The organism is Candidatus Binataceae bacterium (assembly GCA_035508495.1).
GTDB lineage: Bacteria > Desulfobacterota > Binatia > Binatales > Binataceae > JASHPB01.
The window spans coordinates 1-91,682 of record DATJMX010000072.1; the positions used below are offsets into that span (position 1 = coordinate 1).

Consider the following 91,682-nt stretch of genomic DNA (forward strand, 5'->3'; position numbering starts at 1 on the left):
AATCGTAAATTTTCCCCAGAAATCAGCATTCGACGCACAATTGGGCTCAGCTGTGCCCCCTGTGCCTAGTAAAAACTTCGTCGGCGTGACGAAGCTCTGCGAGTGTGATACTGCAACGCGCGATGCTTGGGTTGCTGATTCGGTTCGCGCTCGTACTGCGCTCGCTGTGCGTCGCTCGCGCCTTGCGCGAGGCAGAGAGCGTCGTCTTGCGCTAACAGCTGCTCGTGCTGAACCGCCGATCGGCGGGGCGGCGCCGACTGCGGCGGGAGTCGGCGACCCCACGCGCGAACAGATTGAGATAGGCAATTATGCTCTTCACTTCCGCCGATGCTGCTCTCATCCGGAGACTCGGGAACTGGAGATCCGCGGGGTCTGGCCCCGGACCCAGGACCCTGCCCGCCGCAACTGAGAACGGCGGCGTATACGGAGCTCCCGCTCGTGGCACCGAATCTTTTCTGAACAGAGAGGAATCGCGGCAAATCGGCAATTTGCACGATTTCTCGCTCTCTCCGGTGCCACGAGCTGCGCGAATCGGCCCGTCCACGCGCGAATTTGCCGCCTTCTCCTGATTGTAGGTAGACTCTACAAACTGTGTGGCGGAGAGGGGGGGATTCGAACCCCCGGAGCCACGAGGGCTCACGTGATTTCGAGTCACGCCGGTTAAACCTGACTCCCGAACCTCTCCGCGACCTGCCAGCATTTATCTTCCCTCCTGCGCAGTCAAGCCGCGCTTTCCTGGCAGCGCCGCAACTTCAGCGCACCTGATACGAAATGCGCGCCGGACTTTTCGCCGCGCATCCGAATTTGCTACGGTCTTGCCTAGATACGTCACGAGGAGCGCTTGCATGTCGCCGGACATTATTCGCACGACACTGGAAACCTACTTCACCCGCGACTACGACGTCACCGCCCCCGACCTGCGCCGGCTCTACGAGAACGCCAAGCGCGATCAGTGGAACGTCTCGCGCGATATCGACTGGACCACCAACGTCGATCTCGAACGCGGTCTCTTTGCCGACGAGCTCGTCGATGGGCACGGCACGCCGACCATCAGCAAGCTCGACCACAAGACTTTCCGCAAGCTCAACGTCGAGTTCTCATGCTGGCGGCTTTCGCAGCTCCTCCACGGCGAGGAAGGCGCGATGCTCGCCTGCGCGCAGCTCGTCGACATGGTGCCGAGCAACGACAGCAAGTTCTTCGTCGGCACCCAGGTCGTCGATGAGGCGCGCCATACCGAGGTGCTGAGCAAGTATCTGAAGGACAAATGCGACGGGCGCATCTACCCGATGAATGCCAACGTGCGCAAGCTCTTCGATTACATCCTGGGTCACGGCAAGTGGTTCGTTAAGACCGTCGGGCTCCAGCTCCTGGCCGAGACTTTTGCGGTGTCGGTGTTCAGGATGCTGATGGAATCGGCGCAGGATCCGCTGTTGCGCGAGATCTGCAAGCGAATCCTTTCCGATGAGTCGCGCCACATGGGTTTTTCGGTGCTCAGCCTGCCCGATGAAATCGCGGGACTGAATACCGGCGACCTGCATGAGCTCGAGGATTTCGTGCGCGAAGCGCTGATGCTCCTCTTGAGCGGGCAGTTCCCGCTCGAAGCGTATGAGGCAGTGGGGATGACCGCGCAGGACATCGCGCAGATCAAGGTGGCGCGCAAGGAAATCGCCCGCAGCAACGATCACGTATATTTCCGCCGCCTGTTCCGCCGCGAGATGCATCAGACCGTCGTCACCAATATGAAGAAGGTAGGACTGCTCAACGACCGCACTAGCGGTTTTCTGCGTGAGATGGGCATCGACCCGGCTGCCGCCCTGGCTGCGTAATGGCTACCGCGCTTTCTGCTCACACTGCTGGATGGCGTGCGCAGCTCGGCGGTAAGCTCATTGCTGCGGACGAGGCCGTCGCTAACATCAAGTCTGGCGATCGCGTCTGCATGTCGATCGCGCAATCGACGCCGCTCGAGCTCTGTACCGCCCTCTCGGGGCGCCTGATGGAGACCGAAGACGTCCTGATCAACGCGGGCGCGACGGCATTCGATTGGGATCTACCGGGTCTTGGCGAGCGCTTCCGGCTTCAGTCGATGTACGTATCGCCGTACGACCGGCATATCTACGCGCGCGGCGACGCTGATTTCACGCCGATCCAATATTACCGCCACGGGCATCTGCCGCCCTCGCTCGAGAACTTCAACGTGTACATGGTGCTGGTCGGGCCGCCCGATGAAAACGGAATGTGCAATTTCGGCGATGCGCAGATCATGTCGAAGCTGCTGGCGCGCAACGCCGATCTGGTGATCGCGGAAATCGATTCCAAGCTGATCCGCGTCGGCGGCGATAACGCGCTGCATATTTCGGAGATCGACTACTTCGTCGAGCGGACGCTGGAACTCCCGGAGATAAAGCTGCCCGTACCCAACGCCGAGGAGCAGAAGCAGATCGACGCCGTGTGCGGAACGATCGCGCGCGAACTGATTCCCGATCGCGCAACGATCCAGATCGGTGTCGGCTCGATGTCAGGCGCGATCATGCCGTTCCTGAAAAATCATCACGACCTCGGGATGCAGACCGAGATCATCCCGCTCCATACCGCGCCGCTCGTGCAGGCCGGCGTGCTGACCGGCAAATACAAGAAGCTGTTTCCGGGCAAGGTCGTCGGCGCCGGCTTCGCTCCGCTGACGCCGCGTGACCAGCTTGATTTCATCGACGGCAATCCAAGTTTTGCGCTCTACGATTTCAACTTCACCGACGACATCCGCGTCATCGCGCAGGAAGACGGTCTGATCTCCGTGAACAACGCGATGGCGATCGATCTGACCGGCCACGTCAATGGCGAGTCGATCGGCGGGATGATGTACACCGGCACGGGCGGGCAGACGGCATTCGTCGTCGGCGCGAGCCTCGCGGGCGGCAAGACGATCCTCGTCACGCCGTCAACCTCGACGGTCAAGGGCCAGCTCGTATCGCGTATCGTGCCGACGATGCCTGCAGGCAGCGTCGTGACCTGTCCGCGCGCCTTCGTGCATCACGTCGTCACGGAGTACGGCATCGCGACGCTCAAGGGCAAGTCGCTGCGCGAGCGAATCAACGAAATGATCGCGGTCGCGCATCCCGACTTCCGCTCCGAGCTGAAGGCCACCGCCAAGCGCATGTACAACCTCTGAGGCTTTAGCGTTATGAAAGGAGTTTTGGGCAAATTTTGAGCTTAGGTCCGATAATTTTGACAACGAATTTGCCACAGACCATGGCGGCCCCTAGCAGCGCGAAATAACGCTATGATCGCCATCGAGCGCCCAGACCTCCCCATTTGGCCAAAATCACTGCGACGCAACAATCCCCTGGTTTGATTCCGCGCCGCAGTGTGACCGGTGCAAGTATCGCGAGCCTATGTCGCTGTGGTCCTGAGCTTGCGACCGCCAGGCTTGCGACATTTTTCGGTTCTGGCCAGCATCTCATGGTACGGGAACATGAAGCTTCTGCTCGATGTTAACGTCAGTATCACGGATGGCTGTTAGCTAATGCCGGTGGCGAAAGTGCAGAACCGCTTTGCAGGACGGCGACAGCAGCCGCTGATCGTCAGGCTGGCGCACTGGGTGAACATCCCGCTGCTGCTCATCATGGCGGGCAGCGGGCTGCAGATTCTGGTCGCGTATCCGTATTTCGGCCCGCGCGGCGCGCTCTACAAGTTTTATCCGTTCCAGGGCGATGCGCCGCCGAGCTGGCTGCGTTTCGGCGGATGGCTGGCGGGCGCGCGCCATTGGCATTTCGCGATCGCCTGGTTTCTCATCATCAACGGGTTGATTTACCTCACCTATCAAATTGTGAGCGGAGAATGGCGCCGGCGCGTGTTCCTGCCCGGCCGCGACGCCTTCAACGCGACCCAAATGTTCATCTATTACCTGCGCCTGCGTCCCGATCCTCCGCCCGAGGATTTCTATAATGGCCTCCAGCGGCTCGCGTACACGTCGGCAATAATTTTCGGAATCGTGGTCGTGCTGTCGGGACTGGCGATCTACAAACCGCTCCAGCTTCATTGGCTGACCTCGATGTTCGGCGGCTACGACGGCGCGCGCGTTGTGCACTTCGGATGCCTGCTGTTGCTCGCGGGCTTCACGCTGAATCATATCGTGCTGGTCGCACTGCATCCGCGGACGCTGGTTGCGATGATCACGGGAGGCCGCCGTGGCTGAGATAATCACGCGCCGCAAATTCCTGGGCGCGCTCGCCGCGAGCACGCTTGTCGCGGGATGCAACGGTCCGCTCACGGCCAAATTCCTCAAGGGCATGGAGCACTGGAATGCTGAGTTTCAGAGCTTGCTGTTCTCGCCCAATCGACTCGCACCGGAGCCGCCCGAATCCGAGCTCACGCCTGATGACGACTTCCCGGTGTACTTCATTTCGAGCGATATGCCGTCGGCGCCGCCCAACTGGACGCTCAAAGTCGGCGGCCTGGTGAACAACCCGGTCATTCTCACGCTCGATCAACTCAAGAAAATGCCGCGCATCAATATCCGCATCCGGCATCATTGCGTCGAAGGATGGTCTGCTGTGGCCGCGTGGCAGGGAGTGCCGATGCGCGAGATCGCCAAGCTCGTCGGGCCGCAGCCCGAGGCGCGCTATGTCGAGTTTCGATCCTTCGATGCCGGCTACTACTCGTCGTGGGATATGCCGAGCGCGATGCATCCGCAGACCATGCTTGCCTATGGAATGAACGGCGACGATCTCGACTCCGACTATGGCGCGCCACTGCGCCTCTACTCGACGGTCAAGCTCGGCTACAAAAACGTGAAGTACCTGACCGAAGTGAACTTCCTGCCCCAAATAACCGGCGGCTACTGGGAGAACCAGGGCTATGAATGGTTCGCCGGCACCTGATTCGCGTCAGCGCTTCGCGTTCGCACTGAGCAGAGTGTCTCGCTCACCTTTGACGGCGCGGTTTCCTTCGGCCGCGCGTGTCGTTAGCGCGTATGCCGCGACGAATACCATCAGCGTCGCGAGGAACATGCCTTCCCCGAACCACGAGGCCGTGGTCATTTGCATCTGCTCGACGCGCCAATGGTTGGCGCGATACGAAAGCTCCGTCAGCAAGTAGGAAACTACCGCCAGCACAGGCGCGCTCAGAGGTGCGATGCCGAGATCGGTCGCGATTGCGATCTGACTCAGCGGCATCAACAGGAAGACCAGGTAGTGGGGCCACGAATTCGAATCGCAAAGAATCATTGCCACGATGCAGAGGCCGAAGGCGTATTCGGCTCTGCGGCGGTCATTTTGCGCGCGCACGATTGCGGCCACGGTCAATGCGAGCACGGTAATTTCCGCGATCAGTTCCACAATCCGCCGCGCAACGAGAATCGCGTGATTCGAATCGTCGGGAACCAAGAGCTGCGAGATCCTTACGATCGCCCCCGCCATTCCTACTATCGGAATGAACGGATATCCGGGATGCGGATTCAAATGCCCCACGATCGTGTCGAAAAACCAGAATGCCTGCGCGCCGACGATCGCGACGGTGAGGCCGAATCCGATCGCGAGCCCCAGGATCGTGAATCCGAGTGCGCGCCATTTTCGTGCGCATACCAAGTAAAGCGCCATGAACAGCGGAAACGCTTTGATTAGACCCGCGAGGGCCAACGCCGCGCCCGCGCCTAGATCGTTGCCCCGCTCGAGCGCCATCCACATCAGTATCAGGAGGAAAAGTACCAGCAGTTGCACTTGCATAAACTCGAAGTGAATCTGGATCGGCAGGTACATCACTCCGAGCGCTATCAAGATCGTCGCGGTCGGCGGCGGCACGATTTTTTTGGCCGCGACCAGCAGGTACAGCGCGGCGATCAGGATGACAACGCTGAAGGCACACCACACCCAGTACGCGTGCCAGGGAGCCAGATGGCTGAGGGGGTAAAAGAGCAAGAAAAATGTGGGCGGATAGTTCGCTCGCCGGACCGGGCCGATCACGACCTTTAACCGGTAGGCGGCTAAAGTGAGGTCGTACTTATACGGATTAACGTGATGGCGCATCGCCCACGCGCCGAGCCAGAACGTGCTGAAATCGAGTTGCACGTTGGGCGGCCTCAGCACGTAAACGATCCAGAAGAGACGCACGGACGCGGCTGCTGCGAAGATCGCCGCCACGACTGGCGAGCGCATCAGTCGTGCGAGCATCGATTTTCCGCCCCGCGCCATGTCGTCGATGACCGCTCCTCCGCCAACAGGAATTGCCGCGCACACCTTACCATCGGGTACGTTCGGAGAGCATCCGCCGGAGCTATCGTGTTTATGCGATCGTGATAGATTCAGCCTTCGTGAAAGCCCGCAAATGGAAAACGCTCACGACCGAGACCGTGTATCACACACCGATCTTCGATCTGCACAAGCGCCGCGCCGCTCATCCCAAACGCGGCGAGCGCGATTTCTACCTGCTCGAGGCCGTCGACTGGGTGAATATCATTCCGCTCACGCCGCATCACGAGGTCGTGATGATCCGCCAATGGCGTCACGGCATCGCGGACTTCACGCTCGAAGTGCCGGGCGGAATGGTTGACGCGACCGACGAATCGCCGATGCATGCGGCGCGGCGCGAGATGATCGAGGAGACCGGCTTCGATTCAAGCAAGGTTATCGAAATCGGCAAGGTGCATCCGAACCCGGCGATCCAGGGCAACTTCTGCTACTCATATCTCGCTACGGCGGTGCATCAGGTCGAGCGTCCGCACTTCGACGGCAGCGCCGAGGAGACCGAGGTCGTGTTGGTTCCGCTGGGCGAGATAAGAAGGATGATCGCCGAGGGGCACATTACTCATGCGCTGACGGTCGCGGGCTTCGCGTTCTTCCACGCCTACAATCCGCGCGGGCGAGCGCTGGCAAGATAAGTCCGAACGCTGCTACCCGCGCCGCGTCGCCACAAAACGCGAGTTATCCGCATGTCCGAAGGCGATCTGTGGAGCAGTGCGGCGATCCGATAGCGCTATGCGGCCGCTTTTGTGGCAAGATTCAATCAATCAACTCGTTGTTGGAGTTCCGATTCCTAAAGGGGGAAGCAGGAACAGATGGCGCAGGAAATCAAAACCAAGGCGCTCGACCTGGCGCTCAGCCAAATCGAGAAGCAGTTCGGCAAAGGCTCGATCATGAAGCTCGGCGAGCAGGCGATCGTGGCCGACATCCAGGTCATACCGACCGGCTCGCTCGGGCTCGACCTCGCGCTCGGTGTGGGCGGATTGCCGCGCGGCCGCGTGGTCGAGATTTACGGGCCGGAGTCATCGGGCAAAACGACTCTCGCGCTCGAGTGTATCGCGGAGGCGCAGAAGCTCGGCGGCATCGGCGCATTCATCGACGCCGAGCACGCGCTCGATGCGCAGTACGCGCGCAAGCTCGGCGTCAAGGTCGAGGACCTGCTCATCTCGCAGCCGGACAACGGCGAGCAGGCGCTCGAGATCGCGGAGACTCTGGTGCAGTCGGGCGCGATCGACGTGCTGGTAATCGATTCGGTGGCGGCCTTGGTGCCGCGCGCCGAGATCGAAGGCGAGATGGGCGAGCCGCAGATGGGCCTGCAGGCGCGCCTCATGTCGCAGGCGTTGCGCAAGCTGACCTCGATCATCGCGCGCTCGCGCACGATCGTGATCTTCATCAATCAGATCCGCATGAAGATCGGCGTGATGTTCGGCAATCCGGAAACCACGACCGGCGGCAACGCGCTTAAGTTTTACTCTTCGGTCCGTCTCGATATCCGGCGCATCGGCACAATCAAGAATGCGCAGGACGTGATCGGCTCGCGCACCAAGGTCAAGGTCGTCAAGAACAAAGTCGCGCCGCCTTTCCGCGAAGCCGAGTTCGACATCCTCTACGGCACTGGAATCTCGAAGGAAGGCGAGCTGGTCGATCTGGCGAGCGAGCATGGCATCATCGAGAAGCTCGGCGCGTGGTACTCATACAACGGCGAGCGAATCGGCCAAGGCCGCGAGAACGCGCGCGATCTGCTGAGAGCGAATCCGAACCTCGCCGACGAAATCGAAGCCAAGGTGCGAGAGAAGCTGAGCACGAAAGCGGTGGCGCTCCCGCCCGAAGCGGCCGTCGAAGGCGAAGAGGAAGAAGAAGCCCCGCCAGCGCCGGTATCGTCAAAGAAAAAAGTGTAGCGCTCGCGGCAAGGGTCCGCTGTCAGTGCGGAAGATCGCGCAGGCTGTACATCGCGGGGCTGCGCAGAAGGCCTAGCGTACTCGCGACTTCGTCCAGGGTCTCCGGCGAGAATGCATAGCTACGGATGCGCGAGATGCGGTCATCGATAGCTTCCAGCCGCATCACTGAGAGCAGCACGTCTTTTGCTGTCATGCTTGGTGAGGACGAGCACGATGGGTTCGCCGTCATAGTCGATAGGCTCCCAGCGCGCGCCCGCCGGCATCAACTGGAAGTTGTGCGCGAACCAACTGAGCAGTCAGTTCACACACTTGATCAGCAACGCGATGGGCGAGAGCGCAAGCGTCGTATCGACGCTGTAGATATACGGCGGGCTGAATCCTTGCGGCGTGTAGCCGAACCCGCAAATCGAATTGCCGATGATCTGATCCAGCTTCCCCTGGTCCGAGACACCGGCCTGATACGCGCCCAGCGGCCCTGATCCATCGAGCGGTCCGCCGACCGAATTGAAAACGCCGTTGTCGCGGATCGCGTTGTAACTGATCGTGTTCTTCGTCGCGGAAGTGTCGGAGTTTACGCAGTTCACCGCCAGATTGTTCAATGCAATTCCGATATCGTTGCCGGTCAACTGATTGGACAAGACGCTGGTGTCGGTCTGGTCCGGACCATCGAAGCATGGACCTCCGTAAAGGCGTATTCCAGCGCCTGTCGCTCGATCCTCGCCGAAGTACGACATCCCGAAAATATTGTTGAACTGGATAGTCGATCGCGACGAGAGCCCGACCTCGATTCCTCGCTGCGCCAAAACGGTCGTGGGTCCCTGGCCGGTCACGGTATTGTATTCGATAAGCGCGGTCGCGCCGATAACTTCGATACCGCCCTGCTGAAAATCCCAGATCGTATTGTGAGTGATATTGCCTGAGGCGCGCGCCGACTGGCCTGACACATAGATTCCATAGCCATACGGCGCACTGGATATTGGCAGGTCGCCGATTTGATAGATCGCGCTGCCGTCGACCTTCACGTTAGCGCCGTTATTCACGATACCGGCGACACGCGCGCCCAGCACCCTCGCGCTCGTCACAGATCCGGTCTTGCCGGGTGAGAAATAGACGCCGATGTCGCAGCCGATCGCGTTGACCAACCCGGTCACTGGCGCGCCCGGATTCACGATCGAGGCACTCAGATTGCTGACGCCCCCGACGCTGAAGGAGGCTTCCGGAATCAGCTTGCACACCGGGAACGCCATCGCGCCCGGAACCGACAGACACAGCGCGGCTAATTGCATGACGAGAAATCCGACCCAGACTTTCCTCATCTCGATACCCCTTCGTTCGCAGGTTTCAAGTTGACTGGGAGTCGTCAACTGAACGGGAGAGACTAGGAAAGCCGGGCCTGAATGTCCATCGTAAATCGATTAATTGGCGGCCGCTTGTGAACTGAGGCGGCACTCTCTTCGAACAAAGAGGGCGAACGATGAGTCTCGTTCGCCCCCTCTTCCCAGCTCATGCAACTCGCGCTACGTGCTTAGTTGCCTCCGCAAAAGTTGAGCAGACTTATCGTCCCGATCGCCAGTGTAGTATCCACGGAGAAAATATAGGGTGGAGTACTCCCTTGAGGCGTGTAGCCGATGCCGCAGATCGAATTGGCGATAATCACGTCGCTCTTTCCCTGATCCGATACGCCCGCCTGATACGGAAGCGACGGACTGGGCGAGGTAAGCGGCCCGCCGGAAGTGTTGAAGATCGCGTTATTGCGAATGGTGTTGCTCTGGATCGTGTTTCGTGTGGCCGAATTGACGGAACTCACGCAATCCGCCGCCAGATTGTTTGAAGATACTCCGATGTCGTTGCCGGAGAGTTCGTTCGACGTCACCGAGGTATTGGTCTGAGCGGGGCCGTCATAGCAGGGTCCGCCGAAAAGCAGCACTCCCGCGCCAGTCGCCGCGTTTGAGCCCGTATATGAATTCCCGAACACGCGATTGGAATCGATCGTCGATCCAGACCCGTATCCCACCTCGATGCCGTTCGCCGCGATGTAGTTAACCGGGCCCTGGCCGATGACGGTGTTGTACCTGATGGTCGACTTGGCGCCGCGAACAACGATACCGTTCTTTTGGTAATTCCACACGATGTTACGAGTGATATTTCCCGAGGCCGGCGAATTCAGCCCGTACATATAGATCGCGTATCCATGTTGGGCCCCAGTAAAGGGACTATCGCCGATCTGATAGATCGAATTGCTGTCGATCGTGACGTTGGCGCCGTTATTTACAATTCCCGCCTGGATCGATCCGAAGATCGTCGCGTTGGTCACCGAACCGGACTTGCCTGGTCCGTAATAGACAGCGGCATCGCAGCCGGTGGCGTCGACCGTGCCGGTCACAGGGCTTGAAGGATTAACGATCGCCGCATTGTTAACCGTGACGCTGCCGCCGGTGAAGGCCGGGGAAACTGGCTGGCAGATTGGTAGTGCGGCCGCTACGGCAGCATACGAAACCACACAGAGTTGCGTTGCGAGAAAGGTCATCCAGGTACGCCTGTTCATCAGAATTCCCTCCCGGACGCGCAGTTGGCGCGTCCTCTTGAACTCGCTGCTCGCGGCAGCTCGTTCAAAATTCGATTGACTGTTTGATTAGTTGCGAGGAACGGCCAACCCTAGCCAGATCCAGCGAGAATCATGCACCACCCCCTTTAGCTTCGCCGTCGATTAGTCCAATACGCTCTTTCACGTCCGAGCGAGCGAACTTGATATCCGCGCCGCTTGAGCGCGACTCAAGCCAAAAGATCACCGGATTATCGACTATGTGTTAATGCAAACTAACTAAGACAGATGCTGCTGTCCATTGAGCAAAAGAAGAAAAAATAGAGAAGTATGGCTAGTCAGTTTGAACGCGCACGAATCAACACACGCTTCTGAATGAATCTGGAATTCTAGCTCACTGTTCGCATCAAAATCCCAGCTTTTGTTCCTCTCGATACACTAAGGGACACAGTTCATCGGATTTTTCGCCGCGTCGGATCGCTTTGATCGCGAATCCTACGGAGGGATTCTGGGCGCGCATGCGGCTTTATGGCAGAGCAGCCAGAGAAGGAGGTCCCTTACGAGTTAGTGATCGGCCAGCGAGATGCCTTTGCTTTCCAGCAGATGCTCGAGCGCGCGCAGGAAGTGCTCGTAGTATTGCTCCTGGCCTGGCGCATCGTGCTTGCGAGCTTTGTCCGACTTGCCGACTTCCTCGATGAGATACTCGCGGAACTCGTCCCAGGTGAAGACGCCCGTGTCCGCGAGCTTCACCGCGATCGCAAACGCGCGCGCTTCCCACGGCGCGCTGAATACGCGATCGGGATCGAGACGCGCCGCCTCGATCAGCTCGTCGAGCTGGTTCATCGCGCCCTGCGCTTCGACGCAGGAACCTCAGACACGCCGACCATCGCGTCGCGCGTGACAATCGCGGCGAGTTCCTCTTCGCTCATCTTCTCGGTGCCCGCCGGTCGTTTCGGCAGCACGATATAACGGATCTCGGCGCTGGAATCCCAGACCCGGACTTCAACGTTGTCAGGCAGCTCGAACCCGAAATCTCGCATCACGCCGCGGGGATCGCTCACCGCGCGCGAGCGATACGCGAAGCTCTTGTACCAGACCGGCGGCAAACCCAGCACCGACCACGGGTAACAGGAGCATAGCGTGCATACGATCATGTTGTGCACACGATCGGTGTTCTCGACCGCGACAAGATGTCCACCCTCGGGCCCGGAGAATCCCATTTCGGCGGCGGCCACCGTCGCATCCTTGAGCAGTCGCTTCCTGTACTCGGGATCGACCCAGGCCCGCGCAACCATGCGCGCGCCGTTGTGCGGCCCCATCTTGTTTTCGTAAAGGTCGGCAATCCGATCGATCGATTCCGAATCGACGAGTCCTTTTTTTGTCAGCAACTCTTCGAGCGCTTTGACCCGCGCCGCGGGTCCGTGCTCGGCCGCATCATGATTTCCGCTCATCGCCTGCCTCGCTTTGGCTTCGAAGATTTGGGCGCCGCTTCGAGATAATCTTCCCACAAATCGATATTGACGCGTTCCCTGGCGCGCGCCGCCTTGCCCCACAGCTCGTGGGCATCGAATTTGACGGCGTAGCAGTGCTGCCGATTCTCGCCGACGCGATGCGCGTTGCTGTCCGCGAAAACGAATACGCCCCAGTCGCGCGCGATGGTGCCGAGCTTGCCCCGAGCGTAGCGCGGCAAGCGCGTATGCCCGGGCGGATTGATTTCTCGCGCGCGCACCCGATCGCCAACTTTGAATCGCGCGCGCATCCGCGCCGCCCGCTTGCTCAACTCGGGCGCAACCGCGGCAGGAAGATTTGCGATAACCGAATCCGCGGATGCGCCATTGGCCGTGAGCAGTTCTTGGCGCGTGATGAGGCCCCGCTCGACCAGCAGTTCCTCCGCCGCCGCGAGCCATCGCTCGTAATACGACGATGAGAGATAGCGCGCGGGTGGTATCCGCTCGATCGCGTGGCGGAATTCGTCGGCGCTCATCCCCGGGATGCGAAAGATCGCCGCGCTGATCATCGCGTACAGGCGGCGCTCCCACTCGGCGTGGAAAACGGGCTCGTTTTGCTCCGCGACGACCGGGCCGAAGCCGTCCATCCCGCCCATGTCGTGAATTCCGTTCATCGCTTCCTAACTCTGTCGATTCGCGCGCCGCGCCGCAATCGGAAATTCCTTGATGACGCCGCCGCGGCGTGATTAGCCTCGTCTCGCCGCATGAAACCGCCAGCGAAAAATCGATGGCCGCTCGATACGCGCCTGTTCGCGATCGCGCTTGGCCTCTGGGCATGCCGGCTGCTGATCCATGCATTCCTCGATGCGGGCGAGCTCGGGCTTGGCGACTCGCTGATGCTGCTGGCGGGACTCAAGCTGTTCGGCGACGCAGCCAGATTCGCGCTGCTCGTGGAAGCATCGATTTTCTTCGTCCTCGCCTGGGGCATCTTGACCGAACAGCGCTGGGCGATGCTGCTGGCGCTGGGAGTTGCCGCCGATATCGTGCTCAGCCATCTGCTGTTCGTGGCGTTCAACCTGAACAACCCCGCCAAGCTGTCGAGCGTGCGCACCAAGGCGGCCGAAGGTCCGGCGCTGGTGGCGGTCACGCTCTACCTATGGATCAGGTCCAAAGCCCTGGTCTTCCATTGGCCATCGAAGAGTCTCGCTGAATCCGGCCGAGCCCCGGAAAAGAACTCTTAGACGCGATACCGATCACAATGCCAAGGGCTTCGCGAACGCCCTGAGCGCCGCGAGGTTATCGCATTCGAGCTTGTCGCGCAGCCTGCGCATATAGGATCTGAGAATCGCCCGCCTAACGCCGATTCGGTTCGCCATGAGCTGAGAGTCTTCATCCCCGCCCAGTTCCGCCAGGAGTTCAACGTCGTTGCGCTCAGGCCATAGCGCGCCGCGATTCGGCGCCGGCGGCGGCCGCGATTCTGCTGCTGGCATTCGGCCTTGCCGGATGCGGCGGATCGCCGGGCGGCGCGCCACCCGCAGTGAACTCATCGCGACAGGAAGTGGTCACATTGAGCATCAGCGAAAACGACGCGCCGGTGCCGGTATCAGGCCGGCCGATCGATCTCGGCGCAATCACCCGGTAAGCGCTAAAGTGCCAGCACCCTCGCCGCGTTGAGGCCGCGGATCGCGTCGCGATCTGATTCGGCGAGAGAAGCGACCGCGTCCAGACGATCGAGCGGGTCGTCGATTCCCATGTCGAACGGATAGTCAGTGCCGAGCACGACCTGACTTGCGCCCGCCTGCTGAATCAGGAATGCGAGCTGCTCCGGCGTGTACACGAGCGAATCGAAGCAGATGCGTTTGAGATAGGCGCTGGGCGGATTCGCGCAGGTGCGCGCCTCGGGCCGCACGCGCCATCCGTGATCGAACCGCGGAGTGTAAGCCGGAAAATAACCGCCGCCATGCGCCGCGCAGACTTTGAGCGAGGGGCAAAGGTCGAGTGTGCCCGAGAAAACCAGGTGCGCGAGCGCGAGCGCGGTCTCAAGCGGATTTCCGATCACGTTGGAAAAGTAATATGGAACCAGCCGCTCGCCGAGTGCGCATCCGATCGGATGAATGAACACCAGCGCGCCCAGCTCCTCGGCCTTCTTCCAGAACGCGAGATGGCGCGGGTCGGCGAGTTCTGCCTCGTTGACGGCGGTGGATACGATCACACCGCGCAAGCCCAACTCACGAATCGCGTGTTGCAGTTGCGCGATCGCCAGATCGGGATGCTGTAACGATACTGTCCCAAGGCCAACCAGACGATCCGGCCGATGCGCGCAAAGCTCCGCGATTCGCTGGTTCGCGACTGCGACGATTTTGGCCGCGAGTTCACGATCGGCCCAGTAGTAATACTGCGTCGGCGCGACGCTCACCGCCTGCACGTCGATACGCATCGCATCCATCGCGGCGATTCGCGCGTCGAGGCTGGTCAGGCGATACAACCATCCGTCGTTCATCAGTTTGCGATTATGCTGAAGGGAAGCGGCGCCGACGATCGCGCCCGCCTTTTTCGCCTCTTCGGCAAAGCTCGGATGCTGCCGTGCGAGAGCCTCGACTTCTTCGACGATCGCGTGCGCGTGAATATCGATTGCGAGGTTCTTCGGCATCAAGCGATCCTATGCGAGCGCACTGATAATTCGCTCGCGCGTAATCGGTAGATCTCGAATCCGGCAGTTCAAGGCGCGCGCGACGGCATTTCCGATCGCGGCAGCAACTGGACCGTGTGCTGCCTCACCCACGCCGAGCGACGGCAGATCGGGATTCTCAATCAACTCTACGTGCACCCGCGGAACTTCCGAGAAATGCAGAATCGGGTATTCCTCCCAGGTCTTGGCCGCGATACCACTCGGCGTAAACGCGATCTGCTCCAGCAGCGTCCAGCTGATCGACTGGATGATGCCACCTTCGATCTGGTTCCTGACGCCGTCGGGATTGATCGCGAGGCCTGCATCGACAGTGCAGTACACTTCTCGCACGCGCACGTGCTCATCGACCTCGACGTGCGCGACAGCCGCGACGTATGCGGCCGTGGTTTTATATCGCGAAAACCCGAAACCCGCGGCGCGTCCAGTGCCACGCGCGGCATTCGTGTCCCATTGCGCGATGCGCGCGGCGGTCTCGATCACACGGCGGGCGCGGGGATCGGAGATGTTGCGCAGGCGGAACTGAATCGGATCGATTCCCACGGTGTCCGCCAGCTCATCGACGAACGATTCCATTGCGAAGACATTGGCGTAACCGCCGAGCGTGCGCAGCGCGGAAGTGCGAAACGGCAAATCCGGCAGGCTGTGCAGAACGATCTTGCGATGCAGCAGATCGTACGGCGGCTCGGAATTTCGCGAGCCGCCCGCGAATCGCGTCATGTCTTCGGCTACGTGCGGAAACGGTATCGGCGATTCGAGTTGCGTCGCCGCGAGCAGCTCGACGTCGCGCGGCTTGGGACGGCGGGCATGCGGCCCGCTCCAGATCTCCGTCGACCAGTCAACCAGCTCGCCGCCGGGCGTGATCGCGGCATTGAGCTTGACCGCGCTCGGCGAGCCGAGTGGCGCCCAGGCGAACTCGTCGTCGCGCATCCATTGCACGCGCACCGGGCGCGGCTGCGTCTGAATCGCGAGCAGCGCCGTGTCGAGCGCAACATCGTCGGCGCCATTGTGCCCGTAGCATCCCGCGCCTTGCGTATGGATCACGATGATTCGTTGGGGCTCGAGCTTTAGCGCCTCGGCGAGTGCCGAGCGCAACGGAAATACGCCCTGCGAATGCGTCCAGATGCGAAGCTCCGTTCCGTCGAATTGCGCGACGGCGCATGAGGGGCCGAGCGACGCGTGCGCGATCGCGGGTTTCGAGAAAGTCGCCGACAGACGAACGAGGTCACCGCGCACCTCGGCCGCGTCGCCCACTTCGCTATGAGAATCGACGGCACGCTGGGTCGGCAGCCATTCCTTCCAGTTCTGTCCGCCGGGCAGCCGCGCGTCCTCGTTCCACTTTGCATTCGCGCGGAGTGTCTCGAGAGCCTTGACCGCCTGATATTCGCGCTCGCAGCAGACGCCGACGAAATCGCCGCTGCGCCAGATTTTCACCACCCCGGGCAGCTTCTGCGCCGCGCTCTGATCGAATTCGATGAGATGCATGTCGGGCCAGGGCGGACGCAACACGCGGCCGTGCAGCATCCCCGGCAGCTCGAGATCCTGCACGAACGCACCGCCGGTGATTTTCGCCGGCAAATCGAAGCGCGCAACGTTAGCGCCGATATGATTCCCATCGTTGCCGCGCATCAGCGGTGCGGTTCCCGATACAGGGAGGTTCCAATCTATATTTGGCGCCAGTTTCCAATAATCGAGTTCGCTGCGCGTGCCGTCCAGCAGGATCGCGCCCGCATCGACACGCAGCCGAGCAGCGTCGACATTGAGTGAGCGCGCCGCCGCTGCGAGAATCGTCTGTCGCGCCTGCGCGCAGGCCAGGCGCAGCGACATTCCGCCCACTTCGATCGACATGCTGCCGGCGGTGTACCATTCGTCGGGCGAGTACCGCGTATCGCCGGAGATCACTTTGACCTGGGCGAGAGGCAAGCAGAGTTCTTCAGCTGCGATTTGCGCCAGCGCCGTCACGATTCCCTGACCCAGCTCGACCTTCGCGCTGAATACCCGCACGATTCCGCCGCGGCTGAAATCGACCCACTGCTTGAGGCGCGGGTTCTGCTGAAGGCTGAACGGCAACTGCGGCGTTGTCATTTCGCGTCACCGGCCGCGAGCTTGATCCATGCCCCTTCGAGGGCGTCGAGGATCCGCGAATGCGCGCCGCATCGGCAGAGGTTATCGTCGAGCGCGGCGACAAGCTTCTCTCGCGATGGCTGTTTGTCAACGCCAACGAGGGCCGCCGTTCTCATCAGGATTCCCGCCAGACAGTAGCCGCACTGGCCGGCCTGAAAATCGACGATCGCCTGCTGCAGCGGATGCATCCGATCGATCGTGCCGAGGCCCTCGATCGTAGTGATCCCTTGCCCCTCCACCGACCACGCCGGCGTTTCGCAGGATTTCACCGCGCGCCCATCGATCATAACCGTGCACGCGCCGCACTGCCCGACGCCGCATCCGAAGCGCACGCCCTTGAGCTTGAGATCGTCGCGCAGAACGTAGAGCAGAGGGGTGTCGTAATAATCGACGGTCACTTCCTGTTCGGTGCCGTTGACCTTCAGATGAAGGGTTGTGCCCGCGCGTCCCGCTTCGCGGCTCATACTCGTATCCTACGAGTGCGCCACAGACCGCACCAGTTGAAAAGAAGGGACCCGGTAGAACCTGTTCGTAGGTAAAAGCTTTCATTTGTAGCAGAGCTGAATAGCAAGCTAGGATGCGCCGCGATACACGATCGCTTCGTTCGGAGATCGGACAGTTGACGGCTTGAGGGCGGGACAATGACCAGAAGATGGGGCATCATAACACTGAGCGCAGTTCTGTTTTTGATCATTACGGTCACGGCGCGAGCGGCGACCCACGGTCGATACGCTCTCTGATAGCAGCGTGGCGGGGCATTGCAGCCTGCGCGACGCGATCACGTCGGCCAACCTCGACGGCCCTGTTCATGGATGCGCGGCCGGAACCGGGGACGACACGATCGTCTTCGCCAACGGCGTCAGCGGTACGATCATACTCAACGCAGTGCTGCCCGATATTGATCGCAATCTGTCGATCGTTGGCCCGAGCGCTGGAATCGTGATCAGCGGCAATAATCAGGTGCCGATCATGTTTATCGACGAAGCGTCACTCGGCCGGAGTACGGTGATTTTACGCAATCTGACTTTCACCGCCGCCCGCTACAACCTTGGCGGCGGCGCCATCAACAATAATGGCACTTTGACCGTCGACAATTGCACGTTCTCTGAAAACGAGGGCAACAATGGCGGCGCGATCATCAGCATCGGAAGGCTGACCGTTTCGAACAGCACGTTCTCAAGCAACAACGCGCTCGTCGGCGGTGCGCTCGGCTTGACTCGCAGTCAAGCCGGAGACACGACAGTCGTGGTCAACAGTACGTTCTATGGTAACAGTGCGGGCCAGGGCGGAGCGATCTTCGTTGGCGGAGCGCGCCTGAACGTCGTGAACAGCACGTTCTCGGACAACGGCGCGAGCATCGGTGGCGGAATATTCAGTACGCTCGGTATTACAACGGCAAAAGGGACAATCGTCACTGGCTCGGCAGGCGATAACTGCGATGGGGATATCGAAGACGAAGGCTACAACATTTCGGACGACGCTACGTGCCATTTCTCAGCCGCCGGCAGTCATAACAATACTGACCCGCAGCTCGACCCCGGCGGTCTCGCGGACAATGGCGGACCGACACAGACGATCGCGCTCCTGGCCGGCAGCCCTGCGATCGACAAGATTCCGCCCGAGATCTGTCCGGCTACCGATCAGCGCGAATATCTGCGCCCGGCGCCCGGACAGACTGATTGCGATATCGGCTCATTCGAGTTGAATGCCGTCCCCGCTCCAACTATCGATTGCAGCGCCGCCAAAGCGAGCAGGCCGAACCTCGTTTCTCTGCCGCTCGCTTTCATGCCGGAAAGCATCTTCGGTGTGACCGATCCCGGGGGGCCGTTCTCCATCAGCATGACGTCGATAACGCAGGACAAGCCGGTCAGCGGCGGCGGTCCGATTTGCAGCGACGGGTTCGGCGTTGGAACGAGCACTGCATGGGTGCGCGCCAACGGCCAGGGAAGCGGCGGACTCATCTATACTCTCGGCTTCACTGCGACCGACGGCGGCGGCGGGGGCAGCTGCAGCGGCGCGGTCAAGGTATGCGTGCAGGATCTGCGGCATCAGGGCCAATGCGTCGACACGGGCAGATCTTTCGACTCAACCAAGTGCCGGCGCTGAACCACGCGGGCCCTGGCAGACGAAGACTCGCGGCAGAGCGTTCCGCTAGGAGGTGCCGGCGTCTTCGATATCGGCGGCTTCGGCTTTGAGGAAATCCTTGAGGCGCCGCTTGAGCCGCGTTTCGATCTGGCGCACGCGCTCGCGGCTGATACCGTGGCGCTCGCCGATTTCCTGCAGCGTCATCGGATCCTCGGCCAGCAGGCGCGCCTTGAAAATTTCGAGCTCCTTGTCCTTGAGCTGCGCGGCGAACTTCTCGACCTTCTCGCGCGCGAACTCGCGGAACTCGGCGTCGGCGGTTTCCTGCTCGGGCGTGCCGGTATCGGGCAGCACGTCGAGGAGACTCGTATCCTCGCCCCCCGAGAGCGGCTGGTCGAGCGAGATCTCGCTCTGCGCCATCCGCTCCTGCATCTCGCGCACCTCGCTCTCCTTGACGCCCATCCGCTGCGCGAGGAGAAGCGGCTGTGGCTTGAAGCCCTCGGCCTCGAGGCGCTCGCTCTCCTTGCGCAGGTTGAAGAAGAGCTTGCGCTGCGCCTGGGTCGTGCCGATTTTTACCAGGCGCCAGTTGTTGAGCAGGTAGCGGTAGATGTACGCGCGAATCCACCACACGGCGTACGAGGGAAAGCGGATCCCGCGGCTCGGATCGAACTTCTTGACCGCTTCCATCAAGCCGACGTTGCCTTCCTGGACGAGGTCGAGAACGTTCCTCGAGGCGCGCGCGAACTCGTAGGCGATTTTTACTACAAGGCGAAGATTCGCGGTGACCAGCCGATAGGCGTCTTCCTGATCGTGAGTATCGGCGTAGCGCCGCGCGACCTGCGCCTCCTCTTCGCGCGTCAGCAGCGGAAAGCGGCGAATCTCGGCGAGATAGCGGCTCAGCGGATCGAAAGCTACGAGCGCCGAGGAATCCTCCGCTTCGCTATCGGCGGATCCGGCGTCATCGGCCTCGTGGTCATCGTCGTCGAAAGTGTGGATCGGCGCCGCGGTGTCAGTCTCGATCTCACCGTCGTCGTTCGCCGCGACGGGATGGAACTCCTCGACTTCGATCGCAGGTTCTTCAGCGCCGGTTTCGGGCGTAGCGCCAGCAGGCCGTGGCGCGGGTTCGCTCCTGGGCCGCGACTTCGTCGCGCCGCGCGGCGGGGCTTTGCTCTTGCTGGGTTTGCGAGGCACCGGACGATTCTTGCGCCGGCTTATGGCGCCCGCGCCGGCAGGGGGTAGCGAACGATAAATGAAGAGGCCGATCGAATGAGACCGGCGGTGCGATCTTAACTTTCGGGTTCTTCGACCGTGACTTTGCCGGCGGCGATTTCGCGCAGCGCCGTGACTACTTCCTTGTTATCGGACTCGACCAGGGGACGAGCGCCTTTGAGCAGTTGCTTGGCGCGGCGAGCGCCGCCGAGCACCAGCTCAAAGCGGTTGGGAATCCGCTCAAGACAATCTTCTACGGTAATACGTGCCATTGGTCGTAATTGTCCGGCCTGTCGCCGCGCTTGTCAACGCACGAGGATTCGGACCTCAGCGCGATTTTACTGCGTTTTCGCCGCAGCGGATTTTGCCGTCACGGCGGGAGCGCTGTTCTTGCCGTTGCAGTATTTGTCGCCGTGACTCAGCAGATTCAGCACCATCGGCGTGACGTGGAGCGTCGTCGGGCGAGATCCGGTTGTGTGTTCCATCGCTTCTTTGAGGCGTTCGCCGCGGCATCCTTCATGCGACAGGACGAGCGGAATATGTCCGTCCTGTATCGACGCGCTGCCGTGCACCGAATGGAAAAGATGGGCGAAGTAGAAGCGCTGCTCGATCGGAATCGTCAGTCCCGTGCGCGCCAACAACAGTACATCGCCGGCCCGAGTCCCATGCGGTCCCATCGACAGCCAGCGCATCCGCCGATCGAGATCGAGCAGACCGGGATGCGGATGATCCTCGAGATAATCTTCGATTGAAACGAGGCGCTTGCCGTCGAACACCTCGTATTCGTTGGTTTGCGTTCCCGGCTTGACCGGCTTGCGCGCGAAGATCAGCTCGAGACTGCCCTTGAGACGCGGCGCGCCGGCGCCGGTGCGATTCGCTTCGTAAAATGCCTTCGCGATCGGCAGCACATCTTCTTCAAATCGGGGCGGCTTCGTCCAATCGCATCTGTTGGAGATGTTGGGACACGTCGAGCGATCCGCCAGGTACACGTACGCGATCGAATCCTCGTAGGCGAGCGTGGCCTGATAATCCTGCTGTGCCGACGACGGATTCAGCACGAACGGACGTGGACGAAATCCCGCGGCCTTGAGCACCGCCGCTGGACCCGTATCGGGATCGACGGCTAGCGCATGAATCGGATCGTTGAGCACAGGAATATGGCCGTGATCGGCGAGGATTACGACGAACGTATTGCTCATCAGGCCGCGCGATCGATACTCCTCGACGACTTTGCCGACGAGCGGATCGGTTATTTCCTCGAGATACGCGACCTGCTGCTTGAGCGGATCGCCAGGCGCGACGTGCGTGTACAAATCGATACCGGGGAAATAGACGGTCTGCAGACGCGGGATACCACCCTGAGCGAAGGCGGCAGACAGCTTGGTGATCGAGTCTTCGTCGAACTTCGCATAAACGGTGCGATTGCCACTCGGACCGCCGGTCGCACCAACGAGATAGTCGGCGACCACCGCGACGAACGTGGTCGGCGGCACGGTCGTGAAGGTATCGGCGCCGCGATAAACCATGTTCATCGAAACGCCGGACTTCACTCCCGCCTGCTCGTAGAGCGTGGGCGCGGTTAGCTGCTGGCCGATCAGATCGTCGCCGAGCATTTTTAGCGTGTCGCTGGTCTCGGGCACCGACACCGGTATCGGCGCGTAGAACTGCATTTTCTCGCGCGAGAACCATTCGTTGCCCGGAATACTCGTGTAGGCGCTCGGCTCGCCGGTGAAGATCACCGACCACGCCGCGGCCGTGATCGCCGGAAAGATCGTCTCCGCGTCGGGCGCCGAGTAAGCGTGACCGTAAACGCCACCGCGCTCGGGCTTGCCGAGCAGCGCCGCGAGGTCCGGCGCATGGCCTGACGCGATCGCCTCGTTCAATTGATTGTAGCCGACGCCATCGAAGCCGAAGATCAGAACGTGCGGACCGGGTTCATCGACATGCGGCGCGGGCGTCGGATGCTGCTCGCCGCCGCTCAGCACCAGGTTGCGAGTCGTCGTGCATGAGGCGATCAACAAAGCCAGGAAAATTACGATGCTGGAGAGAGGAAGCAGGGTGCGGCGCCGCATGGCGCATTCTGACTGAATCGATCCAGCCGAGAAAGGCAGAAACTCAACACCAAGGCACGAAGACACGAAGGCTCAACTTAATGACCTTCGTGCCCTTTGTGGTTTTCGATTTTTTAGTGCTACGCCCAGCGCGAGCGCGGACGATTGCGCCCCGATTTGCCCCGCGCCGACGACGAGCGGAACAGCGTCACCGGCTTTGGCGCCGTGATTTCGACCTTGTCGAAACCCTCGACATGGTCGCGCTCCAACTCGCCGCCGAGCGTGCGTTCCAGCCGTGCGAGCATCACGCGTTCCTCGGGAGTGACGAGACTTATCGCCTCGCCCGACTTGCCCATCCGCGCCGTGCGGCCGATCCGATGGATATAGCCCTCGGTCTCCTCGGGCAGATCGAAATTGATCACGTGTGAGACGTCGGGGATATCGAGCCCGCGCGCCGCGACGTCGGTCGCGACCATCACGCGATAGTGGCGCTCGCGGAAGCCAGACAGCGCGGCGTTGCGCTGGCCCTGGGAGCGGTCGCCGTGGATCTGCACCGCCTTGACGCGATTGCGCTGGAGCATCTTGGCGATTCGGTCTGCGCGGCTCTTGGTCCGGGTGAAAACGATCGCGCTCTCGACTTCGGGCCGGCGCAGGATCTCGAGCAGCATCGCGCTCTTGTTATCGAGCGTGACCGGGCAGATCGTCTGCCGAATCTGCGAAGGCGGCGCGGTCTTCGTGCTGGCCGAGACGCGCTCGGGACGATGCAAAAACTCGCGCGCGATTATCTCGGGTCCGGTCGCCATCGTGGCCGAGAACATCAGGGTCTGCCGATTGCGCGGTGCCATCTTCATGATGCGGCGAAGCTGCGGCAGGAAGCCCATGTCGAGCAGGCGGTCGGCCTCGTCGATCACGATGTACTCGACATGATCGAGCTTAACGATGCCGCGCTCGAGGTAATCGATGAGGCGCCCGGGGCATGCGACGATCACCTGCACGCCCTTCTTGATCTCGGCGATATGACGCTTCTCGGACTCGCCGCCGATGACGCGCGCGGCGCGAAGTCCGGTATGCCGCGCGAGCAACTCGAACTCCTGCATCACCTGCATCGCGAGTTCGCGCGTCGGTGCGATCACCAGTGCGCCAAGATGCTTGACGCCCTTGCGCTGGAGCCTATCGATCAGCGGGATCAGGAAGGCCGAAGTCTTGCCGCTGCCGGTTTCGGCCGTGGCGACAAGGTCGCGGCCGTCGAGTGCGATGGGCATCGCCAACGCCTGGATCGGCGTGGGGGTGTGATGGCCACGATCGCGGATTGAACGTTGGAGTTCGGGTGAAAGGGGAAACTCAGAAAAGGACAAACAGTAATCCTATGTCAGACCTCCTCGGATTCCAGCCGGCTGTCGCCGCGCCATTGGGGTCTTGAGGTTAGCGAGATTGGCGTCGCGGAATCCGACGCGCGCATAAGTCACGATTGACTTGCGGATAAGCATACACGACGTATCAGAACGTAACAACGGCCTGCCGCGCCGAGTTTGAGGGGTCAAACGATCGGCCGTTGAGCATTGGATTGGAAGCGCAGAAACGATTTTGGTGGATGTAGCGCCGCCGATCGTGAGAGTATGCGCGCCACATGAAGATTTGCCATGCCGCCGCCTTAGGACTGATGACGTGGTACTTGATGTTGCCCTCGGAAGCCGCGACTCCGGGCGCCGCCAACGCAGCGACGACGCCGGTCGCTTCAGTGTTCGGCACCTATACCAACCAGGGTGATTGCGCCAAGGATCGCGAGCGCTTCGAAAACGATCCGGTGATCGGCCTTCGCATGCGCGCCGCGCAATGCATTCAATCAAGCACGGACCCCTCGAAAACGAAGTAAGGCCGCAAACTAAAACTTGCCGTGGCGACCGGTGCCTGAGGCGAAGCGCGCGGCGCCTTCGCGCGTCTCCCCGGAATTTATCGTCGCGATCGCGTAGCGATATTCGTTGAGCAGCGCCTCGGGCAGTTCCATCGTGAAACTCTCGTAGGCCGACATCCGATCCGAGCGCATGCATCGTTGCGGGAACGCCGCGATCTGCTCGGCGAGTTCGCGCGCGGCAGCCAGAGCCTGCCCTTGCTCGACGATTCGATTGGCGAGGCCCATCATGCGGGCCTCGTCGCCAGACACGCCGCGCCCGGTGAGGATCATGTCCATCGCGTGGCTCATCCCGATAAGACGCGGCAGGCGGATCGTGCCGCCATCGACCAGCGGCACGCCGAAGCGCCGGCAGAACACGCCGAACACCGCATCTCGCGCTGCCACGCGCATATCGCACCAGAGCGCGAGCTCGAGGCCGCCCGCGACGGCGAAGCCCTCGACCGCCGCGATGACCGGCTTGCTCAACAGCATTCGCGAGCATCCGAGCGGGCCGTCTCCACTTTCTGTCACACGGTTCCCGCGTGTGCTCGCGACGGCCTTGAGATCGGCGCCCGCGCAGAAATAGCCGCCAGCACCGGTCAGGATCGCGACCCAAGCCGAATCGTCCGCGTCGAAACGCCGGAACGATGCGGCCAGCGCCGCCGCCGTCGGGCGATCGACCGCATTGCGCGCCTCGGGCCGATTGATGGTGACGACCGCGATGTGGTTCTCAACCTGGTACTCGACGCTCATTCGAATCTCCTCCGGGACCGTCAGGCTAACACGCCACCATGTCCCAAGCGCGCGCTATAAGTGTTCGAGTCTAACTGGAACCGACGCGGCGCAAGGACCATATAATCGATCAGATCAGCCGCGGCGTTGCGGCGACCAACTTCGACGCCTGAACCGCGCTACCCACGGGGTTATCCAATGGAGCAATCAACGACAGAGCTTATCGAGAGACTTTCACGCCTGGAGCTGCAGCAGGCAAAGCTCCAACGGAGCAACAAACGTCTGCGCCTGGCGACTGGAGCGATCCTGCTGCTGTGCGGCGCAGTGGTCACGATGGCGCAAACGAGCTCGACGTTCCCTGAGACACTGGAGGCTCAGCAATTCCTCTTGCGTGACAGTACGGGCAAGCTGCGCGGCGCGATGGGCGTCCTGGCCGACGGGTCCGTCGGATTCAATCTCGAAGACCCGAGCGGCCGGACCCGGATCACATTAGACCTCGCCGCCGACGGTACGCCGGGGTTGGACCTGTACGACGCGGAAGGGAAGGTGCGGTCCACGATGGCGCTGGGGAAGGCCGGCGAGCCGGGAATCGGGATGTACGGTCCCAATGGTCACCTGCGCACCAGCCTTGACGTTCCCGCCGCCAAGACACCGGGTTTGGCCTTCTACCACGATAACGGCAATCCGGCGTGGGGAGCACCCTGACATGAACTCATCGCAACGGCATCGCATCCTGGGCCGATCAATTGGGATGCTCATCGTCGCCGGCGCGGTCGCCTGTGCTCTCACCGGATGTGCGCCGGTCTATGGCTACCCGGATTACCCGAGCTACGGGTACGCGCCCTATTCATGGGGATGGGGAAATACCTTGGGCTACGATCCGGGGTTTGTCGTCCATCATCCGTGGGAAGACCATTGGGGCGCGGGGCATCACACCGAGTTCTATCATCCAGCCCCCGGATATGCGGGCAGCGGCTTTCATGGCGCTCCCGGTGGATTTCACGGCACCGCTGGCGGAGGTTCTCATGGCGCTCCCGGCGGAGGTGTTCATGGCGCGCCTGCGGGCGGCGGCCACGGCGGCGGTGGGCATCATTGATGTTCAGCTGCTAGCCGCGAAGCGCGCTCTCTTAAATAACGCGCCGCCACTCTGGATGCGAGTTGCGCTCGTTGCTTTTGCTCGATCGGGTCGCGATGCTAACACCGTCGCGCAAGCGATAACCATCCGGGATGGCAACCGCGCGTAGCAACACCACATTCGTGCCGCTCAAAGATCGGCTGGCCGCGGGCCGCGCATTGCGCGGGCGTTCGCAACGCTCTTTGCATGGCGATTGGCAGCCGGCGCAGGACCGTCCCGATCCGATCGCAACGCTGCTCGAGTCCGACAAGGGCCGAATCGCGGCGTTGCTGCCAATTCGCTACGAGCGGATGCGCCAGTCGCCGTTTGCGTTCCTGCGCGGCGCAGCATCGATCATGGCCTGGGATCTGTCGCGCACACCATCGACAGGGCTGCGCGTGCAGGCCTGCGGCGATTGCCGTATCATGAACTTCGGCGCGTTCGCCACTCCCGAGCGCAACCTGATTTTCGACATCAACGATTTCGATGAAACGCTGCCCGCGCCCTGGGAATGGGACCTGAAGCGGCTCGCGGTGAGTATCGAAGTGGCAGGCCGCTCGGGTGGCACCAAAAAGAAGGATCGCGAGCGCGCGCTGCGTGGCGCAATCGCGGCGTACTGCGAACACATGGCGCGCTATGCGCGGATGACCGCACTTGATGTCTGGTACCAGCGCATCGACCTCACGGAGTTGATCGCCAGGCACCCGGAGTCATCAAAGGAGCGAAAAGATCGCGACCTCGTCCGCAAAGCGCGTGAGCAAGCCGTTCCGAGCCACGTGCCTCTCACGGCCGCCGCAAAAAAGCGCAGTCATGCCGGCGCCGGCTCGATGAAAATCGAAAATCGGCCGCCGCTCCTCTACCATCTGCCGCGCCAGCGCACGCGCAGGTACTTCGCGCGGGTCAAGAATGCGCTCAAGACGTATCGCGATTCGTTGCCGGTTGCATATCGAACCCTGTTCGATCGCTTCGAGCTTCAGGACGTTGCGCTCAAGGTCGTTGGCATCGGCAGCGTCGGCACCTATTGCGAAATTGCGCTGTTCAGCGACGAGCAGAATGCGCCGCTGTTTCTCCAGATCAAGGAAGCGCGCGCTTCCGTGCTGGAGCCGTTTGCCGGCCAGAGCAAGTTTACGACGCATGGTGAGCGGGTGGTCGCGGGTCAGCGCCTGATGCAGGCCGCGAGCGACATCTTCCTGGGCTGGATGGTGGGGATGGAACCGGGCCGCGCCTTTTACGTGCGCCAGCTCCGCGACATGAAGATTCCGATGCCGGTGGACGCGGCCGATCCCGCCGACCTGGCGTTCTTCTCGGCGGCTTGCGGCCGCACGCTGGCCCGCGCTCACGCGCGCACCGGAGAACCCGCGATGATCGCGGGCTACCTGGGATCGGGCGCGGCCTTCGAAGGCGCAATCATCAACTTCTCGGAGGCTTATGCCGACCAGACCGAGCGCGACTATGCCGCGATGCTGAAAGCGATTCGCCAAGGCCGCATCAAAGCAAGGCGCTAGCTCCAAACTCCTGCACGAAGTAGATACTGTCCACCCTGGTGAAAATGCACGCGAGCTGGATGGAACGAAACCCTCGATTTGCACTTGCGATGATCGTCCTCGTTACAGTGACGCTCAGCCTTGTGGCTCGAGCGCCGGCAAGGGCGGCCGATCCGGCCGCGATCGAGGATGGGCGTGTGCTGTATGTAAGGTTTTGCTCATCGTGCCACGGGCTCAATGCTGACGGGCGCGGCCCGGTTGCCGGCGTGCTCCAAACCCCGCCGGCGAATTTGCGGTTGCTGGGTGCGCGCTACGGCAATCCTTTACCCGCGGCCAAAATCGCGGACTTCATCGACGGGCGCGCCGCCGTCGCAGCGCACGGCGATCGCGATATGCCGGTGTGGGGCGAACGCTTCAACGACATGACCGCCGAAGGTTCGCAGCGCGAGCGTGCCGTCAAAGATCGCCTCGCGAAGATCATCGGCTATCTTCAATCGATTCAGGATCAGCCGTCGAAGTGAGCTAGCGAAAATGCCGACGGAACTGCGTCGCGCCCCAGGCGAAAAAGACCGCGCCCAGCACGATCATCATCGTGAGTGGCCTCTGCAAATCGCCGAGCGACGCACCGCGCAGGAAGATCCCGAATGCGATCTCGTTGAACCATCTGAGCGGCGACAACACCGTCGCTTCGGCAAGCCACCCCGGCATCGCCTCGGGCGGCGTCCAGGCGCCTGACAGGAAGATGATTGGCGCCATCACGATGAGCGTCATCATCGACACCTGCGGCATCGTACGGCAGAACGATGCGACGACGAGCCCCAGGCCCGCCATCGTGAAGACGAAGATGGCCGCGCAGGCGAAGAACAAGCCGAGACTGCCGCGCACCGGAACGTGAAAAAACGGGATCAGCAGGCAGAACGTCGCCAGCAGCGCGCCGAAGATGAGCACGACCGTGCTCGCCGCAATTTTCGCGAGCAGCAGCTCCCATGGCTCGATCGGCGAAACCAACAATTGCTCGATCGTGCCGTGCTCGCGCTCGCGAATCAGCGCCGAGGCCGGCAGCGCGATCGCCAGCACCGAGAGCATGATGAGCATCTCGTTGATGCCATTGAAAAACTCCTCGCGCCGATTCGGATTGAAGCGCACGCGCAGCGCTGCCTCGACCATCGGCATCCGGTTCTGATCGAGAGCGGTCAGCCCGATCCGGCGCATGCTCATCTCGCTCCCGAGTCCCCCGATGATTTCTCGAGCGTAGCCTTCGGCTAGCGACGCGTGCGTCGCACGGGAACCGTCAAGGAAAAGCTGGATCGCGGCATGCTGGCCATGCTCGAGGTCGCTCTGGAAGCCATGTGGAATGACGATGCCGAGCAGATCCGCGCCCGAATCGAGCCGCTTGAGCATTTCGCGCTCGCTGGCCGGCGTCTTGCGCAGGCTGAAGTAAGGCGCGGCAAAACGCGCGACGAGCTCGCGGCTGGCCGCGCTGTGATCGTAGTCGATCACGGACATCGCAGCGTTGGTGAGCTCGAGATGGAATCCCTGCGCGGCGGTGAAAATATCGCCGGTAAAGGCGTAGATCACGAACAGAATCACGATCGAGTCGCGGCTCAGCTCGAGCAATTCCTTCCAGACCAGGGCACGGAAGCGGCGCAGGCTCATCGTTCGCGCTTCGGGGTGAGCACGATCCCCGCTGCCATGAAGACGATGATAAACAGCCCGAGCGTGGCGAAATCCGCGAGCATCGCACGCAGCGGCAAGTTTTTGAGGAACGTGCCGATGACGATGTTGTTGCCGAACATGCCCGGAAAAAGATGCGCAACCACGCGTGTGAGCGGGCTCATCGACGAAATCGGGATCAACATTCCTGAGTAAAGCGCCGACGGCACGATCGTGATGATCATCGCGACGATGTTGGCGCCGAGCTGGCTCTTGACGAATGACGAGACGAGCAGTCCGATTCCCGCCGTCGCGGTGACGTAGACCAGCATCCCGGCGGCGTAAATCGCGAGCGATCCTTTGAACGGAACGCCGAACAGGATCACCGTCAGCAGCCCCAGGAACAACGCGTTGGTAAAACCGATCACGATGTAGGGCATCAGCTTGCCGATGACGAATTCGGCGCGCGTCGCCGGCGAGGAGAAGAAATTGTAAATCGAGCCGAGTTCCTTCTCACGCACGATCGCCAGCGCCATCATTACCGCCGGCGTCATCATCAGAATCATCGGCAAGAGTCCGGGCACGATCGTGTTGGTGGTGCGCAGATTCTCGTTGAACAGGTAGCGCGTGCGCACTTCGATCGGCTGAAGATCGAGCGCGTGGCCGGTGCGCTCCTGAATTCTTGCGCTCAGGATATCGTCGGCCGCGCGCTCATGAGCGGCGAGCGCGTAGCCGCGCGTGATCTCAGCGCGGAACGCGTACACGCCGTCAACCATGAGTTGCACCGTTGCCGGCAAACCGTGATAAAGCGTGCGCTCGAACTGCGGCGGCACGATGATCGCGAGGCGAATATCGCCGCGGCGCAACATCGCTTCGACTTCGCGCTCGCTGGCGTCTGCGCTCACCAGATCGAAGGTGCGATTGCCGGCGAAGGTGTAGATGTAATCGCGGCTCGTCGCGCTGTGATCGTAATCGATCACGGCAAATGGAATGTGCTCGACATCGAGCGAAAGCCCGTAGCCGAACAGCAGCATCAGCACCAGCGGTGTTCCGATCGCGCGCAACACGATCATCGGATCGCGGCGCAGGAGCCGCGTCTCGAGACGGGCGATCGCGAGCACGCGGCGGAAATTCATACCGTGCCCACTTTGCGCGACGACTCCACCATCTCGATAAACGCGTCTTCGAAGCTGATCGTGTCGCGCCGAAGTTGGGCCCCGATCCCAGCCGCCGTCAGGATCGTTTCGATCCGATGTGCGATTTCTTCGGGATGCAGCGTCAGGACGTGAATGTCGCGGCCGAAGAGCGTCGCCGGCAATCCATGCGCGCGCAGAATATGGAGCGCGGCGCGATATTCTGCCGTTTCCACAATGACAGGATTGCCGCGGCGCGCCGCGGCAAGCTCGCGAATCTCGCTCGGAGCGCCAAGCGCGATCAGCCGTCCGGCATCGAGCAGCGCCACCCGATCGCATCCGTCGGCTTCGGACAGATAGTGCGTTGAAACCAGGATCGTGACGCCGCAATTGGCCGCGAGGTCACGAATGATGCGCCAGAACGAGTCACGTGCAATCGGATCGACACCCGAGGTCGGCTCGTCGAGGATGAGCACCTGCGGAGCGTGCAGCACCGCGCATCCGAGCGCCAGGCGTTGGCGCTCGCCGAGCGGCAGCTTCGCGGCGAGCTCGCGTTCGCGGCCGCGCAGGTCGGCCTGGTCGAGCACCCATTCGGTGCGGCTGACCAGCCGCGCACGATCGACATCGTAGATAGCGCCGTAGAGCTTCAGGTTCTCGCTGACCGTGAGATCGCCGTACAGCGAGAAGAGCTGCGACATGTATCCGATGCGCCGCCGCAGCATCCGGCCCGATGATGCGACATCGAGACCCGCAACTTGAGCACGGCCCTCGTCAGGCGCGAGCAGGCCGCAGATCATCTTGATGATCGTGGTCTTGCCGCTGCCATTGGGTCCGAGCAGGCCGAAGATCTCGCCGCGCGCGATGCTGAAGCTCACGCGATCGACGGCGGTGAAATCGCCGAAGCGCTTTGTGAGCGATGCGATTTCGATCGGAGTGCCGCCGAGTGCTCCGCTGCCGCTGTCGCGCGGGAACTGTGCGTAGCGTTGTCGTTCGCCACGAACGCTGGCGATGCTCGCGGCGAAGATGTCATCGAGCGATGGCCTCGGATCGGCAGGCTTGGTTTCCGGCGCGAGTTGCGCGGCAACCGTCGCAAGGTCGGCCTCGTCAGCGGGCCGCGGCGCGATCCTGATTCTGCGGCTGATGCGCCTGAAATGAAGACTCGCGGAATCCAGCACCGCGGTCGCGGTCTTCATCGCCGCAGGCTCGAACTCGCGCGGCGTCACCACGACCGAATGACGCACTTCATCGGACGCACCGAGCCCAAGAAAGCGGCCGCCGTACATGAAGGCCAAACGCTCGAAGCGCTCGGCTTCATCGAGGTACGAGGTCGAAACGATCGCGGTGATGCCGCGCTCGATAACGAGCTGCGTCAGGATGTCCCAGAAGTCGCGCCGCGAAACGGGATCGACGCCGGTGGTCGGCTCGTCGAGCACGATCAAATCGGGCTCGCCAATCAGCGCGCCGCAAAGTCCAAGCTTCTGTTTCATGCCGCCCGAGAGTTTGCCCGCGGCGCGGTCGCGAAAAGGAGTGAGCTGCGTCATCGCAAGCAGCCGCGCTTTCGATTCGAGGCGCAGCGCGCTCGGCAGCAGGCGCAGCTCGGCAAGGTAATCGAGATTTTCGTCGATGCTGAGCTCGGGATAGAGATTTAGACCGATCCCCTGCGGCATGAATCCGATGCGGGTTTTGGCGCGCTCCGCGCCCGCCGCACTTGCAGCTTCGACGCCGAAGATCGACAAGTCGCCCGCAACGTGAAGCACGCCGGCGATCGCCTTGAGCAAGGTCGATTTGCCGACCGCATCGGGACCAATCAGGCCGAAGAACTCGCCGCGGCGAATTTCGAGATTGATCGAATCCAGCGCGATGTTGCGGCCATATGACTTGCGCAAGTTCCGCGCGCTCACCGCCAGCGTGGTATCGCCTGCTGCATCGCGGACAGGGCCGTGAGCATCCGCGCCGGTCAGTAGTTGAGCGGATTCACCCACGGCGCCTCCGTCTTCCAGCGGATCGCGGCGTCGGCCGGCATCCCCGGCACCAGTTCATGCTGCGGATTCGAATCGAGATAAAGCTTCACCGCCACGACCTGCTTGGTGCGTTCCTCACGGGTCTGAACTTCCTTGGGCGTGAATTCGGAGCGCGGCGCGATCTCGCGCACCGTCGCCGCGAAAGGCTGCGACGGGTACGCATCGACGTAAACCTGCGCTCGATCGCCGAGCTTGATATGACCGATTTCCGGCTCGGGCACGTAGGCCTTCATGTAGAGCGCATCGAGATCGGTCACGATCACGATAGGCGAGCCGGGCGCGAGCACCTCGCCCTGCTCCGCGACCTTGGTGGATACGACGCCTTTGAGCGGCGATTGAATCTGCGTGTCGCCGAATGTTGCGCGCTGACCGTCGAGCGCGGCTGCCGCGGCGTGGACGTTCTTCTCGGAGCTGGCGACTTCGGAGTCCGAGGCATCGACCGCGCGTTGCGCTGCCGCAACCTGCTCATCGGCAGATTGCAGGTTAGCGGCGGCCACGTCGCGCGCGGCGATCGCGGCGTCGAGATCGGATTGCGGCACGATTTGGTCGTCAAACAGCTTCTGGATACGCTCGGCATCCTGGTGTGCTTTGTAGGATTGTGCCGCGGCGCTGGCGCGATCGGCGATCGCCTTCTTCAACTCGCGCCGCATTGCCGCGGCGGCGGCCATCGAAGTTGACAGCTTGCTGCGCGACGAATCTTTCTGGGCAGCGGCCTCGTCGACCCCCGCGATGATCTGTTCGGAGCTGATTTCGGCGATCTGCTGACCGACGTTGACCTCGTCGCCTTCTCTGACCGCGAGACTCACGAGCCGTCCGGCGACCTTGGTGCCCACCACGACGGGATCGCCCTCGATGCGGCCGTTGACGAGCACAATCCCTTCAGGAACGCGGTTGCGATTCAGCAGCCACGCGACGGTGCCCGCGATGACTGCCAGGCTCAGGATTCCGACGAAGACGAAAACGCGTTGCATCAAGTGACAACCAGGCTATTCGAGTTGACTGAGCGAGCGCGCCAGCGGACGGATGCGCATCCGAGCGTCGATCACGACCGCGCCGCGGCCGGGCTCCAACACTTTGACCGGATTGAGATCGAGTTCGCTCAGCTCCGGCGCGGCTTCGACCAGCGCCGAGATGCGCATGATGAGCTTGACGAGCGCGTCGCGATCTCCCGGAGGAGCACCCCGATAGCCGTCGAACAGCCGATTCATCCTGAGCGTCGCGAGCATCTCGGCCGCGGCGCTATCTGTCACCGGCGGCAGACGGAACGAGACATCTTTCTGCAGCTCGGCGCTGATCCCGCCCATGCCGCACAGGATCAAAGGACCGAAGGTTGGATCACTGGTCATGCCGACCAGCATTTCGATTCCGGTTGTGATCTGCCGCTGCAGCAGGACCGCGTCGAGCGTGGTGCTGGCGGTTTTCATCCGCTCCTGGAGCGTTCGTACGGCGCTTTCGGCCGCGTCGGCGGAGTTGATGTTCAGGATCACGCCGCCGACGTCGGTCTTGTGGATGACTCCCGGTGCGATCGCCTTGGCGACGAGTGGAAAGCCCACGCGTTCCGCCGCCGCGCGCACATCGGCGAGGCTGGTCTCCTCGGCGTGCGCGACTTCGATTCCGACCGCGCCGAGCAACGTCGCAATTTCCGCATGCGTCAGCCATCGCGCGGAAGTCGCGTCCTTTAAGGCAGAATCGATACGATCGCGGATCACGCTGAGCGCGTCCGAGTCGAGCATTTCGATTGTACCGCGAGGGCGCTCGCGGAAGCGCGCATAGCGATAGCTGATGCCGAGCGCCAGTGCCGCGTTTTCCGGAAACGCGTAGGTCGGGATGATGCCGCGTGTGCCGGCATGAATTCGCTCCGGCGCACCCTGCGACGAAAGAAACACGCTCAGCACAGGCTTCTCCGCAGGAACCTCGGCGGCGCCGCGCGCGATCGCCTCGGCCACTTCGTCCGGCCGCGTCACCATCGGCGGGATATAGATGACGACGACCGAATCGATGTTGGGATCGTTGCCGACGAGCTTGATCGTGCGCACGTAATCTTCAGCCGGGACCGAGGCGGTCATGTCGATCGGATTTGCGAAGCCGGAACGCAGCGGCAGATACGATCGCAATTCCTCGAGGGTGGCGTCGGTGAGTTTCGGCAGTTCGAGACCGTGCGCCTCGCATGCGTCGGCGAGCAAAATCCCGGGGCCGCCGGCGTTGGTCACCACACCCACGCGCGGCCCCTTTGGCAGCGGGCTCGTGCTGAACATCGCGACGACGTCGAACAGCTCTTCCAAAGTATTCGTGCGGATAACGCCGGCCTGCTCGAAGAGCGCCTCGACCGCGACGTCGAGATTCGCCAGCGCCGCGGAATGACTCGACGCCGCGCGCCTGCCCGCGGTCGAACGCCCCGCCTTGACCGCGACGATCGGCTTGGTGCGCGCGACTTCCGGCGCGGTGCGCGCGAACTTGATCGGATTGCCGAAGCTCTCGAGGTACAACACGATCACCGCGCTGCGCGGATCGTGGCTCCAGTAAGCCAGGCAATCGTTGCTCGACACATCAGCGCGGTTGCCAGCCGAGATGAAACTCGAGACCCCCAGGTGACGGATGCTCGCGTAGTCGAGCATCGTGATCCCGAGTGCGCCACTCTGCGAGAACATCGCGACGTTGCCCGGCGTGGGAGTCATCGGAGCGAACGTGGCGTTGAGCTGCACAGCAGGGTCGGTGTTGATGATCCCCATGCAGTTCGGCCCGACCATCCGCATCCCGGCCGCGCGGACTTGCGTGCCGATACGCCGCTCGAAGCGCCGCCCTTCTTCCGAAATTTCGGCGAAGCCCGAGGTGATCACCACGACGTTGCGCACATGGGCGCGCGCGCAATCGTCGATCGCGGCTTCGACTGCGGAGGGTGGGACACAAATCACGGCGAGATCGACGGGCTCGCCGATCGCGGCAACGCTCGCGAATGATTTCCTGCCCTGGACTTCGCTCGTACTCGCGTTAACGACGTGAATTTGGCCGTGGAAGCCGTCGCGGATGATATTCGCGAGGATCGCGCCGCCGATCTTGTCGGTTTGCCGCGATGCGCCGACGACGGCCACCGAGCGCGGACTGAGCAGCCGGCCGATACTCTCCGCCACCGCGGAACTCTCGCGCGCAAAGCTCGCGGCGATGAACTGCGGCGTCTCGCGAATCGGGAAATAAACGTGGACCGTGCCTGAATCGAACGAGCGCGCGACCTTGAAGCCACTCTGCATGAACACGCCAAGCATGCGTTTGTTCTCGCTCAGCACCTCGGCTTCGAAACCATCGATCCCGCCCGCCTGCGCGATCCGGCGCAGATGCTCGAGCAGGATGGTGCCGATGCCACGGCCCTGGTGCTCGTCAATCACGGCGAAGGCGACCTCGGCGTGGGTTGTGCCGGGTTTGCGGATGTAGCGGCCGACGCCGATGAAGCGCTCGCGGCCGACGTCGCTGAGCGTCGCGACGAGGCCGACATGATCGCGAAAATCAACCTCGGTAAGGCGTTTAAGATCGGCGGCGCCGAGATCGCGCTTAATCCCCATGAAACGGAAGTAGATCGATTGGCTGCTGAGCCCATGGAAGTGCTCGCTCAGTAACTCCTTGTCACTCGGCTGGATGGCGCGGACGATAATCGACGCACCATCGCGCGCGATATCCTCGACGCGGTAGCGCAGCGGGTCCGCGAGCATCGCGCGCTCTGCCGCTTCAGCCTCGGCGCGCGGCACGCTTTCTGACGATGGATTTGACTTCATGCGATCCCCCTTTTGCGATCAACCGGCGGCGCGGAGTTCCGCGAGCCGGGACAAAATCTGATCGGCAATCGTATCGGGGCCACGCGTCGAGTCGGCGACGAGGAGGTTGCGCTCGGGAATTTCACTGAGCGGCATGAACTCGGATTCCTGCTGCAGATAAATCTCGGCGGTGGCGTCGGAGACCTCGCTCTTGCGCGATTCACGCTCCGAGAGACGCCGCAGAACTTCGTCCTTGTCGGCGCGGCATTCGACCAACAGTAGTATCGTGCCGCTTCGCCGCGCGAGCTCGAGTACGCTGCGGCGTTCCGCGCGATCCCTGTACGTAGCATCGAGGATCGCGCCGCGCCCTGCGGTGAGCGCCGATTCGGCCTCGTGCAGCATCGTCTCGTACGTCGCATGTGTCGAGCGCGCGGAATAGATTCCTTCGCCGTAGGCGGCCCGCGCGTGGACATCGGGGGCAAGGCCCGCGATCTTCTTGCGCACGCGATCAGAGTTGATGACCGCAAAGCCGGTGCGCTCGCGCAATGCGCGCGCGATCGTCGATTTGCCCGTACCCGAGCGTCCGCAGACAACGACCAGCGCCGGCGCCGCTTGGTCGGCGTAACCTGCAGCGAGCGCGAAGTATTCATGCATAGCGCGGCGGGCGCGCTCGCGTTCCGCACCTTCGATTTCGGGTTCCTCGCTCTTGAGCGCCGCGACCTTGGCGCGAACGAGTGCGCGATGACACTTGTATAGCGGCATCACGGTGGCGAGCTCTTCGTCGCCGGAGACCGCGATATATGCGCGAACGAATTCGCGCGCCAGCTCTTGCACGCCAAGCCGCTCCAGGTCCATCGCGAGGAACGCAACGTCGAGTGCAACGTCGCCGTAGCGCAGCGCTTCGCTGAACTCGACGCAATCGATAACCTCGATCCGCCCCTCTTCGAGGCAAACGTGCTCGCAGCGCAGGTCGCCATGGCCCTCGGGCGCGCGGCCCGTGCGAGCGCGCTCATTGATCGTCTCCCACAGCACGCGAATCGAGCGCCGGCAGAAATTCTCGACTTTCTCGAACAGTGCGCGGTCGATTCCCGCGCTAGCGAAACTTTCGCTCTCTTCGAGATTGCCGATAATCGTGCGCCAGACAGCGGCCGCCGAGCCGTATTGCCAGCTCTTGTCGCGCGAGCAGGATGCGTGAAACTCCGCGAGGCGCTTGGCGATCGCGCGAATCGTCGATGCGGTCACGGTGCCCGCGTTAAGACGCCGATCGAGCATCGCCACGTCGTCGAGCCGGCGCATCTTGACGGCATACTCGACCGCTTCTTCAACAGGAGCTTCGCAGACCGGGCCGAGCGCATACGAATTGGCGCGGCGAAAGATTGGAACGACGCCGAGGTAGATGCCTCGTGCGAGACGCGAGTTCAGGCGCACCTCGTCACGGCAGAATTCGAATCTGCGCTCGAGCTTCGATGCGTCAAGGAACGCGAAGCGTACCGGCTTCTTGATTTTGTAAACGAAGTCTCCCGCCAGGAACACGATCGAAATGTGCGTCTGCCGCAGGTCAACCGTGGCCGGCTGGTCAGGATAGAACCCGGGCTGCAGCATCGCACGCACGAGATTCGGCAGGCGCGCGGCGTGCGCAGCCGCGGAAGCCTGCCGCGCTTGCGTTGTCATAACCTTTGAACTCAGGCTTTCGATTCCTGCGGCTCCTCGCCGGCCAGTGCGTGCAGGATGTCAGTTGTCGTAATCACACCAACGAGGGTGCCGCCTTCATCGACGACCGGCAGCGCGCCGATCTTGCGCTCGCGCAGCAGGCGCGCCGCGTCATCGATATCCGTGTCGGGCCGGATCGTAATTAGACCTTCGGACATAGCCTTGTCGGCCTCGGTGTGTTCGAGGAAGCCGTAGTGCTGGCGGATATCGCGATCGGTGACGATTCCGACCACGAGGCCCTGCTTGATAATCGGAACGCACCGGAATCCGCCCTCGTGCATCTTCTGCTGCACGCTGGAAAGTTTTTCGTCGCTCGATGCCGTCACGGGATTGTGCGTCATCCAGCTACTGACGATGTTTTTCTGCGCGGGCGTGTACTTCACCGTGAGAACCGGACACGGGGCCTCGCGCAGCACCAGCTCTGCGACGCTGCCCAGGAAGAACCGCGAGAAGCCGCGGCGCCCGTGGGTCGCCATGATGACGAGATCCGCGTCCACCTTGCGCTGGCATCGGAGGATCTCCTGCGCCGGCTCGCCGACGCGCGTGATGAGATCGTACTTGAGGCCCGCCAGGCGTTTGCGCGCGACCTCCTGGAGCTTCTCCTTCGCGGTCTGCTCCTGCCCCTTGTAGAGATCGACGTAGATCGGCATTCCGGTGGGCGGGATCAGCATCGGCACCACGTGGAGAACGAAGACCGTGCCATCGTGCTCGCGGGCCATGCTCGCGGCGGTTTCGAGGGCGCACATCGAGTTATCATCGAAGTCCACCGGACAAAGGATCTTACGATATGGGAATGACATCGGAGCTCTCCTTGTGATGCTGGCTGGGCCTGTAGCGAGTGCCATGCCAGCCCGTCCGCGGGCCTGGATCGGTTGCTATCCGGGCAGTGATTGACTCGTCAAAAGCTCTCGAATTTTCAAATCGACCGCAAACGCGGACTTGTTCGAGTGTATCCAAAGGAACCACACAATGCCCGCCCTCTGCTGCGAACGGTCGCGGGAAAACTCGACGGCTATCGGGCAAGGACGAAATTTTGCCGCAACCGCCCGCTACCCGCAGCTGTGGACGAGCAAAGACCATGGCAAGCGAATTGCTCCTGCAAATCGCTGCGGGAGAAGAACAATGCAATTAGCCAATTTGATGACATCAGATCCTATCACTGCCAGCCCCAAGGATACCCTTGAGCACGCCATGTCGATCATGAACGCGGGACGCTTTCGCCGCGTGCCGGTGGTCGAGGGCGGCACCCTGGTCGGCATTCTGACCGAGCGCGACGTGCGCGAACACAGTGGTTATCTCCAATCGACCAAGGTGACCGGCGCGATGCGCAGCGAACTCATCACGCTTTCGCCTCACGACACCGTCGAGACCGCGGCGCAGCTGATGCTCCAGCATAAGATCGGCGGAATTCCGATCGTGGCGGAAGGCAAACTGGTCGGCATCGTCACCACCAGCGACTTGCTCAGGGCGTTTCTGACCGTCGTGCAATCGACGCGCGAGATCATGAACGGCTGACGAACTTAAAAGGGGAAGACCGTACCATGCATATCGAAAAGAAAATGAAGACTCACGTCCACACCGTGAAACCGCAAGACACAGTCGCGCACGCTCGCTCCCTCATCGAGGAGCATCGCATCAATCAACTGCCCGTGGTACAGAATCGCAAGCTGGTCGGGATCGTCACTGACCGCGACCTGCGCGACGCGCGTAACGTGGTCGAGACGGCAACCTCGGATGCGTCGCATAGTCATCATGATGCGCCGCAGGCCAACAAGATCCCGATCGAGGCCATCATGACCACCAACGTCCTGACTCTAGGCTCGGCGGACACCGTCGTCGAAGCCGCGCGGATGATGCGCCGCGAGCGTATCGGCGGCGTGCCGATTGTCGATGGCGGCGCGCTGGTTGGAATCATAACCCGCAGCGACATCCTCGACGCGTTCATCGAACTCAACAACCAGAAGGCAACTTAGTGAGCTGATCATGAAGGGACCGAATTCCAGACCAACCAACAAGGGCATGGTGCGGGCGTTAAATCGCCGCGGTACGCGCGCCGATATGAGCCCGCCCGTGGTGCGCAAGGCCGCGGTCAAGGATCCCTCGATTTGCGATCGATGCGGCGCGGTTTACACCGCGAAGACCTGGCGCGGCGGACGCCGCCTGACATCGGAATTATTGACTGCGGCGACATATACGACTTGTCCCGCATGCGAGCAGGTCAAGGGCGGCGACGAATATTACGGCCGCGTGCTGATTCGCGGCGCGTTCGCGGGCAAGAATCTCGACCGCATCAGCGCGCGAATCACCAACGTCGAAAAGCGCGCGACCGCCACTCAGCCTGAGCGCAAAATCGTCTCGCAGGAATGGGACGGCAAAGCGCTCGAAGTGCTGACGACCTCGCAGAAACTCGCCCATCGCATCGGGCGCGAACTCGAAAAGGCCTTTGGCGGCCGCGCCCGCTTCGTGTGGGACGATGAAGGCACGCTGACCACGACCTGGCAACACGAGGCACGCGCGCCGCGCTGATCGCAGCCCGGCCCGCGCCGGGATTATTTGCATATGACCGGCGCGCCACCGCTAATGATCGCGTGAGCAGCGCACTTCATCTTGAGGGTGGCGCCTCGGCGACCACGGGGCTCACCTCCGCCGAGGCTGAGGCTCGGCTTCGCACTTTCGGTCCCAACGAACTCGGATGCGAGCCGTCGCTTTCGCGCCTCAAAGATCGCCTCGCCGTGCTGGCGGATCCGATGGCGCTGATGCTCGCTGCCGCCGCGATCGTCTATCACGCGCTCGGCGAAAAGACCGATGCGCTCGTGCTGCTCGGCGCGATCGTTCCCGTGCTCGCCGTTGACGTCGTTCTCGAACATCGATCGCGAACGGCGCTGGAAAAACTTGCCGCGGTCGTCGCTCCGCTTGCGACCGTGATGCGCGACGGCGTTGAACGCGAAATCCCGTCCCGGTCGATCGTCCGCGGCGATCTGATGCTGGTGCGCGAAGGCGGCGTGGCGCATGCCGATGGCGTCCTGCGCAGCGCGGCGCATCTGGCACTCGACGAATCGCAACTGACGGGAGAAGCCGAGCCCGTCGCGAAGGAAGCGATCGCGCGCGACGCCGATGCGGGCGTCGTGAGCGAGGCCTCGCGAGTTTACACGGGCTCGCGTGCGGTGTCGGGTCGCGGATGGGCGGAAGTCACCGCGACGGGAGCGCATACGCGCTACGGCGCGATCGCGGCGATGGTCGCTGAGGCGGAGACGCGTCTCACTCCATTACAAATCAAGACGGCGGCATTTGTGAGATCGCTCGTCGTGGGCGCGGTAATCGCCTCCTCATGGCTCTTCATCCTGTGGCGCATGCGCGGCGCCGATTCCGCGCACGCCCTGCTCTTCGCGCTGAGTCTCGCGATGTCGGCGGTGAGCGAAGAGTTCCTGCTCGTATTGACAATCTTCCTGAGCCTCGGCGCATGGCGGCTCGGCCGTCTCGGCGTGCTGGTGAAGCGCCTTGCGAGTGTCGAGAGCCTGGGCGCGACAACCGTCATCTGCCTCGACAAGACCGGCACACTGACGGCCGGCGATTTCGTTCTGAGTGAGCATCGCCCGCTCGAGGATGGAATCGGCGAAGATGACCTGCTCGAAGCTGCCGTCCTCGCATGCGAGCCAGACCCCGCGGATTCGATCGAGCGGACGATCGTGGCGCACTGCGCCGAGCATCACGTCGATGTAGCCTCGATCCATTCGCGATGGCAGCTCATCTACGACCATCCTTTCGACCTCGTCGGCAAGCATATGTCGCACGTCTGGCGGGCGCGCGACGGGTCGCGCGATCGAATCGTCGCCAAGGGCGCGCTCGAAGGCATCCTCGAGCATTGCGCGCTGACCGTTGCGGAACGTGAACGCGCGCAGGAGCTGCATGCCGAAATGGCGCGAACTGGGATGCGAATTCTTGTCGTCGCGGGGCGGATGACGGCTCCTGGAGCGGCTGCGCTGTCAGGAGTCCGCGCCGACGACGAGCGCGGCCTGCGGCTCTATGGACTGCTTGGCTTTCGCGATCCGATGCGACCGCAGGTGCCCGTGGCGGTAGCAGAAAGTCAGCGCGCGGGAATCACGCTCAAGCTGATCACCGGCGATCACGCGCTGACCGCGCATGCCGTCGCTGACGAAGCGGGAATCATCCATTCCAATGAATCTGGCATCATCACGGGACCCGAGCTGACTAACCTTGATGCGCCAAGCTTCGATGCGGCGGTCCGGCGATGCAGTATCTTCGCGCGCGTGATGCCCGAGCAGAAGTTCGCCATCGTCGATGCGCTGATTCGCGGCGGCGAAGTTGTCGCGATGACCGGCGACGGCGTCAACGATACGCCCGCGATGCGCCGCGCCGATATCGCCGTCAGCATGGGCCGGCGCGCGACGGAGGCGGCGCGCGCGGTGGCTGGCCTGGTGCTGCTCGAGGACGACTTCTCGGCGATGGTTGCGACGATTCGCGAAGGCCGCCAGATCTACGCGAATATCCAGCGCGCGTTCCTTTACCTGATCGGATTCAAGGTGATGCTGGTGGCGATGGCGCTCGCAGCTCCGCTCGCCGGTTTGCCGATGCTGCTCGTGCCGGTCAGTCTCGTGTGGCTCGAACTGATCGTGCATCCGGTATCGGCGCTGGCATTCGAGGGCGAGAGTCCAGCCCACGACGTGATGAGCGATCCACCGCGCGATCCGAAGGCGCCAATCGTCAGCCGCGGCGCCGCGCTCCGTTCAGCGATCTCGGGATTGATACTCGCAGGCGCCGCAGTCGCGCTGTTCGCATATCGACTCCCGCAAGGGCACAACTACGCGCGGACAGTTGCGATGGTCGTAGCGATAGCGGGCAGCCTCGCCATGGTCTGGGCAGAATACGCAGGCGCGCAGCCATGGACGAGCATCGAGCTACCACGCCGCGCTCAGTTCTGGATCGTGATGGCGCTGGCGGCGTTGAGCCTCCCGACGTTCATCGGAATCAAGCCACTGGCGGCGATGCTCCTCGTCAGTCCGATCAGCGTGCGCGATATCGGAGTAGCGCTCGTCGCCGCGATCGCAGCAGTCCTCTGGCGCGCGCCAGGGCGCTAGGGAGAAGTGCTCAAAAGCCGCATCGCACAATCTTCTGCTCACGGCGCTTGTCAAAGGAACGGCGGCGGTTAAGACTAGATGGGGATAGCGACTGTATGAATGATGCCCGCCGAGAGTTCGAGATGATCGCGGCGCGCGAACCGGTGCCTCTGGCCCGCGGCGCGCTGTTGATCGCCAAGGAGGAATACCCCAACCTCGATATCGACGCGTATATCGATCGCTTTGCGACGCTCGCGCGCGAGGCCGAGCCGATCGTGCGCGCTGGCGCCGATACCGTTGAGCGCGTCCAACTCCTGTCACATTTCCTGTTCGAGCTGCGCGGCTTTGAGGGCAATCGCGACGAGTACAGCGACCCGCGCAACTCGTTTATGAACGAGGTGCTCGATCGCCGGCGCGGAATTCCGATCACGCTCTCCGTGCTCTACCTCGAAGTCGGCCGCCGCCTAGGCATCAACCTTTATGGCATCTCGTTCCCGACGCATTTCCTGGTGAAGGCCGTCGACGATCGCGGCGAGCTGATTATCGATCCCTTCGTCGGCGGCAAGATTCTCGACCTCGAGGAAATTCGCGCACGCCTCACGCAGATCTATGGTCAGCCTGTAGAGCTGGTGCCCGCGATGATCAAGGCCGTCGGCAGCCGCCATATCCTGGCGCGGATGCTGCGCAACCTGAAGGGCATCTACGCGGGCGCCTCGGATTGGACGCGCGCGCTGGCCGCGCTCGATCGCATCCTGCTGCTCGATCCGCGATCGCTCGACGAACTCGCCGAGCGCGCCGCGCTCTACGAGCGCCTCGAATGCTTCAAGGCGTCGCTCGACGATTATCAAAGCTTCCTGTCACAGGCGCCCGAGCATCCGGCGGCCGATACCGCGCGCGAGGCGGTGATGCGCCTGGTGCGGCAGATCTCGCTTATCAACTGACGCGCAAACGCCGCGATGGCCGCCACGCCCAAGAGTTTCTTCGACGCCGCCGGCGCGGCAATCGCCGACACCGAACTCCATCGCAAGCTCGAGAGCGCGAGCGCGCGTCATCTCGATCACTTCGCGCACGTGCGCGCCGAGTTCGCCCCCTACGAGGCCGAGCGCGACGCGGCGCGGCAAATCAAACAGGATGCGATCTCGCGGCTCGACGAACTCCTGATCGAGCTCACGACAAATCTCGAAAAGCGCGGATGCAAAGTTTTCTTCGCCGAGACCGCTGAGCAGGCCCGCGACTATATCGTCGATCTCGCCAGGCGCATCGAGGCCAAGCGCATCGTCAAGGGCAAGTCGATGACGACCGAGGAGATCGAGCTCAATCCGGCTCTCACAGCGGCCGGGATGGAAGTCGTCGAAACCGATCTCGGCGAATATATCGTGCAGCTTCGCGGCGAAGGCCCGTCGCATATCATCACGCCCGCGATTCATCTTTCCAAAGAAGACATCGGCCATCTGTTCGAGGACAAGCTCGCGTTCCCATATACCGACGAGCCGGAGAAGCTCACGCTCGCGGCGCGCGACAAGCTGCGCGAGATTTTTTTGTCAGCCGATCTCGGGATTACCGGCGCGAACTTCGCGATCGCCGAAACCGGTACGATCGTGGTTGTCGAGAACGAAGGCAACGGCCGGCTCTCGAGCACGCTGCCCGACACGTTCGTCGCCGTGATGGGAATCGAGAAAGTGATTCCGCGGATGACCGACGTGAGTCACTTCCTCGAGATCCTCGCGCGCACGGCGACCGGCCAGAAGCTGACGACGTACACCAGCTTCATCACCGGACCGCGCCGCGATGGCGAGCTCGACGGCCCGCGCGAGATGCACGTGGTGATTCTCGATCACGGGCGCAGCAGCATGCTCGCCGATCCGGTGCTGCGCGAGGCGCTCAACTGTATCCGCTGCGGCGCGTGCCTTAACGTGTGCCCGGTCTATCGGCGCATCGGCGGCCACGCGTATCAATCGACGTATCCGGGACCGATCGGATCGATCGTGAGCCCGAATCTTTTTGGCAGCGCCGCGGGCTACCTGCCGTTTGCGTCGACGCTTTGTGGCGCGTGCCGCGACGTGTGCCCGGTGAAGATCGATATCCCGCGAATCCTGCTTCATCTGAGATGGAAAGAGACCGAGGCGAATCGCCCGCTCAAGTGGCCGGGGCCGCTCGGCCGCGCGCGCAGCGGGGCGCGGAGATTCGCGCGAATGGCGCGGCATCCGCGGACGATGCGGTTTTTCAGCAAGCTCGGCGCGTTCATGCTGCGGCCGTTTGCGCGCGCAGGATGGATCAGGAGAATGCCGGCGCCGTTCTCCAACTGGACACGGCTGCGCGACTTCCCGCGCCCGCGGCCGCGCCGGCGCGCGCGTCCCGCTCGCGACGACGGCTGATCCTGCGATGTCTTCCATTCACAAAATTCTTGCGAGCGTGAAGGACGCGCTCGAAACGACGCCGGGCAACGGTGCCCATCCGCATCCCATGCCTGCGCCGATGCCGTCCACGCCGTCGGCCGAGCGAGCGGAGCTCGTTAGCAGTTTCGCGCGCGAGCTCGAAGCGGTGGGCGGCAGGTTTCTCGGCACGATCGCGCCGAAGCAGATTGGTGCGCGTATCGCGTCGTATGCGACTGAGCTCGGCGCGCGCACGATCGCCTATGGCGACGGCGTTGCGACGGACATGAAGCCGATCGCGAGCGCGCTCGAACGTTCAGGATGCACTCTCGTCAAGGCGGCGAAGGTGAAAGAGGATCAGCGCGCCGCGGCACGTTCGCAGATCTTCGGTGCTGACCTCGGAATCGCCGAGGCTGACTTTGCGATCTCATTGACGGGCACGCTGGTGATGACCTCGGCACCGGCGCGGCCGAACTCGCTGACGCTCGTGCCGCCCGCGAGTCTCGTTATCGTGCAGGTTGATAAAATCGTGCCGAACCTCGCCGCACTGTTCGCCGTGATGGCTCCCGAAGCCATCGCCACGACTCGCATGACAATGGTCACGGGACCGAGCCGCACCGCGGACATTGAAAAGCGCATCGTGCTGGGAATCCACGGGCCGAAGTCGCTGGCCGTGATAATCGCGTGGCCACACGATGACTGAGGTTCAGCTTTTTTCGACATGCCTCGGCGAAGAGTTCTTTCCCGAGGTCAACGATGCCGCCGTAACCGTGCTCGAGCGCCTGCGGCTGCGCGTGCGGCCACTCAAGCGCGCGTTCTGCTGCGGTCAGGTTGCGTTCAACGAGGGTTTTCGCGAAGAAGCGAAGGCTCTAGCGCGCCGCTTCCTCGACTCGTGCGAGCCGGGAATCCCAATCGTGCTGCCGTCGGGATCGTGCTCGAGCATGATCAGGATTTTCTACGGCGACTTGCTCGCCGGCGATGCCGACCTGCTCGCGAAGGCGCATGCGATCCGGCCATGGGTCTTTGAGTTCTCGCAGTTCCTGGTCGACGTGCTGAAGGTGAAATACGTCGGCGCGCGATTCGAGCGCAGCGTCGCCTACCATCCATCATGTCACCTGATGCGCGAGCTGGGCGTGCGCGACCAGCCGATGCAATTGCTCAGCGCCGTCAACGGCATCCGCCTCGTCGAGCTCAAAAATCGCGAAGAGTGCTGCGGCTTCGGCGGGATGTTCTCGGTCAAGTTCCCCCCGATCTCGGGCGCGATGCTTGAGGACAAGATGACGACGATCACCGAAAGCGGCGCCGAGGTGCTGGTCGCCAACGACTGCGGATGCCTGATGCAGATAGCAGGCGGGCTGCATCGCCAAGGCTCACCCGTGGAGACGCGCCACTTGGCGCAAATCCTCGCGAGCCGCTAATAACAGGAAGTTGATTTTTCGAGCGCGAGGAACAAGCGATGAACCTGGCCAAGCGATTTGTTGATGTCGGACTTTTCACGAGCAACCTTGAGGCGATGCGCGAGTTTTACTCCGAGCGAATCAGGCTGCCTTTCGAGGAAATCCTGCCGCTCGGCGGCGGCACAAAGCAGCATCGCTTTGGTCTGCTCGGCTCGGTGCTGAAGATCAATCATTCCCGCGATCCACTTCCGCCACGCCGTCTCGGCGGTTATTCGAAGCTCACGATTTCCGACCCGCGCACGCCGATGCCCATTCAGCTCGCAGACCCCGATGCCAACGCGATCGAGCTCGTGCCGAGCGGACAGCGCGGCATTAATCAGATCGAAGTGCATCTTGGTGTGACCGACCCAGATGCGTTCGAGCGTTTCTACGGCGACGCGCTGGGCGGTGAGAAGCTCGGCGCGGGACGATTCAAGATCGGCGAGACGATTATCAGCTTTGCCCACGACACGAATGCCGTCCGCGCGGACAAGGCCTCAGCCGCGTCGGCAGCCGACGTGCTCGCGTCGATGCGCGCGGTTGGGATGCGCTACATCACGATCCAGGTACGCGACTGCGACGTCGAGCATCGCGGCTTCATGGCGAAGGGCGTTTGGGAAGGCTCGGCGCCGATGACGCTCGGCGACGTCGCGCGGATCTCGTTCATCCGCGATCCCGACGGCAACTTTATCGAGATCTCCCAGCGCGCCTCGCTGACCGGCCCGCTACCGAAGTAGTGGGCCTCAAATCGGCCATTGCCTCGGGTGCCGAAGGCTCGTATCTCATGGACTAGTCACAAGCCCACTCGAGGAGAGTCGCTATGCCAACCCTTTATGGAGCGCTGGGATCGCCGTTCGTCCGCAAAGCAATCGTGGCGTTGACTGAGAAAGGAATCGCCTACGATCATGACCCGGTGGTTCCGTTCGGGCCCAATCCCGAATATCGCAAGATCAGCCCACTCGGAAAAATTCCCGCGTTTCGCGATGGCGATCGCACGCTCGCGGATTCGTCAGTAATCCTCGCGTACCTCGAGCGCACGCATCCCGAGCCTCCGCTCTACCCGAGCGATGCGTATGACTATGCGCGCGCTCTGTGGTTCGAGGAGTATGGTGACGGCGGCCTGGCGCCGGTGCTCGGCAGCAAGATCTTCTTCGCGCGTGTCATCGGTCCGCGCTTCATGAATCAGCCGACCGACGAGGCCGCGGTGCAGAAGGCGCTCAACGAAGAAGTACCGCCGCTGTTCGACTACCTCGAAAAAGAACTCGAAGGTAAGGATTACCTGGTCGCGAACCGCTTCACGATCGCCGATATCGGCGTGGCGACGATCTTCGTGAATTTCCAGTTCGCCGGATGCAGTGTTGATGCGAAGCGCTGGCCGAAGCTCGCCGCATACGTTGAGCGGATTCATAATCGCCCGAGCTTCAAGGGCATTATCGACAAAGAGAAGGCAGCCTTCGGCGTCAAGTAAGAGACTGCGCCACAACTTTCGATCGCCGGACTTTTCTTCTTCGCTGGAAGGGAAGTCCGGCGATTTTTCTGACGACTCGGCGACAGTCAGCCGTTTTCGATAAATTCTTTCAGCCGCTTGCCGCGCAGTCCGTTGCCGAGCGCGAGCATCAACTTGAGACGCGCCTTTTGCGGAACGATCTCGTGCGCCGCGATCGCGCCGAGGGAGCGCAAGTAGTGAGCGCCGCCGGCATAGGGATCGTCGACCGCGCCGCCCCCGGTTCTCGACGCGAGCACGATCGGCAGGCCGCCTTCGATCGCGCGCTTGATCTCATCGATCCAGTCCGGAGGTACGCGTCCGCTGCCAAAGCCTGCGATCACCAGGCCCCTGAGCCCCGGCCGCGCAAGCGCTTCGTGCAATGACGCCGTATCAGCGATCATTGCCGCGACCAGCGCGACGTTGGGCTCGGGCTTGGGCCGCACGATTTGCCTCGGGTTCGCGGGGACTACGAACAACCACGGCTCATTCATGTAGATGCGGCCGAGCGGACCGCCTGCCGGTGATCGAAAGGCGCCAAGCACGAGGCCGTTACTCTTGGTAACGAACCGCGCGGAATGGATTTCCTCGTTCAGCACGACGAGCGTGCCAAGCTCGCGTGCCCGCGGCCATCGAGCAACTTTGATCGCATCGAGCAGGTTGCGCGGGCCGTCCCACGAAATCTCCGACCCGGTGCGCATCGCACCCGTGAACACCACGGGCTTCGGACTCGCGATCGTCAGATGGCAGAAGTAGGCGCTCTCCTCGAGCGTGTCGGTGCCGTGCGTGACGACCGCACCGGCGATTCCCGGACGGCGCAGCTCCGATGCGATGGTGCGGGAAAGCACGGCCATTCGCTCCGGCGTCATCGCGGCGCCGGCAATCTTCTCGAGGTCGATGACTTTGGCTGACACTTCCGTGCGCCGCTCGCCGAGATGATGCAGCAGCTCGCGGCCACCCCAATGCGGGATCGCGCCGTGGCCGGAATCGAGCGTCGAGATCGTGCCTCCGGTGGTGATTAGCGCTATTGTGGCGACACTCATTGCGATCGCGTCCGAACGACCAAAAATATTTCTCTCGAACCCATGATAAGGCATGATTTAGCCTGACTTGGCTGCCAGAACCAAAAAGCAAAGATCAGCCGAACACGCGCCTTCGAAGAAGATCGAAGCGCCGAGGTCGTCCGGACTGTCGTTCTCGGAGCGCGCACGGTGGCTCGCCGTTGTGCTCGTCGCCTCCGCCTTGGTCTACTCGAGAAGTCTCGCTGGCGTCTGGCTCTACGATGATCACGGGATGATTCTCGAAAACCGCGATCTCAAGAAGTGGTCGTTCTTGTGGAAGGCGTTTTATCACGACAGTTGGTGGTACCGAGGCAACGGTATCGACCCTGCGAGCGCTTATTACAGGCCTCTGCAGCTGGTTTGGTTCGGCCTCAATTACCGCTTGTTTGGATTCCACGTTATGGGATGGCACGCCGCGCTCATTGCGATGCAGGTCGCCGTGGTGTGGCTCGTCTTCCGGGTCACCGAAGAGCTTACAGACGGTGACCTGAGCGCGGCGGTGGTCGCCGCGCTGCTCTTCGGCTTGATGCCGATTCATGCACAGGCGGTATCGTGGATATCTGCGGTGCCCTTCCCGATGACGTCCCTGTTCGAGCTAATCGCGTTGCTGGCACTCGTGCGGCGCGGTCCAATGTCGATTCGCAGAACGGTTGAGTCACTGACGTTCTTTGCATGTGCACTACTGAGTCACGAGTCCGCGGTTGCGTTCCCCGCCGTTGTGGCGGCCTACGGACTTATCGTGGAGGAACCCGAATCCGCTGGAGCGCCAACCTGGCGGAACCGAATCATTGATGCCGCACGACGGAGCGCTCCATTTTTTGGGCTACTTGCGATCTATATGGTCATCCGCTTTCTGGTGCTCGCGCGGATCAACAATAAGGCAGTCGATCATCTACCCTTCGCGACTGCGCTCTTCACGGTTCCCTGGATAGTCGGGCGCTACCTCGTACTTCTTCTGGCGCCGTTTCGGGCGTACCCCGGCCACAATGTGACGCCAGTGACCGGCCTATGGTCGGGGCGCTTATGGATTTCACTGCTGGGCCTGCCCGCGCTAGCAGTTGCCGCTTTTTTTCTGATGCGCCGGATGCGTCGCGCGCGCATTTATTTTTTTTGCGCCGCCTGGGCCGCCTTCGTGCTGCTCCCGATGTTGGACATCGTGGCTTTCCGCCCGGGAGCTCTCATGGAGGACCGTTATGCATACGAAAGCTCTGCGGCCTGGTGCGTCCTGCTAGGGTCGTTGGTGGCAGAGCTAATTACGGATTATCGCGCGGTACGGACCTACGTCCTGGCGGGCCTGGCGGCAGTAGCAGCGGCCCTGGCCATCAACCTTTGGACCGGTCAGCGACTGTTTCACGACGATTATGTGATGTTCACCTGGTGTACCGCGGATATTCCGCACTCCTGGCTATGCCACGAGTGGCTTGGAAAAGCGCTAATGGATCGCGGCGATCTAATTGGCGCGGACGACGAATACACCACGGGAATGCGGATGGATCCTGAGCCGCAGAGCGCGCAATACACGCTCGGGATGATTCACTATGAAGAAGGCGATCGGCGGGCGGGCCTTTTTGAAATGCTCAACGCGCTTCGCGACGCCAAAGAATTCAACGCAAATCAGTACGCCCAGTTGCTCAGGGTTTCAGTCGACGGTGGTAACGAGGATATAGCCAAAAAGGTTATCGTACTTGCGCAAAGGTATCCCGCCACGCGTGCGGCCGCCCAACTCGGCAACGCAAAGCTCGAGCTTGCGCACGATCACAAGCAAGATGCATTGACGATCCTCGAGGCCACTACCGCCAAGTATCCCGATGACGGCGACGCGTGGATCCTGCTCGCCGAGACGCAAGCCGACCTCGGGCACCTGCCTGAAGCGACCGAGGCAGCCAGGCAGGCGGTTGATAGCACACCCGACGCTGAGTGGTTCCACATGGTCTATGCCAAGCTGCTCGATCGAAGCGGCTATCATGATGAGGCCGTGGAAGAATATCGCAAGGCGCTGTCGCTCGCGCCCAAAAACCAGCAGCTCGTGCAAACCGTGGAACGCGAAGCACCCGAAGCGATGCACTAAAGCCCAACACCGGCAACGCGTTGGCTTCCTCCTCAAAGCAACTGCGAACCACCCGCGCGAAGAATCGTCGCGTCGATGAGCGCCGGGCACAGCGCGACCCTGCCACGCTCTCGATGCACCGGATTCGGATCGCGGCGCTGCTCGCGCTCTCAGCGCTAGTCTATGCGCGATCGCTCACCAACCAATTCGTATACGACGATAACGAGGAGATTCGTCTCAACCATTTCATTGGTCAGTGGTCGTTCATCTGGCGATCGTTCGTGAACGATTCCTGGTGGTTCCGCAATCCCTCCCAGTTGCCGCAAAGTGCCTACTACCGTCCCCTCCAGGATGCGTGGTTCGCGCTGAACTACCACGCCTTCGCCATGAATCCGGTGGGATGGCATCTGACGATGATCGCGCTCGAGGTCGTCGTGGTGTGGCTCGTGTTTCGTGTCGCGGAAGAACTCACGGGAGACTTCACGTCCGCGCTCGTTGCGGGCGCGCTCTTCGCCGTGATGCCAGTGCATGCGCAGGCGATCGCATGGCCGTCGGCGATACCATTGCCGATGTCGGCGGCGCTCGAGCTGGGTGCGATGTTGTTCGTGGTGCGACGCGTCGAGAGCTCGCGCGCGTGGGCGCTGATACTCTTCGCGCTCGCGCTGCTGAGTCACGAATCGGCGATCATGTTTCCCGCGCTCGTCGCTGCATACGCATTTTTATGCGCCCCGGGCGCGACGGACGAATCGCCAAGACAGCGCGCCCGCGCCGCCCTGCTTTTCAGCGCGCCGTTTTTCCTCGTCGCGCTGATCTATCTTGGCGTGCGCATCGCGATTCTGGGATTCATCACCCAGCACAATCTCGGCAATCACCTGGGCACTTATACAGTTCTGCTCACGACGTTCGAGGTAATCGGGCAATATCTGGTGCTGCTCGTAATTCCGTGGCGCGCCGATCCGTCGCATGCGATTGCTCCGATAGCGAGCCCCTTGACGCCGGCCTTCTACCTGACGCTCCTCGGGATCGCCGCAATCTCGATCGCGGCATGGGCAATCCTGGTGCAGCGGCGGCGCGTCGCACTCTACCAACTGTGCGCACTCTGGATATTTCTCTTTCTCGCCCCAGTCCTGAATCTCGGCGCACTCAACCCAGTCGAGCTAGTCGCCGATCGCTACCTCTTCATGCCCTCAGCCGCATGGTGCATCGCACTCGGCTCGCTCTCGGGCGAACTCATGATCTACAAGGAGGCGCGCAACGCTGTGACGGCTATCGTCGCGGCTTTCGTTTTCATATCAGCGGCGATTCTCTGGCACGTACAAGGCTTCTGGCAGAATGAGATCGCCCTCTTTACGCGCGCGACGCAGGTTTCGCCGGGATCCTCGCTATGGCACGAGCGTCTCGGCATGGCGCTTAAAGGTGATGGCAAGCTCGACGACGCATTGCGCGAGCTCGCCGCCGCCGATGCGCTCGATCGAGAATCCGGTACGGCGCTGTACAATATCGCGCTGATCCATTTGCAGCAGGGCCATCCGAAACTGGCGCTCGAAGAGATGGTTCGGGCGTTGCCGCGGATCAAAGATGCGCCGCCGGGCGCATACGGCGAGGCCGCGCGAGTCGCGATGAATATCGGAGACTTCGCAAAGGCCGAGAATTTGCTCGACCAAGCCTCGAAGCTCCGCGGCGGCGGCGGTCCCACTGCTATCGGCCGCGCGGAGATCAAGATCATGCAGCACGACGATGCGGCCGCGATTACGATCCTGAAGGAAGCGACCAAGGATTATCCCGAAGATTCCGAGGCGTGGACATTGCTCGCGCACACTGAATTGGAGCAAGGCGACTACGCTGATGCACTAATCGCCAGCGAACGCGCGGTCGCGTACGCGCCAAACGCGGGATGGGCGCGTATCCTGCACGCCGAACTACTCGACAAAGCCGGCCGCCACGACGAAGCGATAGCGGAATATCGCCGCGCCCTCGAGGTTCAGCCCGACGATCCTCAAATCAGAACAACAATCGAACAAGTAAAGCCCCAGGCGTTACAGTAGGCACTCAGCTTGCCGACGCTGGATCGAGCCGGCGAGTATCAGTAGCAGCGATCTTCCAGTGCGTATCGCCGAACAGTTCGAGTATCTGTTGATGGTATGCCGTGAGCGCTGGATTATGACTCACGCTTACGAACGTGACGTGCATATCGCGCAATAGATTATAGAGTCGCTCTTGATTGTTTTGGTCAAGCGCGGAAGTTGCTTCGTCCAGAAATACATAGCGCGGGCGATTAGTCAGCAGGCGCGCAAAGGCGAGGCGTTGTTGTTCTCCGGGCGAGAGCATACTGGCCCAGTCGAGCTCCATCTCGAAGCCGCCGCTGCGCTCGGGAAGGTCGGCAAGATTCACCTCAGTGAGTACTTTACTCAGCTCGGCCTCGCTCAGTCCGCTGGCGCGGGGATAGCAAATCTGGTCGCGCAGTGATCCGAGAATCAAGTAAGGTTTCTGCGGCAGGAACATCGTATTAGTAAGTGACGGCCGCTCGATCTGACCTTCCCCTGTCGACCATAGTCCCGCAAGCGCGCGCAATATCGACGTCTTGCCGGTGCCGCTCGGACCTCGCAACAGCAGGCCCTGACCACTCGATACTTCGAAGGACAAATCACTAACTAACGTCTCACGATTATCGGGAGTTCGCAGCGTCATCGCTTTTACCGCCACGCGATCGCTCTCCTGCGTCTCGATATGCTTTCCGCCATCGGCTTGAGTCGCGCGGCATTGTTCCTCGAACGTCGCGAGACGGTTTACGACTGCGGCATAGCCGGTCAGGCCTTCGATAGTGCTGACGACGACCGAGAATGATCCCTTGACGGTGCCAAATGCGCTGGCCGCCTGCATGAACTGCCCGAACTCCATGCGATGAGCGAAATATCCACCGGCCAAAACCATATATGGCAGCAGCGCCACGCAATTGTTGTAGGTCTGGGTGACGTATGCGAGCCGCCGCTGGCGGAATATCAGCCGATTATAGTTATTGAACAATGCCGCAAAGCGGGCGAGGAGATGGCCGGTTTCGCGCTGCTCTCCGCTGTACATTGCAATCGATTCGGCATTATCGCGCACCCGAACCAACGCAAAACGAAAGTCGGCCTCATAGCGTTGCTGATCGAAGTTGATCGGGATGAGCGGCCGACCCATCTTTACCGACGCCCACGTCCCGACGAGACAGTAGCCGAGGCAGATCGGCACGAGGATCGGCGATATTGTCCACAGAATGACAAGAAATACCACGCCATTGACGAGTGAGGTCCCGAACAGGTCCACGTAGGCGAGCGCGCCGCCGATAAATGAGCCGATATCTTCGCTGATACGCTGATCCGGATTATCAACCGAGCCAATCTGTCCGATGCGATAGTACGCTCGATTAGTGAATTGCAGCGAGATAAAGTGATGCGTCAACCATTCGCGCCATACGATGATGAGGCGCCCGGTGAACCAGGGATAGAATGCCTGCACCGGAATAAAGACCAGGAATATAGCGATTACATATAAAACATTTGTGCGGAATATCGCATAATCGCGCTGATTGAGAGCATTGTTTACATTGCGCCAGACGTAACTCAGTTGGACGTTGATCCCGATACTCATTGCGGTCAACGCGACTAGCACGCCGAGCAGAATAAGGCCCTGCCGGCGCCGATCGGAAACCCAGTAAGGTTCGACCAGCGACCACCATCGCTTGAAGAACGCAGAATCGAAGCGGTCCATCTGTGGCAAGGAGCAGCCCTCCTTGCCCACATACTACACCGCCAATTCAATCGAGGCAGAACCTATGTAACGTGTGGCGGCCGAAAGCGCGCTTTCACCGCACGAAGATTACGCCGAAGTGATTGTCGGTTACCTCTCCGGTTGCGCTGAGCGTGAAGTTCGAGGTGATTAGCCCGGTGGCGCCAGCGAATTGTCCTTCGCCGCCGTCGACTCGCCACATTACCGAACCGTGTTGTAGTCCTTCTTCGGGGCTCTTGCCGAGATAGCCTTGGCCAACGGTCGAGAAGCGCAGCGCGTGATTCGAGTCGCCGAAACGAATCGTGCCGACTTCGTCAAATGATGTCTCGCCGGTGAGCGTCACTTCGGATTCGAACGAGGCCTTGCCGCCCTGCGCGGGCTGGATCGTGCCGCTCACGCCTTGAGCGCCGATGATCGAGCTGACGGTGCAGCTCTGCGCGCTGGTCGTCGCCTTGATCACACCCGTCGCGCCCGCCTTGGGAGTCGCGCCGCCTTTGAACTGCATCACGTAAACAACCTGCTTCATGGAATTCTCCTTGTTGACAATCAGTGCCCCGGCGCATGGCCCCAGGACTCGGCGCAGCTCATGATATCGATCGATTGGCTGTGCTGCACGGCCTGATACTTTTTCCAGAAGGCGTTGTCGATCGCACGCTGCTCGGCCGGCTCACGCCGCATCCATCGATGCAACGCGGCGGGACCGCCGTTGTAACCAGCGTACGCCGAGCGCGCGAGCGCGTCGCCACGCGGATCGCGCCCGCCCGATCTTACCGCGTATTCCATCATGCGGCTGAGGATTTCTGCGCCTGCACCCGCGTTGTAGAGCACGTCCCACTTCAGGCGGTCGATATTGTAGAAGCCGCGCCACACACGCTTGTTCACCTGCATCAGGCCAATGTCGCCGGTCGACGATTCAAGCCATCGCACGTGCCCGTCGGCCAACACGAACTGGCGCCAGCAGCTCTCCTGCCACGCCGCGCTGAGCACGAGATTTTTGTAAACCGGCTGAAAGCGTGTATCGACTTGGTCGATCGAAAGTTGGCGCTGGGCACTGAGATCGAGCAGTTGCCCCATGTTGTTGCGATAGAGCTCGGAATTGGCCGCGTTGACGACGGCGCGTCTGAGCACGTGCGCGACGTTTTCCAGCTTGCCCAGAATTCCCGGCTCGTCGGCGTATGCGTCGGCAGGCGAAAGGATCCTGAGCGGCCACGACAGCCACGACGTCGAGGCCGGCGTTGCAGTGGGACTCGGCGTCGGCGTCAGCGACGGCGCGATGGTTGGTGGAACCGCGGGCGTTGAAATAGTCGGCACGATCGACGGCGTCGAAGACGGCGATTGCGCCGGCAGAGTCGGCGATGGCGAAACTATCGCCGTCGTTCCTGCTGACGGCGACGGCGTCGGGGTCATCGCCGTGGGCGATTCTCCCGGAAGGGGGATCGGCGCGTCGGTTTCTTCCAGCTTGCCCGGCATCTCGGGCGGTTCCGGAACGTCGAACAATTTTTTCAACTCGGGATCTTCGGTGTAGTCGTATGCGAGTGGATCGCCCGTCGCCGCCGGCGCGAGAATATGCGCGAGGCGGCGCAGATCGTCGGCCGAGATTCGCATGCCGAGCGCCGGAGCGGCCTGGTCGAGTGCGAACAGCGCGTCGCCTGCGGAGATGAAGGACATCAGCTCGAGTCCACGCGCGCCGAGCGTCCCGCGCACAGCAGCAGCTTTCACGGCGTCGTGAAGCTGATTCCACTCGTCGAGGAACAGCGCGCGCACAGGGTCCGGGCCGACGCTCGCGGGGCCGGTCGACAGTGCCGCGACGAGGCGGAAGCGGCTGTCGAGCAGAATCTGCATGATGTCCCTGCGAAACTGCTCGTCGCCGGCCGCGATACCCATCTGCTTAATCGCGAACGCCAGGAACGCGTCCCACTGATCGAGCAACTTCTGAAAGGCCGCGACCTCCTCGGGCGTAAGCGGCGCGGGCGTGCCGGCCGCGATTGCGCCATTCTCGTTCGGCACCGTGATCACCAGCGTGATGCGCACTCCACCATCGGTCGGTGTCACGTCGGGCTCGCTGCGCAGCGTCGCCATCGCGGTGCGGATACGGTCGGCGACGTCGGGCGTGGAGGCGGCCTCGGCGAGTGCGCCCAACTGCTGCACCGCGGGGTTTAGATCGTAAGTGAAGCTCTCGAAGCGCGGGATGAAGTATTGCTTGATAAGGTCGAAGCCCTTGCCGACGAAAACTGACTTCTTGTGATGCGCATCCAACAGGTTGAGATCGCGGACGTGAAACTTGAGCTGCAGGTCCGGCGTGATATAGGGCGCGGTCGCGGCCTCGATGAACCCATTCCATTTGATCGGCGTGAGGCAGTTGGCGCCGATCGGGACGCCGAGCGCGAGATTCGCCGCAGTCTCGAATTTCAGCGCGGTGCCGATGCGGCTGAAGTCCGGGTTGATGGCGTTCAGAAACTGGCAGTTGTCGCCGCCGCTCCAGAGTTCCGCATGCCCGTCAGGCGCGATGTAAATCTGATGCTTGATAGCTTCGCGCAGAGCGAGATAATCGATCGTAAGCGGAATCTTCACCTCCGATGCGCGAGCGGATGAGGGTCCGGCTGCCAAGATTGCCAAAGTGATCAACAAAAAAAGTGCAGCACGCACCGCAATCGCTCGCATCAAAACGAATTTCGCGCGAAAATTGTTTTGGCAACGCCGCGGACGGTCGGCCATGGCGACGGATCTCAATCCTGGCGGCGTTTGAGTTAATCGTGGCTCCGGCCTTTGTGCAAAAACGTGCATTGATGACAGCGTCACCCATTATTCTATCTGGTATGGTGACGGGTGGCCGAGTGAACCGTTCAGGAATTTTGGGGCGGAATCAATGATGACTTCCGATCGGCAATCCGGTCGTCAGGAAAACTTCTACGAGGCTGAGGCGCCGCAGGCGTCGCGCGAGCTCGCCGAGTTGCGCACCGCCCGCGACTACGTGGCGCCGTTCGAGATCGTGCGCCGCCGCGTTATTGACGACCTGTTCGAAGGCAAGATGACGATCGACGCCACCGTCGTCATTCGCGTCGGCAATATCGAAGAGACCGAAGCCGCCTCGGGCGTCGGCGTCGTGCATGCACTCGACGTCGCGCTGCGCAAGGCGCTGCTCAAGTATTTCCCGTATCTGGCCGACGTTAAGGTCACCGAGACCTACCAACACGCCACCGGAGAATCGACCGAGGCCGACGTCGTATCGATCAAGAAATTCTCCGACGGCAATCTGATCTGGACCACGCTCGCCAAATCCGCCAACACGATCGAAGCGGGATGGCAGTCCCTGCTAGACGGCTACGAATGGCGCATCTGCACGGAGAACATGCGGAACAATCGCGCCAGCAGCAATCCCCGTCTGTCACGCCGGTGATCACGTGCCGGGCCGCAGCGGCAAGGCTCCACCTGGAAAGCTCGCGGTGCTTTACGATGGCTCGTGCGAGATGTGTGTCGCGAGCATTGCCAAGCTCAATCGATTCGACAATTCCGGCGCGCTCGAGATGTTTGATCTCGACGACGCGCGCGCCCGTGCCGAGTTTCCTGAGCTAAAACGCGAAGACCTTGTGCGCGAGCTTCACGTCGTCGATGAGGGCGGACGAATTTTTCGTGGCGCTCGCGCGATCAACGAGATCCTCGGCCGACAGCATGGCGTCAGAAAACTGCTCTCCTATCTCTGGTACGTGCCGGGCTACGCCTGGCTCGCCGACCGCCAGTACAAAAAGATCGCCGCCTCGCGCTACGATCGCGACGCCGACGGCCGCCTGAAATCCACGGCCGCCGCGCCACGCTGAATCTTCACGATCACATTGCCGGCGTCGGATGCATCACGTCGGCGATCCAATCGGCTGCGATCTCAATTGACAGCGGCACGTTGTCGATCGAGCAATGCTCGACGCCGCCATCCTCGGGTCCGAGCACCACTAGCTTTCGATTCGCGCTGTTGATCGCCGCATCGTAAGTCTTCTGCCCGTGATCGATCGGAATCTGCCGATCCGCGCCGCCATGCATCACGAGCAACGGGCAGGTGATTTTATCGGCGACCGCCTTCAACGTCAGCCGCTTCAGAAACATAAGCGCCTCGGGCATCGATTTCGCCCCCGCTACCCACATCATCTGGTCATCGACCTCAGGCACCGAGCGCGCGTAGCGATCGCCGTGCGCCGTGCGCATCGCCATCACGTCTTCCGCGTCGAAGAAGGCGCCCAGCGCGACGCAGCATTTAAGACGCTTCTCAAACGCTGCGGCGCGCGGCGCGTAGTAGCCGCCGAGGCTCGCCGCCTGGATTCCGATTCGCGAGGGGTCAACATCGCTCCGCGTCGCGAGGTAATCGATACACGCGGTCGCAGGTTTCTCGGACTCAGGGTCGCCCGCGATACCATTCAACCGAAGCGCGCCGCCGCTGCCGGGCTGATCGACGAAGAGGCTCGCGATACCGCGGCGCGCGTATTCTTCGGCGGTCATCAGGTAGTTGAACTCCTTGACCCAGTCGAAGCCGTTGAACTGGATGACGCACGGCGCGGGGGCGATCGAATTGGCGCGCACGAACACCGCGGGCAGCTTCGAGCCGCGATATGGAATTTCGACGAACTCCGCGGGATCGCCACGTAGCTCGACGCCGGCGCGGAATGCCTTGAGCGCGAGCGCGTAAAGCTCGGCCTTGCGCATGTCGCGTGGACTAACCGGCCGCTCCGCCATCATGTAGTAAAGCGCGGCGCGCAGGTTCTTGCGTCCCGCGCTCCGATGATGACCGGCAGTCACATCGGCATGAGCCTGGCGCGTCAATCGATCGCCAAGATCGCACCAGGCTTTGACCCACGCCGGCGTTGCGACCGCGGATTCCGCCGCTTCGACCGCCCGCAGCGGGCGGCATACCGAGTCGATGTCGGAGGCGACCGCGCCCATTTCGAGCGCCGTCACGATCGCCAGGTTCCACGCGTAGTTGGTCTGGAAGTATTCGAACATGTCAAATCCTCCTTGCGGGTTTGGTTGCTGTCCGCGATGAGCGGCCCGGGCGTTTCGATTCGCGGCGCGCTCCGAGCGCAAGCGTGAGGAATTGATCGACCAGCCGCGAATTCAATTCCTCTTGCGTGAGATGAAAACGCATCGGCTCGACCTCACCGAAGACCAGCCGCTGGTGCATCACGGCCATCACGCCGCGGAACGCGAAGTCGATCGCCTGGTCGCGCTCGGATGGCGAAAGCCACGTCAGATGCGGTCCGAGCAGTAGGGCGAGGCGCTCGGAGATGTGCCGCAGCATCTCGGCCGCGCGCTCGTTGATCTCGCGATCGTTGACCAGGAGAGCCGCGCGGATAAGCGGCACGTTGCGCCACCATCCGGCGATCATTGGCCCGAGGCACTCGCGCACGATCGTCTCGAGGTCCTTGCCCTGCCATCGGGCCGGATCGAGCTCGCGATCGACGAGCTGAAGAACCGCCTCGCGATGGCGATCGTGGGCGGCGAGCACGAGCGCCTGCTTGTCGGCAAAACGCGCGTAGATAGAAGTAACGGCGACGCGTGAGCGGCGCGCCAGCTCGGCGATCGTGATCGCCTCGAAGGGCTTGCGCTCGAGCATCCGGGTAAAGGTGGCGAGCACCCGCTCCATCGTTTCATGCGAGCGCCGCTGCCGCGGCGCATGCACGCGCTTGGTTCCCGAGGATGTCACGAGATGATCGGTCATAAATGTAATTGTAGTTCTATTACAAATACCGTCGGAGTCAAGGCACCCTGAAAGAGCCGGAAAAATATGGTGAGCGGGCGCCCCTGCCCGCCATAAGACGGTGCGCCGCCTTCACTGGAATTGGTGGCGAGAGCCGTTAAGGTTCGCGCGCCTCAGTGGCGGGCAGGAACGCTCACCCCACCCATATTTTCAGTCAAAAGAAAAGATCGTCATCCCGAGCGAAGTCGAGGGATCTTGGAGGCCCCCAAAGGTGCCAGTGCCAGACATCGCGCGTAGCGCCTTCGTTATGTCAGGGCGCTTCGCGCCCGGATGCTACGTGTCGAACTTTGCGGCGCCGATTCACTTGCCGAGGAGTTCGCGCTGAGCCGGCCGCGCGCCTTCATGATTGAGCAGCCAGCGCTTGCGATCGAGGCCGCCGCCGTAGCCGGTCAGCGCGCCGCTCGCGCCGATCACGCGATGGCACGGAAGCACGAGCACAACAGGATTCGAGCCGTTAGCCATTCCAACCGCGCGGCTCGCGCTGGGCTTGCCGATCTGAAGCGCGAGCTCGCCGTAGGTCGTGGTGGTGCCGACGCGAATCTTGCGCAGGCGCTGCCACACGTCGCGCTGGAACGGCGTCCCGCCGGTCTTTGCGGGGATTTTGTCGATCGCAGTGAGGTCGCCATCGAAGTACGCGCGAATCCGATCGCTGAGGTGCCCGGGGTTGCGCGCATCCTTGAGCGAATATTCGCCGTAGTGGAGACGCAGGTACCGATGCATCCGCGATTCGTAGTCAGAGAAATCGGCGGCGCGGAGCGACTCGCCGTCGGAGACCAGCAGCATCACACCAATCGGCGTTTTGATGCGATCAAGCAGCAGTTCCACTTGCAATCCTCACTTTCGTCGCGGCTTCCAGCATCCACAGATGCATCACTGCGTAGGCACGCCATGGCCGCCATGCCTCGCCGGCTTCCAGCACGCGCTTCGGGTTGCTCTCGCCGAGGGCTTTCATGACGCCGAGATCAGAATGCGGAAATGCGTCGGGCCAGCCGAGCGCGCGCATCGCGATGTACTGTGCGGTCCATTCGCCGATACCCGGCAGGCTGCGCAGGTGATCCATCGCGGCTGTGACATCGGCGAGCGGCGTCAGTATCAGCTTGTCACGGGTGATCGCGCGCGCGAGTTCGATAATCGAGCGCGCTCGCGAGGCGATCACGCCGAGGCGCGCGATGTCGCCGACTTCGAGCTCCGCAACGCGCTGCGGAGTTGGAAATGCCGTCTGCAGCGTAGCGAAAGGCGTCTCGACCGGAGTGCCGAAAGCCTTGGCGAAGCGGCCCGCGATCGTGCGCGCCGCGGCGACGCTCACCTGCTGTCCGAGAATCGCACGGACCGCGATCTCGAATCCGTCGAATGCGCCCGGCACTCGAATACCTGGATGATCGACCGCGAGAGCGCCGAGCGTTTCGCCGATCTCCTCGGGGTTCGCCGACAAATCCATGAGATGCTTGATGCGCGCGAGCACCGCGGGCAGGACCTTCATCAGCGATGCTGCGATCATCACGCGCAGAGCCGGTTTGCGCCGCGACGGCGATACTTCGATCCAGCCGAGATGCTCTCGGCCGTCGCGCACGATTCGAACCGTGCGGCGATATGAGGTTACCGAAAATTCCTCGACGCCGCCGACGCATCGCATGCCGAGAAATCTCGTTAGCGCGGGCCAATCATACGGCGGGCGATAGCTGAGCTCGAAACCCAGAGCTTCGGGCACCTCGGAAATCGGCGGCTTGCGCAGTCGCGAAGGACTCAGCCGATAGCGCGACTTGAACAGCGCATTGAAGCGGCGCAGGCTGCCGAATCCCGAAGCGAACGCGATATCGGTCACAGTCGACGCGGTGTCAGTGAGTAATCGCTTGGCGAGCAGTAAGCGCTGGGTCTGCGCGTAGGCAATCGGCGCGACACCGAACTCCTCGTGAAACACGCGGCGCAGATGACGATCGGTCACGCCGAGCTTCGCGGCGATCTGCTCGAGGCTCTCATCGGCATTGGCCCCATCTTCGATCAGGCTCGCGGCTGACTGTGCCAGGCGATGGGATGCATCGACGCTGGCGTTGCCAGGCGCGAGCTCAGGACGGCATCTGAGGCACGGCCGATAGCCGGCGGCCTCCGCCGCCGCCGCGCTAGGAAAGAAAGTGCAATTCTCCCGCTGGGCCGGCCTTACCGTGCAGATCGGGCGGCAATAAATCTTCGTCGATGAGACGGCCACGAAAAAGCGGCCATCGAACCGCGAGTCACGCGCCCTGAGCGCCCGGTAACAAAGATCCGCATCGAGTTGCATGTCCGCATCATAATGCTCGGGCAGCAACGATGCTCGCCATTTTCGGACATCGAAATGTTCCTGCGCGATTTTGTTGGTCTGCGGCATCCGAGGTTTGCGCATCGGGTGGATCAAGTCGCGCCGTGGCGACGCGCTTGCGCGTCAGGTGGCAGCAATCGAAGTCGCGCCGGAGGAGCGGAAGTTACCGCAGCTCGACGGCGCCGGGCGATAGCATCTGCTCGAGTTCCGTGACGAATTGATCGGTTGGCGTGACGCGGTAGCTGTCGCCGAGGAGCATTATGGCTTCGCGGCCGTCGTCGAGGCCGAGATGCAGGTAGGTTAGCGATTTGCCGCGGTTGCGTTGGAGGGCCTTGCTCAGGGCTTCGAGGCCGCCGTTGTCAAGACGGCGCATCGAGGCGGTGATACGCACCTCGCGCACCGAATCTACCAGTGCCGCGCCGAGGGGAGTCAGCGTGTCGAGGATGATTTGTGCGCGATCCTCATCGATATCGAGCTTGCCGCGGATGATCACCGGCTCGTCGCCCATGATCAGCTGCTCGTGCTTCGCGTACGTTTCGGGCCACGCGATTCCTTCGACGGCGCCCTCGCGATCCTCGATCGAGAAGGTGGCGTAGCGTTTGCCGGACTTGTTGTTCTTGAGCTTTACCGCGTGAATTACGCCCGCGAGTTGAACCTGGCTGCCGTCGGGGACGCTCGTGAGATCATTGGTAGTGAGCTTGGTGATGCGGGCAACCTCGCGCTCGAAGCCGTCGAGCGGATGGGCTGTAATGTAAAAGCCGAGCGCGTCTTTTTCGTGTTTGAGTTTTTCGCGCGTGTTCCATTCGGGGATCGGCGCGCGCGGCGGCAGGTCCGGCACCTTCACTTTGCCGCCGAACAGGCCCATCTGATTCTTCGCGGCGTCTTCCTGCGCCTTCTGCGCGAGGCGAAGCACGTCTTCCGCCTGCGCCATCAACGCGGCACGAGCAATCTTGAGCGAATCGAAGGCACCGCATCGGATGAGTGCTTCGAGTACGCGCCGATTCACGAGCGCCGCGCCCACCCGCATGCAGAAATCGACGATGCCGTTAAAGTGCCCGCCCTCCTCGCGCACCGCGATGATCGCCTCGGCCGTCTTCGCGCCGACGCCGCGGATCGCACCGAGGCCGAAACGGAGTCCGCCCTCTGTTACCGCGAACTTGACGCGGCTTTCGTTGACGTCAGGCGGCAGCATCTTGATGCGCATCTCGCGCAGCGCCGCGATGTTCTTGTAGGTCTTGGCGTTGTCGTCCATGTCGAGCGACATCAGCGCCGCCATGAACTCGTGCGGATAATGCGCGCGCAGGTAGGCCGTGGTGTAGGTCGTCAGCGCGTAGGCCGCGGCGTGCGAGCGGTTGAAGCCGTAGGAGGCGAAGGTCTCGATTTTTTCGAAGATCGTCGTCGCAAGCTCAGGCGTCAGGCCATTCTTTTGCGCGCCTTCGAGAAAATGAACGCGCTCCTTTTCCATGACGACCTTGTTCTTTTTGCCCATCGCGGCGCGCAGCAGGTCTGCTTCCTGGAGCGTGTATCCCGACAGCGCCTGCGCCGCGCCCATCACCTGTTCCTGGTAGACGATTACGCCGTAGGTATCCTTGAGCACCGGCTCGAGCAGCTTGTGATCGTACTCGACGCGCTCGCGGCCGTGCTTGCGATCGACGTAGTGCTGGACCATCGTCTTGCCGTCCTGCACCGCGTCGAGCGGGCCGGGGCGGAAGAGCGAACCGGCGGCGATGATATCGTCGAAGCAGGTCGGCTTGAGATCCGAGATGAAACGGCGCATCCCCGAGCTTTCCATCTGGAACACGCCGACGGTATCGCCCCGAGAAAGCAGTTTGTAGGTATCTGCGTCATCGAGGCGCAGGCGCGCGAGGTCCGGCACTTGCTTGCCGTCGGCCTTGATCAGCGCGAGCGTGTCGGTGATAAGCGTCAGGTTCTTGAGCGCCAGGAAGTCGAACTTGATTAGGCCGATCTCGTCGATGCTCTTCATCGCGTACTGGGTAATCGCGAGCGAGTCCTCGGTGTACTCCTTGTCGACGTAGAGCGGCACCATCTCGTTGAGCGGCAGGTCGGAGATCACGACGCCGGCCGCGTGGCGCGAGGCGTGACGCAGCAGCCCTTCGAGCTTGAAGGCGTAGTTGAAGAGCTCCTTGTACTTCTTGCGCTCTTCCTTGAGGCGCGGCTCCATCTCGAGCGCCTGCTCGAGCGGGAAATCGCGGCCCTGCTTGGGCGCGGGATAAAGCTTGACGATGCGATCGGTCTCGGCGAACGAGAGTCCGAGCGCGCGGCCGACGTCGCGAATCGCCTGCTTACCCTTGATCGTGCCGAACGTGATGATCTGCGCCACACGATCGGCGCCGTACTTCTTGCGCACATATTCGAGCACTTCGTCGCGGCGCTCGTAGCAGAAATCGACGTCGATATCAGGCATCGACTTGCGCCCGGGATTCAGCCATCGCTCGAAGAGCAGCTTATGCTCGACGGGATCGACCTCGGTGATTCCGAGCGCGTACGAAACGAGGCTGCCGACGACCGAGCCGCGGCCCGGCCCGACGGGAATTCCCTGGTTCTTCGCATAAGTGATGAAGTCTGAGACGATGAGCATGTAGCCCGAGAATCCCATGTCGCGGATGATCGGCAGCTCGCGATCGAGGCGCGCCTGGTACGCGCTTTCATCGACATCGGGGCGGCGCGCGCGAATTTCATCGAGGCGCGCGGCGAGACCCTCGCGGGCACGGCGTTCCATCTCGACATCGAAGTCGATTTCCTTGTCGGTGCGATAAACCGGGAAATGAAACTTGCCGAACTCGAACTGGAAATCGACGCGGCGCGCGATCTCGACCGAGTTGCGCAGCGCCTCGGAGTCGGCGCCAAAGGCCGCCGCCATTTCCTCGGGCGTTTTGACGTAGAGCTCGTCGGTATCGAAACGCCATCGCGTTTCGTCGGCCATCGTCTTGCCGGTCTGGATGCAGAGCAGGACTTCATGGGCCTTGGCGTCGTCGCGATGCAGATAGTGGCAGTCGTTGGTCGCGACTACGGGCAGGCCGACCTGCTTTGCGATATCGCGCAGCGCCTCGTTGAAGGGACCGTGCAGCTTGTTGTCCTGGAGCTCGATGTAGAAGCGATCCTTGAAAACGCGCGCGTACCACTCGGCGCATTCGCGCGCTTTGTCCGAGCGCCCGCCGCGGAGCCATCGATTGATCTCGCCGGAGAGGCATCCCGAGAGAACGATGAGTCCCTCGTTCAGCTCTTCGAGCAGATCCTTATCGACGCGCGGCTTGTAGTAGAGGCCTTCCTGGTAGGCGTGGGTGAGGAGCTTGCAGAGATTCTTGTAGCCGGCGCGATTCTGCGCGAGCAGGATCAGATGGTAGTTGCCGCCGCCGTCGAAGTCATCGCTGCGCGGCACTTGCGAGCGATCGGTGCGCTTGCCCGGCGCGAGATACGCCTCGCATCCGATGATTGGTTTAATCCCCGCGGCAGTTGCCTTCTGGTAGAACTCGACGGCGCCGAACATGTTGCCATGGTCGGTCATCGCAATCGCTTCCATCCCGGAGGACTTGGCGTGTTCGATAAGCGGGCCGACCTTGTTGGCCCCGTCTAAAAGGCTGAATTGAGTATGGACGTGTAGATGAACGAAACTCATCGCGCCCTTGCCCCTCCGCGCGGCGGATCGCACGTCCGATCCGCCTCCTCATCATCTGGAATGTAAAATCGCGCGCGCCGATCGTACGACGCGCGCGAGTGGTAGCGCTACTTCTTGCCTGCGGGTTTGTCCCCAGCCTTCTCGTCCTTGGCGCCTTCAGCAGCGGGAGCCGCGGCAGCACCTTCGGCAGGCGCCGCACCTTCAACCGCGCCTTCCGCAGCCGCGGCGGCAGCCACAGGAGCCTCAGCCACGGTGGGAGGCAGAACGGTCACGATCGGATAATCGGTATCGAAGATCGGCTTGACGTTGCCGACGAACTTGAGCGCGGAGACGTGCACCACGTCGTGAATGTCAACGTCGGTGACATCGACTTCGACCGTCTCAGGAATTTCAAGCGGCAGGCATTCGACGAGCACCGAGCGCTCGAGCGGCGACAGGATTCCGCCGTTGCCGATACCCTTGGCCTTGCCGACGAACTTGAGCGCCACTTCGACGCGCAGCGGTTTATTGAGATCGACCTCGTAAAAATCGGCGTGCAGGATATCGCCCGACACCGGAGCGCGTTGCAGATCCTTGAAGATCACGTGCTTGCCGTCGAGCTCGGCGGTCGCGGACTTGAGCTTGATGATACGGGCGTGGGCCGCGGCTGAAACTTTGGCTTTCAGCTCGGCGGCATCGACCGCGATCGAAGTCGGCGTCGTCGTGGGTCCATAGAGCACGGCCGGCACCCGTCCCTGGCGGCGCAGCGCGCGGGACAGGTTCTTCGGACGATCGGCACGTTTTTCACAAGCTAGTTCAGCGGTTTCCATTATTGCGTTCCTTGTATGACGGCCGCTCAGTTGAAGAGCGAGCTGACCGACTCCTCATTATGAATGCGTAGAATCGTTTCCGCCAGAAGGCTTCCTACCGTCAGAACCTTGAGCTTGGAGAGCTCGGCCTGGGCCTTGGCCCTGAGCGGAATACTGTTCGTGGTGACGATTTCCTTGATGTTCGACTTGTTGAGGCGATCGCAGGCCGGGTCGGACAGAATCGGATGGGTCGCGCAGGCGAGCACTTCCGATGCGCCCGCGTTAGCGACGACCTTGGCGGCCTCGGTGATCGTGCCGGCGGTATCGATCATGTCGTCAACGAGCACCGCGATCGAATCGCGCACATCACCGACGAGCTGCATCTCGGCGACCTCGCTCGCGCGGCGGCGGCGCTTGTCGATAATCGCGAGGTTCGCGTTGAGGCGCCGCGCGAATGCCCGTGCGCGCTCCACTCCGCCCGCATCAGGCGATACGACGCTGACCTTCTGCCCGTCGACGCGTTTGCGCAGATAGTTCATCAGGACCGGCATCGCGTACATGTTGTCGACCGGAATGTTGAAAAAGCCCTGGATCTGGCCGGCGTGCAAATCGACGGTGAGCACGCGATGCGCTCCCGAGGTTGCGATCAAATCGGCTACCAGCTTGGCGCTGATCGGCACGCGCGGCGCGACTTTACGATCCTGCCGCGAATAGCCGAAGTAGGGGATCACCGCCGTGATACGTCCGGCCGACGCGCGCCGCAGCGCATCGATCAGGAGCAGCAGCTCCATCAGGTTATCGTTGGGCGGAGAGCAGGTGGACTGGATAACGAAGCAATCGCCGCCGCGCACGTTCTCGCGCACCTCGACCATCACCTCGCCGTCGGGAAAACGTCCGACTTCGGCTTCACCCACCTTGACCTTGAGATGGTCGCAGACTTCGCGCGCAAGTGCGGGGTTGGAATTACCGGTGAAGATCTCCAGTTGATCTTTGACCCGATCCGACATCTATCTCGTGTTCCTCGCGCGCTCGTTCAAAGTTCCAAACACTTCACGGCCGACTGGCGCTGAGAATTATGGCTGGGCGGGAAGGATTCGAACCTTCGAATGCCAGGTCCAAAGCCTGGTGCCTTACCAGCTTGGCGACCGCCCAGCGCGAAAATCCGTTTCGAAGGCGTAACCCGCGTGCCTAGTGCTTGCACCAATCAACAAAAAGTTCCAGTGCCGGTGGAGGCTGGGCCTCGGACCGGCACCGTTAAACGCTCAAATATCCGCCCGTCGAGGCCTTGGCGGCTCGCAAGAAGAGGTATCGCCAAAGCCCAGGCCATAATCCGCTCCCGGGTGGAGGAAATGCGATGTTATTTGTGCGGTTTTTGGCTGTCAATCGGAGCGCGAGGCTTCGATTAACACGCGATACACAGCTCATCCCCATGGCGCGTCGGTTGGGCTGGTAAGCTGAATTCCCCAGTCGTCGACGATTTTGCCATCGATCATGCGATAGATGGCGACTGCGCCCATCGCGAATTTCTCGCCCTTGGCAGGAAACCCGGGAGTGGGTTCGCCGACGAAGGTGCCGCGGATCGTCATGCGCATCACGACGCGATCCTCGGTGGCGAAGAGATCGTCGATAGTATGCTCCGCGTTGCCGATAAGGGTCGACCCCGCTTGAGCAATCCTTCTGGCACCTTCGAACCCGCGCGGCCATCCCGGGAAATTCGGCGAGCGAAACACAAATTCGGGTGAGCAGACTTCGTTGATTACGTCGTAGTTACCCCTGCCGAGCTCGCGCAGGAAACGTTTGAAGATCGCGAGATTCTCGGCCGCGGTCATTTTGGCGTCCCTCGTTGATCGCTGCCGATCGTTGCGGTCACGACGAATCTCGTTTTCGGCGCGCGCTGTTGAGCGGCCTGCGCAGCGCGCTCGGCCTCGTCGCGTGATCCGAAGATCCCGAACACGGCGCTGCCGCTGCCGGTCATTTGCGCGGCGCACGCGCCAAGCGATTTGAGAAGTTCGATCAGCGTCGAGATTTCGGGATGCTGCTCTGCGGCCACTGCGGCGAGATCGTTGACCGCGATCGCGGACGTGATGTCGCCGCGCCTTACCGCCTCGATATCGGCGGCTTCGGCAGGGCCGCGCCAGTTTTCTTTTTTCAGCACGCGAAAGACTCCCGCCGTTGCGATACCGAATGGCGGTAACGCAAGCACCAGCGGCATCGAGCCGATCCCCTCGAGCGTCGCGAGCTTCTCGCCGATTCCCGTGATTCGTGCCGGTCGCGGATCGAGAAAGAATGGCACGTCGGCTCCCAGACTGATCGCGATACGATGCAGCTCCGCTGGCGCATCGATGCGCGCGAGCCGCGCCATCATTCGCAGGACCGCGCCCGCATCGCTCGAGCCGCCGCCGAGTCCCGCGCCTACTGGTATCCGCTTGTCGAGCCGGATCAGCACAGAAGCATCGAGGTTGAACTGGTTTTGAAACGCTGTGGCGGCGCGGCTCGCGAGGTTGGTTGCCGGATCGCCGAGCTCGGTCGCATCGCAGAGGAGCCTCACGGAGCGGCCGACGCCATCGCGATATTCGATACTGACGGAATCGGCGAGCGCGATTGGCAGAAAGATCGAATCGAGTTCGTGATAGCCGTCGGCGCGGCGGCCGGTCACGCGCAGAAAGAGATTGATTTTTGCTCCCGCGCGCTCGGCGAGCAGCTTAACCATGTGGCCGAGAAGTCCTTGCTCGGCCGCTGGCCGTGGAGCTCAGCGTACGGACCGCGCGCCGCGAGTCCTTTTGAATCACGCGAATGAAGCCCCAGAAGCCGAGCAGCAGACCGCCGATCACCATCACGCGCCCAGCGAGGTACGTGGCATGATAGAAGTCCATCCGCGCGGTGGCGAATGAGACCTGGCGCTCCTCGTTGGTGAAGGGTTCGAGCACGGCGCCGGCGCTCGCGTCGAGCTCGTCGAAGCTGCGGATATCGGTCGCGTAGTCCTGTTCGCGCGCCGACGCCACTATCTGGCTGTACATCTGCGTGCGCGAAAGGCCGATCACCCAGTTGGTCGCGCCGAGCAGCACGAGAGCCAACCCGGCAGTCACGCGCCAATCGGTATAAGTATCGCGAAGCTTCACGCCTCAGGATCATAGAGGGCAGCAGACCCGAAGCACAATGCGGGCGCAATACGTTTGTTGCGCCGCAAAGCTTGGAGCCGCTATGATCGCGAGACAGCCTGCCATGCCTGTTGAAGCCCAAGCGACTCGAACTGAGTCTCGTTCACCCCTGGATTCGCTGCTGGAGCGCTTTGCGCGCCGCGAAACGAGCGCCCTCGCGCGGCTTATCACGATGGTTGAGAATCGCGCCGCCGAGTCGAGCGCAATCATCGAGCGTATCTACAGTCAAACCGGCACGGCGCACATTATCGGCATCACCGGCCCTCCCGGCGCGGGCAAATCGACGCTGACCAACCGCCTCATCGCGAAATATCGCGGCCTCGGAAAGTCGGTCGCTGTGCTGGCGATCGATCCTTCGAGCCCGTTCTCAGGCGGTGCCGTGCTCGGCGACCGCGTGCGGATGACCGATCATTACAAGGATGCGGGCGTATATATCCGCAGCATCTCATCGCGCGGCAGCCATGGCGGCCTGAGCCGCGCGACGCGCGAGATCGTAAAGCTCCTCGATGCCTACGGCCACGACATCATCATTATCGAGACGGTCGGCGTCGGGCAGACCGAGCTTTCGATCATGGATCTGGCTGACACAACGGTCGTTGTCACCGTTCCCGAAGGCGGCGATTCCGTTCAGGTAATGAAGGCCGGGCTCAACGAAATCGCCGATGTGTTCGTCGTCAACAAGGCCGACCGCGAGGGCTCCGATCGGATGAAGGCGGAGCTAGAGCATAACGTGCATCTGCGCAGCGGCGGCGGATGGCGTCCTCCAGTCCTCATGACACAAGCGGTCACCGACCAGGGGATAGATGCGGTCGTGAACGCGATCGCAAAGCATCGGGAATGGCTTAAGGAAACGCGGGATGCGGCGCGAATCGCCGAGCGCCGCACCCATGAATTCATCGAGGTACTGGCGGCCGAGCTCGAGGAGCGAACCCTCCGCGCTGTCGCCGCAGGCGGGGCCGCGAAGCTGGTCGATCAGGTGCGCGCGGGTGCGCTCAATCCCTACAGCGCGGCACGGCGCCTGATCGAAGACCGCGATTCGCTCGGCGCCTTGCTACAGAACGGTACGGGAAAGTAAAAGGAACGCCTCGGAGAGCGGGTATTTGTCGTTTCGCAAACCAAAAATCGAAGGACGCTTGTTTGCGATAGGCGACATCCACGGCTGCGCCGACGAAGTCGATTCTCTGATCAAGGCGATCGCCCCGACCGCGGGCGACACCGTCGTATTCGTCGGTGACTATGTCGATCGCGGCCCCTCAGCGCGCGACGTTATCGAGCTCGCGCTCGATCTCGAAAAGACCAAGGCCGAGTACGTGTTCTTGAAGGGCAATCACGAGGACATGATGATGTCCTACCTCGGGATGCCCGGTAATTACGGCGAGTCATTCCTGTTCAACGGCGGAATCGCGACCCTCGAAAGCTACGGCGTGGGCGAGGCTGACCTCGAGCGTGCGCACGAGCTCTTGCCGGAAACGCATACCGACTTCCTGCGCCGCCTCGGCACCAGTTACTATCGCCCGCCGTATCTCTTCGTCCATGCGGGGATCATGCCGATGCGCCAGCTCGAAGAGCAGCAGGTCGAGGACATGCTGTGGATTCGGCAGGAGTTTATCTTCAACCCGCACAAGCTCGACGCGATCGTGGTGTTCGGCCACACGCCCATGCGCGGCGTGATGATCGATTTGCCCTACAAGCTTGGCATCGACACCGGTCTCGTCTATGGCGGCAAGCTGACCTGTATCGAAGTGAACGAGGGCGCCATCTACCAGGTCGATCGCCGCAGCCGCCAGGTTAAATCCAAGAAGGTTCCGCTCAGGTAAGGACTTTCACGGCTCGCCCGCTCGATGTAATCTTTTCCGTTCCGGTGGCGACGTAGCTCAGTTGGTTAGAGCATGCGGCTCATATCCGCAGTGTCGTAGGTTCGACTCCTACCGTCGCCACCAAATGCTCTTGGTCAATTGCCGCAGAAGTCGCAGACCGAAGTCATTCGTCGCGGATGCGACGTCGTTCGTCGGCGTAAGCGAGGGTTGAGCCTCAGCTCGCGCGCATGCGAAGGCTACGATCGGAATTAGAAGGACCGCGATGCGGATCGCGGCTTTCGCTCGACCGATCATGATGCCCCCCGGCGATCGTCAGTTCGCGGTCGCACCCATCGTGGGATGCCGTAGTTCCGGGACGAGACCGTTGCCCATCAGATCGATGAAGTTGTCGCAGTAGAACCTGCGCTTGGCGGCTTCGGGCGTGTCGCGCATCGCATCTTCGAAGCGCCGCAGCGGATTGCGCCCGCCTTCGACGTGCGGGAAGTCCGATGAAAACATGCAGACCTCGTCGCCCGAGTTGGCGATGATCCAGCCGGTGTCCTCGGCCGGATACGGCGTGACGCGCACTTGCCGCCGTACGAACTCGCTCGGCTTCATCGAAAGCTGCTTCAGCCGGTCTTCATTCTTGATAAACGCGACGAACGCCGAGTCCATCGAGCGCATCCAGCCCGGCACCCACAGCGCGCCCTGCTCGATCACGCCGAACATAAGCCGCGGGAATCGATCGAGCACGCGATCGAAGATCATCGTCGCAAGGGTCTGCATCGGCGGATATGGAATCGCCATGTAATCGACGGAACGGAAGTTGCCGTCGCCGCCGTGGAAGTCCGGCACCGGCGGCATCCCATTGACGAAGTAGTCAGGTGATATGAGCTGCCCGCCGCCGCCGACGTGGAACAGGATCGGCAGGCCGGCTTCCTGCGCCTGCGCCCACACCGGGTCGAATCCGATGTGACTGGGTGAGTGTCCCTTGGGGCATCGCGAGGGGATGAGCAGCGCCTTGGCGCCGATCGCGATCGCGTCGCGTGCGATCGTCTCGGCCTCGGCAAAGTCGGCGAGCGGCACGTAGCACGACGCGAGCAGGCGGCGATCCACGGCGCAGAAATCCACCATCGCGCGATTGAATCCGCGCGCCACCGCGGTGCGCATCGCGGGGTCGCCCTTGTGCTCGAGATCGAGCAGGCTCAGGAACATCGTCGTGAACACGAGCTGGCTTGCGAAACCGAGCCGGTCGAGCGCCTGCGGACGATCCTCGCGCCGCCACGAACCGAGCGCCTCGTAGTTCTTGTGCAGCAGAATTTCGTCGGCAACTTTGGCGCGCCAGGCAGGATCGTCATGGCGTCCGCGCACGATCGCGAACAGATCGCGCCCGCTCTTTTCGCCGAGCGCGCTGAAGAGATTCTTGCTGCTTATTTCCCTGGCGTAGCGTTCCTCGACATAGCCGTCGAGAAAAGTCGGCGCCTCCATGATATGCGCGTCAGCGTCGTGAATCGTCTGCCCTTCGACGTAAGCCATAGCCCGCGAACCTCAATATCGTTATACGCGACGCCGCTTGCGCAAATCGAGGCGCGGCCTAGTGCGAGGCCGGGTTCATCTTGAATCGAATCGGCATGTGCTTGATGCCGCCGACGAAGCTCGAGCGCAGGCGCTCGAGCGGCGCGGTTGGCTCCACGAATTCCAGGCGCCGCGCCAGCTCGGCGAAAATCACCTCCAGCTCGAGCCGCGCGAGATTGGCGCCAAGGCAGAAGTGCTCGCCGATTCCGAAAGCGATATGAGGGTTCGGATTGCGCCCGATATCGAACTCGAATGGACGCTCGAAGATTTCTTCGTCGCGGTTGGCCGACGGGTAGAACAGACAGACCGACTCGCCCTGGCGAATCTTCTGCCCGCGAATCTCGGTGTCGGCGCTCGCATTGCGGGCAAAGTGAATCACCGGCGTGACCCAGCGCACGATCTCCTCAACGGCGGACTTGATGAGCGTGGGATCCTTCTTCAAGCGATCGAACTGCTCCGGATGATCGATGAAAGCCTGGAGTCCGCCGCTGGTCGCATTGCGCGTCGTTTCGTTGCCGGCGAGCACGAGCAGGAAGTAATAACCCAGCATCTCCATCGGCGGCATCGCCTCGCCGCTCGGGAGCTTGGCGTTGGCGACGATGCTGCTGACGTCTTCAGTTGGATTTTTCTGCCGGTCCGACATCATCTGGGCGAAGTATTGGAACAGTTCGATCCGGGCTCGTTCCGAGGTCTGTTGCGGATTCTCGCCTTCGCGGCGAAACTCGGGATCGCCCGCGCCGATGATCTCATTGCTCCAGCGAAACAGCTGATCCCAGTCCTTGCGCGGGCATCCGAGCAGCTCGGCGATCACGGCGAGCGGGATTTTTTTTGCGACATCGGCCACGAAGTCGCCTTCACTCTTGCCGACCAGCGAATCGCAGACCTCGCGCGTGATGCGCTCGATCTTCGGCCGCAATTCGTTCACCGCGCGCGGCGTGAAGCGCCGGCTCATGATCGAGCGATACTCACCGTGCTGCGGCGGATCCATCGTGAGCAGATGTTGAAACGGCGGCTCCTCCGGCTCGCCATAGCCGCCCTGCTGGTCGGCGAAGATTACGATGCGCGGGCGGTTGGTGAAGAGCTGCGGCTGCTTGGCGATCTGAATAATGTCGGCGTGCTTGGTGATTGCCCAGAACGGCTTCGCATGCGGGCCGTCATACCAGTACACGGGTTTGTGTGCACGCAGGTAAGTCCATTCGGCATGCGGGTAGCCGTTTTGCTGGTAGTGCTCGGGCCCAATTATGTCGAGATGAGCCAGAGACAACGATTCGGTGCTTGCTTCGATACCCATAGTCACACTCCCACGATTGACTATTTAGCTGCTGCGCCTTTGTTCCGGTACTTATTGACCGCGTACTTGCTAATGAAAAGACCGACGGCTTCTTCGATGACAGTAACCGCCAGTTGATCGCTGTCCTCATGCTGTGCCGCGAATAATCGGCGCAGCGCGGAATTGGTCGCGATATCGACGATCACCTGCGCGGTGACGCGGCTGTCATGGGCTTTCAATCTACCCGCGTCGATCTGACTGTCGATGTACGCGGCGAGGATTTTCTCGGCGCCGACAACGCCAATGTCGTACAGGTCGCGGCCGAATGCCGGATGACGCTCGGCCTCGGCGATCACGGTGCGTTCGAACCGAATCGCGTCGTCGCCGCTGACGAGCCATCGCACCTGGTTGGCGAAGCGGCAGAGCCCCTGCCTCGGATCGTCCGGCAGATCTTCGGGACGCGGCAGAGCCTCGACGAACTGCTGGCTTGCCTGCGCGATAACTTCGGAAAAGAGCGCTTCCTTCGAACCGAAATAATCGTACAGCGTGCGCTTGGTGGTTCCCGCCTGCTCGGCGATCAGATCCATCGAGGTGAGCTGATATCCATGCTCGAAGAAGACGGCTTTGGCCGCGACGACTGCGGCCTCGCGCCGGGCGCGGGAAGCAGCATTGCGCGCGCTTAACGCGGGCGATCGGAATGGAGGAGCGTCTTCCATCGACTTGGATCATTTACTGGTAAGTGAAGTATCAGGCAAGCGCCCGAGCGTTGCCGCGCGCTCAAGCATCATGCGACTCTTGTGAGCGCAGGCAAGTGTATGAGGGGACACTGGTTTTTCTTGGCGCTTTTGAGCGTTTTACTGATGCCGCGGCCAATTTTGGCGATGGATTGCTTCGACTACTGTGAGCAGGCTGGCGGCGTCGGCGATTGTTCGACGCGATGCAGCCCCGGCGGCGACCTCGACGTGACGCATCCGTGGCACCGTTCGTCCGCACCTGCACCCTACGGCGCAATCGCGTATGGCGTGAAAACGGGAGCCGAGGGAATTTCCTGGGGCAAGCCGAGCCTGGCGTCGGCGCAAAGCGCGGCATTCTCGACCTGCGCCCGCTATGGGAACAATTGCAAGATCGTTGCGGACTTCTCGAACAACTGCGCCGCTCTGGCAGTGGCCAAGGGCGCCGTTCACTACACGACCGCGATTGCACATTCGCTCAGCCAGGCCGAATACAACGCGCTCAACTCGTGCAAGCTGAATTGGGGCGTTTGCGAGATCGATCTTTCGACCTGCTCGCCGAAGTAAGTTGATTCCTCTCCGCCGTTCGATCCGGCGCGAGTCGGTACTGATATCTTGTTGGCCCGGGCGTCACCTTTTCAATGGTGCGTCTTGTGGCGCGCTCGTAGGATACGTCAGGCGCCCTACACTATCCTGAAACGCCGGAGATTAATCATGAAAGTCCTGCTGGCTGGCGCGACTGGCGCGATCGGACGGCCATTGATTCGCGGTTTGAAACAGCACGGCCACAGCGTGTTTGGCCTCGTGCGCTCAGCGGAATCGACGCGCACGCTCGCCGAGATGGGCGCCGAAGCTGTGATCGGCGACGCACTCGATGCGGCTTCGGTCCGCGCCGCGATTGCGCGTGTTCGCCCCGACGCCGTCATCAATGAGCTGACTTCACTGCCGCGGCATTACACTCCCGACGAGATGAAGGCTGCTGGTGAGCGCGACAGCAAAGTGCGCCGCGAAGGAAACCTCAACCTGCTCGCAGCCATGCGCGAGAGCGACGTGCCCCGCTATGTCCTGCAAGCGTCGGGATTCTGGTATGCGCCCGGTCCGGGGTTGGCTGACGAGTCGTGCCCGCTGGCTGTCAACGCGTCACCGGGAGTCGCGGCCAGCGTTCGCACCTACCTCGAGCTCGAATCGACCGCTTTTCGCGCAGCGGAAATCGATTGCGTGGCGATGCGCTACGGATTCTTCTACGGACCTGGCACCTGGTACACCAACGACGGCGATATGGGCGAGCAGGTGCGCCGGCGTCAGGTGCCGATCATCGGCGGCGGCGAGGGCGTATCGAATTTCGTCCATATCGAAGACGCCGCATCCGCCACCGTCGCTGCCCTCGAATGTACGCCCGGCCCGTACAATATCGTTGACGACAATCCAAGCCCGCAGCGCGTATGGCTGCCGGCCTTCGCGCGCGCGTGCGGCGCCCCCGAGCCCCCTCAAATCACCGAACAGGAAGCGCTTTCGACGTCGGGCGCCGACAGCGTCTATTACGCGACGTGTTTGCGCGGCGCTTCTAACGAGAAGGCGCGGCGTGAACTCAACTTCCGCCCACGCCCGCTCGAATGGCTTCGCGCTTGATGCGATCGCGCGCGCCGCGTTAGAAGCCGATCGAGATTCCTTCCTCAAGGAGCGACCGCGATGGCGCGAATCGTAATGGAACGAAACATCGAGATTCCGATGCGCGACGGATGCGTCCTGCGCGGCGACCTGTTCCGTCCCGATAGCAACGAGAAGCTGCCGGTGCTCCTGAATCGCACGCCGTACAACAAGACGATGCCGATGGTGTTCGCGATGACGCTCGACGCGACGCGCGCGGCGGAGGCCGGCTACAATGTGCTCATCCAGGATTGCCGCGGGCGCTTTGCCTCCGACGGCGAATGGGATTGTTTCACTGTCGAGGCCGCCGACGGCTACGACACGATCGAGTGGGCCGCGCGTCAGCCGTGGGCCAACGGCAACGTCGGCACTTACGGCGCATCGTACATGGGCGCCACGCAGTGGCTCGCCGCGACCCAGGCGCCGCCGAGCCTGAAAGCGATGGTGCCGTCGATCACGGCGAGCGACTATCACGACGGATGGACCTACCAGGGCGGCGCCTTCGCGCTCTTCTTCAACGTGAGCTGGACGATGGCCGCGCTCGCGCCGCCACGCCTGATGCGCGAGCGCAGCGGCGACAGCGCGATCGCCCAAGAACTCGGCGCGGTCGTCGGCTCGATCGATAAGATGCGCGACAAGATGGAACATCTGCCGCTCAGCGACTTTCCGATGTTTCAGAAGGGCGCGCCGTACTTCTTCGACTGGCTGAAGCATCCCGGCTACGACGATTACTGGCGCGCGCTGTCGATCGAAGAGCGTCACGCCAAGATCAATGTTCCCGCACTCAACATCGGTGGATGGTACGACATCTTCCAGGGCGGCACGCTGCGCAACTTCGCCGGGATGCGCGCGAAGGGCGCGACTGACGCCGCGCGCAGCGGCCAGCGCCTGATGGTCGGGCCGTGGAGCCATGCGGTGCCGTTCCAGAATCTGGTCGGCGCGGTCGACTTCGGCCTCCGATCCGGCCCGGTGTCGGTCGATGTCGATGGGATGCAACTGCGATTTTTCGATCGCTGGCTCAAGGGCAAGAACGGCAGCGATGAAGCTGCGGTGCGGCTCTTCGTCATGGGCATCAACGAATGGCGCGATGAAAAGGAATGGCCGATCGCCGGCACCGATTTCCGCCGCTACTACCTGCACAGCCGCGGCAAGGCCAACAGCATGTACGGCGACGGCGCGCTTTCGACCGACGCGCCCGGGTCGGAACCATCAGATCATTTTCTATACAATCCGGCCGATCCGGTTCCCACCGGCGGCGGCGGACTATGCTGCTATCCGGGCGCGCTGCAAGGCGGCGCGTGGGATCAGGCCAGCGTCGAGCATCGCGCCGACGTGCTCGTTTATTCGACCGAGCCGCTGGATGAGGATGTCGAGGTAACCGGCCCCGTGACGCTCACGCTCTTCGCGTCGTCATCGGCGCCTGACACGGACTTCACGGCAAAGCTCGTGGACGTGTCGCCCTGCGGCACCGCGCTCAATCTCACGGACGGAATTATCCGCGCGCGCTATCGCGAATCGCAGTCGCACGAAGTGATGCTCACGCCGGGCAAAGTCGCGCAGTTCGATATCGACATGTGGTCCACGTCGAACCTGTTCAAGAAAGGCCACCGCATCCGGCTGGAAGTCGCCTCATCGAACTTCCCAAGATTCGATCGCAACCCCAACACCGGCCATCCGCTATACACCGACGCCGAGATCCGCCCCGCAATGCAAACCGTGATGCACGACCGCAGCTTTGCGTCGTGTCTGACCTTGCCGGTCATCCCGGCACGCCGTTGAAAAATCCCTCTCCCGTTATTTCTTCACCTGCCGCGCGCGTTGCGCGCGTCCTCCTCTCCCGTGAAATAACGGGAGAAGGATTTTGCAACTACATCGCGAGGCCGCCGTCTACGTGGATTACTGCGCCTGTGATGTAGGCGGAAGCGTCCGACAGCAGGAATGCGGCGGTGGGCGTTACGTCTTCGACTTTGCCGAAGCGGCCGAGCGGGATCATGTCGAGCGCTTGCTTGCGATTCTCTTCTGGAAGCGCGGCGGTCATGTCGGTTTCGATGAATCCCAGCGCGAGCGCATTGACCCGGACGCCGAGGCGGCCGACTTCTTTTGCGAGCGATTTCGTGAGGCCGATGAGGCCCGCCTTCGAGGCTGAATAGTTGACCTGCCCGGGTAATCCGATCACCCCGCTTATCGACGTGATGTTCAGGATCGAGCCGCGCTTCGCCTTCATCATCATGAAGACCGCGGCGCGCGCGAAGTTGAACGCGCCCGTCAGGTTGGTGCGGATGACTTCGCTCCAGTCCTCTTCGCTCATCATGACGAAGACTTTGTCGCGCGTGAGGCCGGCGTTGTTGACGAGGCCGTCGATCGTGCCGAACTCTTTCTTCACCGCGTTCACCATGTCGCGGACTGACTTGAGATCGCCGACATCTACTTTGTATGCGAGCGATTTCACGCCCAGCTTTTCGATCTCGGCTTTGACCTCGTCAGCCTGTTGCTCGCTCTTCACGTAGTTGAACGCGACGTTAGCGCCGCGGCGCGCCGCTTCGAGCGCGATCGCGCGTCCGATGCCGCGCGTCGCGCCGGTCACGATGATGCCTTTGCCTTCGAGGTCTTTCACGATTGTCTCCGCCACGATTTTATCGACTCTCGGTTTCGTCGGCGCGGGCCAGCGCGCGCGCCAGCGTGGGCCGGTATTGATCGACGTAAGATAGGTAATTGTATCCGAAGGCTCGCTCAAGCTGGGCGTCGTATTTCGGGGGCTCGGCGCCGAGGTCGCGCGCGAGCCACGTCAGCAGCATCCACTCTTCGGAGCGCGGCGCCTTGCGCAGCATGTCGCGCCGCAGCATGAGCTGCTTCGGCTCCATTTTCATGACGAACGCAACGAGCGGGATTAACTCGCTGTCATTTTTTTGCATCTCGTCGCGCGCGAACAAGCAGATCGAAAATACGATCAGCGAGCGGATACAGGCCGCGATGCGTTCCGGGTTCGCTTTGGTACTGAAGCTCGCGAGCGGTCCGTCTTTCGACAGCGCATAGGCGAGGAAGTTCGCGTTCGCGTCGACCAGCGGCGAGATGAACGCAACCGCGCGCGGCGATCCCGATTCATCGAGCCTGCGCCGCAACTCCTCGATACCCGGGCGCGCGAGATTGCGCATGAAGCGCCGTCGCGCAGGCGAAAGCCAGAACCCCAGAGCCGCGAGCATTGCCAGAGTTCACCACAAAAAAAAGAAGGCACAAAGGGCTCGCCCTCGTGCCTTCAAAATTTTTCGGTGAAATGAGTTCAGGCGCTGAACGACGATCCGCATCCGCAGGTGCGGCTCGCGCGCGGATTGTCAAAGCGGAAGCCCGCGCCGTGCAGACCCTCGACGAAATCGAGCGTGGTGCCCGCGATGTACGGCAGTGAAATCTCGTCCACCAGGATCTTCACGCCTTCGAGATCGACGATGCGGTCGCCTTCCTTGATAGCGTCGAAGTTGAGCTGATACTGAAAGCCCGAGCATCCTCCGCCGACGACGCCGATCCGCAGACCCTGCTCCGCGCCGAGGCCTTCCTTCGAGTGCATCTTGCGCACCATCTCGATCGCCTTGGGCGTAAGCTGCACGTCGGGCAGCGAGGCGAGATCGACTAGGCCGTTATTCTCGTTGTGCTCGTGAACCAGTTCCTCAGCCATCGTGGCCTCCAAGTGAAGAAACGCTAAAGCAGGTGCTTCGCGTTCTGTTCAAAATCTAATCAGCCCAAAATCTGGAGTCAATGACTCCACTATTCCGGCGGCGGAAATGCTAGAGTTTTTAGCTGGGATTTTCGTGGATTTGAACCGGATCATCGCCGATGCCGCTCATCGCCAGGGATTTGCCAGCGTCGGCTTCGCGCGGCTGAGGCGCCTTGATGAGCGCGAGGAGTCGTACCGCAGATGGCTTGCCGAGGGCCGCGCCGGCACGATGTCATATCTCGCGCGCGAGCCCGAGCGGCGCTTCGATCCGCGCGTGCTCGACCCGGCATTCCGTTCGGTCATCAGCCTGACGTATCCCTATGGGGCCCCGATCGCGCCGCGAATCGATTGGCGCACCGAGCTGCGCGGGCGAATCGCTGCGTATGCCCTCGGCCGCGACTATCACGACGAGGTGACGCGCCGCGCCCGTAACGTCGCCGACGCGCTCACCGTGGCGAGCCCGGCCGCTGTCGCGCGCGCCTATGTCGATACGGGTCCGGTATTCGAGCGCGAATGGGCGGCGGAGTCGCGTATCGGATGGATCGGGCGCAACACGATGCTGCTGAATCGCGAGCGCGGCTCGTACTTCTTTCTCGCCGAGATCTTCACCAGCGCGGAGCTGGAACCGACCGCCGAGCCATACGGCGAATTTTGCGGCACCTGCCGCCGATGCATGGACTTGTGTCCGACGGGCGCGCTCACTGATGGTTACCTGATGGAGCCGCGCGTGTGTATCTCGTACCTGACGATCGAGCATCGCGGCGTGATCGCGCGCGAGCTGCGCCCGAAGCTCGGCGAATGGATCTTCGGCTGCGACATCTGCCAGGAGGTATGCCCTTGGAACGGCGCCGCCGCGGCTGGCGATGCGAATCCCCAGCTTATGCCATCGCTGCCCGAGCTGCTCGCGCTCGACGACGCGGCTTTCAGCCGCCGCTTCACCAAGAGCGCGATCAAACGCGCCAAGCGCCGAGGTCTCCTGCGCAACGTCGCGATCGTGCTCGGCAATACGAAGAACCCCGCGGCGATTGCGCCGCTCTCCCGGGCGCTCGCAGAAGAACCTGAGGCGCTCGTTCGAGCACATGCCGCATGGGCTCTGGGCAACGTTGCCGGTGCCTCGGCACGGAGCGCGCTGGAGCAGGCGCGGTATCGCGAAAGGGATCCTGACGTTGCTCGCGAGATAGACGAGGCGTTGGAATCACTCTGAGAGTCTGTGAATGTTCCGGTGCGCGATTTTTTGTGTCATCCCGAAGCGAAGCGATTTGCTGGTCCGTCATGGTGAGCGAAGTGAGCCATGACGGGCTGGACGGCGGCTACTCGGCAACCTGTGCAGCCCAAGGCATTTCTTCACAGACTCTGACTCTAGGCAGATCGCGTTACTCGAGGCGGTACTTGGCGATCTTTGCGTAGAGCTTTTTGCGCGAGATTTTCAGCAGCTTCGCGGCCTGGGCCTTGTTACCCTCGGTGCTTTCCAGCGCACGATGGATCAGATCGCGCTCTGCTTCGGCGAAAGTGCCTACGCCATTTGCCGGCGAGGATGGCGCCGATCTTCGATGCTCGCCCGAAATCGCTGGCGGTAGATCTTCGAGTTTGATCGTCGGGCCGGCGCCAAACGTGAACGCGGTCTCGACGGCATTGGCGAGCTCGCGCACGTTGCCCGGCCACGCGTAGCTCTTCATCGCTTCGAGCGCGTCGGGCTCGATGCCGAGCATCGGAGATTGCCGGATCTGCTTTTCGTTGAACAGCTCGATGAAATGCTCGACCAAAAGCGGCACATCGTCGAGCCGCTCGCGCAGCGGCGCGATATTCATCACGCTCGCCTGCAGCCGGTAGTAGAGGTCCTGACGGAGCTGGCCCGAGCGAACCGCCTGCTGCGGATCGCGATTGGTCGACGCGATTAGGCGCACGTCCACCGGCACCTCGCGCGTCGCGCCGACCGGGCGCACGCTACGCTCCTGGATCGCGCGCAAAAGCTTGGTCTGGGTCTCGGGACTCATCTCGGTGACTTCGTCGAGAAACAGCGTGCCGCCCTCTGCCGCGCGGAAGAGCCCCAGATATTCCATGTTGGCGCCGCTGAACGCACCGCGCTTGTAGCCGAAAAGCTCGCTCTCGATAAGGTCCTTGGGGATCGCGGCGCAGTTGAGCGCAACGAACGGGGCGTTAGGGTTCGCGACGCGCTCGTGAATGGCGCGCGCGACGAGCTCCTTGCCGGTGCCGCTCTCGCCAACGATTAGAACCGTGCCGCGCGTGCGCGCCACCGCTTCGATCCGCTCATACAACTTGCGCATCGCCGGCGAGGCTCCGACCAGTCCGTGAAAGCGCGTGCGGGCATGAGGCGGCAGCGCCATCGCTTCGCGCTCCAGCGCCTGGATGCGCGCGCCGGCCAATGCCGTGCGCGAGCGAAAATACGTGTCGGCCAGCACGATCATCCGGCAATGGCTGAGTTTGTCGAAGGACTGATAGATGCGCGGCATCAGTGGCGGAAATCCGGGAAATGCCGTCGAGGCACTCTCCTCGAACAGATGCATCGAAACGATCAGCTCCGAGAACGGCACGCTGCGGGCGGCGAGGATCTCGCCGACTTTGCGCATATCAGCCGCAAACGCATCCATGTCGTGCCGCAGCAGATCGGCGAGCGTCGCATCGAGCTCAGAGCCGAAAATTTCCATGAACTCGGGCTGGGTCAGCGATCGTTTGTCGCCGAAGTGGAGCAGGTACAGGCGGTACCAATGCGCCATCACTTCGTCGCGATGGCGCTGAATCGATTCGAAGACCGGCCGCAGCTCGTTCAGCTCCTCATCCCAGAGGAGGTGAAAATAACGTGGCGCAACGGTTGGATCGGCAGGCGCTGTCAGGGCCTTGGTAGGGGACTCAGGTTTCATTGATGGTCTGTGGTTCCAAGCGCGACACTCTCAGCCGTGATTTTGCCGCCGGAGGGAGCAGTCACCCCCAAGATAATGCCTGACAGACGAAATGATAAGTAGGCGCGAAGCAAATTTCGCGAGCCGCCTGCTGGCACACTTTCCGCATTAACAACCTACGTCCGTTATTCCGGAAGCGTTTTTGGAGACGCGCCCGATGGCACTTCAACTTTGGTCACCGATGCGAGATTTGCAATATCTGCGGCAGGATTTTGACGACCTGTTCGACAAGATGCTCCAGCATCGGAGCGCTCGCGACAAAGGTGCGTCCCGTTTGGCCCTCGAATGCTACGTCGAAGACCAAACCCTGATCGTCAACGCTGATTTGCCGGGCGTGGATCCGAAGAATGTCGAAGTCGCGCTCCACGATGACACTTTGACCATTCGCGGCCGGCGCGAGCAGGAACAGGAACAGAAAACCCGCAACGTTGTCCTGCGCGAATTCAGTTACGGCGAATTTGCTCGATCTATTAGCGTGCCGCGCGGGATCGATGCGGCGAAGATCAGCGCGACATTTCGCAATGGCGTCCTTCGGATTGCACTTCCGCTGCCGGAAGTACCTGGTGGCAAAGTGCAGATTCAGATCGGGCGCCCCGAAACCGGATCGCAGGCCAAATAACGTGGACGGCACAGAGATGTACTCGCTTTCGGCCAAGCTCCCATCGCGAGACCGAGAGAAGAGGAATTCCCGCAACCTCTCGCCGGGTAAGTCGCGCAACTTCGCGACATCCGACGGACATCGGCGACGCCATCGCGTGCTGGTCGCGTTTTCAGCCGATACCGACGTCGTGCGGATTGTGTCGCGCGCCGTCGCTGAACCCTGGGTCGTCAAAGCCGCCGCGCCAACCGCCGCGCGCGAGGCGCTCGTCGACCCTGCGGTGCGGATGGTCGTCGTCGACGATCACGAGATCGACGAATCGAGCCGTGGATGGCTCCTCGATCAGATTCGCAAGCTCGCGCCAAATGCGCTCATCGCGTATATCGCGTCATCGCACAGCGAGCAAAACGAGCGGCGTGCGCGATCGTACCAGGTGCAGTTCTACACTTCGCGTCCGCTCGACCATGAGCGCACGCTGCGAATGATCAGCTCGTTCGCCAGCGCCGCGCGCTGATCAATCCTGTCGCGGTGCCGGTTTCGTCATTTCACGAATGCGATTCGGAGTGCTAGGAAGGCATCATGAAAGCATTCGTGATGAATGGCTTCGATCGCGTGGGATTCTCCGACAAGCCCGTGCCGCATGCGGGTCCCAACGATGCGATCGTGAAAACCACGCGCGCGCTTATCTGCACTTCCGATGCGCACACGGTCCACGGCGCGATCGGCCCTCGCGACAATCTGACGCTCGGCCACGAAGCGGTCGGAATCGTGCACGAGGTGGGATCGGAAGTGCGGCGCTTCAAGCCGGGCGATCGCGTGGTATGCGGTGCGATCACGCCTGACTGGGGCGACCTGGCCTCGCAGGCGGGACATTCATCGCAATCGGGCGGTGCGCTCGGCGGATGGAAATTCGCCAATATCAAGGACGGCGTCTTCGCCGAGTATTTTCACGTCAACGAAGCGGACGCGAACCTCGCGCTGATTCCTGCGTCGGTCAGCGACGAGGCCGCGGTTTATTGTTGTGACATGATGTCAACCGGCTTCATGGCCGCGGAAAACGCGAATGTCCCAATCGGCGGCGCGGTCGCCGTATTCGCGCTTGGTCCTGTCGGTCTGATGAGCATCGCAGGTGCGCGGCTCAAAGGCGCCGGCCTGGTGATCGGTGTCGATTCAGTTCCGGCACGTCACGAGCTCGCACGCTCTTACGGCGCTGACGAGATCGTTGATTTTTCGAAGAGCGATCCAGTCGAGCAAATCACGAAGCTGACTGGCGGCGCGGGTGTGGATTCGGCGATCGAGGCGCTGGGCGGCGACGTCGCGTTTCAGAATGCGATCAAAGTGACGCGCCCCGGCGGCGTCATCTCCAATGCCGGCTATCACGGCAAGGGCGAATTCGTTCACCTGCCGCGCGCCGAATGGGGCGTCGGCATGGCGGAAAAAACCATCACGACGGGTCTCTGCCCGGGCGGGCGCCTGCGCATGGAGCGCATGCTCAGCATGCTCGAGCGCAAGCGCCTCGACCCGACACGGATGACGACGCATACGTTCAAGTTCGATCAAATCGATCGCGCGTTCGAGATGATGGATCGCAAGCTCGACGGGATCATCAAGCCGCTGATCACGTTCTGAGCCGCGAAGGATCGAAGAGCGGACGGCAAAAAGAAGCTCACCACCAAGAACACAAAGGCACGAAGTCAAGTTTTCAAACGCCATCCCGCGAAGCGGCGCGGCGCCGCTTCGCTTGGTGCCTTTGTGATCTTCGTGGTGAATTCTGCCTCTCTTCTCCTTCAACGCGACGCGTCGATGACCGGCGCCCGCCGCGAACTACCCTGCCGCGCTTGGAATCCTACCTTGGTTCGGCTAAGGCGGAGAGGGACGAGCTATGACGGCAGAATTTACAGTCAAAGATAAAGTCGCGATCGTCGGGCTTGGCGAGACCAAGTACTACAAACGCGGCGGCGCACCGGTCAGCGAGTTCCGGCTCGCACTCGAGGCGATCACGCGCGCCGCGGATGACGCCGGGATCGATATCAAGGACATCGACGGGATCGCGTCGTACAGCAACGACCGCAACGATTCGGTGCGTGTCGCGACCGCGCTCGGGCTGCCGGAACTGCGCTACTCGAGCATGTTCTGGGGCGGCGGCGGCGGCGGCGGCTCGGGTGCGATCGGCAACGCCGCAGCCGGTATTGTCGCGGGCTATGCGAACACTGTGATCGTTTATCGCGCGCTCGCGCAGGGACAGTTCGGCCGCTTCGGCCAGACGCCCGCGATCAAAACGATCTCGGGACCGCCGGCCTACACGTGGCCATACGGGATGTCCACGCCCGCGCAGTGGATCGCCCTGCGCACGCGCCGCTTCATGCACGAGTACGGCGTCACCAACGACGCGCTCGCCGCGATCGCGATGGCTTGCTATCACCACGCGCAGCAGAATCCGCGGGCCGTGATGTACGGGCGGCCGCTCTCGCGCAAAGACTATGACGACTCGCGATGGATCGTCGAACCGTTCCATCTTTATGACTGCTGCATGGAAAACGACGGCGCCGCGGCAGTGATCGTGACCAGCGCCGAGCGCGCCCGCGATCTGAAGCAGAAGCCGGTGCGAATCATGGCTGCCGCGCAGGGCTCGGATTTCAGGCAGGGGGCCGGCGCGGAGAACGGACCCGACTACGCGACGTCGAATTTCAAGACGCTCGCGCCGCGGCTCTACCAGATGGCCGGGATCGAGCCGAAGGACGTCGATGTCGCGCAGGTTTACGAAAATTTCACCGGCGCAGTAATGGCGAGTATTGTCGAGCACGGTTTCTGCCGTGCCGAGGAAGCGCGCGACTTTTTCAAATTCGAAAATCTGATCGCGCCGGGCGGCAAGCTGCCGATCAACACGAGCGGCGGCAACCTCGCCGAATGCTACATGCACGGCCTCGAGCTCATCATTGAGGCGGCGCGCCAGGTTCGCGGCAGCTCGCCCAACCAGGTCAAGGATGCGGAGATTTCGATGGTCGTGTCGGGGCCGATGGTCGCGCCGGTCAGCGATCTGATCCTGCACGCGTAGCGTCATCGGAGAGTTATCAATGGCGGAGACGGCCAACGGATCAAAGACATACTTACCCGAAGGGATGCCGGTGCCGGCTCCTGCGGGCGACGGCGTCGATCGTGAATTCTGGGAAGGCGCGAAGCGTCACGAGCTGATGATCCAGCATTGCGGCAAATGCGGCACGTTCCAGATGACGCCGGAATGGATTTGCCACCATTGCCACGCGCTCGATCCGGGATGGAAGCGCGCGTCAGGCCGCGGGATCATCTACAGCTACGAACGTGTCTGGCATCCTGCGCATCCTGCGCTGAAGGGGGCATGCCCGTACCTCGTCGTGGTGGTGGAGCTGCCTGACGCGGGCAATGTCCGCCTCGTCGGCAACCTGCTCGGCGATCCGATGCAGGATGTGAAGATCGGCGGCGCGGTGGAAGTTGTGTTCGAGGATCATGCGGGCGGGCATACGCTGATCCAGTGGCGCGCGGTCTGATCCGGGAAAAAATAACCACGAAGGCACAAAGAGCACTAAGTAAAAGTTCTTCTTGGTGTCCTTTGTGCCTTTGTGATCATCAGTTTCTGAGTTTTTGTCTCTGCCGGCTTACTTCTGACCGCTGGCGACGCCGAAGTAATCTCCGCCCTTGAGGCGCGGGTCGTCGGTTCCCCACTGGATTTCCTGGTCCACCTTGCGCAGTTGAGGAACATGCTTGGAACAATGAATGAAGGCGTCTGAAACGGTGACGACCACCCAGCGTTCCGGCTTCGGCGAGTCGGTATTCGTAGCGCTCGCGGCAAGTTGCGCAAACTCGTCGTTCTCGACGATGCGGGCGCTTCCGTTAACGTGCAGACCGACACGGTCGCCGGTGAAATCGAGGAACATCAGACCGACGTGCGGATTCTCCGAGATATTTCCGAGGCTCGACATCACACCGTTGCCGTGAAACTCGGGATACGCGAGCGTGCGCTCGTCGAGTACGTTGACGAAGCCGGCAGGTCCGGCGCGAAACGAGGTATGAGTGTGACCGCCGCGGTCGGATGTTCCCACGAACATCATTTCCTGACGGGCGATGAACGCGCACATCAGCGGGTTCAGATGGTCGAGCATCTGGTGCTTGTAGAAAGCCAGCGCCTGCAGGTCGGTGTGGTATTTGCGCTGCAGCTCGTGCTCGCCCTCGGAGCCCGGTAGCGATAACGGAGTCTCGGCGGCGTCACCGTTGGCCCAACCGACGATCTCGCGAACCATCGACTCGCACGAACCGCAGGCCTTGCCTGCCCGCGTCGCATCCATCACCGCCTGGGCGGTGCGCCGCCCCGCTTTGACACAGTTGATCAGCGCTCCCATCGTGACGCCGTTGCAGTTGCATATCTGCGTGTCAGCGGGAATCTGCTCGAAAGTCACCCGCTTGGGCGGCGCTCCGATATCGAAGAGGAGACTGATTCGCTCCTCGGGCAGGGGCGAATTGCTGTCGAAGGCGTGAAGCAGGTAGGCCGCTTTGCCGATATCGCCGAGCAGAATTGCGCCGAGCAAATGGCCATCGCGGATCAGTACCTTTTTGTAAGTGCCCTTGTGCGGCTCGCTGAATTGCACGACCTCGTCGCGCTCGTTACTCGGCTCGATCGCTCCCATCGAAGCCAGTTCAACGCCCGCGACCTTGAGCTTGGTCGCGATTCTCGACCCGTGATAGGCGGCCTTGGGGTCGCGTCCTGTGATGTGGTCGGCGAGCACCTTCGCTTGCTCCCACAACGGCGCAACAAGTCCGTAAGTCCGGCCGCCATGCTGGATGCATTCGCCAACGGCGTAGATGTTCGCGTCGTCAACCGAGCGCATCTGATCGTCAACCACGATCGCGCGCTCAATCGTAAGATCGCAGGAACGAGCGATCTCATAGTTGGGCCTTATGCCCGTAGCGAATACCGCAATCTCGCAATCCATCACGTGGCCGTCGCCGATGACCAGGCCCGTCACGCGATCGCTGCCGACCATCGCGCGGACGTCGGCTCCAAGATGAACCTGGATGCCCATCTTTTCGATCTGAGATTTGAGTATCGCTCCGGCGGGCGGATCGATCTGCTGGTTCATCAGGTGCGCGGAGTGATGAACGATGTGCACCTCGACATTGAGCTTCGCCAGTGCGCGGGCGCATTCCAGGCCCAACAGTCCGCCGCCGATCACGGCGGCGCGGCGCTTGCCGGCAGCGTATTGCGCAATTCGCTGACAATCGGTAATCGTGCGGAACCCGAAGACACCGGGCTTGAGGCTGCCATCCGGCAAAGCGAGCCCATCGAGCGGCGGAATGAAAGGATGACTGCCGGTAGCGATAATCAGCTTGTCGTAGGGCTCCTGACTTCCGTCGGAGCCGATCACGGTCCGCGCATAACGGAAGATACGCTCGGCGCGAATCCCGGCGTGGAGCCGGATGCCGTGCTCGTCGTACCATTGCAGCGGATTGAGCAGGATCGCGGCCGCGTCGGCCGTACCTTCGAGCACGGCGGAGAGCATGATGCGGTTGTAGTTGCCGAACGGCTCGTCGCCGAACATCGCGATGTCGAACAGCTCGCCGCCGCCGCGCGCGAGAATCTCCTCGACGCTGCGCGCACCCGCCATGCCGTTCCCGATAACTAGCAGTTTACGCCTGGCGGCCACGCCTCAAATCTCTACGAATCCCATATCAATCAGAACCGTGCCGCGAAGGCCCTCCGGCGCGGCCATCACGACCTCGATTTCACTGTTAGCGAGCAGGTCATCGACGAGCGCATGCGGCATCTGCGCCCCGGCCTTGGCGCCGACCGGGAAATAACGTGTCAGCTTGCCGTCGCGCTTGAGAATGAGACAGACGAGCTCGGCGCACGGATTGCCGACGCGGCAATATACCAGATGAGCGCGTTTGCCTGCTGGCACGGTATAATCAGCTCTCGGCTCCAGCGCGACAGGCTCGGTGAAGCCACGGCCGTTGTAGGTGAAGACCCCCTGGATAAATCTGTGAGTTTCCATCATCTGCGTCTCCCTCGACGCCGCGACGGTACGGCAATCTAACAGCAAAGGGCTCCCTCATGATATCCAGATGAAGGATCACCGCATTGGCGAGACAAGGCGAACTATTTTCCAGTGCCCGTCAGAGGGACCTTGAGGTCGGTGTCGATATTGGTCAGTTCCAGGACGCTCTTGCGAACCCCTTTTATCTTTGGAGTGAAACTGACTTGTATCGGGCAGGTCTGACCAGGCTGCAGACCAGACATACAGGGTGTGTCGTCGAAATCGAAATCGCCAGATGGCAGAATGATACTAAGATCGGTTGGCGCGCTCCCGACGTTTTTCACGGTCAAAGTCATGACCGTGGTCTTGTTTACACGAACACGATCTTGATTACGGCGCCGGGCCTGTCAGCCGCAACTTGCGTCGCCGATCCCAGTGGCGTTCAGGCCTGGTCAATAACCGCCGCGCCCAATCCGCTGAATTTCGCAACGCACAGAGCCGCCCCTCCGCCAAATGTTGGGCAAATCAGGTTGGGATAGGTTTCGCCACCAGCCGCATACGCCGAGTGAGTATTCGCTTGCGCTGGTACGCTCAGAGGCGGCTTGAATTCGATATTGCCTAACCCCGCGCCAGTCCCCTTTTCATTCTTAGTTACATGAATAGGCCGAGCCGGTCGGAAAACCAGCAATGCCGCAGCTCCCGTGGCCGATGAATCCATCGGAGTTGGTATAGATAAAGCTCAGTCCGTTGCTCGAGCTGGAATAGGTAAGCGCGGCCGAAGCAGAAGGGCACAGAGATGAGTTGCCATTGTCTGATCGCTGAGGAAG

85 protein-coding genes and 3 tRNA genes are annotated in these 91,682 nt (G+C 62.0%); 39 read left to right on the plus strand and 49 right to left on the minus strand.

The features are described from left to right. Window positions 1-594 precede the first annotated feature (594 nt). Window positions 595-685, minus strand: a tRNA-Ser gene (locus VMA09_20830). Window positions 686-845: 160 nt separating this feature from the next. Here VMA09_20830 and VMA09_20835 point away from each other — a divergent pair. The 4 genes from VMA09_20835 to VMA09_20850 all read left to right on the plus strand — a co-directional run bounded on the left by VMA09_20835 (window position 846) and on the right by VMA09_20850 (window position 4,874). Then, entirely contained in the window at window positions 846-1,826 is a 981-nt protein-coding gene (locus tag VMA09_20835; GenBank protein HUA36068.1) for a ferritin-like domain-containing protein, read from the plus strand. Then, entirely contained in the window at window positions 1,826-3,163 is a 1,338-nt protein-coding gene (locus VMA09_20840; GenBank protein HUA36069.1) for an acetyl-CoA hydrolase/transferase C-terminal domain-containing protein, read from the plus strand. The genes VMA09_20835 and VMA09_20840 overlap by 1 nt, the downstream gene beginning before the upstream one ends. Before the next feature lie 354 nt (window positions 3,164-3,517). After that, the gene (locus VMA09_20845; GenBank protein HUA36070.1) at window positions 3,518-4,189 is read left to right on the plus strand and encodes a cytochrome b/b6 domain-containing protein; all 672 of its coding nucleotides are present in this window, start codon (window positions 3,518-3,520) and stop codon (window positions 4,187-4,189) included. Beyond that, complete coding sequence (locus VMA09_20850; protein ID HUA36071.1) at window positions 4,182-4,874, plus strand: molybdopterin-dependent oxidoreductase; 693 nt, start codon at window positions 4,182-4,184, stop codon at window positions 4,872-4,874. The genes VMA09_20845 and VMA09_20850 overlap by 8 nt, the downstream gene beginning before the upstream one ends. 6 nt (window positions 4,875-4,880) lie before the next feature. On the opposite strand, the gene VMA09_20855 is transcribed toward VMA09_20850, so the two are convergent. After that, on the minus strand, window positions 4,881-6,161 hold the full coding sequence (locus tag VMA09_20855) for a glycosyltransferase family 87 protein (GenBank protein ID HUA36072.1): 1,281 nt from the start codon (window positions 6,159-6,161) through the stop codon (window positions 4,881-4,883). A 140-nt stretch (window positions 6,162-6,301) separates the two neighbouring features. Here VMA09_20855 and VMA09_20860 point away from each other — a divergent pair, with 140 nt between their 5' ends. Further along, on the plus strand, window positions 6,302-6,868 hold the full coding sequence (locus VMA09_20860; protein HUA36073.1) for an NUDIX hydrolase: 567 nt from the start codon (window positions 6,302-6,304) through the stop codon (window positions 6,866-6,868). Between the two features lie 177 nt (window positions 6,869-7,045). Beyond that, on the plus strand, window positions 7,046-8,128 hold the full coding sequence (gene recA / locus VMA09_20865) for a recombinase RecA (protein ID HUA36074.1): 1,083 nt from the start codon (window positions 7,046-7,048) through the stop codon (window positions 8,126-8,128). Window positions 8,129-8,150: 22 nt separating this feature from the next. On the opposite strand, the gene VMA09_20870 is transcribed toward recA, so the two are convergent. From VMA09_20870 to nthB, 6 genes are all read right to left on the minus strand, one after another. Next, window positions 8,151-8,321, minus strand: a complete 171-nt coding sequence (locus VMA09_20870; protein ID HUA36075.1) for a hypothetical protein — start codon at window positions 8,319-8,321, stop codon at window positions 8,151-8,153. A 103-nt stretch (window positions 8,322-8,424) separates the two neighbouring features. Beyond that, window positions 8,425-9,444, minus strand: coding sequence for a right-handed parallel beta-helix repeat-containing protein (locus tag VMA09_20875; GenBank protein ID HUA36076.1), 1,020 nt, complete (start codon window positions 9,442-9,444; stop codon window positions 8,425-8,427). Window positions 9,445-9,653: 209 nt separating this feature from the next. Continuing rightward, window positions 9,654-10,673, minus strand: coding sequence for a hypothetical protein (locus VMA09_20880; GenBank protein ID HUA36077.1), 1,020 nt, complete (start codon window positions 10,671-10,673; stop codon window positions 9,654-9,656). A gap of 561 nt (window positions 10,674-11,234) precedes the next feature. Then, the gene (locus VMA09_20885; GenBank protein HUA36078.1) at window positions 11,235-11,513 is read right to left on the minus strand and encodes a nitrile hydratase accessory protein; all 279 of its coding nucleotides are present in this window, start codon (window positions 11,511-11,513) and stop codon (window positions 11,235-11,237) included. Beyond that, entirely contained in the window at window positions 11,510-12,121 is a 612-nt protein-coding gene (nthA, locus tag VMA09_20890) for a nitrile hydratase subunit alpha (protein ID HUA36079.1), read from the minus strand. Before nthA ends, VMA09_20885 begins: the two co-directional genes overlap by 4 nt. Beyond that, the gene (gene nthB / locus VMA09_20895) at window positions 12,118-12,792 is read right to left on the minus strand and encodes a nitrile hydratase subunit beta (protein ID HUA36080.1); all 675 of its coding nucleotides are present in this window, start codon (window positions 12,790-12,792) and stop codon (window positions 12,118-12,120) included. Before nthB ends, nthA begins: the two co-directional genes overlap by 4 nt. A gap of 90 nt (window positions 12,793-12,882) precedes the next feature. Here nthB and VMA09_20900 point away from each other — a divergent pair, with 90 nt between their 5' ends. Continuing rightward, window positions 12,883-13,359 (plus strand): hypothetical protein, encoded by a 477-nt coding sequence (locus VMA09_20900; protein HUA36081.1) that lies wholly within the window; start codon window positions 12,883-12,885, stop codon window positions 13,357-13,359. 12 nt (window positions 13,360-13,371) lie between these two features. Here VMA09_20900 and VMA09_20905 read toward each other — a convergent pair whose 3' ends face one another. The 4 genes from VMA09_20905 to VMA09_20920 form a co-directional block, all read right to left on the minus strand. Next, a complete protein-coding gene (locus VMA09_20905) occupies window positions 13,372-13,608 on the minus strand; it encodes a hypothetical protein (GenBank protein ID HUA36082.1) in 237 nt (78 codons plus the stop codon). 155 nt (window positions 13,609-13,763) lie between these two features. Continuing rightward, window positions 13,764-14,768 (minus strand): amidohydrolase family protein, encoded by a 1,005-nt coding sequence (locus tag VMA09_20910; protein HUA36083.1) that lies wholly within the window; start codon window positions 14,766-14,768, stop codon window positions 13,764-13,766. Between the two features lie 9 nt (window positions 14,769-14,777). Then, window positions 14,778-16,889: a molybdopterin cofactor-binding domain-containing protein gene (locus tag VMA09_20915; protein ID HUA36084.1), complete on the minus strand. Its 2,112-nt coding sequence runs from the start codon at window positions 16,887-16,889 to the stop codon at window positions 14,778-14,780. Further along, on the minus strand, window positions 16,886-17,392 hold the full coding sequence (locus tag VMA09_20920; protein HUA36085.1) for a (2Fe-2S)-binding protein: 507 nt from the start codon (window positions 17,390-17,392) through the stop codon (window positions 16,886-16,888). Before VMA09_20920 ends, VMA09_20915 begins: the two co-directional genes overlap by 4 nt. Before the next feature lie 283 nt (window positions 17,393-17,675). Here VMA09_20920 and VMA09_20925 point away from each other — a divergent pair, with 283 nt between their 5' ends. Next, the gene (locus tag VMA09_20925; GenBank protein HUA36086.1) at window positions 17,676-19,034 is read left to right on the plus strand and encodes a right-handed parallel beta-helix repeat-containing protein; all 1,359 of its coding nucleotides are present in this window, start codon (window positions 17,676-17,678) and stop codon (window positions 19,032-19,034) included. Window positions 19,035-19,079: 45 nt separating this feature from the next. Here the strand turns inward: VMA09_20925 and VMA09_20930 are convergent, their stop codons facing one another. The 4 genes from VMA09_20930 to VMA09_20945 all read right to left on the minus strand — a co-directional run bounded on the left by VMA09_20930 (window position 19,080) and on the right by VMA09_20945 (window position 23,625). Beyond that, the gene (locus VMA09_20930; GenBank protein HUA36087.1) at window positions 19,080-20,201 is read right to left on the minus strand and encodes an RNA polymerase factor sigma-32; all 1,122 of its coding nucleotides are present in this window, start codon (window positions 20,199-20,201) and stop codon (window positions 19,080-19,082) included. A 95-nt stretch (window positions 20,202-20,296) separates the two neighbouring features. Beyond that, window positions 20,297-20,491, minus strand: coding sequence for a DNA-directed RNA polymerase subunit omega (gene rpoZ / locus VMA09_20935; GenBank protein ID HUA36088.1), 195 nt, complete (start codon window positions 20,489-20,491; stop codon window positions 20,297-20,299). Window positions 20,492-20,557: 66 nt separating this feature from the next. Then, window positions 20,558-22,291: an alkaline phosphatase family protein gene (locus tag VMA09_20940; GenBank protein ID HUA36089.1), complete on the minus strand. Its 1,734-nt coding sequence runs from the start codon at window positions 22,289-22,291 to the stop codon at window positions 20,558-20,560. Between the two features lie 119 nt (window positions 22,292-22,410). Then, complete coding sequence (locus VMA09_20945) at window positions 22,411-23,625, minus strand: DEAD/DEAH box helicase (protein HUA36090.1); 1,215 nt, start codon at window positions 23,623-23,625, stop codon at window positions 22,411-22,413. Window positions 23,626-23,897: 272 nt separating this feature from the next. Between VMA09_20945 and VMA09_20950 the strand changes: the two genes are divergently transcribed. Further along, a complete protein-coding gene (locus VMA09_20950) occupies window positions 23,898-24,143 on the plus strand; it encodes a hypothetical protein (GenBank protein HUA36091.1) in 246 nt (81 codons plus the stop codon). A gap of 9 nt (window positions 24,144-24,152) precedes the next feature. On the opposite strand, the gene VMA09_20955 is transcribed toward VMA09_20950, so the two are convergent. Continuing rightward, the gene (locus VMA09_20955; GenBank protein ID HUA36092.1) at window positions 24,153-24,914 is read right to left on the minus strand and encodes a crotonase/enoyl-CoA hydratase family protein; all 762 of its coding nucleotides are present in this window, start codon (window positions 24,912-24,914) and stop codon (window positions 24,153-24,155) included. Between the two features lie 177 nt (window positions 24,915-25,091). Between VMA09_20955 and VMA09_20960 the strand changes: the two genes are divergently transcribed. From VMA09_20960 to VMA09_20975, 4 genes are all read left to right on the plus strand, one after another. Then, complete coding sequence (locus tag VMA09_20960; GenBank protein HUA36093.1) at window positions 25,092-25,598, plus strand: hypothetical protein; 507 nt, start codon at window positions 25,092-25,094, stop codon at window positions 25,596-25,598. A 1-nt stretch (window position 25,599) separates the two neighbouring features. Continuing rightward, complete coding sequence (locus tag VMA09_20965; GenBank protein HUA36094.1) at window positions 25,600-25,989, plus strand: hypothetical protein; 390 nt, start codon at window positions 25,600-25,602, stop codon at window positions 25,987-25,989. Between the two features lie 131 nt (window positions 25,990-26,120). After that, on the plus strand, window positions 26,121-27,512 hold the full coding sequence (locus tag VMA09_20970; GenBank protein HUA36095.1) for a DUF2252 domain-containing protein: 1,392 nt from the start codon (window positions 26,121-26,123) through the stop codon (window positions 27,510-27,512). A 59-nt stretch (window positions 27,513-27,571) separates the two neighbouring features. After that, window positions 27,572-28,012: a c-type cytochrome gene (locus VMA09_20975; GenBank protein HUA36096.1), complete on the plus strand. Its 441-nt coding sequence runs from the start codon at window positions 27,572-27,574 to the stop codon at window positions 28,010-28,012. Window position 28,013: 1 nt separating this feature from the next. On the opposite strand, the gene VMA09_20980 is transcribed toward VMA09_20975, so the two are convergent. Genes VMA09_20980 through VMA09_21010 form a run of 7 tightly spaced genes read right to left on the minus strand, consistent with a single transcriptional unit; the run spans window position 28,014 to window position 38,551 of the window. Further along, on the minus strand, window positions 28,014-29,147 hold the full coding sequence (locus VMA09_20980) for an ABC transporter permease (GenBank protein ID HUA36097.1): 1,134 nt from the start codon (window positions 29,145-29,147) through the stop codon (window positions 28,014-28,016). Then, a complete protein-coding gene (locus tag VMA09_20985) occupies window positions 29,144-30,280 on the minus strand; it encodes an ABC transporter permease (GenBank protein HUA36098.1) in 1,137 nt (378 codons plus the stop codon). The genes VMA09_20980 and VMA09_20985 overlap by 4 nt, the downstream gene beginning before the upstream one ends. After that, a complete protein-coding gene (locus tag VMA09_20990; GenBank protein ID HUA36099.1) occupies window positions 30,277-32,259 on the minus strand; it encodes an ATP-binding cassette domain-containing protein in 1,983 nt (660 codons plus the stop codon). The genes VMA09_20985 and VMA09_20990 overlap by 4 nt, the downstream gene beginning before the upstream one ends. Continuing rightward, the gene (locus VMA09_20995; protein ID HUA36100.1) at window positions 32,235-33,269 is read right to left on the minus strand and encodes an efflux RND transporter periplasmic adaptor subunit; all 1,035 of its coding nucleotides are present in this window, start codon (window positions 33,267-33,269) and stop codon (window positions 32,235-32,237) included. The genes VMA09_20990 and VMA09_20995 overlap by 25 nt, the downstream gene beginning before the upstream one ends. A 15-nt stretch (window positions 33,270-33,284) precedes the next feature. After that, window positions 33,285-36,062 carry a GNAT family N-acetyltransferase gene (locus VMA09_21000; protein HUA36101.1) on the minus strand — a complete coding sequence of 926 codons (2,778 nt, stop codon included), beginning with the start codon at window positions 36,060-36,062 and terminating at the stop codon, window positions 33,285-33,287. Between the two features lie 18 nt (window positions 36,063-36,080). Further along, entirely contained in the window at window positions 36,081-37,712 is a 1,632-nt protein-coding gene (locus VMA09_21005; GenBank protein ID HUA36102.1) for an AAA family ATPase, read from the minus strand. An 11-nt stretch (window positions 37,713-37,723) separates the two neighbouring features. Further along, the gene (locus VMA09_21010; protein HUA36103.1) at window positions 37,724-38,551 is read right to left on the minus strand and encodes a universal stress protein; all 828 of its coding nucleotides are present in this window, start codon (window positions 38,549-38,551) and stop codon (window positions 37,724-37,726) included. A 169-nt stretch (window positions 38,552-38,720) separates the two neighbouring features. Between VMA09_21010 and VMA09_21015 the strand changes: the two genes are divergently transcribed. From VMA09_21015 to VMA09_21060, 10 genes are all read left to right on the plus strand, one after another. Next, window positions 38,721-39,266 (plus strand): CBS domain-containing protein, encoded by a 546-nt coding sequence (locus VMA09_21015; protein ID HUA36104.1) that lies wholly within the window; start codon window positions 38,721-38,723, stop codon window positions 39,264-39,266. A 44-nt stretch (window positions 39,267-39,310) separates the two neighbouring features. Then, window positions 39,311-39,724, plus strand: a complete 414-nt coding sequence (locus VMA09_21020) for a CBS domain-containing protein (GenBank protein HUA36105.1) — start codon at window positions 39,311-39,313, stop codon at window positions 39,722-39,724. Window positions 39,725-39,734: 10 nt separating this feature from the next. Beyond that, complete coding sequence (locus VMA09_21025) at window positions 39,735-40,277, plus strand: hypothetical protein (protein ID HUA36106.1); 543 nt, start codon at window positions 39,735-39,737, stop codon at window positions 40,275-40,277. Between the two features lie 62 nt (window positions 40,278-40,339). Continuing rightward, complete coding sequence (locus VMA09_21030) at window positions 40,340-42,847, plus strand: cation-translocating P-type ATPase (GenBank protein HUA36107.1); 2,508 nt, start codon at window positions 40,340-40,342, stop codon at window positions 42,845-42,847. A 95-nt stretch (window positions 42,848-42,942) separates the two neighbouring features. Further along, window positions 42,943-43,767 carry a tetratricopeptide repeat protein gene (locus VMA09_21035; GenBank protein ID HUA36108.1) on the plus strand — a complete coding sequence of 275 codons (825 nt, stop codon included), beginning with the start codon at window positions 42,943-42,945 and terminating at the stop codon, window positions 43,765-43,767. A 15-nt stretch (window positions 43,768-43,782) separates the two neighbouring features. Next, a complete protein-coding gene (locus tag VMA09_21040; protein ID HUA36109.1) occupies window positions 43,783-45,201 on the plus strand; it encodes a LutB/LldF family L-lactate oxidation iron-sulfur protein in 1,419 nt (472 codons plus the stop codon). Between the two features lie 7 nt (window positions 45,202-45,208). Further along, on the plus strand, window positions 45,209-45,901 hold the full coding sequence (locus VMA09_21045) for a lactate utilization protein (protein ID HUA36110.1): 693 nt from the start codon (window positions 45,209-45,211) through the stop codon (window positions 45,899-45,901). Continuing rightward, window positions 45,894-46,616: a (Fe-S)-binding protein gene (locus VMA09_21050; GenBank protein ID HUA36111.1), complete on the plus strand. Its 723-nt coding sequence runs from the start codon at window positions 45,894-45,896 to the stop codon at window positions 46,614-46,616. Before VMA09_21045 ends, VMA09_21050 begins: the two co-directional genes overlap by 8 nt. A gap of 38 nt (window positions 46,617-46,654) precedes the next feature. After that, window positions 46,655-47,371 carry a VOC family protein gene (locus VMA09_21055; GenBank protein HUA36112.1) on the plus strand — a complete coding sequence of 239 codons (717 nt, stop codon included), beginning with the start codon at window positions 46,655-46,657 and terminating at the stop codon, window positions 47,369-47,371. Between the two features lie 83 nt (window positions 47,372-47,454). Beyond that, window positions 47,455-48,102: a glutathione S-transferase family protein gene (locus VMA09_21060; protein ID HUA36113.1), complete on the plus strand. Its 648-nt coding sequence runs from the start codon at window positions 47,455-47,457 to the stop codon at window positions 48,100-48,102. An 86-nt stretch (window positions 48,103-48,188) separates the two neighbouring features. Here VMA09_21060 and VMA09_21065 read toward each other — a convergent pair whose 3' ends face one another. Further along, complete coding sequence (locus VMA09_21065; protein ID HUA36114.1) at window positions 48,189-49,160, minus strand: asparaginase; 972 nt, start codon at window positions 49,158-49,160, stop codon at window positions 48,189-48,191. Window positions 49,161-49,341: 181 nt separating this feature from the next. On the opposite strand from VMA09_21065, the gene VMA09_21070 reads away from it, so the two are divergent. Both VMA09_21070 and VMA09_21075 read left to right on the plus strand, forming a co-directional pair. Continuing rightward, window positions 49,342-51,246, plus strand: a complete 1,905-nt coding sequence (locus VMA09_21070) for a tetratricopeptide repeat protein (protein HUA36115.1) — start codon at window positions 49,342-49,344, stop codon at window positions 51,244-51,246. Window positions 51,247-51,266: 20 nt separating this feature from the next. Further along, window positions 51,267-53,270 (plus strand): tetratricopeptide repeat protein, encoded by a 2,004-nt coding sequence (locus VMA09_21075; GenBank protein HUA36116.1) that lies wholly within the window; start codon window positions 51,267-51,269, stop codon window positions 53,268-53,270. Window positions 53,271-53,274: 4 nt separating this feature from the next. Here the strand turns inward: VMA09_21075 and VMA09_21080 are convergent, their stop codons facing one another. From VMA09_21080 to VMA09_21090, 3 genes are all read right to left on the minus strand, one after another. After that, window positions 53,275-54,975, minus strand: coding sequence for an ABC transporter ATP-binding protein/permease (locus VMA09_21080; protein HUA36117.1), 1,701 nt, complete (start codon window positions 54,973-54,975; stop codon window positions 53,275-53,277). Between the two features lie 94 nt (window positions 54,976-55,069). Next, window positions 55,070-55,519 carry a hypothetical protein gene (locus tag VMA09_21085; protein HUA36118.1) on the minus strand — a complete coding sequence of 150 codons (450 nt, stop codon included), beginning with the start codon at window positions 55,517-55,519 and terminating at the stop codon, window positions 55,070-55,072. A 20-nt stretch (window positions 55,520-55,539) separates the two neighbouring features. Further along, window positions 55,540-57,564, minus strand: a complete 2,025-nt coding sequence (locus tag VMA09_21090) for a transglycosylase SLT domain-containing protein (GenBank protein ID HUA36119.1) — start codon at window positions 57,562-57,564, stop codon at window positions 55,540-55,542. A gap of 298 nt (window positions 57,565-57,862) precedes the next feature. Here VMA09_21090 and VMA09_21095 point away from each other — a divergent pair, with 298 nt between their 5' ends. Both VMA09_21095 and VMA09_21100 read left to right on the plus strand, forming a co-directional pair. Continuing rightward, on the plus strand, window positions 57,863-58,390 hold the full coding sequence (locus tag VMA09_21095) for an alpha-isopropylmalate synthase regulatory domain-containing protein (GenBank protein ID HUA36120.1): 528 nt from the start codon (window positions 57,863-57,865) through the stop codon (window positions 58,388-58,390). A gap of 4 nt (window positions 58,391-58,394) precedes the next feature. Then, window positions 58,395-58,808: a DUF393 domain-containing protein gene (locus tag VMA09_21100; GenBank protein HUA36121.1), complete on the plus strand. Its 414-nt coding sequence runs from the start codon at window positions 58,395-58,397 to the stop codon at window positions 58,806-58,808. Window positions 58,809-58,818: 10 nt separating this feature from the next. On the opposite strand, the gene VMA09_21105 is transcribed toward VMA09_21100, so the two are convergent. The 11 genes from VMA09_21105 to VMA09_21155 form a co-directional block, all read right to left on the minus strand. Next, complete coding sequence (locus VMA09_21105; GenBank protein HUA36122.1) at window positions 58,819-59,979, minus strand: alpha/beta hydrolase; 1,161 nt, start codon at window positions 59,977-59,979, stop codon at window positions 58,819-58,821. Between the two features lies 1 nt (window position 59,980). Continuing rightward, on the minus strand, window positions 59,981-60,694 hold the full coding sequence (locus VMA09_21110; protein ID HUA36123.1) for a TetR/AcrR family transcriptional regulator: 714 nt from the start codon (window positions 60,692-60,694) through the stop codon (window positions 59,981-59,983). A 339-nt stretch (window positions 60,695-61,033) separates the two neighbouring features. Then, a complete protein-coding gene (gene ogt, locus VMA09_21115) occupies window positions 61,034-61,558 on the minus strand; it encodes a methylated-DNA--[protein]-cysteine S-methyltransferase (protein HUA36124.1) in 525 nt (174 codons plus the stop codon). Next, the gene (locus tag VMA09_21120) at window positions 61,542-63,110 is read right to left on the minus strand and encodes an AlkA N-terminal domain-containing protein (protein HUA36125.1); all 1,569 of its coding nucleotides are present in this window, start codon (window positions 63,108-63,110) and stop codon (window positions 61,542-61,544) included. The genes ogt and VMA09_21120 overlap by 17 nt, the downstream gene beginning before the upstream one ends. A gap of 79 nt (window positions 63,111-63,189) precedes the next feature. Then, window positions 63,190-66,663, minus strand: a complete 3,474-nt coding sequence (dnaE, locus tag VMA09_21125) for a DNA polymerase III subunit alpha (protein ID HUA36126.1) — start codon at window positions 66,661-66,663, stop codon at window positions 63,190-63,192. A 107-nt stretch (window positions 66,664-66,770) separates the two neighbouring features. Further along, complete coding sequence (locus tag VMA09_21130) at window positions 66,771-67,472, minus strand: 50S ribosomal protein L25 (GenBank protein HUA36127.1); 702 nt, start codon at window positions 67,470-67,472, stop codon at window positions 66,771-66,773. 26 nt (window positions 67,473-67,498) lie between these two features. Continuing rightward, a complete protein-coding gene (locus VMA09_21135) occupies window positions 67,499-68,458 on the minus strand; it encodes a ribose-phosphate pyrophosphokinase (protein HUA36128.1) in 960 nt (319 codons plus the stop codon). A gap of 69 nt (window positions 68,459-68,527) precedes the next feature. Continuing rightward, a tRNA-Gln gene (locus tag VMA09_21140) sits at window positions 68,528-68,603 on the minus strand. A 269-nt stretch (window positions 68,604-68,872) separates the two neighbouring features. After that, the gene (locus tag VMA09_21145; protein HUA36129.1) at window positions 68,873-69,280 is read right to left on the minus strand and encodes an ester cyclase; all 408 of its coding nucleotides are present in this window, start codon (window positions 69,278-69,280) and stop codon (window positions 68,873-68,875) included. Continuing rightward, window positions 69,277-70,161 carry a 4-(cytidine 5'-diphospho)-2-C-methyl-D-erythritol kinase gene (locus VMA09_21150; GenBank protein HUA36130.1) on the minus strand — a complete coding sequence of 295 codons (885 nt, stop codon included), beginning with the start codon at window positions 70,159-70,161 and terminating at the stop codon, window positions 69,277-69,279. Before VMA09_21150 ends, VMA09_21145 begins: the two co-directional genes overlap by 4 nt. Next, complete coding sequence (locus tag VMA09_21155; GenBank protein ID HUA36131.1) at window positions 70,154-70,570, minus strand: hypothetical protein; 417 nt, start codon at window positions 70,568-70,570, stop codon at window positions 70,154-70,156. The genes VMA09_21150 and VMA09_21155 overlap by 8 nt, the downstream gene beginning before the upstream one ends. Window positions 70,571-70,673: 103 nt before the next feature. On the opposite strand from VMA09_21155, the gene meaB reads away from it, so the two are divergent. From meaB to VMA09_21170, 3 genes are all read left to right on the plus strand, one after another. After that, window positions 70,674-71,684: a methylmalonyl Co-A mutase-associated GTPase MeaB gene (gene meaB, locus VMA09_21160; GenBank protein HUA36132.1), complete on the plus strand. Its 1,011-nt coding sequence runs from the start codon at window positions 70,674-70,676 to the stop codon at window positions 71,682-71,684. A gap of 25 nt (window positions 71,685-71,709) precedes the next feature. Continuing rightward, a complete protein-coding gene (locus VMA09_21165; protein ID HUA36133.1) occupies window positions 71,710-72,426 on the plus strand; it encodes a metallophosphoesterase family protein in 717 nt (238 codons plus the stop codon). A 46-nt stretch (window positions 72,427-72,472) separates the two neighbouring features. Then, window positions 72,473-72,549: transfer RNA gene (locus VMA09_21170), tRNA-Met, on the plus strand. A gap of 189 nt (window positions 72,550-72,738) precedes the next feature. Here the strand turns inward: VMA09_21170 and VMA09_21175 are convergent. Genes VMA09_21175 through VMA09_21185 form a run of 3 tightly spaced genes read right to left on the minus strand, consistent with a single transcriptional unit; the run spans window position 72,739 to window position 75,966 of the window. Continuing rightward, on the minus strand, window positions 72,739-73,941 hold the full coding sequence (locus tag VMA09_21175; GenBank protein ID HUA36134.1) for an amidohydrolase family protein: 1,203 nt from the start codon (window positions 73,939-73,941) through the stop codon (window positions 72,739-72,741). A 58-nt stretch (window positions 73,942-73,999) separates the two neighbouring features. Further along, complete coding sequence (locus VMA09_21180; GenBank protein HUA36135.1) at window positions 74,000-75,271, minus strand: cytochrome P450; 1,272 nt, start codon at window positions 75,269-75,271, stop codon at window positions 74,000-74,002. A 20-nt stretch (window positions 75,272-75,291) separates the two neighbouring features. After that, on the minus strand, window positions 75,292-75,966 hold the full coding sequence (locus VMA09_21185; GenBank protein HUA36136.1) for a TetR/AcrR family transcriptional regulator: 675 nt from the start codon (window positions 75,964-75,966) through the stop codon (window positions 75,292-75,294). 144 nt (window positions 75,967-76,110) lie between these two features. On the opposite strand from VMA09_21185, the gene VMA09_21190 reads away from it, so the two are divergent. The 3 genes from VMA09_21190 (at window position 76,111) to VMA09_21200 (ending at window position 79,407) form a co-directional block, all read left to right on the plus strand. Next, a complete protein-coding gene (locus tag VMA09_21190) occupies window positions 76,111-76,548 on the plus strand; it encodes a DUF4189 domain-containing protein (GenBank protein ID HUA36137.1) in 438 nt (145 codons plus the stop codon). A gap of 147 nt (window positions 76,549-76,695) precedes the next feature. Next, window positions 76,696-77,610: an NAD(P)-dependent oxidoreductase gene (locus VMA09_21195; GenBank protein HUA36138.1), complete on the plus strand. Its 915-nt coding sequence runs from the start codon at window positions 76,696-76,698 to the stop codon at window positions 77,608-77,610. A gap of 60 nt (window positions 77,611-77,670) precedes the next feature. Then, window positions 77,671-79,407, plus strand: coding sequence for a CocE/NonD family hydrolase (locus VMA09_21200; GenBank protein ID HUA36139.1), 1,737 nt, complete (start codon window positions 77,671-77,673; stop codon window positions 79,405-79,407). An 88-nt stretch (window positions 79,408-79,495) separates the two neighbouring features. Here the strand turns inward: VMA09_21200 and fabG are convergent, their stop codons facing one another. The 3 genes from fabG to VMA09_21215 form a co-directional block, all read right to left on the minus strand. After that, window positions 79,496-80,257 carry a 3-oxoacyl-[acyl-carrier-protein] reductase gene (fabG, locus tag VMA09_21205; protein HUA36140.1) on the minus strand — a complete coding sequence of 254 codons (762 nt, stop codon included), beginning with the start codon at window positions 80,255-80,257 and terminating at the stop codon, window positions 79,496-79,498. A 4-nt stretch (window positions 80,258-80,261) separates the two neighbouring features. Next, a complete protein-coding gene (locus VMA09_21210; protein ID HUA36141.1) occupies window positions 80,262-80,828 on the minus strand; it encodes a hypothetical protein in 567 nt (188 codons plus the stop codon). Between the two features lie 77 nt (window positions 80,829-80,905). Further along, complete coding sequence (locus tag VMA09_21215; protein HUA36142.1) at window positions 80,906-81,295, minus strand: iron-sulfur cluster assembly accessory protein; 390 nt, start codon at window positions 81,293-81,295, stop codon at window positions 80,906-80,908. A 106-nt stretch (window positions 81,296-81,401) separates the two neighbouring features. Between VMA09_21215 and queG the strand changes: the two genes are divergently transcribed. Next, window positions 81,402-82,538, plus strand: coding sequence for a tRNA epoxyqueuosine(34) reductase QueG (gene queG / locus VMA09_21220; protein HUA36143.1), 1,137 nt, complete (start codon window positions 81,402-81,404; stop codon window positions 82,536-82,538). A 169-nt stretch (window positions 82,539-82,707) separates the two neighbouring features. Here queG and VMA09_21225 read toward each other — a convergent pair whose 3' ends face one another. Continuing rightward, the gene (locus VMA09_21225; GenBank protein HUA36144.1) at window positions 82,708-84,213 is read right to left on the minus strand and encodes a sigma-54 dependent transcriptional regulator; all 1,506 of its coding nucleotides are present in this window, start codon (window positions 84,211-84,213) and stop codon (window positions 82,708-82,710) included. A gap of 196 nt (window positions 84,214-84,409) precedes the next feature. On the opposite strand from VMA09_21225, the gene VMA09_21230 reads away from it, so the two are divergent. The 5 genes from VMA09_21230 (at window position 84,410) to VMA09_21250 (ending at window position 88,374) form a co-directional block, all read left to right on the plus strand. Then, complete coding sequence (locus VMA09_21230; GenBank protein HUA36145.1) at window positions 84,410-84,871, plus strand: Hsp20/alpha crystallin family protein; 462 nt, start codon at window positions 84,410-84,412, stop codon at window positions 84,869-84,871. 136 nt (window positions 84,872-85,007) lie between these two features. Continuing rightward, window positions 85,008-85,364: a hypothetical protein gene (locus VMA09_21235; GenBank protein HUA36146.1), complete on the plus strand. Its 357-nt coding sequence runs from the start codon at window positions 85,008-85,010 to the stop codon at window positions 85,362-85,364. A gap of 65 nt (window positions 85,365-85,429) precedes the next feature. Further along, a complete protein-coding gene (locus tag VMA09_21240; protein HUA36147.1) occupies window positions 85,430-86,479 on the plus strand; it encodes an NAD(P)-dependent alcohol dehydrogenase in 1,050 nt (349 codons plus the stop codon). A 253-nt stretch (window positions 86,480-86,732) separates the two neighbouring features. Next, window positions 86,733-87,905, plus strand: coding sequence for a hypothetical protein (locus tag VMA09_21245; protein ID HUA36148.1), 1,173 nt, complete (start codon window positions 86,733-86,735; stop codon window positions 87,903-87,905). A 19-nt stretch (window positions 87,906-87,924) separates the two neighbouring features. Next, window positions 87,925-88,374 (plus strand): OB-fold domain-containing protein, encoded by a 450-nt coding sequence (locus tag VMA09_21250; GenBank protein HUA36149.1) that lies wholly within the window; start codon window positions 87,925-87,927, stop codon window positions 88,372-88,374. Between the two features lie 108 nt (window positions 88,375-88,482). Here the strand turns inward: VMA09_21250 and VMA09_21255 are convergent, their stop codons facing one another. The 3 genes from VMA09_21255 to VMA09_21265 all read right to left on the minus strand — a co-directional run. Next, complete coding sequence (locus VMA09_21255) at window positions 88,483-90,525, minus strand: FAD-dependent oxidoreductase (protein HUA36150.1); 2,043 nt, start codon at window positions 90,523-90,525, stop codon at window positions 88,483-88,485. A gap of 3 nt (window positions 90,526-90,528) precedes the next feature. Beyond that, window positions 90,529-90,873: a hypothetical protein gene (locus VMA09_21260; GenBank protein ID HUA36151.1), complete on the minus strand. Its 345-nt coding sequence runs from the start codon at window positions 90,871-90,873 to the stop codon at window positions 90,529-90,531. Window positions 90,874-91,502: 629 nt separating this feature from the next. Then, a partial coding sequence (locus VMA09_21265; GenBank protein HUA36152.1) for a hypothetical protein occupies window positions 91,503-91,682 on the minus strand: 180 nt, incomplete at its 5' end.

Excerpts from the sequence above, each read along its gene's own strand:
- VMA09_20835 (HUA36068.1), top strand. The coding sequence starts at position 846 with ATGTCGCCGGACATTATTCGCACGACACTGGAAACCTACTTCACCCGC.
- VMA09_20840 (HUA36069.1), top strand. The coding sequence starts at position 1,826 with ATGGCTACCGCGCTTTCTGCTCACACTGCTGGATGGCGTGCGCAGCTC.
- VMA09_20845 (HUA36070.1), top strand. The coding sequence starts at position 3,518 with ATGCCGGTGGCGAAAGTGCAGAACCGCTTTGCAGGACGGCGACAGCAG.
- VMA09_20855 (HUA36072.1), bottom strand. The coding sequence starts at position 6,161 with ATGCTCGCACGACTGATGCGCTCGCCAGTCGTGGCGGCGATCTTCGCA.
- recA (HUA36074.1), top strand. The coding sequence starts at position 7,046 with ATGGCGCAGGAAATCAAAACCAAGGCGCTCGACCTGGCGCTCAGCCAA.
- VMA09_20870 (HUA36075.1), bottom strand. The coding sequence starts at position 8,321 with ATGACAGCAAAAGACGTGCTGCTCTCAGTGATGCGGCTGGAAGCTATC.
- VMA09_20875 (HUA36076.1), bottom strand. The coding sequence starts at position 9,444 with ATGAGGAAAGTCTGGGTCGGATTTCTCGTCATGCAATTAGCCGCGCTG.
- VMA09_20880 (HUA36077.1), bottom strand. The coding sequence starts at position 10,673 with ATGAACAGGCGTACCTGGATGACCTTTCTCGCAACGCAACTCTGTGTG.
- VMA09_20885 (HUA36078.1), bottom strand. The coding sequence starts at position 11,513 with ATGAACCAGCTCGACGAGCTGATCGAGGCGGCGCGTCTCGATCCCGAT.
- nthA (HUA36079.1), bottom strand. The coding sequence starts at position 12,121 with ATGAGCGGAAATCATGATGCGGCCGAGCACGGACCCGCGGCGCGGGTC.
- nthB (HUA36080.1), bottom strand. The coding sequence starts at position 12,792 with ATGAACGGAATTCACGACATGGGCGGGATGGACGGCTTCGGCCCGGTC.
- VMA09_20900 (HUA36081.1), top strand. The coding sequence starts at position 12,883 with ATGAAACCGCCAGCGAAAAATCGATGGCCGCTCGATACGCGCCTGTTC.
- VMA09_20905 (HUA36082.1), bottom strand. The coding sequence starts at position 13,608 with ATGCCAGCAGCAGAATCGCGGCCGCCGCCGGCGCCGAATCGCGGCGCG.
- VMA09_20910 (HUA36083.1), bottom strand. The coding sequence starts at position 14,768 with ATGCCGAAGAACCTCGCAATCGATATTCACGCGCACGCGATCGTCGAA.
- VMA09_20915 (HUA36084.1), bottom strand. The coding sequence starts at position 16,889 with ATGACAACGCCGCAGTTGCCGTTCAGCCTTCAGCAGAACCCGCGCCTC.
- VMA09_20920 (HUA36085.1), bottom strand. The coding sequence starts at position 17,392 with ATGAGCCGCGAAGCGGGACGCGCGGGCACAACCCTTCATCTGAAGGTC.
- rpoZ (HUA36088.1), bottom strand. The coding sequence starts at position 20,491 with ATGGCACGTATTACCGTAGAAGATTGTCTTGAGCGGATTCCCAACCGC.
- VMA09_20940 (HUA36089.1), bottom strand. The coding sequence starts at position 22,291 with ATGCGGCGCCGCACCCTGCTTCCTCTCTCCAGCATCGTAATTTTCCTG.
- VMA09_20950 (HUA36091.1), top strand. The coding sequence starts at position 23,898 with ATGAAGATTTGCCATGCCGCCGCCTTAGGACTGATGACGTGGTACTTG.
- VMA09_20955 (HUA36092.1), bottom strand. The coding sequence starts at position 24,914 with ATGAGCGTCGAGTACCAGGTTGAGAACCACATCGCGGTCGTCACCATC.
- VMA09_20960 (HUA36093.1), top strand. The coding sequence starts at position 25,092 with ATGGAGCAATCAACGACAGAGCTTATCGAGAGACTTTCACGCCTGGAG.
- VMA09_20965 (HUA36094.1), top strand. The coding sequence starts at position 25,600 with ATGAACTCATCGCAACGGCATCGCATCCTGGGCCGATCAATTGGGATG.
- VMA09_20970 (HUA36095.1), top strand. The coding sequence starts at position 26,121 with ATGGCAACCGCGCGTAGCAACACCACATTCGTGCCGCTCAAAGATCGG.
- VMA09_20975 (HUA36096.1), top strand. The coding sequence starts at position 27,572 with ATGGAACGAAACCCTCGATTTGCACTTGCGATGATCGTCCTCGTTACA.
- VMA09_20980 (HUA36097.1), bottom strand. The coding sequence starts at position 29,147 with ATGAGCCTGCGCCGCTTCCGTGCCCTGGTCTGGAAGGAATTGCTCGAG.
- VMA09_20985 (HUA36098.1), bottom strand. The coding sequence starts at position 30,280 with ATGAATTTCCGCCGCGTGCTCGCGATCGCCCGTCTCGAGACGCGGCTC.
- VMA09_20995 (HUA36100.1), bottom strand. The coding sequence starts at position 33,269 with ATGCAACGCGTTTTCGTCTTCGTCGGAATCCTGAGCCTGGCAGTCATC.
- VMA09_21000 (HUA36101.1), bottom strand. The coding sequence starts at position 36,062 with ATGAAGTCAAATCCATCGTCAGAAAGCGTGCCGCGCGCCGAGGCTGAA.
- VMA09_21005 (HUA36102.1), bottom strand. The coding sequence starts at position 37,712 with ATGACAACGCAAGCGCGGCAGGCTTCCGCGGCTGCGCACGCCGCGCGC.
- VMA09_21010 (HUA36103.1), bottom strand. The coding sequence starts at position 38,551 with ATGTCATTCCCATATCGTAAGATCCTTTGTCCGGTGGACTTCGATGAT.
- VMA09_21015 (HUA36104.1), top strand. The coding sequence starts at position 38,721 with ATGCCCGCCCTCTGCTGCGAACGGTCGCGGGAAAACTCGACGGCTATC.
- VMA09_21020 (HUA36105.1), top strand. The coding sequence starts at position 39,311 with ATGAAGACTCACGTCCACACCGTGAAACCGCAAGACACAGTCGCGCAC.
- VMA09_21025 (HUA36106.1), top strand. The coding sequence starts at position 39,735 with ATGAAGGGACCGAATTCCAGACCAACCAACAAGGGCATGGTGCGGGCG.
- VMA09_21035 (HUA36108.1), top strand. The coding sequence starts at position 42,943 with ATGAATGATGCCCGCCGAGAGTTCGAGATGATCGCGGCGCGCGAACCG.
- VMA09_21040 (HUA36109.1), top strand. The coding sequence starts at position 43,783 with ATGGCCGCCACGCCCAAGAGTTTCTTCGACGCCGCCGGCGCGGCAATC.
- VMA09_21045 (HUA36110.1), top strand. The coding sequence starts at position 45,209 with ATGTCTTCCATTCACAAAATTCTTGCGAGCGTGAAGGACGCGCTCGAA.
- VMA09_21050 (HUA36111.1), top strand. The coding sequence starts at position 45,894 with ATGACTGAGGTTCAGCTTTTTTCGACATGCCTCGGCGAAGAGTTCTTT.
- VMA09_21055 (HUA36112.1), top strand. The coding sequence starts at position 46,655 with ATGAACCTGGCCAAGCGATTTGTTGATGTCGGACTTTTCACGAGCAAC.
- VMA09_21060 (HUA36113.1), top strand. The coding sequence starts at position 47,455 with ATGCCAACCCTTTATGGAGCGCTGGGATCGCCGTTCGTCCGCAAAGCA.
- VMA09_21065 (HUA36114.1), bottom strand. The coding sequence starts at position 49,160 with ATGAGTGTCGCCACAATAGCGCTAATCACCACCGGAGGCACGATCTCG.
- VMA09_21080 (HUA36117.1), bottom strand. The coding sequence starts at position 54,975 with ATGGACCGCTTCGATTCTGCGTTCTTCAAGCGATGGTGGTCGCTGGTC.
- VMA09_21085 (HUA36118.1), bottom strand. The coding sequence starts at position 55,519 with ATGAAGCAGGTTGTTTACGTGATGCAGTTCAAAGGCGGCGCGACTCCC.
- VMA09_21095 (HUA36120.1), top strand. The coding sequence starts at position 57,863 with ATGACTTCCGATCGGCAATCCGGTCGTCAGGAAAACTTCTACGAGGCT.
- VMA09_21105 (HUA36122.1), bottom strand. The coding sequence starts at position 59,979 with ATGTTCGAATACTTCCAGACCAACTACGCGTGGAACCTGGCGATCGTG.
- VMA09_21110 (HUA36123.1), bottom strand. The coding sequence starts at position 60,694 with ATGACCGATCATCTCGTGACATCCTCGGGAACCAAGCGCGTGCATGCG.
- VMA09_21120 (HUA36125.1), bottom strand. The coding sequence starts at position 63,110 with ATGCGCAAACCTCGGATGCCGCAGACCAACAAAATCGCGCAGGAACAT.
- dnaE (HUA36126.1), bottom strand. The coding sequence starts at position 66,663 with ATGAGTTTCGTTCATCTACACGTCCATACTCAATTCAGCCTTTTAGAC.
- VMA09_21130 (HUA36127.1), bottom strand. The coding sequence starts at position 67,472 with ATGGAAACCGCTGAACTAGCTTGTGAAAAACGTGCCGATCGTCCGAAG.
- VMA09_21135 (HUA36128.1), bottom strand. The coding sequence starts at position 68,458 with ATGTCGGATCGGGTCAAAGATCAACTGGAGATCTTCACCGGTAATTCC.
- VMA09_21145 (HUA36129.1), bottom strand. The coding sequence starts at position 69,280 with ATGACCGCGGCCGAGAATCTCGCGATCTTCAAACGTTTCCTGCGCGAG.
- VMA09_21150 (HUA36130.1), bottom strand. The coding sequence starts at position 70,161 with ATGGTTAAGCTGCTCGCCGAGCGCGCGGGAGCAAAAATCAATCTCTTT.
- meaB (HUA36132.1), top strand. The coding sequence starts at position 70,674 with ATGCCTGTTGAAGCCCAAGCGACTCGAACTGAGTCTCGTTCACCCCTG.
- VMA09_21175 (HUA36134.1), bottom strand. The coding sequence starts at position 73,941 with ATGGCTTACGTCGAAGGGCAGACGATTCACGACGCTGACGCGCATATC.
- VMA09_21180 (HUA36135.1), bottom strand. The coding sequence starts at position 75,271 with ATGGGTATCGAAGCAAGCACCGAATCGTTGTCTCTGGCTCATCTCGAC.
- VMA09_21185 (HUA36136.1), bottom strand. The coding sequence starts at position 75,966 with ATGGAAGACGCTCCTCCATTCCGATCGCCCGCGTTAAGCGCGCGCAAT.
- VMA09_21190 (HUA36137.1), top strand. The coding sequence starts at position 76,111 with ATGCCGCGGCCAATTTTGGCGATGGATTGCTTCGACTACTGTGAGCAG.
- VMA09_21195 (HUA36138.1), top strand. The coding sequence starts at position 76,696 with ATGAAAGTCCTGCTGGCTGGCGCGACTGGCGCGATCGGACGGCCATTG.
- VMA09_21200 (HUA36139.1), top strand. The coding sequence starts at position 77,671 with ATGGCGCGAATCGTAATGGAACGAAACATCGAGATTCCGATGCGCGAC.
- VMA09_21210 (HUA36141.1), bottom strand. The coding sequence starts at position 80,828 with ATGCTCGCGGCTCTGGGGTTCTGGCTTTCGCCTGCGCGACGGCGCTTC.
- VMA09_21215 (HUA36142.1), bottom strand. The coding sequence starts at position 81,295 with ATGGCTGAGGAACTGGTTCACGAGCACAACGAGAATAACGGCCTAGTC.
- queG (HUA36143.1), top strand. The coding sequence starts at position 81,402 with ATGCTAGAGTTTTTAGCTGGGATTTTCGTGGATTTGAACCGGATCATC.
- VMA09_21225 (HUA36144.1), bottom strand. The coding sequence starts at position 84,213 with ATGAAACCTGAGTCCCCTACCAAGGCCCTGACAGCGCCTGCCGATCCA.
- VMA09_21230 (HUA36145.1), top strand. The coding sequence starts at position 84,410 with ATGGCACTTCAACTTTGGTCACCGATGCGAGATTTGCAATATCTGCGG.
- VMA09_21240 (HUA36147.1), top strand. The coding sequence starts at position 85,430 with ATGAAAGCATTCGTGATGAATGGCTTCGATCGCGTGGGATTCTCCGAC.
- VMA09_21245 (HUA36148.1), top strand. The coding sequence starts at position 86,733 with ATGACGGCAGAATTTACAGTCAAAGATAAAGTCGCGATCGTCGGGCTT.
- VMA09_21250 (HUA36149.1), top strand. The coding sequence starts at position 87,925 with ATGGCGGAGACGGCCAACGGATCAAAGACATACTTACCCGAAGGGATG.
- VMA09_21260 (HUA36151.1), bottom strand. The coding sequence starts at position 90,873 with ATGGAAACTCACAGATTTATCCAGGGGGTCTTCACCTACAACGGCCGT.